General features: G+C 69.1%; 110 protein-coding genes, 4 tRNA genes and 1 other RNA gene (2 of these 115 running past the window's edge). 67 read left to right on the top strand and 48 right to left on the bottom strand.

The window, feature by feature from the left end:
- The 4 genes from aat to GGQ91_RS05700 form a co-directional block, all read right to left on the bottom strand.
- Positions 1-61, bottom strand: partial view of a leucyl/phenylalanyl-tRNA--protein transferase gene (gene aat, locus GGQ91_RS05715; RefSeq protein ID WP_043757844.1) — the 5' portion only. It extends 623 nt beyond the left edge of the window; the window shows 61 of its 684 coding nt (coding positions 1-61); its start codon is at positions 59-61; its stop codon lies off the left edge, out of view.
- A gap of 79 nt (positions 62-140) precedes the next feature.
- On the bottom strand, positions 141-1493 hold the full coding sequence (gene accC / locus GGQ91_RS05710; RefSeq protein WP_043380714.1) for an acetyl-CoA carboxylase biotin carboxylase subunit: 1353 nt from the start codon (positions 1491-1493) through the stop codon (positions 141-143).
- Positions 1494-1597: 104 nt separating this feature from the next.
- Positions 1598-2071, bottom strand: coding sequence for an acetyl-CoA carboxylase biotin carboxyl carrier protein (accB, locus tag GGQ91_RS05705; protein WP_053610675.1), 474 nt, complete (start codon positions 2069-2071; stop codon positions 1598-1600).
- A gap of 157 nt (positions 2072-2228) precedes the next feature.
- Complete coding sequence (locus GGQ91_RS05700; protein ID WP_043345940.1) at positions 2229-3011, bottom strand: DsbA family protein; 783 nt, start codon at positions 3009-3011, stop codon at positions 2229-2231.
- Between the two features lie 210 nt (positions 3012-3221).
- Here GGQ91_RS05700 and GGQ91_RS05695 point away from each other — a divergent pair, with 210 nt between their 5' ends.
- On the top strand, positions 3222-4376 hold the full coding sequence (locus GGQ91_RS05695; RefSeq protein WP_182591567.1) for a pyridoxal phosphate-dependent aminotransferase: 1155 nt from the start codon (positions 3222-3224) through the stop codon (positions 4374-4376).
- Positions 4377-4379: 3 nt separating this feature from the next.
- On the opposite strand, the gene GGQ91_RS05690 is transcribed toward GGQ91_RS05695, so the two are convergent.
- Complete coding sequence (locus tag GGQ91_RS05690) at positions 4380-5078, bottom strand: phosphoglycolate phosphatase (protein WP_043345943.1); 699 nt, start codon at positions 5076-5078, stop codon at positions 4380-4382.
- A 173-nt stretch (positions 5079-5251) separates the two neighbouring features.
- Between GGQ91_RS05690 and GGQ91_RS05685 the strand changes: the two genes are divergently transcribed.
- The 7 genes from GGQ91_RS05685 to GGQ91_RS05655 all read left to right on the top strand — a co-directional run bounded on the left by GGQ91_RS05685 (position 5252) and on the right by GGQ91_RS05655 (position 11708).
- Positions 5252-5716, top strand: coding sequence for a hypothetical protein (locus GGQ91_RS05685; protein ID WP_043380709.1), 465 nt, complete (start codon positions 5252-5254; stop codon positions 5714-5716).
- Positions 5717-5846: 130 nt separating this feature from the next.
- Positions 5847-6560 (top strand): ribose-5-phosphate isomerase RpiA, encoded by a 714-nt coding sequence (gene rpiA / locus GGQ91_RS05680; RefSeq protein ID WP_043757834.1) that lies wholly within the window; start codon positions 5847-5849, stop codon positions 6558-6560.
- Positions 6561-6604: 44 nt separating this feature from the next.
- The gene (locus GGQ91_RS05675; RefSeq protein ID WP_043380704.1) at positions 6605-7195 is read left to right on the top strand and encodes a DUF2059 domain-containing protein; all 591 of its coding nucleotides are present in this window, start codon (positions 6605-6607) and stop codon (positions 7193-7195) included.
- A gap of 42 nt (positions 7196-7237) precedes the next feature.
- Complete coding sequence (locus GGQ91_RS05670) at positions 7238-8458, top strand: O-antigen ligase family protein (protein ID WP_182591566.1); 1221 nt, start codon at positions 7238-7240, stop codon at positions 8456-8458.
- Positions 8455-9837, top strand: a complete 1383-nt coding sequence (gor, locus tag GGQ91_RS05665) for a glutathione-disulfide reductase (protein ID WP_182591565.1) — start codon at positions 8455-8457, stop codon at positions 9835-9837. Before GGQ91_RS05670 ends, gor begins: the two co-directional genes overlap by 4 nt.
- Before the next feature lie 55 nt (positions 9838-9892).
- Entirely contained in the window at positions 9893-10210 is a 318-nt protein-coding gene (locus GGQ91_RS05660; protein ID WP_043380700.1) for an RNA polymerase sigma factor region1.1 domain-containing protein, read from the top strand.
- A 115-nt stretch (positions 10211-10325) separates the two neighbouring features.
- A complete protein-coding gene (locus GGQ91_RS05655) occupies positions 10326-11708 on the top strand; it encodes a class II 3-deoxy-7-phosphoheptulonate synthase (protein ID WP_111473890.1) in 1383 nt (460 codons plus the stop codon).
- Between the two features lie 428 nt (positions 11709-12136).
- On the opposite strand, the gene GGQ91_RS05650 is transcribed toward GGQ91_RS05655, so the two are convergent.
- Together GGQ91_RS05650 and GGQ91_RS05645 are read right to left on the bottom strand one after the other, a co-directional pair.
- Entirely contained in the window at positions 12137-13411 is a 1275-nt protein-coding gene (locus tag GGQ91_RS05650; RefSeq protein ID WP_182591564.1) for an efflux RND transporter periplasmic adaptor subunit, read from the bottom strand.
- 107 nt (positions 13412-13518) lie between these two features.
- Entirely contained in the window at positions 13519-14220 is a 702-nt protein-coding gene (locus GGQ91_RS05645; protein WP_043757826.1) for a sulfate transporter family protein, read from the bottom strand.
- 201 nt (positions 14221-14421) lie between these two features.
- Here GGQ91_RS05645 and GGQ91_RS05640 point away from each other — a divergent pair, with 201 nt between their 5' ends.
- The 3 genes from GGQ91_RS05640 to GGQ91_RS28375 all read left to right on the top strand — a co-directional run bounded on the left by GGQ91_RS05640 (position 14422) and on the right by GGQ91_RS28375 (position 16877).
- Positions 14422-15771, top strand: a complete 1350-nt coding sequence (locus GGQ91_RS05640; protein ID WP_053610758.1) for a flavin monoamine oxidase family protein — start codon at positions 14422-14424, stop codon at positions 15769-15771.
- Between the two features lie 87 nt (positions 15772-15858).
- Positions 15859-16485, top strand: coding sequence for a Crp/Fnr family transcriptional regulator (locus GGQ91_RS05635; protein WP_043380688.1), 627 nt, complete (start codon positions 15859-15861; stop codon positions 16483-16485).
- 257 nt (positions 16486-16742) lie between these two features.
- Positions 16743-16877 carry a hypothetical protein gene (locus GGQ91_RS28375; RefSeq protein WP_257791599.1) on the top strand — a complete coding sequence of 45 codons (135 nt, stop codon included), beginning with the start codon at positions 16743-16745 and terminating at the stop codon, positions 16875-16877.
- A 24-nt stretch (positions 16878-16901) separates the two neighbouring features.
- Here the strand turns inward: GGQ91_RS28375 and GGQ91_RS05630 are convergent, their stop codons facing one another.
- Positions 16902-17900, bottom strand: coding sequence for a 2-hydroxyacid dehydrogenase (locus tag GGQ91_RS05630; RefSeq protein ID WP_043380685.1), 999 nt, complete (start codon positions 17898-17900; stop codon positions 16902-16904).
- A gap of 270 nt (positions 17901-18170) precedes the next feature.
- On the opposite strand from GGQ91_RS05630, the gene GGQ91_RS05625 reads away from it, so the two are divergent.
- Entirely contained in the window at positions 18171-18734 is a 564-nt protein-coding gene (locus GGQ91_RS05625; RefSeq protein ID WP_043355011.1) for an SH3 domain-containing protein, read from the top strand.
- A gap of 218 nt (positions 18735-18952) precedes the next feature.
- On the opposite strand, the gene irr is transcribed toward GGQ91_RS05625, so the two are convergent.
- Entirely contained in the window at positions 18953-19468 is a 516-nt protein-coding gene (gene irr, locus GGQ91_RS05620; RefSeq protein WP_012319639.1) for a Fur family transcriptional regulator Irr, read from the bottom strand.
- A 215-nt stretch (positions 19469-19683) separates the two neighbouring features.
- Here irr and fabA point away from each other — a divergent pair, with 215 nt between their 5' ends.
- From fabA to fabI, 4 genes are all read left to right on the top strand, one after another.
- On the top strand, positions 19684-20220 hold the full coding sequence (fabA, locus tag GGQ91_RS05615; RefSeq protein ID WP_043355013.1) for a 3-hydroxyacyl-[acyl-carrier-protein] dehydratase FabA: 537 nt from the start codon (positions 19684-19686) through the stop codon (positions 20218-20220).
- 140 nt (positions 20221-20360) lie between these two features.
- Complete coding sequence (gene fabB / locus GGQ91_RS05610; protein ID WP_043380680.1) at positions 20361-21587, top strand: beta-ketoacyl-ACP synthase I; 1227 nt, start codon at positions 20361-20363, stop codon at positions 21585-21587.
- 57 nt (positions 21588-21644) lie between these two features.
- On the top strand, positions 21645-21767 hold the full coding sequence (locus tag GGQ91_RS28370) for a hypothetical protein (protein ID WP_257787406.1): 123 nt from the start codon (positions 21645-21647) through the stop codon (positions 21765-21767).
- A gap of 186 nt (positions 21768-21953) precedes the next feature.
- A complete protein-coding gene (gene fabI, locus GGQ91_RS05605; protein WP_182591563.1) occupies positions 21954-22784 on the top strand; it encodes an enoyl-ACP reductase FabI in 831 nt (276 codons plus the stop codon).
- Positions 22785-22787: 3 nt separating this feature from the next.
- Here the strand turns inward: fabI and GGQ91_RS05600 are convergent, their stop codons facing one another.
- The gene (locus tag GGQ91_RS05600; RefSeq protein WP_043380675.1) at positions 22788-23039 is read right to left on the bottom strand and encodes a hypothetical protein; all 252 of its coding nucleotides are present in this window, start codon (positions 23037-23039) and stop codon (positions 22788-22790) included.
- Between the two features lie 140 nt (positions 23040-23179).
- On the opposite strand from GGQ91_RS05600, the gene GGQ91_RS05595 reads away from it, so the two are divergent.
- Together GGQ91_RS05595 and GGQ91_RS05590 are read left to right on the top strand one after the other, a co-directional pair.
- Positions 23180-23419, top strand: coding sequence for a hypothetical protein (locus GGQ91_RS05595; protein ID WP_020092122.1), 240 nt, complete (start codon positions 23180-23182; stop codon positions 23417-23419).
- Positions 23420-23471: 52 nt separating this feature from the next.
- On the top strand, positions 23472-24986 hold the full coding sequence (locus tag GGQ91_RS05590; RefSeq protein WP_043380828.1) for a DUF6880 family protein: 1515 nt from the start codon (positions 23472-23474) through the stop codon (positions 24984-24986).
- A 27-nt stretch (positions 24987-25013) separates the two neighbouring features.
- Here GGQ91_RS05590 and GGQ91_RS05585 read toward each other — a convergent pair whose 3' ends face one another.
- Positions 25014-25376, bottom strand: coding sequence for a DUF427 domain-containing protein (locus GGQ91_RS05585; protein ID WP_043380672.1), 363 nt, complete (start codon positions 25374-25376; stop codon positions 25014-25016).
- Complete coding sequence (locus tag GGQ91_RS05580; RefSeq protein ID WP_043380670.1) at positions 25373-26263, bottom strand: methyltransferase domain-containing protein; 891 nt, start codon at positions 26261-26263, stop codon at positions 25373-25375. The genes GGQ91_RS05585 and GGQ91_RS05580 overlap by 4 nt, the downstream gene beginning before the upstream one ends.
- Before the next feature lie 158 nt (positions 26264-26421).
- Between GGQ91_RS05580 and GGQ91_RS05575 the strand changes: the two genes are divergently transcribed.
- On the top strand, positions 26422-26667 hold the full coding sequence (locus tag GGQ91_RS05575; RefSeq protein WP_043355746.1) for a hypothetical protein: 246 nt from the start codon (positions 26422-26424) through the stop codon (positions 26665-26667).
- Between the two features lie 30 nt (positions 26668-26697).
- Positions 26698-27459, top strand: a complete 762-nt coding sequence (locus GGQ91_RS05570; protein WP_182591562.1) for a ComF family protein — start codon at positions 26698-26700, stop codon at positions 27457-27459.
- Between the two features lie 36 nt (positions 27460-27495).
- Here the strand turns inward: GGQ91_RS05570 and GGQ91_RS05565 are convergent, their stop codons facing one another.
- Positions 27496-28089, bottom strand: coding sequence for a GNAT family N-acetyltransferase (locus GGQ91_RS05565; protein ID WP_043353315.1), 594 nt, complete (start codon positions 28087-28089; stop codon positions 27496-27498).
- Positions 28090-28384: 295 nt separating this feature from the next.
- Here GGQ91_RS05565 and zapE point away from each other — a divergent pair, with 295 nt between their 5' ends.
- Complete coding sequence (gene zapE, locus GGQ91_RS05560; protein WP_043380664.1) at positions 28385-29617, top strand: cell division protein ZapE; 1233 nt, start codon at positions 28385-28387, stop codon at positions 29615-29617.
- Complete coding sequence (locus tag GGQ91_RS05555) at positions 29614-32571, top strand: response regulator (RefSeq protein ID WP_182591561.1); 2958 nt, start codon at positions 29614-29616, stop codon at positions 32569-32571. Before zapE ends, GGQ91_RS05555 begins: the two co-directional genes overlap by 4 nt.
- 93 nt (positions 32572-32664) lie before the next feature.
- Here the strand turns inward: GGQ91_RS05555 and ubiB are convergent, their stop codons facing one another.
- The 4 genes from ubiB to GGQ91_RS05535 all read right to left on the bottom strand — a co-directional run bounded on the left by ubiB (position 32665) and on the right by GGQ91_RS05535 (position 37096).
- Positions 32665-34227, bottom strand: coding sequence for a 2-polyprenylphenol 6-hydroxylase (gene ubiB, locus GGQ91_RS05550; protein WP_043345888.1), 1563 nt, complete (start codon positions 34225-34227; stop codon positions 32665-32667).
- Between the two features lie 31 nt (positions 34228-34258).
- Positions 34259-35044 (bottom strand): bifunctional demethylmenaquinone methyltransferase/2-methoxy-6-polyprenyl-1,4-benzoquinol methylase UbiE, encoded by a 786-nt coding sequence (gene ubiE, locus GGQ91_RS05545; protein ID WP_043345890.1) that lies wholly within the window; start codon positions 35042-35044, stop codon positions 34259-34261.
- A gap of 113 nt (positions 35045-35157) precedes the next feature.
- On the bottom strand, positions 35158-36267 hold the full coding sequence (gene leuB / locus GGQ91_RS05540) for a 3-isopropylmalate dehydrogenase (protein ID WP_043380654.1): 1110 nt from the start codon (positions 36265-36267) through the stop codon (positions 35158-35160).
- A 100-nt stretch (positions 36268-36367) separates the two neighbouring features.
- Positions 36368-37096 (bottom strand): carbonic anhydrase, encoded by a 729-nt coding sequence (locus tag GGQ91_RS05535; RefSeq protein WP_182591560.1) that lies wholly within the window; start codon positions 37094-37096, stop codon positions 36368-36370.
- A gap of 281 nt (positions 37097-37377) precedes the next feature.
- On the opposite strand from GGQ91_RS05535, the gene GGQ91_RS05530 reads away from it, so the two are divergent.
- The 6 genes from GGQ91_RS05530 (at position 37378) to ssrA (ending at position 41798) form a co-directional block, all read left to right on the top strand.
- Complete coding sequence (locus tag GGQ91_RS05530) at positions 37378-38175, top strand: hypothetical protein (protein ID WP_246410586.1); 798 nt, start codon at positions 37378-37380, stop codon at positions 38173-38175.
- A 342-nt stretch (positions 38176-38517) separates the two neighbouring features.
- Positions 38518-40083, top strand: coding sequence for a 2-isopropylmalate synthase (locus tag GGQ91_RS05525; RefSeq protein WP_043380649.1), 1566 nt, complete (start codon positions 38518-38520; stop codon positions 40081-40083).
- A 100-nt stretch (positions 40084-40183) separates the two neighbouring features.
- Positions 40184-40259 (top strand) — tRNA-Lys (locus GGQ91_RS05520).
- A 99-nt stretch (positions 40260-40358) separates the two neighbouring features.
- Entirely contained in the window at positions 40359-40904 is a 546-nt protein-coding gene (locus tag GGQ91_RS05515; RefSeq protein ID WP_182591558.1) for a hypothetical protein, read from the top strand.
- Positions 40905-41109: 205 nt separating this feature from the next.
- The gene (locus tag GGQ91_RS05510) at positions 41110-41394 is read left to right on the top strand and encodes a hypothetical protein (RefSeq protein WP_182591557.1); all 285 of its coding nucleotides are present in this window, start codon (positions 41110-41112) and stop codon (positions 41392-41394) included.
- 231 nt (positions 41395-41625) lie between these two features.
- Positions 41626-41798: a transfer-messenger RNA gene (gene ssrA, locus GGQ91_RS28650) on the top strand.
- A gap of 728 nt (positions 41799-42526) precedes the next feature.
- Here the strand turns inward: ssrA and GGQ91_RS05500 are convergent.
- The 3 genes from GGQ91_RS05500 to GGQ91_RS05490 form a co-directional block, all read right to left on the bottom strand.
- Complete coding sequence (locus tag GGQ91_RS05500; RefSeq protein WP_182591556.1) at positions 42527-43639, bottom strand: hypothetical protein; 1113 nt, start codon at positions 43637-43639, stop codon at positions 42527-42529.
- 1226 nt (positions 43640-44865) lie between these two features.
- Positions 44866-46728 (bottom strand): glycoside hydrolase family 15 protein, encoded by a 1863-nt coding sequence (locus tag GGQ91_RS05495; RefSeq protein ID WP_182591555.1) that lies wholly within the window; start codon positions 46726-46728, stop codon positions 44866-44868.
- Between the two features lie 106 nt (positions 46729-46834).
- Positions 46835-48079, bottom strand: a complete 1245-nt coding sequence (locus GGQ91_RS05490) for an acyl-CoA dehydrogenase family protein (RefSeq protein ID WP_182591554.1) — start codon at positions 48077-48079, stop codon at positions 46835-46837.
- A gap of 125 nt (positions 48080-48204) precedes the next feature.
- Between GGQ91_RS05490 and GGQ91_RS05485 the strand changes: the two genes are divergently transcribed.
- The gene (locus GGQ91_RS05485) at positions 48205-48960 is read left to right on the top strand and encodes a response regulator (protein ID WP_170861821.1); all 756 of its coding nucleotides are present in this window, start codon (positions 48205-48207) and stop codon (positions 48958-48960) included.
- Positions 48957-50366 carry an ATP-binding protein gene (locus GGQ91_RS05480; protein ID WP_043380636.1) on the top strand — a complete coding sequence of 470 codons (1410 nt, stop codon included), beginning with the start codon at positions 48957-48959 and terminating at the stop codon, positions 50364-50366. The genes GGQ91_RS05485 and GGQ91_RS05480 overlap by 4 nt, the downstream gene beginning before the upstream one ends.
- A gap of 23 nt (positions 50367-50389) precedes the next feature.
- On the opposite strand, the gene GGQ91_RS05475 is transcribed toward GGQ91_RS05480, so the two are convergent.
- Positions 50390-52546, bottom strand: a complete 2157-nt coding sequence (locus tag GGQ91_RS05475) for a methyl-accepting chemotaxis protein (protein ID WP_182591553.1) — start codon at positions 52544-52546, stop codon at positions 50390-50392.
- A 677-nt stretch (positions 52547-53223) separates the two neighbouring features.
- On the opposite strand from GGQ91_RS05475, the gene GGQ91_RS05470 reads away from it, so the two are divergent.
- The 4 genes from GGQ91_RS05470 (at position 53224) to GGQ91_RS05455 (ending at position 55988) form a co-directional block, all read left to right on the top strand.
- Entirely contained in the window at positions 53224-53739 is a 516-nt protein-coding gene (locus GGQ91_RS05470) for a hypothetical protein (RefSeq protein ID WP_043380631.1), read from the top strand.
- A gap of 220 nt (positions 53740-53959) precedes the next feature.
- Positions 53960-54928, top strand: coding sequence for an arginase (gene rocF, locus GGQ91_RS05465; RefSeq protein ID WP_043380628.1), 969 nt, complete (start codon positions 53960-53962; stop codon positions 54926-54928).
- A complete protein-coding gene (locus GGQ91_RS05460) occupies positions 54928-55797 on the top strand; it encodes an urease accessory protein UreD (protein WP_182591552.1) in 870 nt (289 codons plus the stop codon). The genes rocF and GGQ91_RS05460 overlap by 1 nt, the downstream gene beginning before the upstream one ends.
- 117 nt (positions 55798-55914) lie before the next feature.
- A tRNA-Cys gene (locus GGQ91_RS05455) sits at positions 55915-55988 on the top strand.
- 63 nt (positions 55989-56051) lie between these two features.
- Here GGQ91_RS05455 and GGQ91_RS05450 read toward each other — a convergent pair.
- Entirely contained in the window at positions 56052-57731 is a 1680-nt protein-coding gene (locus GGQ91_RS05450) for a methyl-accepting chemotaxis protein (protein WP_182591551.1), read from the bottom strand.
- A gap of 303 nt (positions 57732-58034) precedes the next feature.
- The gene (locus tag GGQ91_RS05445; protein ID WP_279898374.1) at positions 58035-58301 is read right to left on the bottom strand and encodes a hypothetical protein; all 267 of its coding nucleotides are present in this window, start codon (positions 58299-58301) and stop codon (positions 58035-58037) included.
- 262 nt (positions 58302-58563) lie between these two features.
- On the opposite strand from GGQ91_RS05445, the gene GGQ91_RS05440 reads away from it, so the two are divergent.
- Positions 58564-58639, top strand: a tRNA-Asn gene (locus GGQ91_RS05440).
- 90 nt (positions 58640-58729) lie between these two features.
- Here GGQ91_RS05440 and GGQ91_RS05435 read toward each other — a convergent pair.
- Complete coding sequence (locus GGQ91_RS05435; protein WP_182591550.1) at positions 58730-58987, bottom strand: hypothetical protein; 258 nt, start codon at positions 58985-58987, stop codon at positions 58730-58732.
- Between the two features lie 137 nt (positions 58988-59124).
- On the opposite strand from GGQ91_RS05435, the gene GGQ91_RS28490 reads away from it, so the two are divergent.
- The 3 genes from GGQ91_RS28490 (at position 59125) to GGQ91_RS05420 (ending at position 61647) form a co-directional block, all read left to right on the top strand.
- Positions 59125-59262: a hypothetical protein gene (locus GGQ91_RS28490; protein ID WP_182591549.1), complete on the top strand. Its 138-nt coding sequence runs from the start codon at positions 59125-59127 to the stop codon at positions 59260-59262.
- Positions 59263-59628: 366 nt separating this feature from the next.
- Positions 59629-60165 (top strand): hypothetical protein, encoded by a 537-nt coding sequence (locus GGQ91_RS05425; protein ID WP_182591548.1) that lies wholly within the window; start codon positions 59629-59631, stop codon positions 60163-60165.
- A gap of 408 nt (positions 60166-60573) precedes the next feature.
- Positions 60574-61647, top strand: coding sequence for a sulfotransferase domain-containing protein (locus GGQ91_RS05420; RefSeq protein WP_182591547.1), 1074 nt, complete (start codon positions 60574-60576; stop codon positions 61645-61647).
- A gap of 343 nt (positions 61648-61990) precedes the next feature.
- Here the strand turns inward: GGQ91_RS05420 and GGQ91_RS05415 are convergent, their stop codons facing one another.
- The 3 genes from GGQ91_RS05415 to cysC all read right to left on the bottom strand — a co-directional run bounded on the left by GGQ91_RS05415 (position 61991) and on the right by cysC (position 64121).
- On the bottom strand, positions 61991-62422 hold the full coding sequence (locus tag GGQ91_RS05415; protein ID WP_182591546.1) for a hypothetical protein: 432 nt from the start codon (positions 62420-62422) through the stop codon (positions 61991-61993).
- A 746-nt stretch (positions 62423-63168) separates the two neighbouring features.
- Positions 63169-63387 (bottom strand): hypothetical protein, encoded by a 219-nt coding sequence (locus GGQ91_RS05410; RefSeq protein ID WP_182591545.1) that lies wholly within the window; start codon positions 63385-63387, stop codon positions 63169-63171.
- Between the two features lie 53 nt (positions 63388-63440).
- The gene (gene cysC / locus GGQ91_RS05405; protein ID WP_182591544.1) at positions 63441-64121 is read right to left on the bottom strand and encodes an adenylyl-sulfate kinase; all 681 of its coding nucleotides are present in this window, start codon (positions 64119-64121) and stop codon (positions 63441-63443) included.
- 1594 nt (positions 64122-65715) lie between these two features.
- Between cysC and GGQ91_RS05400 the strand changes: the two genes are divergently transcribed.
- The 3 genes from GGQ91_RS05400 to GGQ91_RS05390 all read left to right on the top strand — a co-directional run bounded on the left by GGQ91_RS05400 (position 65716) and on the right by GGQ91_RS05390 (position 67652).
- Complete coding sequence (locus GGQ91_RS05400; RefSeq protein ID WP_043380620.1) at positions 65716-66333, top strand: hypothetical protein; 618 nt, start codon at positions 65716-65718, stop codon at positions 66331-66333.
- Between the two features lie 72 nt (positions 66334-66405).
- Complete coding sequence (locus tag GGQ91_RS05395; protein ID WP_182591543.1) at positions 66406-66984, top strand: NADPH-dependent FMN reductase; 579 nt, start codon at positions 66406-66408, stop codon at positions 66982-66984.
- Positions 66985-67319: 335 nt separating this feature from the next.
- Positions 67320-67652: a hypothetical protein gene (locus GGQ91_RS05390; RefSeq protein ID WP_043352724.1), complete on the top strand. Its 333-nt coding sequence runs from the start codon at positions 67320-67322 to the stop codon at positions 67650-67652.
- A gap of 52 nt (positions 67653-67704) precedes the next feature.
- On the opposite strand, the gene GGQ91_RS05385 is transcribed toward GGQ91_RS05390, so the two are convergent.
- Positions 67705-68310, bottom strand: coding sequence for a hypothetical protein (locus GGQ91_RS05385; protein WP_246410585.1), 606 nt, complete (start codon positions 68308-68310; stop codon positions 67705-67707).
- A 283-nt stretch (positions 68311-68593) separates the two neighbouring features.
- On the bottom strand, positions 68594-68809 hold the full coding sequence (locus GGQ91_RS05380; RefSeq protein ID WP_043351006.1) for a hypothetical protein: 216 nt from the start codon (positions 68807-68809) through the stop codon (positions 68594-68596).
- A 308-nt stretch (positions 68810-69117) separates the two neighbouring features.
- Between GGQ91_RS05380 and GGQ91_RS05375 the strand changes: the two genes are divergently transcribed.
- Positions 69118-69270, top strand: a complete 153-nt coding sequence (locus tag GGQ91_RS05375) for a hypothetical protein (protein WP_164706381.1) — start codon at positions 69118-69120, stop codon at positions 69268-69270.
- A gap of 3 nt (positions 69271-69273) precedes the next feature.
- Here GGQ91_RS05375 and GGQ91_RS05370 read toward each other — a convergent pair whose 3' ends face one another.
- Together GGQ91_RS05370 and serA are read right to left on the bottom strand one after the other, a co-directional pair.
- Positions 69274-69870: a hypothetical protein gene (locus tag GGQ91_RS05370; protein ID WP_343066760.1), complete on the bottom strand. Its 597-nt coding sequence runs from the start codon at positions 69868-69870 to the stop codon at positions 69274-69276.
- 71 nt (positions 69871-69941) lie between these two features.
- Positions 69942-71192, bottom strand: coding sequence for a phosphoglycerate dehydrogenase (serA, locus tag GGQ91_RS05365; RefSeq protein WP_091955054.1), 1251 nt, complete (start codon positions 71190-71192; stop codon positions 69942-69944).
- Positions 71193-71515: 323 nt separating this feature from the next.
- Between serA and GGQ91_RS05360 the strand changes: the two genes are divergently transcribed.
- Positions 71516-72364 carry a transglutaminase-like domain-containing protein gene (locus GGQ91_RS05360; RefSeq protein WP_182591542.1) on the top strand — a complete coding sequence of 283 codons (849 nt, stop codon included), beginning with the start codon at positions 71516-71518 and terminating at the stop codon, positions 72362-72364.
- A gap of 14 nt (positions 72365-72378) precedes the next feature.
- Here GGQ91_RS05360 and GGQ91_RS05355 read toward each other — a convergent pair whose 3' ends face one another.
- On the bottom strand, positions 72379-73146 hold the full coding sequence (locus GGQ91_RS05355) for a Crp/Fnr family transcriptional regulator (RefSeq protein ID WP_043380608.1): 768 nt from the start codon (positions 73144-73146) through the stop codon (positions 72379-72381).
- A gap of 559 nt (positions 73147-73705) precedes the next feature.
- Between GGQ91_RS05355 and rpsA the strand changes: the two genes are divergently transcribed.
- The 4 genes from rpsA to GGQ91_RS05335 all read left to right on the top strand — a co-directional run bounded on the left by rpsA (position 73706) and on the right by GGQ91_RS05335 (position 77473).
- Positions 73706-75418, top strand: a complete 1713-nt coding sequence (gene rpsA, locus GGQ91_RS05350; RefSeq protein ID WP_043351014.1) for a 30S ribosomal protein S1 — start codon at positions 73706-73708, stop codon at positions 75416-75418.
- Between the two features lie 343 nt (positions 75419-75761).
- Positions 75762-76724, top strand: a complete 963-nt coding sequence (gene sppA, locus GGQ91_RS05345; protein ID WP_043351016.1) for a signal peptide peptidase SppA — start codon at positions 75762-75764, stop codon at positions 76722-76724.
- A gap of 50 nt (positions 76725-76774) precedes the next feature.
- Positions 76775-77086 carry an integration host factor subunit beta gene (locus GGQ91_RS05340; RefSeq protein ID WP_043351019.1) on the top strand — a complete coding sequence of 104 codons (312 nt, stop codon included), beginning with the start codon at positions 76775-76777 and terminating at the stop codon, positions 77084-77086.
- Between the two features lie 18 nt (positions 77087-77104).
- Positions 77105-77473 carry a LapA family protein gene (locus GGQ91_RS05335; RefSeq protein WP_043351022.1) on the top strand — a complete coding sequence of 123 codons (369 nt, stop codon included), beginning with the start codon at positions 77105-77107 and terminating at the stop codon, positions 77471-77473.
- Between the two features lie 33 nt (positions 77474-77506).
- Here the strand turns inward: GGQ91_RS05335 and GGQ91_RS05330 are convergent, their stop codons facing one another.
- The 9 genes from GGQ91_RS05330 to GGQ91_RS05290 all read right to left on the bottom strand — a co-directional run bounded on the left by GGQ91_RS05330 (position 77507) and on the right by GGQ91_RS05290 (position 88205).
- Positions 77507-78166: a phosphoribosylanthranilate isomerase gene (locus GGQ91_RS05330; RefSeq protein WP_043380605.1), complete on the bottom strand. Its 660-nt coding sequence runs from the start codon at positions 78164-78166 to the stop codon at positions 77507-77509.
- A gap of 392 nt (positions 78167-78558) precedes the next feature.
- Positions 78559-79665 carry a DUF2125 domain-containing protein gene (locus GGQ91_RS05325; RefSeq protein WP_053610273.1) on the bottom strand — a complete coding sequence of 369 codons (1107 nt, stop codon included), beginning with the start codon at positions 79663-79665 and terminating at the stop codon, positions 78559-78561.
- A gap of 137 nt (positions 79666-79802) precedes the next feature.
- The gene (locus GGQ91_RS05320) at positions 79803-80249 is read right to left on the bottom strand and encodes a hypothetical protein (RefSeq protein ID WP_043380600.1); all 447 of its coding nucleotides are present in this window, start codon (positions 80247-80249) and stop codon (positions 79803-79805) included.
- Between the two features lie 132 nt (positions 80250-80381).
- A complete protein-coding gene (locus tag GGQ91_RS05315; RefSeq protein ID WP_182591541.1) occupies positions 80382-81161 on the bottom strand; it encodes a lysophospholipid acyltransferase family protein in 780 nt (259 codons plus the stop codon).
- 74 nt (positions 81162-81235) lie between these two features.
- On the bottom strand, positions 81236-81754 hold the full coding sequence (locus tag GGQ91_RS05310; protein WP_043353149.1) for a hypothetical protein: 519 nt from the start codon (positions 81752-81754) through the stop codon (positions 81236-81238).
- Between the two features lie 106 nt (positions 81755-81860).
- Complete coding sequence (locus tag GGQ91_RS05305) at positions 81861-85058, bottom strand: efflux RND transporter permease subunit (protein ID WP_043380596.1); 3198 nt, start codon at positions 85056-85058, stop codon at positions 81861-81863.
- Positions 85059-85165: 107 nt separating this feature from the next.
- Positions 85166-86320, bottom strand: coding sequence for an efflux RND transporter periplasmic adaptor subunit (locus GGQ91_RS05300; RefSeq protein ID WP_043380594.1), 1155 nt, complete (start codon positions 86318-86320; stop codon positions 85166-85168).
- Between the two features lie 145 nt (positions 86321-86465).
- Positions 86466-86786 carry a rhodanese-like domain-containing protein gene (locus GGQ91_RS05295; RefSeq protein WP_182591540.1) on the bottom strand — a complete coding sequence of 107 codons (321 nt, stop codon included), beginning with the start codon at positions 86784-86786 and terminating at the stop codon, positions 86466-86468.
- A 138-nt stretch (positions 86787-86924) separates the two neighbouring features.
- Entirely contained in the window at positions 86925-88205 is a 1281-nt protein-coding gene (locus GGQ91_RS05290; RefSeq protein WP_182591539.1) for a glycosyltransferase family 4 protein, read from the bottom strand.
- Between the two features lie 152 nt (positions 88206-88357).
- Between GGQ91_RS05290 and GGQ91_RS05285 the strand changes: the two genes are divergently transcribed.
- A tRNA-Pro gene (locus GGQ91_RS05285) sits at positions 88358-88434 on the top strand.
- Positions 88435-88473: 39 nt separating this feature from the next.
- On the opposite strand, the gene GGQ91_RS05280 is transcribed toward GGQ91_RS05285, so the two are convergent.
- The 3 genes from GGQ91_RS05280 to GGQ91_RS05270 are packed head-to-tail and all read right to left on the bottom strand — an operon-like array spanning position 88474 to position 90162.
- On the bottom strand, positions 88474-89538 hold the full coding sequence (locus tag GGQ91_RS05280) for a tyrosine-type recombinase/integrase (RefSeq protein WP_182591538.1): 1065 nt from the start codon (positions 89536-89538) through the stop codon (positions 88474-88476).
- Positions 89528-89773 (bottom strand): hypothetical protein, encoded by a 246-nt coding sequence (locus GGQ91_RS05275; RefSeq protein WP_182591537.1) that lies wholly within the window; start codon positions 89771-89773, stop codon positions 89528-89530. The genes GGQ91_RS05280 and GGQ91_RS05275 overlap by 11 nt, the downstream gene beginning before the upstream one ends.
- Positions 89770-90162, bottom strand: coding sequence for a hypothetical protein (locus GGQ91_RS05270; RefSeq protein ID WP_279898387.1), 393 nt, complete (start codon positions 90160-90162; stop codon positions 89770-89772). Before GGQ91_RS05270 ends, GGQ91_RS05275 begins: the two co-directional genes overlap by 4 nt.
- On the opposite strand from GGQ91_RS05270, the gene GGQ91_RS05265 reads away from it, so the two are divergent.
- From GGQ91_RS05265 to GGQ91_RS05255, 3 genes are all read left to right on the top strand, one after another.
- The gene (locus GGQ91_RS05265; RefSeq protein ID WP_182591536.1) at positions 90110-92077 is read left to right on the top strand and encodes a phage portal protein; all 1968 of its coding nucleotides are present in this window, start codon (positions 90110-90112) and stop codon (positions 92075-92077) included. The genes GGQ91_RS05270 and GGQ91_RS05265 overlap by 53 nt on opposite strands.
- Positions 92078-92215: 138 nt before the next feature.
- Entirely contained in the window at positions 92216-93109 is an 894-nt protein-coding gene (locus GGQ91_RS05260) for an HK97 family phage prohead protease (RefSeq protein WP_182591535.1), read from the top strand.
- Positions 93106-94413: a phage major capsid protein gene (locus GGQ91_RS05255; protein ID WP_182591534.1), complete on the top strand. Its 1308-nt coding sequence runs from the start codon at positions 93106-93108 to the stop codon at positions 94411-94413. Before GGQ91_RS05260 ends, GGQ91_RS05255 begins: the two co-directional genes overlap by 4 nt.
- A 50-nt stretch (positions 94414-94463) precedes the next feature.
- Here GGQ91_RS05255 and GGQ91_RS05250 read toward each other — a convergent pair whose 3' ends face one another.
- Together GGQ91_RS05250 and GGQ91_RS05245 are read right to left on the bottom strand one after the other, a co-directional pair.
- Complete coding sequence (locus GGQ91_RS05250) at positions 94464-95201, bottom strand: hypothetical protein (protein WP_343066759.1); 738 nt, start codon at positions 95199-95201, stop codon at positions 94464-94466.
- Positions 95179-95682, bottom strand: coding sequence for a hypothetical protein (locus GGQ91_RS05245; RefSeq protein ID WP_182591532.1), 504 nt, complete (start codon positions 95680-95682; stop codon positions 95179-95181). The genes GGQ91_RS05250 and GGQ91_RS05245 overlap by 23 nt, the downstream gene beginning before the upstream one ends.
- A gap of 269 nt (positions 95683-95951) precedes the next feature.
- On the opposite strand from GGQ91_RS05245, the gene GGQ91_RS05240 reads away from it, so the two are divergent.
- The 8 genes from GGQ91_RS05240 to GGQ91_RS28360 are packed head-to-tail and all read left to right on the top strand — an operon-like array spanning position 95952 to position 99119.
- Positions 95952-96227 carry a hypothetical protein gene (locus GGQ91_RS05240; protein ID WP_182591531.1) on the top strand — a complete coding sequence of 92 codons (276 nt, stop codon included), beginning with the start codon at positions 95952-95954 and terminating at the stop codon, positions 96225-96227.
- A gap of 12 nt (positions 96228-96239) precedes the next feature.
- Positions 96240-96719 carry a head-tail connector protein gene (locus tag GGQ91_RS05235; RefSeq protein WP_182591530.1) on the top strand — a complete coding sequence of 160 codons (480 nt, stop codon included), beginning with the start codon at positions 96240-96242 and terminating at the stop codon, positions 96717-96719.
- Entirely contained in the window at positions 96719-97060 is a 342-nt protein-coding gene (locus GGQ91_RS05230; RefSeq protein ID WP_182591529.1) for a head-tail adaptor protein, read from the top strand. Before GGQ91_RS05235 ends, GGQ91_RS05230 begins: the two co-directional genes overlap by 1 nt.
- Positions 97060-97638 carry an HK97 gp10 family phage protein gene (locus GGQ91_RS05225; RefSeq protein WP_182591528.1) on the top strand — a complete coding sequence of 193 codons (579 nt, stop codon included), beginning with the start codon at positions 97060-97062 and terminating at the stop codon, positions 97636-97638. Before GGQ91_RS05230 ends, GGQ91_RS05225 begins: the two co-directional genes overlap by 1 nt.
- Positions 97635-98108, top strand: coding sequence for a tail completion protein gp17 (locus tag GGQ91_RS05220; RefSeq protein WP_182591527.1), 474 nt, complete (start codon positions 97635-97637; stop codon positions 98106-98108). The genes GGQ91_RS05225 and GGQ91_RS05220 overlap by 4 nt, the downstream gene beginning before the upstream one ends.
- 2 nt (positions 98109-98110) lie before the next feature.
- Complete coding sequence (locus GGQ91_RS05215; RefSeq protein ID WP_182591526.1) at positions 98111-98554, top strand: phage tail tube protein; 444 nt, start codon at positions 98111-98113, stop codon at positions 98552-98554.
- Positions 98551-98994 (top strand): GTA-gp10 family protein, encoded by a 444-nt coding sequence (locus tag GGQ91_RS05210; protein WP_182591525.1) that lies wholly within the window; start codon positions 98551-98553, stop codon positions 98992-98994. The genes GGQ91_RS05215 and GGQ91_RS05210 overlap by 4 nt, the downstream gene beginning before the upstream one ends.
- Entirely contained in the window at positions 98991-99119 is a 129-nt protein-coding gene (locus GGQ91_RS28360) for a hypothetical protein (protein ID WP_281375004.1), read from the top strand. The genes GGQ91_RS05210 and GGQ91_RS28360 overlap by 4 nt, the downstream gene beginning before the upstream one ends.
- Positions 99120-99168: 49 nt before the next feature.
- Here the strand turns inward: GGQ91_RS28360 and GGQ91_RS05205 are convergent, their stop codons facing one another.
- A complete protein-coding gene (locus GGQ91_RS05205; RefSeq protein ID WP_182591524.1) occupies positions 99169-100155 on the bottom strand; it encodes a helix-turn-helix domain-containing protein in 987 nt (328 codons plus the stop codon).
- A 422-nt stretch (positions 100156-100577) separates the two neighbouring features.
- On the opposite strand from GGQ91_RS05205, the gene GGQ91_RS05200 reads away from it, so the two are divergent.
- From GGQ91_RS05200 to GGQ91_RS05190, 3 genes are all read left to right on the top strand, one after another.
- Positions 100578-101666 carry a helix-turn-helix domain-containing protein gene (locus GGQ91_RS05200; protein ID WP_343066758.1) on the top strand — a complete coding sequence of 363 codons (1089 nt, stop codon included), beginning with the start codon at positions 100578-100580 and terminating at the stop codon, positions 101664-101666.
- A gap of 876 nt (positions 101667-102542) precedes the next feature.
- Complete coding sequence (locus tag GGQ91_RS05195; protein ID WP_182591523.1) at positions 102543-103094, top strand: PAS domain-containing protein; 552 nt, start codon at positions 102543-102545, stop codon at positions 103092-103094.
- Positions 103095-103283: 189 nt separating this feature from the next.
- Positions 103284-105536 (top strand): hypothetical protein, encoded by a 2253-nt coding sequence (locus tag GGQ91_RS05190; RefSeq protein ID WP_182591522.1) that lies wholly within the window; start codon positions 103284-103286, stop codon positions 105534-105536.
- Here GGQ91_RS05190 and GGQ91_RS05185 read toward each other — a convergent pair.
- Positions 105487-105882: a hypothetical protein gene (locus tag GGQ91_RS05185; protein ID WP_182591521.1), complete on the bottom strand. Its 396-nt coding sequence runs from the start codon at positions 105880-105882 to the stop codon at positions 105487-105489. The genes GGQ91_RS05190 and GGQ91_RS05185 overlap by 50 nt on opposite strands.
- A 156-nt stretch (positions 105883-106038) precedes the next feature.
- Between GGQ91_RS05185 and GGQ91_RS05180 the strand changes: the two genes are divergently transcribed.
- The 5 genes in view from GGQ91_RS05180 to GGQ91_RS05160 are tightly spaced (at most 24 nt apart) and all read left to right on the top strand, a layout consistent with a single transcriptional unit that may run on beyond the window.
- Positions 106039-106623 carry a hypothetical protein gene (locus GGQ91_RS05180; RefSeq protein ID WP_182591520.1) on the top strand — a complete coding sequence of 195 codons (585 nt, stop codon included), beginning with the start codon at positions 106039-106041 and terminating at the stop codon, positions 106621-106623.
- Positions 106590-106997, top strand: a complete 408-nt coding sequence (locus GGQ91_RS05175) for a DUF6950 family protein (protein ID WP_246410584.1) — start codon at positions 106590-106592, stop codon at positions 106995-106997. Before GGQ91_RS05180 ends, GGQ91_RS05175 begins: the two co-directional genes overlap by 34 nt.
- Positions 106997-108433, top strand: coding sequence for a phage tail protein (locus GGQ91_RS05170; protein WP_182591519.1), 1437 nt, complete (start codon positions 106997-106999; stop codon positions 108431-108433). Before GGQ91_RS05175 ends, GGQ91_RS05170 begins: the two co-directional genes overlap by 1 nt.
- 7 nt (positions 108434-108440) lie before the next feature.
- Positions 108441-109115, top strand: a complete 675-nt coding sequence (locus GGQ91_RS05165) for a hypothetical protein (protein WP_182591518.1) — start codon at positions 108441-108443, stop codon at positions 109113-109115.
- Positions 109116-109139: 24 nt separating this feature from the next.
- A protein-coding gene (locus GGQ91_RS05160; protein ID WP_182591517.1) for a hypothetical protein crosses the window boundary here: on the top strand, positions 109140-110977 show its 5' portion. Its footprint extends 247 nt past the window's final position; the window shows 1838 of its 2085 coding nt (coding positions 1-1838); it begins with the start codon at positions 109140-109142; its stop codon lies beyond the right edge, outside the window.

Below are 110977 nucleotides of genomic sequence, written 5' to 3'. Positions count from 1 at the left end.
CCGCCGCGTAGGCCTTCAGCAGGATCTCGGGGGTGATGTCCACGCGGGCGGAATCGTGCATGCCGTGAGTGTCGCGCGCGGCCGGCGCGAAGACCAGATCCCGCGCGTGGAGCGGTCGCCGCAGCCCCGCCCCGGTCCGGTCAGGCTTTCATGCCGCCGTCTTCCAAGAAATGCTCCAGCCAATGGATGTCGTAAAGGCCGTTCTGCACGTCCGGGTTGCGGACCAGCGTCCGGAACAGCGGCAGCGTCGTGTCGATGCCGTCGATCACGAACTCGTCCAGCGCCCGGCGCAGGCGCATCAGGCACTCGTTGCGGGTCCGGCCATGGACGATCAGCTTGCCGATCAGCGAATCGTAGTTCGGCGGGATCCGGTAGCCCTGGAACGCCGCCGAATCGACCCGGACGCCGAGGCCGCCCGGCGTGTGATAATGGGTGATCTCGCCCGGCGAAGGCCGGAAGGTCTCCGGATGTTCGGCATTGATCCGACACTCGATGGCGTGGCCCTCGACCTTGATGTCCGCCTGGCTGACCGAGAGCGCCCCCCCCGAGGCGACCTGGATCTGTTCGATGACGAGGTCGATTCCGGTGATCATCTCGGTCACCGGATGCTCGACCTGGATGCGGGTGTTCATCTCGATGAAGTAGAATCGGCCGTCCTCGTACAGGAACTCGACGGTCCCGGCGCCGAGATAGCCGAGTTCCTTCATGGCGTTGGCGCAGATGCCGCCGATCTCGGCGCGCATCGATTCGTTGAGCGCCGGCGAGCCGCCTTCCTCCCACACCTTCTGGTGACGGCGCTGGAGCGAGCAGTCGCGCTCGGCGAGGTGGACGGCGCCGCCGCGCCCGTCACCCAGCACCTGCACCTCGATGTGGCGGGGCTTCTCCAGATATTTCTCGAGATAGACCGCGTCGTCGCCGAAGGCGGCCTTGGCCTCGGACCGGGCCATGCCGATCGCCTGCTCAAGCTCGGCCTCGGTGCGCGCGACCTTCATGCCGCGGCCGCCGCCGCCGGCCGCCGCCTTGACGAGGACCGGATAGCCGATCTCCGCTGCGACGCGCTTGGCCTCATGGGGATCCTCGACCCCGCCCTCCGAGCCCGGCACGCAGGGGATGCCGAGTTTCAGCGCCGTGCGCTTCGCCTCGATCTTGTCGCCCATGGTGCGGATGTGCTGCGCCTTGGGGCCGATAAAGCCGATCTGGTGATGGGCCAGCACTTCGGCGAAGCGGGCATTCTCCGAGAGGAAGCCGTAGCCGGGATGCACGGCATCCGCTCCGGTGATCTCGCAGGCCGCGATGATCGACGGGATGTTGAGGTAGCTGTCGCGGGCGGCGGGCGGCCCGATGCAGACGCTCTCGTCGGCCAGCCGCACATGCATGGCATCCGCGTCGGCGGTGGAGTGGACCGCCACGGTGGCGATCCCGAGTTCCTTCGCCGCCCGCAGAATGCGCAGGGCGATCTCGCCGCGGTTCGCGATCAGGATCTTGTCGAACATCGGACCCGTTAGGGCGTCCTGGCGATCCCGGACCGCGCAGGATGCTCTATCCTCTTGAGTTGCGGCATCGTCCGGGACGGAGCGGCGAGCGCCCGGCGGACGTCCTAAGTGATGACGAGCAGGGCCTCGCCGAACTCGACCGGCTGACCGTCCTCGACGAAGATCGCGCTGATCGTGCCGGCGCGGGGCGCCACGATCTCGTTGAAGGTCTTCATCGCCTCGATGAGCAGAAGCTTGTCGCCGACCTCGACCTTCGAGCCCACATCCACGAAGGCCTTGGCGTCGGGCGAGGGCCGGAGATAGGCGGTCCCGACCATCGGCGAGGGCACGGTGCCGGGCTGCGCGCGGGCCGGCTCGGCCGGGGCGAGGGGGGACGGCGCCGCGGCCGCCGCCGGGGGCGAGGCCACGGCCGCGAGGGGCGCGGGCGCCGCCACCTGAACATTCACGGGTTCGAGCCGCCGCGCGACACGGATGCGCAGGTCGCCCTTCTCGACCTCGATCTCGGACAGGCCGGTCTCGGTGACGAGGTTGGCGAGCTCGCGCACGAGTTCGGGATCGATGGCGTCGTTCTTTGGCATCCGGCCTACTTCGTCTCGCGGCACGTCGGTGCGTCCATCCGGGCTCGGCCCTGGACCTCCACCGCGGCCCTGCGGCTGGCGGCTCTTAGACGAAGGCGCCCCGGCGCGACAAGGCTGCGCGGAACGCCTTCGGGGTCCGTCGGGTCGATCCGTCAGCTCAGCAGGAGGCGTGGCCGCACTGGCGCACGTCGGCGATGGTCTTGCGGATCGGCTCGACGCCGACCGCGCCCGGGATCACCTCGTCGCCGATGATGAAGGCCGGCGTGCCCGAGAGGCCCAGACGATCGCCGAGACCGCGGTTCTCGCTGAGCGCGGCCTTCACCTCGGGGGAGGCCATGTCCTTCTGGAGCTTGGTCGTGTCGGCGCCGAGGTCCTTGGCGACCTGGATAGCCCGGGCGCCGTTCACCCGGCCCTTGGTCTCCAGGAGCTTCTGGTGGAACTCCCACAGCTTGTCGCCCTTGAGCTGCTGGCGCACCGCGATGGCCACCTGGCTCGCCTCGAGCGATTCCGGGCCGAGCACCGGGAAGTCCTTGATCACCACCCGCAGCTTCGGATCGGACTTGATCAGCGTCTGGACGTCAGCCAGCGCCTTGCGGCAGTAACCGCAATTGTAATCGAAGAACTCGACCAGCGTGACGTCGCCCGACGGGTTGCCGGCGACGACATCGTGGGGCCCGTTGAGCAGCGCCTCGCGCGACTCCTTCAAGGCGGCGGCCTGGGCGAGACGCTGCGTCTCGGCCTGCTGCTTCTCAGCCTCGGCAAGGGCCTCCTGAAGCACCTCGGGATGCTTGATCAGGTAGTCCTTGACGATCGCCTCGATGCCGGCGCGCTGCGCGTCCGTGAAGGGCGCGGCGGGGGGCGTCGCGGTCTGCGCGAGGGCGGGGACGGCGACGAGGCCGAGCGCCAGGACCAGCGCGGGCAGGGGGCGGATGAAAGGCATGGATCCTCGCTTGCGCGGCAGGCCGGCCCGCGCGTGGCGCGAGCGGTAGGGGCTGGGTTAGGCGTTTTCGCGGCGTCCGGTCAAATCCTGCCCGTGCCGATCGAATCGGTCGCGGCTGCCGGTCCGGCATCCGGTTGAGGCGCGGGCCGCGAGGGTCTACCCCCGGCGCGCCGGCAGCGCGGCGCAGACGACTTTGCAGCGAGGGATGCCATGACCCCGATCTCCCGGCGGGCCGCCGCAGTCCAGCCGTTCCTCGCGATGGATGTCATGGCCGCCGCCGCCGCCAAGGCGCGGGCTGGCGTCGACGTGGTGCGAATGGAGGTGGGCCAGCCCTCCGCCCCCGCGCCCGGCCCGGTGATCGCGGCCGCGCAGGCGGCGCTCGCCACCGGCCGCATCCCCTACACGGAGGCCCTCGGCCTGCCCGCCCTTCGGGCCCGCATCGCCCGGGACTATGCCGAGCGGCACGGCGTCGCGGTGAGCCCGGAGCGGGTGGTGATCACGACCGGATCCTCGGCCGGCTTCGTCCTCGCCTTCATGAGCCTGTTCGATTCCGGCGACCGGGTCGCCGTGCCGCAGCCCGGATACCCGGCCTATCGCAGCATCCTGACGGCCCTCGACCTCGTTCCGGCGCCGATGGTGCTGCGCGCCGAGGACCGCTTCGCCCCGACCGCCGCCCTGCTCCGCGAGACCCATGCCCGCGCGCCGGTCGCCGGGGCGCTGGTGATGAGCCCGGCCAATCCCTCCGGCACGGTGATCACGGAGGCCGCCCTGCAGGATCTCTGCGCGGCGACGCGCATCCTCGGCCTGCCGCTGATCTCCGACGAGATCTATCACGGCCTCAGCTACGGCCTGCCCACGGTCACGGCCCTGCGCTTCGACCCCGACGCGGTCGTCATCAACTCCTTCTCGAAATACCATTGCATGACCGGCTGGCGCGTCGGCTGGATGGTCGTGCCGGAGGCGCTGGTCCGCCCGATCGAGCGGCTGGCGCAGAACCTCTACATCTCGGCGCCCTACCTCTCGCAGGTCGGTGCGCTGGCGGCCTTCGACGCCACGGAGGACCTGGACGCCGTGCGCGACAGCTACGCGCGCAACCGCGCGATCCTGCTGGATGCGCTCCCGGCCCTCGGCCTCGGCCGCGTGCATCCCGCCGACGGCGCCTTCTACCTCTACGCCGACGTCTCGAACCTCACCGACGACGCCTCGGATTTCTGCCGGCGGATGCTGGACGAGGCCGATGTCGCGGCGACGCCGGGTCTCGATTTCGACCCGGATCTCGGCCACCACCACGTCCGGTTCTCGTTCGCGGGCTCGGAGGCCGAGTGCCGCGAAGCGGTGTCGCGGCTGAAGACCTGGCTGCGCTGAGGATCAGGCGAGTGCGGCCGGTACGAGGGCGCCCACCGCCTCGACAAGCTGCGAGAAGTGCTCGATCACCCGATCGGGCCCGAGTTCGGAAACCGGGCGATCGGTATAGCCGAAGGTGACCGCCACCACCGGGATGCCGGCGGCCTTGGCGGTGTCGATGTCGGTCCGGGAATCGCCGACCATCACGGCGCGCGCCGGATCGCCACCGGCGCGTGCGATCGTGCCGGTGAGGTGGCGCGGATCGGGCTTGGCTTGCGGGAAGGTGTCGCGGCCGCAGATCGCCGCGAAGCGGTGACCGATGCCCAGAAGGCGCAGCAGCTCCACCGATTGCCCCTCGAACTTGTTGGTGCAGACGGCCAGCGTGAATCCCGCCGCCTCGAGAGAATCGAGGGCCTCGACCACGCCGGGGAAAAGGTAGGTCGTGTCGGCAAGGTGGTCCCCGTAATGGTCGATGAAGGCATCGAACAGCCGGTCGTGGTCTTCCGGCGAGAGCGGCCGACCCTCGGCCTCGAAGCCGCGCCGGATCAGCGCCCGGGCGCCGGCACCGATCAGCCCGCGCGCCTGGGAAAGGGGCAGCTCCGACAACCCCTCGCGCGCCATCAGGACGTTGAGCGTGCCGATCAGGTCGCCTGCGGTCTCCGCGAGGGTCCCATCCAGGTCGAACACGGCGATCGGGGGCGGGGTCGTCGGTTCGGTGGGCATGCCTGCGGGGCTCCGTGCTGGCCGGGATCTCGAAACGGCGTCGCTATCGGGGCCGACGATGCGGGGCAAGCCGGCGGAGGGGACGCGGCAGATGCACCGATCGTCTCACCCAGCGCCCCAGACTCGCCTGAAAGCGCGGCGAAACGCAGTGCGTACCAGCCCCGGGATCCGCGATGAAACCGTCTCTGCCCCTTCTGGCCGCCTGCGCCGTGCTCCAAACCCTGCCGGCGGCCGCGACCTCCTTCGAGTTCGTGCCCGCGCCACAGACCGACCTGAACCGGATGTACCGGGTCGACAAGGTGACCGGAGAGGTCACCTCCTGCCAGTACGGGCTTCAGGAATCGGCGGGGGGAATCGGCCAGACGGTCTGCTTCGGGCCGGGCGAGGGCGCCGGGCCCCAGACCCCGTCGGAATACGGGCTGGTGGCGAGCCGCCACACCCGCGAAGCCGGGGTCTTCCGGGTGAATTACCGGACCGGCGAGATGAGCATCTGCTTCGTGCTGGTTAAGAAGGAGCAGGTCGTCTGCACCCAGCAGGGCAAGCCCGGGGTCGAGAGCGCGTCCGATGCGCCGCTGACCGGACCTGCGCCCGGTCGGGCCGGGGCCAGCGCCACGCCGACACAGGGTGGGCGGCCGTGATGCCGCCTTGCCGGCGCGGGCGTTCCGGTCGGCCCGGTCCCGTGCTACGGGCCGACCGAATCTCACGGAGAGACCGGCTGCCCATGACGCGCGATTCCTCGCCCAACCTCGCCGATCGGGCGGTGTCCCGGTGAGCGGGCCGGATCTGCGTCGGGCTGCGGCCGCCCGCGCCCTCGACCTCATCGAGCCGGGTATGCGGCTCGGCCTCGGGACGGGATCCACGGCGGCGGCCTTCGTGGCGCTCCTCGGCGAGCGGGTCGGCGCCGGACTCGACATCCTCGGGGTCCCGACATCCGAGGCGACCCGGGCCCAGGCGGAGAGCCTCGGCATCCGCCTCGCGACCCTCGACGAGCAGCCGGAGCTCGACCTGACCATCGACGGCGCCGACGAGGTCGACGACCAGCTGCGCCTGATCAAGGGCGGCGGCGCGGCCCTGCTGCGGGAGAAGATCGTCGCCTGCGCGAGCCGCCGCATGGTGGTGATCGCCGACGCGGCCAAGCACGTGGCGCGGCTGGGCGCCTTCCCGCTTCCCATCGAGGTCAATCCCTTCGGCCTCAAGGCCACGCACCGGGCCGTCGAGGCGGCGGTCGCAGCGGCCGGCTGCTCCGGTGCGGTCCGGCTGCGCGGCCGGCCCGATGGCAAGCCCCTGGTCACCGACGGCGGCCATTACATCCTCGACGCGCATCTCGGTGCGATTCCCGATCCCGAGGCTCTCGGCGCCGCGCTGTGGGCCGTGCCGGGCGTGGTCGAGCATGGCCTGTTCCTCGGCATCGCCGACGCCGCGATCCTGGCGGCGGCGCGGGACGGGCAGGCCGAGGTCACCGTTCTCGGCAGCCTCGCCTGAGGCGCCGTCCTCAATCGCAGGTCATCCTCGCAAGAAAGTCCAGCATGTCCCGACGCCTCATCGCCGCGCCCGGCCTCGCGCTCGGCCTCGCGCTCCTGGCGCTTCCGCATCCAGCTGCAGCCCAGCCTCAAAAACCCGCGCCGACCAAGCCGACGGCGCAACCGAATGCCCCGGCGGGCGGCACCCCGGCCGCCAACACGCCGGCGGCCTCCACCTTTTCGCCGAGCCATCTGGCACTCGCCCGCGAGGTGATGCTCAGCTCCGGTATCGCCCGTTCGTTCGACTCGGTGCTGCCCGCCTTCGCCGATCAGATCCGCAAGCAGACGGTCACCCGGCCCGAGCTCTCCAAGGATCTCGAGGAAGTCCTGGCCTCGCTGCAGCCGGAGATGGAACTGCAGAAGCAGCGCATGATCGACATCGCGGCGCGGACCTACGCGTCGAAATTCTCCGAAGCCGAGCTGAAGGAGATCGCGACCTTCTTCCGCTCGCCCGCCGGGAAGCACTATGTCGAGGCGCAGCCGCAGCTTCTCGACGAGATGGTGCAGGAGATGCAGGACTGGACGCAGGACGTCTCGGAATACGTCATGGTCCGCGTCCGCGCCGAGATGGGCAAGCGCGGGCATCAGATGCAGTGAGGGTGGCCGCCCCCGCGGGTCGATCACCGTGAGAGGTCGCCCATGAGCGCGGCCGGCCGCCTCTACGCGGCGGGCGGCGTGCTCCTCGCCGTCATGCCGCTCGCCATGGTGCTCGCCAACCGGTCGAGCCCGCTCATCTGCGGGCTGGCGGCGCTCGCCTTCCTGGCCGGGCGCTGGGCGGAGGACGCGGCCGCCCTGCGCCGCCATCTGCTGGGACCGCTCCGGACGCCGCTCGCCGGCGCAGCGCTCGCCTTCCTGGCCTGGGCCCTGATCTCGCTCGCCTGGAGCCCGTTCCCGGCCGCGTCGCTCCGGGTTCTCGGGGAGTTCCTGCCGACGCTGCTGGCCACCTACCTGCTCGCCTGTCTGGCGCCCGGCCGCATACCGGCCTTCGCGCCGCGCCTCGGCGCGATCGCGGTCGGGCTCGCAGGCCTCCTGATCGCGATCGACCTCGCCTCCGATCTTGCCCTGGAGCGTGCGCTCGGACGCCGGGTCGCCGCCTTCGTTCACAACCGGCCGGCCTTGACCCTCGATCTCGTGGCCGGTCCGCTGGCCTTGGTGCTCTGGAAAGGCAGCGCCCGGGGCTTGGCGGCGGCGGTGATGGGCTTCGCGGCGCTCGGCGTCCTCCGCTCGATCAGCGGCGCTGCCCAGCTCGGCCTGCTGGCGGGCGCCGCGATGGCCGCCCTGGGCCGGATGCTGCCCCTGCGGGTAGGTCTCGGCCTCGCCGGCCTCGGTCTCGGCCTCGCCGTGGCGCTCGCCCCGGTCGAGGGCGACCTTCTCGCCCGCGCCATGCCGGAGGCGGCGCACGAGCGGCTCGTCCAGTCCTCCTCCCGGGCACGGGTCGCGATCGCGCGCAGCTTCGGCGCCGCCGTGGCGGCCGATCCCTGGCGCGGCGCGGGCTTCGGCACCAGCGCGCGCTTCGCCGAGACGTCCGTCGCGGAGACGGTGCCCCCCGAGATGCGGGTCCTGCTCGGGGTCGGGCATCCGCACAACAGCTTCCTGCAGATCTGGGCCGAGCTGGGCCTGCCCGGCGCCCTCTTCGCCGCCCTGACGCTGATGCTGATGCTTGCCCGGATCGCGCGGCTGACGCAGCCGGACCGCGCCACGGCCCTCGGTCTCGTGGCCTGCGCGGCCGCGATCGCCTTCGTCGAGCACAACGGCTGGGCGGCATGGTGGACGGCGGGGCTCGGCGCTGCCATCACCTGGATGCGTGCGGCGTCTCCAGCCGACGCGAACGAGAGATCCGAGCGGGACGGTCCGGCATGAGCGCGTTCGACGTCGACCTCTTCGTCATCGGCGGCGGGTCCGGTGGTGTCCGCGCGGCGCGGATCGCGGCCGGATACGGCGCGCGGGTGATGCTGGCCGAGGAGTACCGCGTCGGCGGCACCTGCGTGATCCGGGGCTGCGTCCCGAAGAAGCTGATGGTCTATGCCGGCCGCTTCGCCGACGAATTCGCGGATGCCGCGGGCTTCGGCTGGACGGTGGGACAGCCCCGCTTCGACTGGGGCACCCTCAAGAGCCGGCGCGACGCGGAGGTGACCCGGCTCGAAGGCATCTACGACGCCAACCTGATCCGCGCCGGCGTCGAGATCGTACCCGAGCGGGCGGTGATCGAGGATTCCCATACGGTCCGCCTGCTGAAGTCCGGCCGCACGGTCCGGGCGGAACGCATCCTCGTGGCGGTGGGCGCGCATCCGGTGAAGGAGCCGGCGGTGCCCGGGATCGATCTGGCGATCACCTCGAACGAGGTGTTCGAGCTGGAGAGCCTGCCGGAGCGCATCCTGGTGATCGGCGGCGGCTACATCGCGGTGGAATTCGCCGGCATCTTCGCGGCGCTCGGCAGCCGCACGACGCTGCTGCACCGGGGCGAAAGACTGCTGCGCGGCTTCGACGACGAGATCCGCGACGCCCTCGCCGAGGCCTACGGCCAACGGATGGACCTGCGGCTCGGGCGCACGCTGCGGCGCATCGCACGGCAGGACGGCGGCCTCTGCGCGGAGCTCGACGACGGCAGCGAGATCCGGGTCGATCAGGTGCTCATCGCCACCGGCCGGCGGCCCAACGTGGACGGGCTCGGCCTCGATCGCGTCGGGATCGAGACCGACGGGGCCGGAGCGATCCCGGTGGACGCCTATTCGCAGACCAGGGTCCCGTCGATCTATGCGGTGGGCGACGTGACAAACCGCGCCAACCTGACGCCGGTGGCGATCCGCGAGGGCCACGCCTTCGCCGACACGGTCTATGGCGGCAGGCCCTCCTGCGTCGATCACCGCCTGATCCCCACCGCGGTGTTCTCGACCCCCGAGATCGGCGTCGTCGGCCACAACGAGGCGGCCGCCCGGGAGATCTACGGCAAGATCGACGTCTACAAGGCGCGCTTCCGCCCGATGAAGGCGACCCTGTCCGGGCGCGAGGAACGCATCCTCATGAAGGTGCTGGTCGACTGCGCCAGCGACCGGGTGGTGGGCGTCCACATCTTCGGCCACGATGCCGGGGAGGTGATCCAGGCGGTCGGTATCGCCGTGACCATGGGTGCGACGAAGGCCGATTTCGACCGGACCATCGCGGTCCATCCGACAGCCGCCGAGGAACTCGTGACCATGCGGGTTCCGGAGGTCACCAAGCATCCGGTCGGCGTCGGCTGAAACCTCCGTGCGGGCGGGGCCTCGACGCGGTGCGCGACCGAGCCATATCTGTGGCATGGGCAAGCCGAGCACAGGCAAGGGACGACGCGAGGACGACGCGCATGCGCGGCGGCAGGCGATCATCGATGGCCTGCTGGCGGACGCCCTGCGGCCGGCCTTCCATCGGCCGCCGAGCCACGATGCCCTGCCGCCCGATATCCGTCAGGCCATCGACCGCCTGCTCGCCAAGGCTGAGGCGCAACGCAGCCGCAACCTGACCTACGACGATCTGGAGGAGGCGCTGCCACCCCGAGACGTGTCGGCGGAAGACCTGGAGGCGATCTTCTGGATCCTGGCGGAGCACGGGATCGAGGTGGAAGACGGCGAGGCCTGACGCCGAGGCGCGCCTGCCCCCGGTTTCGCGGCACTCGCAAGTGTGAAGGAACCTCTCTATAAGCCGCGCTTCGCGCGACGGCGCGATCGCACGAAGAGGTGCGCGGAGAGAGACCATGGGCGAGCGTTGGACACCGAAAAGCTGGAGACATCTGCCGATCGAGCAGGTGCCCGCCTATCCGGACGCTGCCGCCCTGGGTGCCGTCGAGTCGCAGATCGCGAGCTTTCCGCCGCTGGTCTTTGCAGGTGAGGCCCGCAAGCTGAAGGCGGCGCTGGGGCGCGTCGCCGTGGGCCAAGCCTTTCTGCTGCAGGGCGGCGACTGCGCCGAGAGCTTCGACGAGCATTCCGCCGACAACATCCGGGATTTCTTCCGGGTGTTCCTGCAGATGGCGATGGTGCTGACCTTCGCGGGCGGATCGCCCGTGGTGAAGGTCGGGCGCATCGCCGGCCAGTTCGCCAAGCCGCGCTCCTCGCCCACCGAGACCCTCGAGGGCGTGAGCCTGCCGAGCTACCGGGGCGACATTATCAACGGCATCGGCTTCACCGAGGAGTTGCGGGTTCCGGATCCCCGCCGCCAGCTCGAGGCCTACCGTCAGTCGGCCGCGACCCTGAACCTGCTGCGCGCCTTCGCCACCGGCGGCTACGCCAACCTGGAGAACGCGCACCGCTGGATGCTGGGCTTCGTGAAGGATTCGCCGCAATCCTCGCGCTACCAGGATGTGGCCGGCCGCATGACCGACGCCCTCGACTTCATGCGGGCGATCGGCATCAATCCGGAGACGCATCCGGAGGTGCGGACCACCGATTTCTACACCAGCCACGAGGCACTGCTGCTCGGCTACGAGGAGGCGCTGACCCGCGTCGATTCGACCACGGGCGACTGGTACGCGACCTCCGGCCACATGCTGTGGATCGGCGATCGGACCCGGCAGCCCGACCACGCCCACGTGGAATACGCCCGCGGCATCAAGAACCCGATCGGCCTCAAGTGCGGCCCGTCCATGAAGGCCGAAGGCCTGATCCGGCTGATCGACCTGCTCAACCCGGAGAATGAGCCGGGGCGCCTCAGCCTGATCTGCCGCTTCGGCGCCGACAAGGTCGGCGACCACCTGCCGGCGCTGATCCGGGCGGTCGAGCGGGAAGGGCGCTCGGTGGTGTGGATCTGCGATCCGATGCACGGGAACACGATCCCGGCGGGCCGCTACAAGACCCGGCCCTTCGAGCGGGTGATGCAGGAGATAGAAGGCTTCTTCGGCGTTCACCGGGCCGAGGGCACCTTCGCGGGCGGCATCCATCTGGAGATGACCGGCAAGGACGTCACCGAATGCACGGGCGGCGCCCGGGCACTGACGGCCGACGACCTTCAGGACCGCTACCACACCTACTGCGACCCGCGCCTCAACGCGGAGCAGGCCCTCGAGGTGGCGTTCCGGACCGCCGAGCTGGTCAAGGCCGAGCGCAGCCACGTGGAGCGCCCGCGCCTCGACGCCGCCGAATAGGGCGGTCCCTCCGTCCACAGACCGATGGCGCGCGCGGCCTCCTCGCGGGGGCGGCGCGCGTCCGGCTTCGGCCGCCGTCCTGGCAATCCGGTCCGCCGCAGTGACGCGTGCAAAGCGGTGATGAGGCGTGCCGACGTGAACGCGCAGATGCGATCCGCCCCGAGGCTGTAGACCAGCCGATCACAGGCCTCGAAGATCTCCCCGGCGAGCACATCGGGCAGATCGCACTCCAGGATCCTGCGAACCTGGGGGCGCTCATCCATCGCAGGCCCGAAGAACCGCAACGCGCCGCACGCCTCGGCCTTTTCCGCGATCGCGGGTGGCCTCGGCGTTCTTGATGCGCTTCTCACAGCTCGTCCCGTCGCTCGGCGCGAGGGTGAGGCCGATGGTGAGCCCGACGCGGATTGCAGAGGGCTGTTCCCGGCCGATCAGCGTTGCGCCGATCGGAGCGGCTCCATCGACTGCGGCGGTTTCACGGGTTCGACCAACTGGCCGTCGCGCAAGTCCGGAGCCGGGCTGTAGATGATGCGGCTGTCCGCGGAGAGACCGGAATCCAGCTCCAGCGTGCGCCCGAGATCGCGCCGCACGCGGATCGTCCGCCATGTCACCCGGTCATCGTCGCCCAGGGTCGCGACCTGAAGGCCGTTGCTGTTGAACACCGTCGCCTCGGCGGGGATCGTCACGCCGGGCTCGGTCCGGGGGATCTTGAGGGTGACGTAGGCATAGAGCCCGGCGCGCAGGGTCCGGTCGGGATTGGGCACGTCCACCTGGGTGGTCAACGTACGCGACGCCGCGTTCAGCGCAACGGAGCTGCGCTCCACGAAACCCTCGAAGCGGCGGCCCGGCATCTGCGGGACGGTGATCAATGCCTGGACACCGGGCTTGACGCCGATGGCGTCGTTCTGCGGGACGTTGACGGTGATACGCAGGGTGCTGTCCTGATCCATGCTCAGGAGCGGCGTCCCGCCGTTATCGGCCCGGACAAGATCCCCGACATCGACATTGCGCACCGTTACGACGCCATCGAACGGGGCTACGACGCGCTCGAACGCAGTGAGCGCCTTCAGGCGGTCGACGACGGCCTCCTGCACCTTGATGTTGGCCGTGGCGACCTTCACGCCGGCCTCTGCGGCGGCGAGCGCCGCGGCCTGACTGAGCACACCGGCCTGGGTGTTGTCGGCGTTCTGCCGCGACGCCCAACCTTGCACCGCGAGCGTGGAGGTGCGGTTATTGGTGAGGTTGGCGAGGTTGACGTTGGCGCGCGCCTGCTCGACCTGCGCCTGCGCCTGGAGCAACTGCGCCCTCAATTGTCCGACCTGCGCCTCGGCCTGCGCGCGTTGCTGATCGAGATCCGGTGCGGCGATGCGCAGGAGCAGCTCGCCCGCCTTCACGCGCGATCCGATATCGACCCGGCGTTCGGCGATGTAGCCGGTGGCGCGGGCGGCGATCGCCGCCATGGTGAAGGCCTGCATCTCGCCGGGAAGCACGAGATCGACGGGACCCTCCGCCCGCACGGCCGCGACGGTCCGCACCTGGGGCACGAGGGTCTTGATCCGCTCCAGCGTCGCGGTCGCCTCCGCGTCGCGCTGCCAATGGCCGTAGGCGCCCCAGGCCAGGAGACCCATTGCGGCAAGCCCTACGAGAAAGAACGGGACCTTGCCGGGCGGCGGTGGAACGTCCGCACCCGCGTCGTGCGCCTTCATCGATCGGCTCTCCGCCCCGAACGTCCGGTCGGGTCACGGTGAAGGTAGCGGGCGACGGCCGGGCCGGCCAGAGCGGTCACGGGCCGCATCCTCGCAGATGCGTGGGCCTAACGCAGGGGTCCGGTCACCAGCGGGCGTCGGCCGAGGCGCTTGTGGAGGTGGACCATCAGCGCGATTCCGAAGAGCGGCGTCAGCAGGTTGAGGATCGGAACGACCATCAGGGCCGCCAGCAGGCAACCGGCACCGAGTGTCCGGACAGAGAAAGCGCGGCGCATCTCGGCGGCCTCCGGAAGGGGCCTGAACCGGGCCGCCGCCATCTCGAAATACTCGCGGGAGAGCAGATAGGCATTGGCCGCGAAGAAGGCCGCGATTCCGATCACCGGCACGAAGAAGATCACCAGCGCCGCGAGATTGACCAGAAGCGTCAGGCCGGCGAAGCGCACCGCATAGAGCATGGCGGTTCCGAACGGCATGGGGCGTCCGGGCGGGTCATTCGGGAAATCGGTGCGCTCGACGATCTCGGCGGCATCGTCGAGGAAGAAGCCCGCCACCAGGATCGAGACCGCCGGCATCAGGTAGGCGAGGACCACGACGAGACCGACCCCCGCCAGATAGTAGGCGAGGTTGTCGAGGATCGGGTACTGGGTGGAGATGTGGTGGCTCGCCTGGAACGCCTGGATGAGCCGGGTCAGGCCGAGCCAGACTAGGAGCAGGAGCCCGACCGTCAGGCCGAGGGATTTCCACAGGATCGCCCGCAGCGGTGGCGAGAAGGTCTGGCGCAACGCCGCCGCGGCGGACTCGACGAGCATCGGGCGAAGTGTTCCGGCCCGCGCCGAAAGCGGCGCAGGCGCGTTGTGGAGCGGTGTGGCGACCGGTGCAAGGCCGGGAGCCGTCGCAGGGGCGAGAGGGTGCGGGGAGAACGCGTGCAGGATACCACCGGACAGGACACGACCGGACAGGGCACCACCGGACAGGGCACCACCGGACAGGGCACCGCCGGACAGGTCGCGATGCCGCAGGCTGCGGAGTCCCGATGGTTCGACCCGGCGTTCCGCCCCGCCTACAGGCCGCGCCTCGCGCCGCTTCCCGAAGTGGCAGACGTGCTGGTGATCGGTGCGGGTGCCGCGGGGATCGGCGCGGCCCGGACTCTTGCCGCACGGGGGGTTTCGGTGGCCGTGCTGGAGGCACGGGACCGCGTCGGTGGCCGCGCCCTGACGGTCGCCCTGCGCGGACATGCCCTCGATCTCGGAGCCCATTGGCTGCATGCCGGGCCGATCAATCCCCTGGTGACGCTCGGTCGGACGCGCGGCGAGCGGCTGCGCCGTGCGCCGCAGGAGAGCCACGTCTGGGTCGGGCGTCGGCCCGGCCGCGCCGCCGAGATCCGGGCCAACGGGCGTGCCTTCGACCGGGCCGACCGGGCCATGACCCGCGGCGCCGCGCAGCACGGTCCCGACCGGCCGGCAGGCAGCGCGCTGCCGCCGGGGCTCGGGCCCTGGGGGGCGCGGGTGGCGCAGGTCCATGGCCTCGTGTCGGGCCGGCCGCTGAACGAGGTCTCGCTTCAGGACTTCCCCAGCCTCGAATACGGCGACAACTACTTCCTCGCCGACGGCTACGGCAGCTACCTCGCCCGCTTGGCGGACGGGTTGCCGGTGGCGCTCGCGACAGCGGTGACGCGGATCGACTGGTCGGGCGGCCGGGTCCGCGCGACCACCGCGGCCGGAGCCGAGCACGCCGCGCGCGCCGTGATCGTGACCGTACCGATGATGGTGTTGCGTGAGGGGCCGGTCTTCTCGCCGCCGCTGCCGAATGCGGCCCGCGTCGCCATCGACGGGTTCACCACCGGTATCTACGAGCACGCGGTGCTGCACTGGCCGTCGAGCCCGTTCCGCGGCCGCGACCGGCTCGCGGCGATCCATGGCGGGCGTCACGCGCCGCCGGGGCTTCTGACCCGCATCGACGGAACGCCGTTCCACTATTACGAACTCGACCTGCACGAGGCAGCGGCAATCGACGCCGCTGGCTCCGGCGCAGACGGCGTGCGCCGCCATGTCCGCGCGGTCCTGGCCGAGCATTTCGGCGGCGCACGGCTGCGCGACCTTACGATCCCGGCGGTGAGCGCGTGGCGCCACGACCGATGGTCGCGCGGATCGTGGGCGGTAGTCCCGCCGGGCCATGCGCCGGCGCGACAGGCCCTGCGCGGCGCGGTGGCCGATACGGTCTGGTTCGCCGGCGAGGCGCTGTCCCGGGAACAGTGGGGCACCGTCGGCGGCGCCTACGAGGAGGGCGTTCGGGCCGCCGAGGCCGTGGCCGCGGTCGTCACGGACGGGGCCGGGACGCGTATCCGTGCAGGCACAGGCTGAGATCCCCGCTGCGCGGAAAGCCCCGAAAAGCTTGCCGGAGCGGGGCAAGACAGGCATCCCCCGGCTGACACGCTTCAGGGGGCGGCCATGGATTGGGTCGAGGGCATCGGCTATCTCGGGACGGCGCTGACCATTTCGGCGACGGCCATGAGCACGATGATTCCGTTGCGGATCATCTCGCTCTGCGCAAGCTGTGCCGTGATCACCTACGGCATCCTGATCGGCAGCATGCCGGTGGTGCTCACCGAGTTGATCCAGATGCCCTTCAACGCCTATCGGCTCTGGCAGATGATGCGCCTCGTCCGCGACGTTGAGACGGCCGCCGACGGCGACCTGTCCCTCGAATGGCTGCGGCCCTTCGGCTCGCGGCGCCCGTTCGGTGTCGGCGAGGTGGTGTTCCGCAAGGGGGATCTCGCCGACGAGATGTACTACATCGAGAGCGGCGTGTTCCGGATCCCGGAAGTCGGCCTCGAGGTGCGCAAGGGCGGGATCGTCGGCGAGCTGGGTCTGCTGTCACCCGGCAATGCCCGAACCGCGTCGTTGGTCTGCGTCGAGGCGGGTCACGCGCTGTGCGTGTCCTATTCGGACGTGAAGCAACTCTACTACCAGAACCCTGAATTCGGGTTCTACTTCCTGAAGCTGACAAGCGAACGCCTGTTCCAGGGCGTTCAGGGCATGGCCAAGCCCCAGGCGGTGACCGGCGACGCCCTCTGATCGCGGCAAGACCGCCCGTGCGGACCCTCTGCGCTTCCGGACCGGCCGTCCACGCCGCGCGATCGAACCATCCCGTTCGCCGGCTCCGCGCCTTGCCCCAGGGAAACACGGCCGGCCATCTGCCGCATCGAGAGCGGCGTCTTCCGGGTTCCGGAAGTCGGTCTCGCGGCGGGCGCGGGCAGTGTCGTGGGCGAATTGGGCCTTCCGTCGCCGGTGCACGCGCGCACCGCCTCGCGGTCTGCGCGGAGCCGGGCAAGGTGCTGTGCGTCGGCCATTCCGATCTGAAGGACCTCTCCGATCAGAGCCCGGAATGCGGCTTCGCTTTCCTCGCGCCGACCTCGGAGCGCCTGTTCCAAAGCGTCGAGGCCGCCAGAAAGCCGCTGGCGGCCTGAGGCCCTTCGAAGGCGCAGCGCTGCTCAGAGCATGCTGGGCAGGATGCGGTCCGGCGGCCTGTGGCCGTCCATGAAGGTCTTGATGTTGATGATGACCTTCTCGCCCATGTCGGTGCGGCTCTCATAGGTTGCCGAACCCATATGCGGCAGGAGCACGACCTTCCCCTGGCGCGCGAGCTTGACGAGCCGGGGGCTGACTGCGGGCTCCTGCTCGAACACGTCGAGGCCGGCCGCCGAAACCTCGCCGCCCTCGATCAGGCGCGCCAGGGCGTTCTCGTCGATCACCTCGCCGCGGGCGGTGTTGACCACGATGGCCTCGGGCTTGAGCAGCTTCAGGCGCCGCGCCGAGAGCAGATGGTAGGTGGCCGGCGTGTGCGGGCAATTCACCGACACGATGTCGACGCGCGCCAGCATCTGGTCGAGGGATTCCCAGTACGTGGCGTCGAGGGCGCTCTCGATGGCGGCGGGCACCCGGCGGCGGTTGTGGTAATGGACCTGCAAGCCGAAGGCGCGGGCGCGCTTGGCCAGGGCCTGGCCGATCCGGCCCATGCCGACGATCCCCAGCCGCTTGCCGGTGATGCGCCGGCCGAGCATCCAGGTCGGCGACCAGCCCGTGGTCCACTCGTCATCCGGGATGATCCGCGCGCCCTCGGTCACCCGGCGGGCCACCGCGAGGATCAGCGCCATCGTCATATCGGCGGTGTCCTCGGTCAGCACGCCGGGCGTGTTGGTGACCGTGATGCCGCGCTCCAGCGCCGCCGCCACGTCGATGTGATCGACGCCGTTACCGAAATTGGCGATGAGCCGAAGGTTCGGTCCGGCCTGGGCAATCAGGCCGGAATCGATCTCGTCCGTGACAGTGGGGACGAGGACATCGGCCTCGCGCAAAGCGGCCGCCAGATCGTCCGCCGCCAGCGGAGCGTCGTCGGCATTGAGCCTGACGTCGAACAGCTCACGCATCCGCGTCTCGACGGCATCCGGAAGGCGCCGCGTCACGACCACCAGCGGCTTGCGCTTCGACACGTCTCTCTCCCCGTCAGCCCCGCGGCCCTGATTGCGGCACGCGCCCGGCGGCTTCCGCCCGAACCGCTTCCCGCAAGCGTCCGTTAACCGAACTCGGCCAGACAGGATCGGTCACGAGGCGCCGGTTCCGGAGCCAGTTCCGACCCATCGGCCTCTCTACCAGAGGTGGGCCGGAACACAATCGGATGCGGCCCGGTCCGCGTGTCGAACCGGCCCTGCTTTCGACAGGTCCGGCGCCCACCAACGCCACGTCTGGATAGGGAGACGACCATGCGCGTGTCACGCCTCAGCTTCGCCGTCGTGGCGATGCTGGCCGGCGGCCTCGCGACCGGTGCCCGGGCGGCGCCGCCCGCAGGCCCCGAGGCTGGGGTCGGACCGGTGACCAAGCTGCCGCTGCCGCGCTACGCGAGCCTGAAGACCGATCGCGTCAACCTCCGCGAGGGCCCCTCCAAGGATCACCGCACCCTTTGGGTTTTCCAGCGGGCCGGCCTGCCCGTCGAGATCATCGGCGAGTTCGAGACCTGGCGCCGGATCCGCGATTCGGAGGGGACCGAAGGCTGGGTGCTGCACTCCCTGCTGTCCGGCCGCCGGACTGCCATCGTGAATGCCGGCCCCGACAAGGGCGTCGAGAAGGCTGCCGTATCGCTGCGCGCGAAGGCCGACGACGGCGCCGAGGACGAGGCCAAGCTTCAGACCGGGGTGATCGGCAGCGTCAAGAGCTGCACCGGCACGTGGTGCCGCCTGATCGTCGCCCTGCCGAACAAGCGGGACGTGGATGGCTATATCCGCCAGAACCGCCTGTGGGGCGTCTATCCGAACGAGGTCGTGGAGTAGCGTTCGGCGCGATCATCGCCGTCGGGCGATGCCGGCCGGCACGGACACTCCCATCCCGGGACCGCGCAGCAGACGGTATCCGATGCCGGCACCGATCGCCGCACCCCGACCGGAATGGCCGGCGCTCCGGTGTCGCGCGACCGAGCGCAAACGCAAAGGCCCGGACGAATCCGGGCCTTTGCGACGATCCTGATGATTCCTTCAGACGTACCGCGGCGTCAGCCCTGGCGGCGGCCCGCCGGCCGGCTGCGACGCAGGCGTACGATCACCTCGACCCCGGCGATCTCCATCCCCTCGGGGGCCTCGGGCAGCGAATCAACCGTGATGCCGCAATCCGGCATGTCGATGACCTGGCTCTCGTCTTCTAGGTAGAAATGGTGGTGCTCGGTCGGGTTCGTGTCGAAATAGGCCTTCGACCCGTCGAGCGCGAGCTGGCGCAGCAGCCCCGCCTCGGTGAACTGATGGAGGGTGTTGTACACCGTCGCCAGCGACACCGGCACCTTGGCGCGCATCGCTTCGTCGTAGAGCATCTCAGCCGTGAGATGGCGGTCGCCGCGGCCGAACAGAAGCCAGCCGAGGGAGAGACGCTGCCGCGTCGGCCGCAGGCCGGCCCGACGCAGGCGGTCGCGGAGGTCGGACAGCGGGCACCCGCGCCGCGGAGTCCCGTTGGCCTCCAACTGGGGGGCGGGGACCCGGCCGTTGAAGACGGCCTGGAATGGCACCGGTTCGGACATCGCTGGACTGAACGCTCGACGAGGGGCCTGAAGGAACGGATGTCGCCCGAGTATATTGAAGTGGTCAGGCTGTCGCAACCCGAGCGTTGCCGCATGCCTGCGGCCGCAGGCTTTGAAGGCGCGACGCCCCGTGCTAACCCGCGCGCCAGCCGACGGGCCGAGTATAGTCGCCCGCGACGTGAAGATCGCGCACATCCGAGGAAACAGCCAACCCAATGCCGCCAGACGCCGAGACACAAGCGCAGGACGCGAACCGCCGGTCGCACTATTCTTACGAGGATCTTCTGGCCTGCGGGCGCGGCGAACTCTTCGGATCCGGGAACGCGCAATTGCCGCTTCCGCCGATGCTGATGTTCGACCGCATCACGTCCATCGCGGCCGAGGGTGGCGCCCATGGGAAGGGCCACGTGACCGCCGAACTCGACATTCGGCCGGACCTCTGGTTCTTCCCCTGCCACTTTCAGGGCGATCCGGTGATGCCGGGCTGCCTCGGGCTCGATGCGCTTTGGCAGATGCTGGGCTTCCATCTCGGCTGGCTCGGCTCGCCGGGTCGTGGCCGCGCCCTCGGCGTCGGCGAGGTGAAGCTCGCCGGCCAGGTCCTGCCGACGATGAAGAAGGTGGTCTACAATGTCGACGTGAAGCGCGTCCGTCAGGGCAAGCTCGTCCTCGGCATCGGCGACGGCTGGCTCGAAGCGGACGGCGAGCGCGTCTATCAGGTTCAGGACATGCGGGTCGGCCTGTTCCAGAGCTGAATCGCGTCGGCCGGGCGTCCGGTTCGCGGCTCGGCCGCAACGCCGGACGATCTCGGTGGTTGAGATTGTGTCCGCGTCACCTTAGCTGACCGGTACGTGGCCCGGGCGACCGAGGCCGCGACGGAGGTAGTGTCACCATCATGCGCCGTGTCGTCATCACCGGGATGGGCATCGTCTCGTCCATCGGCAACAACACGCAGGAGGTGCTCGCCTCCCTGCGCGAAGCCCGCTCGGGCATCGCGCGCGACGCCAGCTACGCCGAGCACGGCTTCCGAAGCCAGGTCTCGGGCGCGCCGACCCTCGACCCCGAAGGCGTGGTGGACCGGCGCGCCATGCGCTTCCACGGCGGCGGCACCGCCTGGAACCACGTCGCCATGGATCAGGCGATCCGGGACGCGGGTCTAGAACAGGGCGACATCTCGAACGAGCGCACCGGCATCATCATGGGTTCGGGCGGTCCGTCGACCCGGGTGATCGTCGAGGCCGCCGCCATCGCCCGGGAGAAGGGCCCCAAGCGCATCGGCCCGTTCGCGGTGCCGAAGGCGATGTCGTCCACCGCCTCGGCGACCCTGGCGACGTGGTTCAAGATCCGCGGCGTGAATTATTCGATCTCCTCCGCCTGCGCGACGTCGAATCACTGCATCGGCAACGCCGCAGAGATCATCCAGGGCGGGCGGCAGGACATCATCTTCGCGGGTGGGTGCGAAGACCTCGACTGGACCCTCTCGGTGCTGTTCGACGCCATGGGCGCCATGTCGTCCAAGTACAACGACACGCCGTCCCGGGCCTCCCGCGCCTACGATGCCAACCGCGACGGCTTCGTCATCGCCGGCGGCGCGGGCGTTCTGGTCCTCGAGGAGCTGGAGCACGCTAAGGCGCGGGGCGCCCGGATCTACGGCGAGGTGGCCGGCTACGGCGCCACGTCGGATGGGCACGACATGGTGGCGCCGTCGGGCGAAGGGGCCGTCCGCTGCATGCGGCAGGCCATGGAAGGCCTGAAGGGCGCGCGGATCGACTACATCAACCCGCACGCCACCTCGACGCCGGTCGGCGACGACAAGGAGATCGAGGCGATCCGCGAGGTCTTCGGCCGGGGCGACGCATGCCCGCCGATCGCCGCCACGAAGTCGCTCACCGGTCACTCGCTCGGCGCCACCGGCGTGCAGGAGGCGATCTACAGCCTGCTGATGATGAATAACGGCTTCATCTGCGAGAGCGCGCATATCGACGAACTCGATCCCGCCTTCGCCGACATGCCGATCCTGCGGGCGCGTCGGGACGACGCGCAGCTCGGGCACGTGCTGACGAATTCCTTCGGCTTCGGCGGCACCAACGCGACCCTGGTCCTGAAGCACGTCGACGCCTGATTACTGAAGGGAACCGCCGGCTTGAGGTCGGCGTTTACTGGATGTTGAGATCTGGTGGTGGCAATGGGGACTTTCATCTTCGGAACGCTGAGCGGACTGGTCATCGCCGGTTGCGCCGCGATCTACGCGAAGCAGGCCCTCATCGACGAGGCGCAGTCGCATACGGACGGCCATTTCTAAGTTCGGCCGCCCTGCCAGGAACGCCCCGCCAACAGGCGGGGCTTTTTTTTGCCTGCCGTCCGACCGCCGACCGGTTTGGAACGCACGGCGAGCCGCGCTAAGGCACCCTTTGGCGGTTCGCTTGCGCGGATCGCGGACCGTCCCCGCCTGGTAGGGGCGGCGTGCTTGGTCAGGATGTGAGTCGGCATGACGGGATTGATGGCAGGCAAGCGCGGCCTGATCATGGGCGTCGCGAACGATCACTCGATCGCCTGGGGTATCGCAAAGGCGCTGCACGCCCAGGGCGCGCGCCTGGCTTTCACCTACCAGGGCGAGGCTCTGGGACGCCGCGTGGCACCGCTAGCCGCCAAGCTCGATTCGGATCTCGTCCTGCCCTGCGACGTCGAGGACCTCGCCTCAGTGGATGCGACCTTCGAGGCCCTCGATGCGCGATTCGACGGCAGCCTCGACTTCGTGGTCCACGCCATCGGCTTCTCCGACAAGGCGCAGCTCAAGGGCCGCTACGTCGACGTGACCACCCGCGAGAATTTCGTGCGGACGATGACGATCTCGTGCTTCTCGTTCACCGAGATCGCGCAGCGCGCGGCCAAGCGGATGACGCAGGGCGGGTCCCTGCTGACCCTGACTTACGGCGGGGCGACCCGGGTCATGCCGAACTACAACGTGATGGGCGTGGCCAAGGCGGCGCTGGAGGCGTCCGTCCGCTACCTCGCGAGCGATCTCGGTCCGGACGGGATCCGCGTCAACGCGCTGTCCGCCGGCCCGATGCGGACGCTGGCGGGCGCCGGAATCGCCGACGCGCGGCTGATGTTCAATCACCAGCGGGCCCATGCGCCGCTGCGGCGCACGGTGAGCCTGGAGGATGTCGGCGGCTCAGCCCTCTACCTCCTGTCGCCGCTCTCGGGCGGTGTCACCGGCGAGGTCCATTTCGTGGATGCCGGCTACAACATCATCTCGATGCCGCGCCCGGACGTGCTTCAGGCCCAGGACGCGGCCGGAGTCGTCGGCGACGCCTGAGCCTCACTCCTCCGGGATGCGGCCCGGAGGCAGCGGGCCGCGCCGGACGCCGCGTTCGTCGCGCACGTCCCGCCGCGCCCGCACGGCGCGGATTTCTTCCGCGGAGGGCGGCGCGGACGGGTAGTTCGAGGCGAACGGATTGGGCGGCGTCCCGCGCCCGGAACCGCCGAAGAGCTTGTCGAGGAACCCCTCCTCGGCGCTGGCGGGCCGGGCGACCAGGAGAAGGGCGAGGGCGAGAAGCGGGCGAAGCTGCATCGGGATCGTCTGGATATCGGGATCCGCTGCCGATAGCGGCACTTTCCGGCGGATCGGAGGCCGCCACGCACCACGCCTGGAACCCCCAGCACATCCGGCGGGTTCGCGCTCAACAATGCCGGGCGTGAACAGGAGGCGTGATGTCTGAGGTTACCTATCGCATCGTCGAGCACGACGGCGGGTTCGCCTACAAGGTCGGCGACGTCTTTTCCGAGACCTTCCCGAGTCGCGAAGAGGCGCTGCAAGCGGCCCAGGCCGCGGCGGCAGAGCAGCAGGTCCCCGGCTCGACCGAGGGCATCCGCTACCAGGATCAGGCCGGCGGCTGGCACGACGAGACCGCCCAGGGCAGCGATCGGCCCCGCGCCCGCGTCGTGGAGTAGCCGGCGCGGACGGGACGGCCGTGTGGAACCCGAACCATCGATGGAGGCCATCGTGGCGCGCGCGCGGCGGGTGACACCGGAACCGCCGCCGCAGGGACGCCGGAAGGCGCCCGCCCTCCCGAAGGGCGTGCGCCGCACGACACCGTCGCCGGAAACGCTGGCGGCGCTCGGCCCGGACCGGTTGATCGGGCTGATCCTCGGCGAGACCGCGCGCAATCCCGCCTTCAAGAAGCTGGTGAGCGCCGCTTTGGCTTCCCTCCAGGGGCCGGACGCCGTGGCGGCCATCGTCGACCGGCGGTTGACGGCCCTGGAGGGGGCCCAGGGCTATATCGACTGGCAGAAGCGACGGACCTTCGCGGCCGATCTCAACGCCACCGTGACGGTGATCCTCGACGAGCTGCGCCCCCTCGATGCGGGCGCCGCCCTCGATCGCCTGAGGCGCTTCCTCAACGGTGCCGACGCGGTCCTGAACCGTGTCGACGACAGCACCGGCGCGGTGCAGGGCGTGTTCGATCGCGCATCGACGGCCTTCGTGGAGATCGCGGGCAACCTGCCTCCGGCGGAGGCCGCCGGGTTGGCGGCACGCCTCGTCGAGCCCTTCGCGGCGGATCCGTTCGGTCCACTGGGACTCGTCCTCGGGGACATGATCCCGACGCTGCTCGAGTCGGCCCTTGCCGAGATCGACGACAGGCTCGCCGCGGCCGACGCCGCGATGCCGACGGGCGGCGATCCGCGCCGCGAGGCGACGCATCATCGGCAGGCCGCCCGGATCCAGATCCTGCGCCTCCGGCAGGCCATAGCCGACCGGCGCGGCGATCCGGACGCCTTCATCGCCCTGGAGCGCACGGTGCTGCCGGGGCGGGAGAACCGCGTCGAGATTGCCCGGCGCCTCCTCGCCGCCGGACGGGCGGAAGAGGCGCTGGACTGGATCCGGCGCATGCAGGATCCGGGATTGCGCATCGCGACGCGGGCAGATCTGATCGCGGGATTCGATACGCGCGGGCCGGAGCGCGAACGGCAGGCGCTGGAGATCGAGATCCTCGATGCCCTCGGCCGGTCCGACGAGGCACAGCTCCTCCGATGGACGCGATTCGAGCGGGAACTCGACGCGCCGATGCTGCGGACCTTCCTCGCCAAGCTTCCGGATTTCGAGGACGAGGAGGCGCTCCAACGCGCCCTCGACCATGCCGAGGCCTTCCCGCAGCCGCACCGGGCTCTGACCTTCCTGACGGCTTGGCCGGATCTTCGCCGCGCCGCCGCATTGGTGGTCGCGAGGCCCGGGATCTGGCAGGGCGACCAGTACGCGGTGCTGGCGCCGGCGGCCGAGGCGCTCGCCCTGGCACACCCCCGGGCGGCCACGATCCTGTATCGCCGGCTCCTCGACTCCATCCTCGAGGGCGGCCGCAGCGCCGCCTACCCGCATGGGGCGCGCTACCTCGCGGAACTCGACGCCCTGGCGGGGCGCCTTGCGGCCGGCGATGCCGAGCCGGATCCGAAGGCCTACCGCGCGGCGCTGCGGCAGGCGCACGGCCGCAAGCACGGGTTCTGGAGCCTCGTCCGGGATTGAATCGGGTAAACCGGGCGGGTGACCGGCTCAGTCCTCCAGCGTGATGGCGTCGACCCGGTCCGGATAGAACGCCACGTGGTCCCGGATCGCCGCGACGGCCGGGTACGGGTCCCCGTAGCTCCAGACCGCGTCGGGACGCCGGGTACCGTCGACAACGAGGTCGAAATAGTGGGCGTCGCCCTTGTACGGGCAGTGTGTGGTGCGCGACGAGGCGACGAAGCGATCGGCCCGGATGTCGCTCCGCGGCACGTAGAAGACCGGCGGATACTGGGCCTCCTGCAGCCGGAGGGCGTTCCGGCTCTCGGCGACCGCGACACCCGCCACGACGACGCGGACGCGGCGGGGCTCGGGCTCGATGGTGATCGGGTGGTCCGGTCCAGGCACCTTCATGGCGTGCTCCCTCCCTCGGGCTTCAACTCGACGGTTCCGAGCGCGTCGGCGAGGCGCGTCTTCGCGGTCCCGGGCCGAAGCGGCTTCTGCTGGGTCTCGTGCGGGACCCAGCCCGAAAGCCACAGCACCTCGAAGGTGGCCCGCACGCGCCCATCCGGATCCGCGAACCGCTCGGCATAGATCTCGGCCGTCCGCAGGAGCGTCGCCCGCCGTAGCGGCGTCCGCCGCCGCTCGGTGAGCACGTTGGTCATGCCCATGGCGCGCAGATCGCGCATCAGGCCGAACGGATCGGCGTAGCGGACCGTCAGCGTGTCGGTATCCGCCACCGGCAGGGCGAAACCGGCCCGCTGGAGCAACCCGCCGGCCTCACGTACCGCCGCGAAGGGCGCCACGCGCGGGCTGATCCCACCCTCGACCTCGCTCTCGGCCTGGGCGAAGCTCTGGCGCAGCTCGGTCAGGGTGGCGCCGCCGAGCAGGCAGCCGAGGAACAACCCGTCCGGCCGCAGGGCGCGGCGCAGCTGGATCAGCGTGCCCGGGAGGTCGTTCACGGCGTGAAGGCTCAGCAGCGAGACGGCGAGGTCGAGGCTTCCGGCCGCCAGCGGCAGCGCCTCCGGGTCGCCGACGATCAGGCCGCCGCCCGTCTCGGGCCGGGCCGCGAGACGGAGATGCCGCGCCTCCGGATACCGGGCCGCGAGCATCCGGGCCGCCACCGGGACGGGCGTCGCGAGGTCGAGCACCGAAGTGAAGCGGCGCAGGACCGCCCCCAGGCGGTCATCGAGATCCTCGGCGAGCCGATCGACGAGGAAGCCCGCGTAGCCGCGGCCCTGGGCTCGGGCGAGGCGGCGGCGGGCGAGGGCCGTGTCGAACAGGGCGGAGGGAGCATCCATCGCGGGGGAGATGGCATCTGAAGCCGTCCCGCGCCACCTCTCGCACGGCCGCGCGCACGGATCCGTGAGCCGCGCTAGAATGTCGGAACGACTCGGCAGCGTCGCTGTTCCTGCTGCAACCGGCTCAAACGGCCGAGATTCGTCATGGAGCATTGATCATGAAGCGTATGCTCGTCGGGGCCGCCGTGGCCCTCACCACCCTCGCGGCCGCCGGCGGCGCCGAAGCCAAGGGCTGCATCAAGGGCGCCATCGTCGGCGGCATCGCGGGGCACTATGCCGGCCATCACGGCCTCGTCGGCGCTGCGGCCGGCTGCGCCATCGGCCGTCACCGCGCCAACGCCCGCGACCGCCAGATGCAGCAGCAGCAGATGGCGCCGCAGGCGCGCCCGGTCTCGGCTCAGTAGAAGCGCGGATTCGGGCGGCGCGTCCGCCGCATGACGGCTCTCGAGGCCGTCGCAAGGACCCTGCGCGGACTGCCGCGCGGGGTCGTTTCGCTGATCTATCCGCCCACCTGCGCGGGCTGCGGCGGCGCCACCGCGGATCCCGGCGCCCTGTGCCCGGCCTGCTGGTCGAGCCTGCGGCTGATCGAGGAGCCGGTCTGCCAACGCTACGGGACGCCGTTCGCGGTCGATCTCGGGGTCGGCCCGTTGCTCTCACCCCGGGCGATCGCCGAGCCGCCGGTCTTCGAGCGTGCCCGGTCTGTAGCCCTGTACGATGCGGTGGCGCGCCGCCTCGTCCATCGCCTGAAATACGAGGACCGCCTCGATCTGGACCGCGTCATGGCCCGGATGATGGCCGCGAGCGGCCGAACCCTGATCGCCGACGCCGATTGCGTGGTCCCGGTACCGCTCCACCGCGGACGCCTGTGGCGCCGGCGGTTCAACCAATCCGCCCTTCTGGCGCGGGTGATTACCCGATCGGCCGGGCTTCCCTTCGTCGCCACGGCGCTCGTGCGCGTCCGCGCGACGCGGTCCCAGGTGGGTTTGAGCCGTGCGGCCCGCGCCGAGAACCTGAGCGGCGCCTTCCGCGTGGCAACCGCCGAACAGCACCGGATCCGCGGGCGCCGGATCCTCCTCGTTGACGACGTCATGACCACCGGCGCGACGGGCAACGCCGCCGCTCGGGCATTGCTGCGCGGCGGGGCACGGTCGGTCGATCTCCTGACCTTCGCGCTCGTCGGCGACGCCGCCGGGTGAGCGCGCGGGCTCTCCGCGTGGACGGCGCTCGCGGATTCAGGCTGGGGGCCGCATCTGCTCCGGAAAGCTTGCCGCCAGGGTGAAGTCGAAAGCCTCCGCGATCCCTTCGTACCAGAGGGAGAACGGCGTCGGACGCGCGAGGTGGAGGGCGCCCTCGATCTCACGCCCCTCGTGCTGGAGGGCCGCCCCGTGCTTGGCCGCGAGCCGCAGCATCGGTCCGTTCCCCGACAGGCAGCGCACGTGCAGATCGACGACGCCGCGATGCCGCGCCGAGCGCGCGATCCGCGCGAACAGGGCGGCGCCGATGCCGCGCCGACGGAATGCCCGCTCCACCGCGAAGGCCGCCTCGGCATGCGGCCCCAGGACGTAGCGCGAGGCACCCGGTCCCATGGGCCGCAATTCGCCGAGGCCGCGCAGCGCGCCGCCCACGAACGCGCCGTACATCACGCCCTCGGCGATCAGGACCTGCGTGGCGTAGGCCCGGACCCCGGCCTCGCTGACATTGCCCATGAAGCGGCTCGCCCGGGTCTCCGGATCCAGCCGCAGGAAATAGTTCAGGACCGCCGTGCGGTCGGCCGGCCACAGACGGCGGACGGTGTGGGCCAGACCCTCGAGGGCTTGTGCCGCCATGATGAAGCTCCGGTTCGTGCGCGGTGCCGCGCAGGGAGATCCGGACGCTCCTCCCAAAGACGGAGCGGATCTCGCATCCTCAAAGTCGTTGTGCAATGCAGCGAAACGCTTGGCTGCCCCTCCGCGGATCTGCCATGCGCAGGGCCGATGGGACGCTTTCCTGCGACTGTTCAGCCGCGGGGTTGATTCAGGCCGAGCTTGCGCGGCACTGGAACAGGTCCCGGGTCGTTGACCGCCGACGCGGGCGCGGGGGGTGCCGAACCGGTGCCGCGACCAGCAGCGAGGAACCGGCGGCGTGAACGACAGATCCGGCAAGCACATCGCCCCGTCGCCGGCGGCGCGGGCCAGCGCGGTCTCGCCTGGGCCGGTCCACGAGCGCTACGAGGCCCTGGTCGCCACCGGGGCGATCGAGCGCGATCCGGCCCAGGGGCATCTGGTGCGCGCCCTCGACCGCCTGGTCCTGGACCTGCAGCGTCGCAAGCGCGCCAGCAAGACGAGCGCCCTCGGCTGGCTGTTCCGGCGCAAGGACGAAGCCGAACCGATCCGGGGCCTGTACGTCTGGGGCTCGGTCGGGCGCGGGAAGACCATGCTGATGGACCTGTTCCACGAGGCGGCCCCCGAGCCGAAGCGGCGGGTCCATTTCCACGGCTTCCTGGCTGACGCACACGAACGCATCCACGCCTACCGGCAGGCGCTCAAGGCCGGCACCGTCAAGGGCGACGACCCGATTGGGCCGGTGGCCGACCAGCTCGCCGACGAGGCGACATTGCTGTGCTTCGACGAGTTCACCGTCACCGACATCGCCGACGCGATGATCCTGGGTCGCCTGTTCAACCACCTGTTCCGGCGGGGCGTCACGATCGTCGCAACCTCGAACGTCGAGCCGGACAGGCTTTACGAGTGCGGGCTGAACCGGGCGCTGTTCCTGCCGTTCGTCGCGACCCTGAAGGAGCGCGTGGACGTCGTCCGGCTCGACGCCCGTACCGACTTCCGACTGGAGAAGCTCGGCGGCGCGGCCGTCTATCACGTTCCCGCCGACGCCAAGGCGCGCGCCGCCCTCGACGCCGCCTTCAAGGGACTGACCGGAAAGGTCCGGGGCCTTCCGGCGACGGTCACGGTTCACGGCCGGGCCGTGGAGGTCCCCGAGCAGGCGACCGGCGTGGCCCGGTTCGGTTTCGACGATCTCTGCCGCAAGCCGCTCGGCGCCTCCGACTACATGGCGCTCGCCCGCGCCTACCACACGGTCATTCTGGACGGGATCCCGGTCATGGCAGAGGCGGACCGGAACGAGGCCAAGCGCTTCATCACGCTGGTCGACACGCTCTACGACCGGCACGTGAAGCTCGTGGCCTCCGCGGACGCCGACGCGCAGGAGCTCTACACCGCCGAGAGCGGCCGCGAGGCCTTCGAGTTCGACCGGACCGTCTCGCGCCTCATCGAGATGCGGTCGCGGGAATACCTCGCCCAGCCGCACGGCCGGCCCGATTCCGAGGCGTCGGGTGCCAGCACCGGGCTGGTGGAGACGTGAGCGCCCCGTCTCGCGTCGGATCGATCTTCTCCTTGCGTCGGCGGAACTGGCGCAGCGCCGGCCCGCTCGGCTGGCTCCTGGGCTCCCCGGCGGCCTTCGTCCTGCTGGTCGTCGCCCTGGGCAGCGGCACGGCGAACTACCTCACCGGCGAGGCCGACCGGACTGCGACGGCCCGCGCGAACGACACCGTCGCCGGGATCGAGCGCCTGATCTCCGAGGTGAAGGACCTGGAGACGAGCGAGCGGGGCTTCGTCCTGGTCGGCAGCGAGGATTACCTCACCCCCTACACGAGCGCCCTCACCAAGATCGAGACGGAACTCGCCGGCCTCGGCTCGGCCGCGCAGGATCCGGTCCGCGCCGGCGGCCCCTCGCTCGCCGGACTGATCGCGCAGAAGCGGGACTTCGCGGCCCGGGTCGTGGCGGCGCGGCGCAATCAGGGGTTCGAGCCGGCCATCGAGCTGGTCCGCACCGGCGAAGGCAAGCAGCTGATGGACGCGATCCGCGCCGAGGCGGCAGCCCGTCAGGCCGCGACGCTGGAGCGTCTCGCCACCCTTCAGGCGATCGAGGGTTGGCGCGGGCTCCTGCTGTTCCTGCTCTCGGGGGCGGCGGCGCTGGGCGCGATCGTGCTGCTCGCCCGCCTCGCTCTGGTGCGCCGGCAGGAATCCTTGCGCATGTCGCGCCTGCTCGACGGCGTGCTCGCCAACGCGCCGGTGGGCCTCGGCTTCCTCGACCGCGACCTGAAGATCCGGCACATGAACCGGGCGCTCGCCACGATGAGCGAACGCGGCTTCGGGGCCGATCTCGGCGCGCCGATCTGGGCCATGCTTCCGACCCTCCGGGAAGAACTCGCCCTGAAGCTCGCCGCGGCCCTGAAGGACGGCCTGGTCTCGCCGAACGTCCCGGTGGCCGTGCCGGCTCCCTCCGCTCCCGGCGGTGTCCGCCACTTCTCGATGAGCTTCTACCCGCTCCGGGGCGTGGAGAGCGCCGCGACCGATGAGAACGTGGAGGGCGTCGGCCTCGTCGTGGTCGACGAGACCATCCGCCATTTGGCCGAGGCCCGTCTGCGCCGCAGCGAGGAGCGGTTCCGTTCGCTGATCGAGGCCAGCGCGGCCATCGTCTGGACCGCCAACCCGGAGGGCAGCCTGCACCGACGCCAGGTGGCCTGGAGCCGCTTCACCGGTCAGGACGAGGCCGCCTATGCAGGGCTCGGCTTCCTGGATGCGGTCCATCCCGAGGATCGCCCGCACACCCGGGCCGCGTGGTCCCGCGCCCTGAGCAGCCTGGAGCCCTACGCGACGGAGCACCGGATCCGCGCGGCCTCCGGGGCATACCGGCACATGAGCGTGCGCGCCGTTCCGATCCTCGAATCCGACGGCACCCTGCGCGAATGGGTCGGGACCCATACGGACATCACCGAACGCAAGGAGGCCGAGGCCGCCATCGAGGCGGCCCGCGCCGCCGCAGAGGCCGCCAACGCCGCCAAGAGCCAGTTCCTGGCCAATATGAGCCACGAGTTGCGCACCCCGCTCTCGGCGGTGATCGGCTATTCCGAGATGGTGCAGGAGGAGCTGGAGGATATCGGCGAGGCCGACTTGGTCGCCGACATGAAGAAGATCGAGACCAACGCCCGGCACCTCCTCGGCCTGATCAACGACGTGCTCGACATCTCCAAGATCGAGGCCGACCGGGTCGAGGTCTACGCCGAGGATTTCGACGTCGCCACCGTGGTGCAGGAGGTCGCCGTCACGGTCGAAGGTCTGATCGCCAAGAAGGGCAACACCCTGGCGCTGGCGCTGGAGGCGGATCTGGGCAGCGCCCACACCGACGTCACCAAGCTGCGCCAGTGCCTGATCAATCTCTTGAGCAACGCCGCGAAGTTCACCGAGAACGGCCGGATCACCCTGTCGGTCGCCCGGGCCGACACGACGATGCGCTTCTCCGTGACCGATACCGGGATCGGGATGACACCAGAGCAGGTGGGGCGGCTGTTCGAGCGCTTCACCCAGGCCGACGCCTCGACGACGCGCCGCTTCGGCGGGACCGGGCTCGGCCTCGCGATCACCCGTGCCTTCGCCGAGATGCTGGGCGGCGCGATCGCCGTGGAGAGCCGGCAAGGGGAGGGCACCACCTTCACGCTGACCCTGCCGGTCCGCTTCGAGACCGGTGCGGCGGAGGAAGCGGATGCGGACAGCGCCGCCGGTCCCGGCGAACGCGGAACCATCTTGGTGATCGACGACGACGCCGCGACCCGGGATCTGCTCGCCCGCTTCCTGGAGCGCGAGGGCTTCTCGGTAACGGTCGCCGAGGACGGGCGGCGGGGGCTCGATCTCGCCCGCAGCCTGCACCCGCGGGCGGTGCTCCTCGATGTGACCATGCCGCAGATGGACGGCTGGGCAGTGCTGCGGGCCATGCGCGCCGATCCCGAGATCGGCGCGACACCGATCGTGATGGTGACGGTCCTGGACGAGCAGAACCTCGCCTTCTCGCTCGGCGCCACCGACTACCTGCAGAAGCCGATCGACTGGGGAAGTCTGCGCCAGATCGTCGACCGCTTCCGGCCGACGGCCGGTAGCGGGCCGATCCTCGTCGTCGAGGACGAGGCGGACGTTCGGGGCCATGTCTGCGCCTATCTCGAGCGCGAGGGCTTCCCGGTGCGCGAGGCCGAGAACGGCCTGCGCGCCCTCGCGACCCTCGAATCGGAACGGCCGTGCCTGATCCTGCTGGATCTGATGATGCCCGAGATGGACGGCTTCGCCTTCCTGCGGGCGCTCCGGGCGCGCCCGGACAGCCGCGACGTGCCGGTGGTCGTGCTCACCGCCAAGGACATCACGGCCGAGGACCGGCGCCGACTGGCCGGTCAGGCCGACCGGGTGCTCGCCAAGGGATCGACCGGTCTCGGCGAACTTGCCCGGGAATTGCGGGCCTTGGTCCCGACGATGGACGGCGCGGACTGACCGGGAAACCGCAACACGAGCCGGGCGAGCCGACCCGGCAGCGCCCGACGGGACCGTGCGATCACCCCCGTCGCGTGGACCCGCGGTGCGGGTTCACCCCCCGCGGAACGCCAGCATCAGCGCCCCGGCGGCAATCGCCCAGAGAGCCAGCGTCGACCAGATCGCCCGATAGCGTTCGTTGCGGGCGAAGCGCTCCAGGCGGCGGGCATCGCCCGTTCCGGCCTCGTCGAGGCGCACCAGCACGCGCTTCAACCGCATGGCGAGATCCGGAATGTCGCCGACCACGTCGGAGACCACCCGCAGGGCCTCCAGGCCGCTCTGCGCCCGGCCGACCGGACCCATGTTGCGGGCGATCCAGGCGCGCACGACCGGCTCGGCCGTGGTCCACATGTCGAGCCGCGGGTCGAGGGAGCGGGCGACGCCCTCCACCACCACCATGGTCTTCTGGAGCATCACCAGCTCGGTGCGGGTGCTCATGTCGAACAGGGCCGTGACGTCGAACAGCAGGGTCAGGACCTTGGCCATCGAGATCTCGTCGGCCCGGCGCTGGTGGATCGGCTCGCCGATCGCCCGGATCGCCTGCGCGAAATCCTCCACGGAATGGTGGGCCGGCACGTAGCCCGCCTCGAAATGGACCTTCGCCACCCGGCGATAGTCGCGCAGGATGAAGCCGAGCAGGATTTCGGCGAGGAACCGGCGCTCGTTCGGGCCCAGGCGGCCCATGATGCCGAAATCCACCGCCACCAGGCGGCCCTCGGCGTCCACCAGCAGGTTCCCCTGGTGCATGTCGGCGTGGAAGAAGCCGTCGCGGATCGCGTGCCGCAGGAAGCTCTGGATGACGGTCCGCCCGATGGTCTGCGGGTCGTGCCCCTGGGCGGCGATCTCCGCCGCGCTGTGCAGGCGGGTGCCCTCGATCCACTCGGCCGACAGCACCTCGCGGGCGGTCAGCTCCCATTCGGGCTTCGGCACGCGGAAGTCGAGATCGTCCTTGGTGTTCTCGGCGAGCTCGGAGGCGGCGGCCGCCTCCAGGCGGAAATCCATCTCCATCAGCACCGAGCGGGCGAGGATCTCCACGACTTCGCGGGGACGCAGCCGCTCCGCCTGCGGGGACAGGGCGTGCACCACCCGGGCCATGAAGCGCATGACCTCGAGGTCGCGCATGAAGCGCTCGCGGACGCCCGGCCGCATCACCTTCACGGCCAGCGCGCGCTGCGTGCCGTCCGCATCCTGGACGATCGCCTTGTGGACCTGCGCGATGGAGGCGGCGGCGATCGGTTCGCTGAACGACACGAAGAGCTGACTGACCGGCTTGCCGAGCGCCGTCTCGACGGTGCGGAGCGCGACCTCCTGCGGGAAGGGCGGCACCCGGTCCTGCAGCTTCTCCAGGTCGAAGGCCGCCCGCATGCCGACGATGTCGGGCCGGGTCGCCAGGAACTGCCCGAACTTGACGTAGGACGGGCCGAGGCGGGTCATGGCCGCCGAGAGCCGAGCGGCGCCGTCGTCGAGACCCGGCCGCTCGAGGGAGCGGCCGAGCCGCAGGGCGAGCCGCAGATGCGGCGGCAGCTCCGCGGGATCGGCGAAGGCGAGGGCGCCCTCGCGGGCCAGCACGAAGCCGACCCGCGCGCCGCGGAACAGGTTGATGGCGGCGCTGATCACCGGTGCTGGCTCCCGTCGCGCACGGCGGCGGTCAAGAGACCTTCCAGCCCGAATGGATCGCCACGATCCCGCCCGTGAGCGGCCGGTCGGTGACGTGCCGGAAGCCGGCACGCTCGATCATGCCCGCGAAGGCGCCGCGCGTCGGAAACTTCCGGATCGATTCCACGAGGTAGCGATAGGATTCCGCGTCCCCGGCGACCCGGGCGCCGATGCGCGGGATCACGTTGAAGGAATAGGCGTCGTAGATCCGGTCGAGCAGCGGGATGTCGACGGCGGAGAATTCCAGGCAGAGGAAGCGCCCGCCGGGCTTCAGCACCCGCCGCGCCTCGGCGAGCGCCGTCTCGATCCGCGGCACGTTCCGGATGCCGAAGGCGATCGTGTAGGCGTCGAAGGTCGCGTCCGGCAGGGGCAGCGCCTCGGCGTTCCCGGTCACGAACGCGATCCGGTCGCCGGCCTCGTCGAGCTTGCGCTCCCGGGCCCGCTCCGCGCCGACGCGCAGCATCGACTCGTTGATGTCGAGAACCGTGACCCGGGTGCGGGGGCCGCCCGCGGCCAGGACCCGGAAGGCCACGTCGCCGGTGCCGCCGGCGACATCGAGATGCGCGAAGGCCCGGTTCTGGGAGGGCCGCAGCATCGAGACGAGCTGCGCCTTCCAGGCCCGGTGCAGGCCCGCCGACATCAGGTCGTTCATGATGTCGTAGCGGCGGGCGACCGAGTGGAAGACGCTGTCGACGCGCCCCTGCTTCTCGTCGAGCGCCACGCGCTCGAAGCCGAAATCCGCGCTCGCGCGCTCAGACGCCCCGTTTCCGGCCTTCATGACGCTCCCATTCCTCGATGGGCGCGTCATAGCGAAGGTCGGGCCCGGCCGCCATGCGTCGAAACACGCGGCTGGGGACCGACCCCGATGCTGAGACGCGCCGAAGTCCTGTCTCAGCCGACGCGCGCGCGGAGCGCGTCCGCCACCGCCGCCGCCATGGCCCGGGTGCCTATCGGGTTCGTGCCCTCGCCGGCGATGTCGGCCGTGCGCGCACCGCCCGACAGGGCGTCGGTGATGGCGCCGTCGAGGGCGTCGGCGGCGTCGCCGAGGCCGAAGGAATAGCGCAGGCACATGGCGAGCGAGCCGATCATGGCGATCGGGTTCGCCTTGTCCTGGCCGGCGATGTCCGGGGCCGAGCCGTGGACCGGCTCGTACAGCGCGCGCCGCAGGCCGCCCGCATCGACCGCGCCGAGCGAGGCGGAGGGCAGCATGCCGAGGGAGCCGGTGAGCATGGCGGCGATGTCGGAGAGCACGTCGCCGAACAGGTTGTCGGTCACCAGCACGTCGAACTGCTTCGGCCGGCGCACCAGCTGCATGGCGCAGTTGTCGGCCAGGATGTGCTCCAGCTGGAGGTCGGCATAGTGCTCCGCATGGACCTTGGTGACGACCTCCTTCCAGAGGACACCGGACTTCATCACGTTGTGCTTCTCGGCGGAGGCGACCCGTCCCGAGCGCTTGCCCGCGAGGTCGAAGGCCACATGGGCGATCCGCTCGATCTCGGCCGTGGTGTAGACCTGGGTATCCACCGCCCGCTTGGAGCCGTCCTCCAGAACGGTGATCTCCTTCGGCTCGCCGAAATAGACGCCGCCGGTGAGCTCCCGGACGATCATGATGTCGAGGCCCTCGACCAGTTCCCTCTTCAGGGCCGAGGCTTCGGCCAGGGCCGGGTAGCAGATCGCCGGACGGAGGTTGGCGAAGAGGTCGAGTTCCTTGCGCAGGCGCAGCAGGCCGGCCTCCGGGCGGTTCTCGTAGGCGACGCCGGCCCATTTCGGCCCACCGACCGCGCCGAGCAGGATCGCGTCCGCATCCTTGGCGCGCTGCAGGGTCGCGTCGGCGAGCGGGCTGCCATGGGCATCCAGCGCGCAGCCGCCGACGAGGTCGGTCTCGGTCTCGAAGGTCGCGAGACCGGTCTCCTTGAGCGCCTCGAGCACGACCTGCATGCCGGCCGCCACCTCCGGACCGATCCCGTCGCCGGGGAGGAGCAGGAGCTTGTAGCTGGCCATGACGGTCTCGCGGGTTGGTCTCGACGTGCCGGCGGGCTTTATCGAGGCTGGCCCGTCATTGGCAAGGCGCCGGCCCGATCGTCGATGCGCGTCCGTCCTCTCAGAGGAGCGCGACCTTGCCGGTGGCGATGTCGTAGAAGCCGCCCACGACCTTCACCCGCTGGGCGGCGACGGCCTCCGCGATGATCGGCCCGGACTGCTCCAGCCGTCCGACGGTGTGCCGGACGTTCTGGGCGATGGCCTCGGCGAGGGGATCCTGCGCCCGCGCCTTCGCGGCCAGATCGACCGCGGGCCGAATCGCGTCGACCAGCACCGGGAGATGGCCGGGAAGCACGGCCTTGGTCCGCATGACGTTGATCGTCGCCTTCACGGCCCCGCATTCGGAATGGCCGAGGACCAGGATCAACGGGGCGCCCAGGACGGACACGCCGTATTCGAGGCTGGCGAGGCCGTCGGTGTTGACGAAGTTGCCGGCGACGCGGACGACGAACAGGTCGCCCGGTCCCTGGTCGAAGATGAAGTCCGGGGCGACCCGGGCATCGGCGCAGCCGACGATGCATGCGATCGGATGCTGAGCCGCGGCCCGCGCCGCACGACCGGCCGAAAAATCCCTGTTGGCGGGCGCGTTGGCCGCGTAGCGGCCGTTGCCGTCGAGCAGCCGAGCCAGAGCCTCCTCGGGCGTGATGGCCTTCGACCGGGCCCCGTCGGAAGCTGCTTCGGCGCGAAACGGCGGTGCGGACGCGCCGGCCAGGGTGCCGACGGCGACGGCCGTCAACAGGCCGCGCCGTGAGAGTCGCCGTGAGAGGGAGGGTCGATGCAGATCGCACACGCTTGGCGGTCCCCTTCGTCGTCCTTGCCGGCCGAGCCCGGCGAGCCGCTCGTCCCGGCAGCAGCGGGCCGAGCACTCCGGATCGTATCCCCTGCGGATCTTCACCGCCGAGTCCAAACTTTGCAGGAAATACTGGACCGAAGGGGCTGCGCCGGGCATCCCGAAGGCATGGATCCAGCTGCTGCGAGGCGCGGATGTTGGACGATCATTTTCGGGACCGTATCGCTCTACTTCGGTCCGAGCGCGATTTCCGTCGGGCGGTCGCCGGTTACTGCCAGGGGATGATCGAGCCGTCGCAGATTGTTTGGCCGAGTCACAAGCTGCTCAATCAGATCGGGCGCTACGTGGTCTCGTTCATGCTGATCCACAACGACTACGCGTGGCGCCACCATGGCGGCCCCCGTCCGACCCTGACGGCGCTCCAGGCGATGGTCGGACTGAGCCACCGGCAGACGGCCGGTTTCGTGTCGACCCTGAAGGCCGGGCGGTTCGTCACGGCGGTGGCGGATCCGGATGATGCACGCGTGAAATGCCTGCAGGCTTCGCCGGCCCTGGTGACCGAGATCGGCCGCTCCGGGCGCCTGTTCGTCGTCGCCATGGACGCCGTCGCGGGTCGCGATCCGGGCCGCGCGGCAGGACTCGACGGCCCCGGCCGGCTCGGGGAACTCGTCCGCCGGTCGGCGGCCCATGTGCTGCGGCACGGGACGCTTATCGCGCCGTTCCCCCGGGTGCTGCATTTCGCCGGCCGGGATTGCGGCTACCCGCTGCTCGCCGCCCTCGTCGGCGCCCACTACGCCGCCACGATTCCCGGGGCGCCGCCGGCCGCGCCGCTCAGCCTGCGCGGCCTCGCCGAGCGGCTGGACGTGTCCCGGGCGCATGTCGGCAACCTGCTCGCCGAGGCGGAGGCGGCCGGATGGATCCGGATCGCCGACAGCCGCCTGACCTTTTTCGATCCGACAGTGCTGGCGGAATTCGAAGACTGGGCCGCCGGACAGATGCTGTTCTACGACGATCTGGCGGCGGCGGTTCTCGCGGATCCGCCGGCCGTACGGGTTCCGGACTGTGCCTGCACCTCCTGATCCACCGGGTGCGCGGCGCCTCGCTTGTGTTCCGGCCGTTCCGGGGATACCTACGGGCTGCACCGCGCCGTGAGACCATCCCGCGTGGGTCGCCGACAGGAGAGACGAGCCTTGGCCAGAGCCGGCTCAGCGCCCGAGATCGCCCGCGCCGCCATGACGGCGCCGCGGTCGCGCGCGCGCCGCGCCGGGCTTGCTCTTCCGCTTCTGCTTACCCGCCCCTGAGGGCCGTCCGGGCGCGCGCCTGGGCCTTCAGGGGAGTTCTTCCATTCGCGAATCCGCCCGCGAGGGCACCACGCCGCGCCGCGCCATCTCGAGCCGGGCGGCCCGCGACAGGGTAATGCCATGACCACGACGAACACCACCTCCGCCCGCGACCGCATCGTGATCTTCGACACCACGCTGCGCGACGGCGAGCAATGCCCCGGCGCCACCATGACCTTCGACGAGAAGCTCGCGGTGGCCGAGCTGCTCGATACGATGGGCGTCGACATCATCGAGGCCGGCTTTCCCATCGCGTCGAACGGCGATTTCGAGGCCGTGTCGGAGATCGCCCGGCGGACCAAGCGCGCCACCATCGCGGGGCTCGCCCGCGCGATTCCCGCCGACATCGCCCGGGCCGGCGAGGCGGTGCGCCACGCCCAGCGGGCGCGGATCCACACCTTCGTGTCGACCTCGCCGATCCACCTCGCGCACCAGATGCGCAAGAGCCAGGACGAGGTCGTCGAGATCATCCTGAAGACCGTGGCCCAGGCCCGCGACCTCGTGGAGGACGTGGAATGGTCGGCCATGGACGCGACGCGCACGCCCCTCGACTATCTGTGCCGCTGCGTCGAGGCGGCGATCAAGGCCGGCGCCACGACGATCAATCTCCCCGACACGGTGGGCTACGCCACGCCCTCCGAGTACCGCGACATGTTCGCGAATGTGCGTGAGCGCGTGCCGAACGCCGACAAGGCGGTGTTCTCGGTCCATTGCCACAACGACCTGGGTCTCGCGATCGCCAACTCCCTGGCGGGCATCGAGGGGGGCGCCCGGCAGGTCGAGTGCACGATCAACGGCATCGGGGAGCGGGCCGGCAACGCGGCGTTGGAAGAGATCGTGATGGCCCTGCGCACCCGCGCGGACGTGCTGCCCTACGAGACGGGGGTCGAATCGACCATGCTGACCCGCGCCTCGAAGCTCGTGAGCCACGCCACGAACTTCCCGGTGCAGTTCAACAAGGCGATCGTCGGCCGCAACGCCTTCGCCCACGAGAGCGGCATCCACCAGGACGGCATGCTCAAGAACGCCGAGACCTACGAGATCATGACGCCGGCCTCGGTGGGGCTGACCAAGACCTCCCTGGTGATGGGCAAGCACTCGGGCCGGGCGGCGTTCCGCTCCAAGCTGGAGGATCTCGGCCTGCACCTGTCGGACAACCAGTTCCAGGACGCCTTCGACCGGTTCAAGGCTTTGGCCGACCGCAAGAAGAACGTCTACGACGAGGATATCGAGGCGCTGGTCGACGAGAACCTCGCCACGGCCCACGACCGCATCCGGCTGGTCTCCCTGTCGGTGATCGCCGGCACCCGCGGGCCGCAGCGCGCGACCTTGCGCATCGCCGACGAGGCCGGCACGCGGATCGAGGAGGCGGACGGCAACGGGCCGGTGGATGCGGTGTTCAACGCGATCTCGGCGCTGGTCCCGCATCAGGCGCAGCTGGAACTCTATCAGGTCCATGCCGTGACCGGCGGCACGGATGCCCAGGCCGAGGTCTCGGTGCGCCTGCGGGACGGCGAGCGCAGCGTCACGGCCCGCGGTGCCGATCCCGACACGCTGGTCGCGTCCGCGAAGGCGTATCTCTCGGCGCTGAACAAGCTCTCGGCCCATTCGGTGCGCGTGCATGCACAGCATGCGGCGGCGGAATGAGAAAAAGCTGCGGCGGGGGGTGGACACCCCCCGGCCGCGTTGGTATCAGCCCGTCACCCCGGACGGACTTGGTGGCCACCGGGCGGTCGCAGACGCGATCGGGCGCATAGCTCAGTTGGTAGAGCAGCTGACTCTTAATCAGCGGGTCCTAGGTTCGAACCCTAGTGCGCCCACCAAGATTTAGCCCCTCCGGCGATTAGTGACGGGGCTCCCGGGTAAGCACATAATAAGCAGGGCGAGCCGGTAGGCAACTCGACGCTGAGTGCTCCCCACCGATGCCTTCCGAACCGATCGCGCCGGTCCGCGGCCGCCAGCTCGCCGCCCTCCGCTCTTGCCTGCTCTATCCGCAGGGACTGCGGCACGAGGCCTATCCGCCAGTGATGCCGATCCTTCGGAAGCTCGGGCTCGTCGTGTCTCGGCCGTGCGCGGACCAGGGCGCAAGGTCCCAGCGTGGTTCATCATCGAAGCCGGCCGCGAGCACCTCGCCGAGATTGATGCGGCTAAGCGTAGGGCGCGCGCGGCGCGGCCTCGATCCCTGGCGCGGGTTGGAGCAGAAGGCCCGCCCGTTTGCCAACCTGAGGTCTGCGATGAAGGAAACTATCGGTATCCGCTCTAACATCTACACGCTCGCTGACGGCTCCGGCGTTGCCGAGATCAACCCGCACCAGGTTCGGCTCATCGAGTCCGGCCCGAAGGACACGACGGTCGTCCATTTCAGCGCGGATCATTCCATCGTCATCGCTGTGCCGCTGCGCGAGGTCAGCGAGCACTTCAAGCACGTGTTCGGATCGCAAGTGAAGGTCTGGGGGCCGGACGTCTGAGCACGAAAAAGCCCCGCGCGGCGGTGCCGGCGGGGCTCAAGGCCAAGTTGAATGTACGGTATCTGACATTAAGCCCGTATTGCCGTTGTAATAGAGACAAATGATGTGACGGCCGGGCAACGCGGCCCGTCACGTGTCATTTTAATCGCCCCGGCCAATAGACACTTACCTGAGGTTGCGTTATGAGAACCTAGCGGAGGCTAGGATGAGCAATATTGCGGCAGAGATTGTAAAAGCGGTAGATGTCCTAAAGCAACTGATTGGTCGTGCAGGACTTAATACCGATTTCTATATCGAATTTAACGATCACGCTTCTGGAAAAGGGCTGTACACTTTCTTGATTGACGGGCTACATATCTCGGCAGATCCTGCGGTGTGGCCTCAGACAATTCCTGAGTACCGATTGATCTCACGAGACGAGGTAATCGTCGGAAGCGTCAAGCTTCGGTGGCCGATACAGAGCACGTTTCAGGTCGCAGAGATGCCGTAATGCGGAGACGAAAAAACCGCCGCGGCCGGAGCCGGGCGGTTCAAGGCGGGTCGTGCTGAGGATTAGAGGCCCGTCTACGCACGGCCGGCCGGGGCGGTTCCGGTCAGACCCGCCGTTCGCGGTCGAGCCAGGGGACTGAGACGTCAGGGCAGAGCCGTCCGGCCAGGGCAGGCGGTGGGCCAGTAGACCTGAGCGCCGCTTTCTGCGTAAGGTGTCCGCGAGGTTGATGACCGGTTCATAATAACGTTTCAGGACCCGGGGGCGGTACCCGGCGCCTCCACCAGAAGCATCCTGCCCCGGATACCGCACGGGGGTGAGGGCGAGCGTCCGGCGTTGCGGACAGCGCGCTGCCAGGGTGCTTCTGCTGGGGGCGAAACAGGTTCGACTGGACGGTAAAGGGATCGCGAGTTCTGCCCTGCCTCGGCAGGGTAAGATGCGGCTTTCGGTAAGGACTCGACCGGTTCGGCGCGGGCAACCCTCGTTCCGAGCACCTGACCAAAACTCTAAATGCCAACGACAACGTCGGCATGGAGATGCGCCTCGCGGCGTAATCTTCCGGGGCGTGGGCACGCCTAGCAACAGAACCCGAGGCTTCGGCCTCGGGGCCCGCTAATTCTCTTCCAGGAACGACGATCGGCCCTGCAGCTGAAGCCAGGGCGCGGGCGCGGGCATTGGCGACCGAATGTCGGCCAGGCGGCGGTCGCTGCTCATCCACGGCCCACCCGGCGACCAAGAAGCCGATGCCCACCCCACCAGGGGCCCGCCGGGATGGATCCGGATCTTCAGCCCCGAGGCTCTGCGGCCGGGTAGCGGCGTGCAGCGCGTCGTACGCCCGGTTCGGGCATGATTTGGATGTCGGGCTTCGGGTCGGGCTTGGTGACGCGGATCTGCCCGGCGATCCGGATCGCGACCGCCATCGATCAGCCCGCCCCGTTCCCCTAGCCCTCTGGCACGACGCCATCGGCTACCCTCTTCAGGATCACGTGCAGCACCGCGGCGATCGCCGAGAGCAGTGTCCCGGGCCGAACAATCGGGCTTCCTGGCGGCGCAGGACGACGAGCGGTCAGCCATTCGGAAGCCGCCGCCATGTCGACCGCGGCAGGTTGGCGAGGAGGGCGGGGAGGGGCCCGATCTAGCAGTGCGTGATGATGCCGTTCGTCACGACGAGCGTGGAGAGGCTGACCGTTCCGGCTGCGCATGAAACACCGGCCGCGGTCGACGTGTTGTATGCGGGTGCGGTGACGGCCCCGGCGGTCGTCAAAGGCGAGCTAATTTGCACAGTTGAAGCCACGATTTCCAGCTGCTTGAGAGCGCTGTTCGCGTCATTGGCCGACGTGATCGAAGAGCCACCGGCAAGGCTCACGGGCCCCCGCATCAGCAGGTTGGTATCGGCCGCAGCCTGTATCCGGGTCGTCTTGCCATATCCGAGCATCAACTGATCCGAGGTGTCTTTTCCGATCAGGTTAAGATCGGCTGTGTTGGCATTGTTGCGCCATGCGATGGAGTGAGCGCTGGCAAAATGCAGCGCAGCGGATCGCGCGATCATCGCGCCCATATCGATGCCAAAAATCTTTGTGCCACCGAGATAAATGCCGGATCCACCGGAGTTCGTCAGGTCTTCGTAGGTGTTCGTCGCTACGGTGCCGTTATATATGCTGATGCCGCGGCGAAGCTTGAACTGACCCTGCGCCAAGTTGATCAGCAGGCCCGAGCCGAGCGCTTTCGAACCATTGCCCGAGACGTAGATCCCCGCACCGACTGCACCGCTCTCGCCACCCGGCCCGCGCACTCCATAATCCATATTGTGGTTGTTGACGTCGACCTCCAGGCCAATGCTGTCATGTGCGCCAACGCCGGGGTCAATACCGAGGATGGTATTGAAGGCATAGGCCGGACCGGAGCCGACGCGCTGCTTCATCGCGAAAGTGCCACACACCTTGCTCACGAAGTAGCTATCGGGCGGATGCGTATGCGTCCCTCCTTTGGTGGCGTAACAGTTCCAAAGGTGCATCATTTCCATTTTGTTCTCGAAGGCCGAATATGCCTCTCCGTAGGATGAAGATTGATTGATTCCGGTCGGATTATCGATCGGGTCGACGGCAAGAGATTGCGTACCGTTCAGACGCTGAGCGCCGATCTCCAGGCTCTTGAAGACGCCGGACGGAGACTTGGAGGTATCGAGTCCGAGGGCTGGCACGGCGAGAAGGCTGGACGCCGCGAGCGCGATAGACAGACGACGGATCATGTGGTGGTCCCTGTCCGAGAGAGGCCGTACCCATTTACGGCATCGCCGACCCGGTACCATGACCCCGGAGCCAAGCCAGCCGGCGCGATTGGCCATGCGTCAGCCCACAGGCTCACGAGCGCGGACATCGGCCCGGCCATCTCGGAAAGCGAGACGTCTCTTTTCGACATGCCGAGGACCGGCCGAATTGCAGCGCCGAGCCTGGGTGGTCCCGGTTCGCCTTTGTCCCGGAAGGCCGGTTTATGCCGTGACAGGCGCGAGCGGCCGAGGCTTGGCCGTCAGGTCAGCGCCTGGGGGTGCGGTGACGGCGTCCCAACATAGCCCTGAGGCCTCAGGGGGCAGCCGGTATGCGCGCGGCGGTGCTGTAGCTTCAAACGACCGGTACCGGTGTAGCTCCCGGCAACGATCACTTGGCCATGGCAGGCCGGGCATCGCTTCGGGGTCATCGTGTACAATCCGCGTGCCTCCGCGAGGCTGACCGGCGTCCACGCCTCGCCCACCTTCACCTCACAGATCTGCTGGTCAGCAGCGGGAATAACACCCACCGCTATCGACCGAGCGATGGGCCGCCGGATGTCCCCCCGGTACCGGGCGGCCCGCTGGTGGGCGTGCCGCCGATGTTCACATCTGGCGTCGTGCCCGGCACCGAGGAGTTGCTGGGATTGGCTTCGTTCCCCCGTGTGATCGGGCTGGGGCCCAGATCCCGGGTGCCGGGGGGGACGCCGCCGACCGTCGCGGGTGGGGCGACACCGGTGTTCCCGGCGCCTCCTGTGACCACCTGGGCAACGGCAGGGCCGGCCAGAACGATGCTCAGGACGCCGGCGAAGGCCATGGTGGTGCTGGTCATACAAGTGTCCGTGCTGCGTGCTGCGTGCTGCGGCACAGGAACGGCCCAGATGTCCCGAAGTTCGAGGGGACCGTGCGCTGGGCCCGGAGGCGCCCGATCAGGGGCGCCATTGGAGACCTGCTGATGCGGCTGTGGTTCTGGCTAGGGCTGCTCTGCCGGCCGACGCGGCCGCTGTCCATCGCGTGGCGAACCGCCGCGATCCACCGCCGAATGCCTTCGCGTGACATCACGTCTCTCCCGAGGGCAGGGAGAGGCTACATTGCGAGGCGTGTCCGCGGCGGCGTTAGGCCGGCGGGGCACCAGCGCGATCCGCGCCCATACGCGGAAGTTGAGAGGAAGCCCCGGCCCAACGGGTAGGTGCCATCGCAGATCCGGATCCCTATTCCGCCGCCGAGGCCATGGCATCCGCACCATCGTCGGCGCCGAAGCGCGCGATGCTGCTCTCAAGCCGCAGCGCCGCGTTGATCAGGGCCATGTGGGAGAAGCCCTGCGGCATGTTCCCGCGCTGCGCACCTGTGGCCGGATCGATCTCCTCCGCGAGCAGCCCGACATCGTTGGCCCGGGCGATCAGCCGCTCGAAAGCGGCCTTGGCCTCGGCCGCCCGTCCGCCGAGAGCGAGACAGCCGACCCGCCAGAAGGCGCAGGCCGTGAAGGTGCCCTCGTCCCCCTCCAGGCCGTCCTCCATGCGGTAGCGATAGATCAGGTCGCCGACACCGAGTTCCCGCTCGACCGCCGCGAGGGTCGCCCGCATGCGCGGCTCCGTCGGATCGAGGGCGCCGAACAGGGCCGCGCGCAACACCGCGGCATCGAGATGATGCGAGCCGTAGGCGCCGACATAGGCCTGCTTCTCCGCGTTCCAGCCCTGTTCGAGATACTCCGCCCGGATCTCGGCAGCGATTCGCTCCCATTCGGCAATCGTCTCCGCGGCCACGCCCGCGATGTTGCGGGCGATCCGGGCGGCGTCCCTCAGGGCCACCCAGATCATCGCCTTGGTGTGGACCTGCTGTCGCGGCCCGGTGCGCAGCTCCCAGATGCCGTGATCCGCATCGTGGCGGTGACGGATGGCGCGGGCGGTGAGGTTGTGCAGCACCTCCGGCAGGCGGTCGTTGACCTTCTCGGGCGGGTCGTAGTCCACCGCCTCAAGGAAGATGCACAGCGCCCGGAGCAGCTCGCCGTAGATGTCGTGCTGATCCTGAGCCTCGGCGACGTTGCCGATCACCACCGGCCGCACGCCGTTCCAGCCCGCGAGATGGCTCAGCTCCTCCTCCGGCGGCATGCCGTCGGCGATGCCGTACATCAGCCGGGTCTCCCGCCCGTAGGTGCCGTCGCGCTCGCGCAGGAAGCGCAGGAATTCGGACGCCTCGCGGACGTAGCCCAGCATCACGAAGGCGGTGACCGTGAAGGCGGCGTCCCGCATCCAGGTGAACCGGTAGTCGTAGTTGCGGTTGCCCGGCACCGCCTCGGGCAGACCGGCGGTGGCCGCTGCCACGATCCCGCCCGAGGGCGAGTAGGTCAGCAGCTTCAGGCACAGGGCGGACCGCATCACCGCCTCCCGGTAGGCGCCGCGATAGGTGCTGCGGGCGCACCAGCGACGCCAGTAATCGGCGGTGGTCTCCAGACGGCGTCGGGCGCCGGCGTAATCCTCGATGCAGGCCTCGTCCTGATCCTCGCCATGGGTCAGGACCAGATAGGCGGTCTCTCCCGCCGACAGGCTGAACCGCACTTCGGCGGCATCCCCGTCGAGGGTGGGACAGGGCTGCGCGTTGACGCGCAGACGCCAGTCTCCGGCCTCGAACAGGACGGATCCGCCCGCCATCAGGGGCGTGCAGGGGCGTCGCGCATAATCGAAGGTCGGCCGCACCCGGAACGCGCCCGTCACCCGGCCCTGCTCGCAGGTGAGCAGCCGGATCAGCCGGCTCTCGCTCTCGCCGTCCGGGCCCTCGTCGGGCTCCGGGCTCGGCGGGTTGACCGGCATCAGGTCGACGAGGCGCGCCCGGCCGGTCGCCGTCGTGAAGGTGGTCTCCAGGATGTTGGTGTCGGGCAGGTAGCGGCGCGCGGCCTCGGTCGGCCCGTCGAATGCGACGCTGCACGAGCCACCCGTGTCGTCGTCGAGGAGCTTCACGAACAGGGCCGGCGAATCGTGACGTGGCCAGCACAGCCAGTCGATCGATCCGTCGCGGGCGATCAGCGCGCAGGAATGGGTGTCACCGATGAGGGCGTAATCGCTGATGGGCTTCGACACAGGGCTTCCGGCTGGCGGCACCCGGTCCGCCGGGCAGTACAGAGTCCTGAGGTAGCCGGAGTACGCCGGGCGGGGAGTCCCGCTCGACGATTCGCCGCACGAGCGATCAGGCCGCCGGCCGGGGCAGCATCCGGTCGCTGATGATCCGGCGCTGGATCTCGCTCGTGCCCTCGAAGATCGTGGTCAGCCGCGCGTCGCGCCAGTAGCGCTCGACCCGACGCTCGGTGGTGTAGCCGTTGCCGCCATGCAGCTGCATCGCCTGGTTGGTGACCCGCACCGCCATCTCGGTGGCCAGGAGCTTCACCATCGCCGATTCGCTCTCGGCGGCCTCGCCCTGGTCGAGGAGGTGGGCGACCTGATGCCAGAAGGCCCGCGCCTGCGCGACCTCGGCCGCCATGTCGGCAAGGGCGAAGCGCAGCGCCTGGAAATCGCCGATCGGGTGGCCGAACTGGACCCGCTCCTGAAGATAGCTCTGGCAATCCTCGACCGCCGCCCGGGCGACGCCGACGGCCCGGGCCGCCGTGTGGACCCGGGCGATGTTGAGGCCGCGCTGCACCGCGGCGAAGCCGCCGGAATCCGCGTCCGCTCCCTGGTCGCCGTAGAGTCCGGTGAGCCGGTCGCTCTCGGGCACGCACACGTCCTCGAGGGTCAGTTCGAAGGTCTGGAAGCCGTGGTAGCCGATCTTGTCGATCACCCTCCCGGTCACGCCGGGCGGGAAGCTGTCGCGTTCCTTGAGCACCAGAAAGGGCTCCAGGCCGGCGGAGCGCGATTCCCCGGGCTCCGGGTCGCGGGTGCGCGCGAGGACCTCGATGAAATCGGCGCCCTTTGCGAAGCCGGCCCAGCGCTTGGTGCCGGTGAGCCGCCAGAGGTCGCCGTCCCGCACCGCCCGGGTCTGCACGCCGGCGAGGTCGGAGCCGGCATTGGGCTCCGACAGGGAGATCGAGCCGATCCATTGTCCCCGGGCCGAACGGCGAAGCAGCTCCGCCCGGCGCTCCGCGTCGAGGGTCTGGGTGCCCAGGCCCTGGCCGCGCGCCAGGATGCTGCCCACGGAGAGCCACGCCCGCGCCAGTTCCTCCGAGACGAGGCAGTACTCGAACACGCCGAGGCCCAGGCCGCCGTGCTCTGCGGGGATCGTGATGCCGAACCAGCCCTTCGCGGCCATGGCGTCGATGAGCGTACGCGGCATCTCGGCCTTCTGCCGGTCGAGCGTGTCGGCCATCGGCAGCACCGTGTCGCGCGCGAAGGCGCGGGCCTCGGCCTGAAGCGCCGCCCGGGCCTCGGTCCGCCAGGGCGAGGCGAGTTCCGGCGGCTGCGGCGCGATCAGGTCCTTCCGATCCTCGGATCCGGTCATCGTTACCCCCGTATGGTTTGACGCCATGTGGCAACTCAGTTGAGGCCCGTGCGGGAAACACGCGCTTACAAATTGGTTCCGTCGCCCACCTTCGAATAATCGGCGGATCGGGCCATAATAGCCTGATGATGCAGGCCGAACCGCTGACCGATTCCTTCGCGATGAACGCACCCGCAACACCCCACATCCTCGTGGTCGAGGACGATCGAGAGATCTCGGCCCTGATCGCGCGCTACCTGCGCGGCAACGATTGCCGGGTCACGCTGGCGGGTGACGGGGCCGAGATGGACCGGGTCCTTGCGGAAGCGCGGATCGACCTGATCGTCCTCGACCTGATGCTTCCCGGCGAGGACGGACTGAGCCTGTGCAAGCGCCTGCGCGGCACGTCGCAGATCCCGATCCTGATCCTGACGGCGAAATCCGAGGAGGTGGACCGGATCCTCGGCCTGGAGCTCGGCGCCGACGATTACCTCGCCAAGCCGTTCAACCCGCGGGAGCTGCTCGCTCGCATCCGCGCGATCCTGCGGCGGGTCGCGGCCGAGGCCCCCGACGCGGACGAGCGGCGGCGGCTGCATTTCTCGGGCTGGACGCTCGACGTGTCCCTGCGCCAGGTTCTGTCCCCCGAGGGCGCCCGCATCTCGATCACCGGGGCGGAGTTCGATCTCCTGCACGCCCTCTGCCTCAGGCCCGGGCGGGTTCTGTCGCGGGACCAGCTCCTCGACCTCACGCAGGGCCGCTCCGCCGGCCCGTTCGAACGCAGCATCGACGTGCTGATCTCCCGGATCCGTCAGAAGATCGAGCGCGACACCCGCAATCCGGAATTCATCCGCACGATCCGGTCGGGCGGTTATCTGTTCACGCCGGAGGTCACGCGGTCATGAGCGGTCTGCGCCGTCTTCGCGCGCGGCTGCGTCCGAAGACCATCGCGGGCCAGATCGCGCTGCTCGTGGTCGCCGGCATCGCGGTCGCCCATGTGGTCGCCACCGCGGCATTCCTGATTCTGCACGAATCGCAGAACCCCGACACGCTGCCGGGTGTGGCCGCGAGCCGCCTCGGAGTGCTGGTGAGACTGCTGGACGCCGCCGATCCGGCGGCGCGGCCGGCCCTGCTCGCGAGCGGTCGCAGCCTGCCGCTGATCCATGTCGAGCCCTGGGACGGCACCGTATTGCCGGGGGCGACGTCGCCGCCCGACCTGCCGGTGATCCGGCGGCTGCGCAACGGCGCCGGCCGGCCGGTGACGATCACCGACCTCTCCGCGGCCGATCCGGACGGGGAGCGGTCGGACGCGCGGCTGCATATCGGCATCGTCACGCCGGCGGGCGCGCGGCTCCAGGCGACGCTGCCGAACGATCCCCTCCGTGGGCCCCGCCAGGGTGCGCTGATCTTCACCGTCGTCTTCCTGGCGCTGACCCTGGCGCTGCTCTGCGTCTGGGCCACCCGCGCCCTCACGGCGCCGCTGAAGCGGCTCGCCGGTGCCGCCGAGGCGTTCGGCGCCCGCGACGACCACGTGGCGCTGCCGGAGGCGGGCCCGCGCGAGGTGCTCGCCGTATCCCGGGCGCTGGATCGGATGCGGTCGCGGGTGCGCCGCCTGATCGACGACCGGACGCAGATGCTGGCGGCGATCAGCCATGACCTGCGCACGCCGATCACCCGGCTCCGCCTGCGCGCCGAGTTCATCGAGGACGAGCACGCCCGCGCCTCCACCCTGCGCGACCTCGACCAGATGAACGGCCTCGTCGAGGCGGCGCTCTCCTTCGTGCGCGACGGCCAGATCCGGGATGCGAACAGCCACAGCCTCGTGGACCTCGCATCGGTGGTCCAGACGGTCTGCGACGACTTCTCGGATTTCGGATCCCCGGTCAGCGTCAGCCGCAGCCGGCACGTCCTGGTCCAAGGAAGGCCCGAGGAACTCCAGCGGGCGGTGACCAACCTCGTGGACAACGCCGTGAAGTACGGCGGCCGCGCCGAAGTCCAGATGGAAGCGTCCGAGCGCGGTGTCCGGGTCTGCATCCTGGATTCGGGCCCCGGGATTCCCGAGGCGGAGCGGGAGGCCATGCTCCAGCCCTTCGTGCGCGGCGACCGGGCCCGCAATCTCAACGAGGCCAGCGGCTTCGGACTCGGCCTGTCGATCGTGCAGGCGATCGTCGAGGCCCATAACGGGCGCCTGCAGCTGGAAAATCGCCCCGGGGGCGGGCTCTGCGCCGCGATCGAACTGCCCCTGGCCGCACAGGCCTTCGCGGGGCGCGCGGCGCAGAAGCCCGTGCCGCGTCCGGCCGAGGCGGCCTGAGGCCGCCTCGGGTCTCGTCCGGTCTACGCGGCCCGCACGTTGCGCAGGAACTGCGCCACCTCGGCGCGGAGCTGCTCCGAGCGCGTCGCCAGGGCATCGGACGCCTGAGCAACCGAAGCCGCGGCCTGACCCGCATCGCCCGCGACCCGGGCGACCTCGGCGATCTCGACGGTCATCGTGCCGGTGCCGGCGGACGCCTGGCCCATGCTGCGGACGATGTCCTGCGTGGTGACGCCCTGCTGATCCACCGCAGCCGCGATGCTGGTCGACACGTGGTTCATCGCCTCGATCTGAGCCGTGACTCCCTGGATCGCACCGGCCGCATCGCCGGTGACGGTCTGGATCGCCGCGACCTGCCGGCTGATCTCCTCGGTGGCCCGGCTGGTCTGGGCGGCGAGTTCCTTGACCTCGGAGGCGACCACCGCGAAGCCGCGCCCGGCCTCGCCGGCCCGGGCCGCCTCGATCGTGGCGTTCAGGGCCAGCAGATTGGTCTGACCGGCAATCGTCGAGACCATCCCGACGACGTCGCCGATCCGCGTCGCTGCGGCGGCCAGCTCCGTCATGGTCTGCTCGGCCCGACGCGCCTCACCGACGGCCGTCGCCGACATCCCGGCCGCCTGCTCGACCTGGCGGCCGATCTCCTGCACGGTGGCGCCGAGTTCCTCGGCCGCGGCCGCAACGGTGTTGACGTTCTCGGAGGTCTGCTGGGCGGCACTGGCGACGCTGGTCGAGCGTTCGGACGTGCCCGCGACCGCACTCCGCATGGTACCCGAGGCTCCCTGAAGCTCCGTGACGGCCCCCGTCAGGCCCTCGACGATGGCCCCGACCGAGCGTTCGAAGCCGTCGGCGAGATCTTTCAGCATGGCGCGGCGGCTCTGCTCCTCGCGCAGACGCGCGGCCTCGGTCGTCTGAAGCTGCTGGGCGGCATCCTCAAGCGACATGTCGCGGATGGTGACGACCGCGCGGGCGATGTCGCCGATCTCGTCCCGCCTCTTGCTGCCGGGAACGTCGGTCAGGGCCTGGCGGTCGGCGAGGGCCTTCAGCGCGCGGGTCAGGGCTCCCAGCGGCGACACGATCGAGCGCGCGAGCAGCAGGCCGAGCACCGCGGTGACGGCCAGGACGATGAGACCGGTCAGGATCAGCGTCCGAGACAGGGCCTGCACGGCATTGATCGCCTCCGCCTGGGTCTGCTCAGCCAGCACGGTCCAGGGCGCGCCGAGGACCGTCACCGGCGAGGCGGCCGCCATGTGTGCGCCGTTCTCGGCCGTGAAATCGACCGGACCGCCGACCTTGACCCGGTCGGCGGCCAGGCCGATTCCGGCGAGGCCTGCACCCGCATGCAGAGCTGGGTTCAGCGGTGGATTGCTGCGCAACAGGCCGTCTGTCCCGACCGCCAGGATCTGCCCGGTCTCGCCGAGACCGGTCCGCTTGGACAGCGTTTGATCGAACAGGGTCGGCGTGACCCGCATAACGATGTAGCCGGTCCGCTCGGCCGCCTGCGCCGTGCCCATGGCGACGTTCGCCCGCTTGGTCATGACACGGCCGATGAAGGCAGCCGGGGTCCCATCCACCGGGTAGGCGGCGAAATCCTCGAAGAGAACCGCGCCCGGATCGGCGGACTTGAGACGCTCGACGAGCCGCGCGAGCGCCGAGCCCGCCAAGCCATCCTCCGAGACCGATTTGGCGAAATCGGCGCCCTTGGTCGTGGTGTAGACGATCCGGCCGTTGTTATCGACGAACATCAGGTCGGCGTAGCCGGGCTGGGCCACGAGCTTGTGGGCCACTTCCTGGACCTTGACGTGGCGCCGGGCATACATCGACGTCATGCCGCTGCCGTCGAGGGCGATCCGCGCCTCAGCCGTCTGAGGCGCTTGGAACGCCTCGATGACGCTCGCGGTGTCGGGCTTCGCCGGGTCGAGATTCTCGATCAGGTCCGTGAAATTCGAGACGATCTGCGGATGGGTCGCCACCGCCTGGAAGTCCGCCTGCATCCGGTCCGCCACCAGCTCGATCGCGTCCCGCCGCGCCGCCGCGGCGAGTTCGAGGCGCTCGTGCGCCGCGGTGATCAAGCCCGACCGCGCCGAGTACCAGCTGAATCCACCCATGGCGGTGGCGCTCAGAAGCGCGAGGCCGACGGTCGTCGCGGGAAGGCGCGTGCTCAGCCGCGAAAGCGTTTTCATGATGACCCTGAACTATTGAATGACGGCGATCCAACCAGTCCAATGGCCCGACTCTTATAAAAATCTCGTAAACATCGATGCAGCGCGCGGATATCGAGCACTGGCACTATACAACCTGAAAGAACGTGCTCTGCCAAGAATTCAAGTTGTGGACGGGCCCCCTTCGGTTTTCGATAGTCACCCGCCCTGCGGCCATGGCGGAGGGTCTGCAGCATTGCGGACCCGGCCGGCGCGCGTGCTGGCTCTCCTGCTCCCGGAATCTCGGATCATCACGGTCATGTCCACGGACCGTCCTCGTAATCACTCGGCCATCTGACGGTGACCCGGTGCCGGTCGGGCTCCGAACCCAAGGCGTGGATGCGCACGGGCCGGCGGTGATCCGATGCGCGACGGTTGGGCCGCCGCTGGGGGCAGGCGAACGAACGGTTTGCGACTGTCGAAAGGCAACAGTCGACCGCCCTGCGCGGCCGGACGCGCGATCTGGATCCCCGAGACCGCGCCGCGATCTGGCCCGCCGCGCGGGCCTTCGGCCGCTCGTGAGCCCGCCATCTCGGGCTGTGATGCAGCATCCGCCGACGATGCAGCCGATATCCGGAGGTTGGACAAGTCGGGTGCTGCCGCGCGACCCTTGGCGGCGGTAAGTTCGGTCGCATCTGCCGCGTCGGCGGAGGCACGGTATGTTCATCAATAGCGACGCCCTCGCCGGCGTCCTGCGACTCCTCTGGATCGCGATCGTCCTGCTTGGGGGTGTGATCGTCGCGCATCTCGTCTGGGTCAGCCGTGTCGCGCGCTGTCGGGCATTGGCGTCCATGCCGCTGCCGACGAAGATCGCGATCGTGGGCGCGGCCTTCGCGACGCCCGTCGTCGGCTTCTATGCCGTCGAGATCGCGTCTTGGCACCGGCGGCAGGCGGCGCGGCCGCGCTTCCGCGTCCCGCGACACATCGCGGTCGCCGCTTTGCTCACGCTGGCGCTGGCCGCGGCCGGCACCCTCTTGGTGGAAGGGCGGGCGGTGCCGGAGGACCGATCCTGGTGGCGTGCGGCAGGTCGTTTCGAGGCACAGGTCTGCGTGCTGCTGATCGGGCAGGTGTTGGTGTTCATGATCCTGCGCGTGTTTCTGACGGCCCGACGTCCAGCGCTGCTGTGGATCGCCTACGTCCTCTCGGCCGCGATCCTCGCTGTCCTGCTCGTCTGAACTTGTCTTCGAGGGCGGCCGGGTACACGTCGATCCCTGAGACCTGATCGTTGGGCGTGTGCCAGGGCGTCCATCGCGCGCAGGATCCGTTTCCAGCCCGGGATGCGGTCTCGCAACCGCCATCGGCGGCCGGTTATGAACCCGATGGCCGAGGCTCTGCGGAGCGCGGGTGCGCCGAGACGGCGATGGTGAAGGCGATGGTGACGGCGATGGAGACGGGATGAGCAGCGAAGTCAGCCTCCACGCGGCGCGCAGCATTGCGCTGATCGGCGCGCCGATCGAAGTCGGAACCAGCGAGCCCGGCGCCCTCATGGGACCTGCGGCCCTGCGCACGGCCGGGCTCGTCCGCGCGCTCGGCGAACTCGGCCATAGCGTCACGGATCGCGGCGACGTCGCCCCGGAGGGGCCCGCTGGGATGCGCGGGCTCGATGGCGTCGCTGCCTGGACGCGGGCCCTGTCCCGGGTCGTCGAGGGCGCCCTCGATGCCGGGTCGCTTCCGTTGACGGCCGGGGGCGATCACAGCCTGTCCCTGGGCTCCGTCGACGGCGTGTTGCGGCACTGTGCGCGGCATGGCCGATCCGTCTTCGTGCTCTGGCTCGACGCCCATGCCGACTTCAACACGCCGGCGACCTCGCCCTCCGGGAACGTGCACGGCATGCCGCTCGCCGCCCTGTGCGGCGAGCCGGGCTTTCCACGCCTGTTCGCCGAGCCGGTCCCGCAGCCATTGTCCCCCGCCAACGTCCACCTGTTCGGGCTGCGATCGATCGATGCCGGCGAACGTGCGCTGGTGACGACGCGGCGGGTCGGCATCACCGACATGCGGACGATCGACGAATTCGGCGTGGTCGCGCCGCTCCGGCGGGTGCTCGACCGGGTCGCGGGCCAGGGCGCGCATCTCCATGTCAGCCTCGACATCGACTTCCTCGACCCGTCGATCGCGCCCGGCGTCGGCACCACGGTCCCGGGAGGCGCCACCTTCCGGGAGGCGCATCTCATCATGGAGATGCTTCACGATTCCGGTCTGGTGCAGTCCCTCGACGTGGTCGAGCTCAATCCCTTCCTCGACGAGCGCGGGCGCAGCGCCCGGGTGCTGGTCGAGCTCGTGGCGAGCCTGTTCGGCCGTCGCATTCTCGACCGGCCCACCCTGCCGGTCGAGGCCGCCCCCATCGAGCCGGCCGGGCGCGGCTGATGGACCACCGCCTCCCCACGTCGTCATGCCCCCCCGCGGCGACCGGCGCCCCACCGGCACGCCAGCGCTCGGACGGGCGCGTCCGGCTGCGGGTGGGCCCGACCCACCCGGGCGGAGCGACGCGCATCCTCGATCTCGCCGAATCCGGCCCGTCGCGGCTCCGATTTCCACGGGGAACGGGCGCGCTGGAAACGGTCCTGGTCAACACCGCAGGCGGCGTGGCCTGCGGCGACACCTTCGCCATCGACCTCGCTCTCGATCCGGGCGCCGAACTGGTCCTGACCACCACCGCAGCCGAGAAGATCTACCGATCGGACGGCCCCGTAAGCCATATCGCCAACACCCTGGCTCTCGAGGCCGGCGCGCACCTCGCCTGGCTGCCGCAGGAGACCATCCTGTTCGACCGCGCCCGGGTGCGCCGCCGATTCACGGCCGATCTCGCCGAAGGTGCAGCGCTGATCGCCGTGGAGGTGGTCGCCTTCGGCCGAGCGGCCAGGGGCGAGCGGATCACGGACGGGCTGTTCGCGGATTCCTGGCGCATTCGCCGCGGCGGCCGGCTCGCTTACGCCGACGATCTTCTGCTGGACGGCCCGATCAGCGATCTCCTCGCCCGTCCGGCGGTGGGCGGGGGAGCGCGCGCCTGCGCGACCGTCCTCGACATCGCCCCCGGCGCGGAGGCGCGCCTCGAGGAGGCCCGCGCCCTCCTGGCCGAGGCCGCCGCACCCGGAACAGAGGCAGCCGCGAGTGCCTGGAACGGTCACTTGGCGATCCGCGCCCTCGGGGAGGCCGTCGGCCCGTTGCGCGGCCTCATCGCCCGGTTCGTGGCGCAGTATCGCGGCGTCGCGATGCCCCGGGTCTGGCAGAGCTGACAGGAACCGCCACGTCGGCGGCTCAGGACCGTTGCCTGCGACGGCCGACCTCTGCTAGAGACGCGCACCCGGAGCTGTCCGCCAAGCTCCGGACCGGATGGCAACGCCGTTCAGGAAGGCCTCGTGGCGGAGTGGTTACGCAGAGGACTGCAAATCCTTGCACCCCGGTTCGATTCCGGGCGAGGCCTCCATCCTTCTTCTTCCTCTCCTGGCTGATCCCGCCGTGATGCTCCGGCGTGAGCGTCGCCGCGCGCTCATGCGCTGTGGACCTGCGTCGTGAAGGTCTCGATGGCCTTCTGCAGGCTGTGCGCCCCGGACGTGACCCGCACGGCGCCACCGCGCACCTGTCCGGCCTGCGCCTCGTTGGACGCGGCGGCGGCCTGAACACCGGCAACGCTCTCCGAGACCCTCCGGGCGTCCGCGGCCGCGCTGGAGATCGCCCGCGCGATTTCCTGGCTGGCCTGGCCCTGCTGATCGGTGGCCGTCGCAACTTCGGAGGCGATCAGGCTCATGCGGGCGATCGTCTCGCCGATCGTGCCGATCGCGCCGACCGTGCGTCCTGCGGCCCCCTGGATCGCCCCGACCTGCCCGGTGATGCGGTCGGTGGCGAGCGCCGTCTGGCCGGCCAGGGCCTTCACCTCGGCGGCGACCACCGCGAAGCCGCGCCCGGCGACACCGGCCCGGGCGGCCTCGATCGTCGCATTGAGCGCCAGCAGATTGGTCTGCCCGGCCACCTCGCGGATCAACGTGACCACCGTGCCGATCTCCTCGGCCGCTTGCGACAGGCTCATCACCGTCTCCTTCAGGCCCTGCGTGTCGGAGAGGGCGGAGGAAGCGATCTCGCTCGTGTGCCGCACCCGGGCCTCGATCTCCCGGGCCGAGACCGAGAGTTCCTCGGCAGCGCTGGCGATGTTGTCGACCAAACCGGCACTCTGGCTGGAGGCACCCGCCACGATGGCGGCCTCGGACGCCATCGCGCCGGCATTGCCGGTGAGCGTGTCGGCCGCCGCCTGCATCGCCTCGGCCGATCCGGCGAGATCGGCGACCGCGCGATGCGTCTCGGCCTCGAAGGCATGGGTCGCCGTCGCCAAGGCTTCCGCCCGGATCCGGTCACGGTCACGGCGCATCTGCGCCTCCGCGTCCAAGCCGCGCTTCTCGATCAGAGCGGTCTGGAACGCCGCGATGGCGGCTGCCATCTCGCCGATCTCGTCGCGCCGATGCGTGAACGGGATGACAAGGCCGAGGTCGTTGGCGGCGAGCGCCGTCATGCCATCCTTGAGACGGTGCAGGGGGCGCCGCACCTGGGTGACGATGATCCAGACCGCCGCGAGCAGCCCCAGCACGAGCGCCACCGCCGGCACGACCACGAGGGTGATCCGCGCCTGCCGCCGGTCGACGGCGTCCCCGGCGCGTCGGGCATTCAGGCGGCTCAGCACCTCCCGTCCAAGGGCGCCGATCTCGGCCACCATGCGCTCCCGATTCTTCACGGTCGCCTCGTCGGTCGCCTGGATCAGGGCCGCCTTGGGCGACACCGTCAGCCCCAGCTCGGCCGTGTCGGTCTGGTAGGCGATGAATTCCTTCACGAAGAGATCGAAGCGCCGGCGCCGATCCTCGGGAAGCTGATCTTCCATCGCCGCGAGGAAGGGTCCGCGCACCTGCTCCACCGTCGCAAGGGCGTCGTGGAGTGCCGACAGGCGTGTCCGTGCCTCCGCGGTGTCTTCCGCCGTGTAGAGGGCCGTGGCCTGCACCACCGCGTGCTCGATCGCCTGACCCAGGGCACCGGCCTGCAGCCCGGCATTCCAGATCCTGTCCGTCGCGGCGGCGCGCTCCTGCTCCCAGTTCGACTGCCGGACGGCGAAGGCCGCGATGCCGATCGCCACGAGGGCCAGCAATCCGATCACTGCCGAGAGCTTGAGGCCGAGTGAAATTCGCATAGGAGCCGCGCCGCTTCAGCGAGGGTTACGAAGAGGCGCAGATATACACGAACACTTCCTTTTGAACAGGTAAATATAGCCGGCAAAATCTATTATCTGATATGGCGATCGAGGCCGAGATCTATCAACGAATAGCCAGATCCTGCAGCACGCACTCAGAATGATCGCGCGCATACCGCGTGCTTCCGGACCGGACGACTGCGAATGCTGGATCTCGCGAGCGCTGGAGCCGCGTATTGGACCGCTTCGGGCCTATGGACGCCCGCGTGCCGGTGGCGGGCTGCGCGCCCGCCGCGAGACCCGTCAGCGATCCCGCGCGACGGGGGCCGGACTGCGGACCGGCTGACGGCGGGATTGCTCCTGCATCCGGAGCGCGGCGACGATCTCCCGGCGGAGGTCATCGCGCTGCACGTCGACGAGATCGGGCAGAATATCGGCCTCGTGCTCGTCCAGGACCGCGATCAGTCGGGGACGGTCGGCGGCCCACTCGAAGGCGACGCGCACCTCGCGCTCCGCATAGGGGTCTTGGGGGTTCAGGCAGTGATGGGTCAGCATGATGGCAACGGACACGCACCGGGTCGTCCGGGCTGGCGCTCCCGTAGGATCGCGTCGCGACATTCGCATGACCCTGGCGGCGACGGCCGGAGCGAGCGGGCCAAGCCAGCGGCGGGACCCGGCGCATATGTTGCCAAAAAGCCACATAGCGGGCGCTCGACTGCCATCGGTGCAGGCCGCGCCCTGTGACGCAGAGCGCCGTGCCGTGGAATGACCGCGGATCATGCGTCGAGGCCCTTGCGTCCCGCGATCGCGGTGTGTAGAGACCCCCTCGTGATCCCCGATAGCTCAGTTGGTAGAGCAGGCGACTGTTAATCGCCTTGTCGCAGGTTCGAGTCCTGCTCGGGGAGCCATCACTTCTCCCAACATCTTCAGGCGCTTGGAGCAGCCGGGGCGATACCTTCGCGTTACCGCGGATCGAGCCCCTGTTACCGCGGCTTGTTTCAGGCTTGTTCGCGGCCCTTCCGTCGCGCGGCCCGAAGCTCGGCGACGCGGCTCGATTGGACCACGCCTTTGCGGTTGCAGATCATCGTCGTCGACATCTGCGTAGGCGTGGCCGTCCGCATCGCGTCGGCTTTGTCCGCGCCCGCTTCGAAGGCGTTGGATACGGCACCGGCGCGGCTGTCCATGCTGCACAGATCGTCGGGCCGGCCGCCCGGGCGATCTTGCGGAACGCCTGCGAGAAGTGCGTCGCTGTCCATGGCAACTTCGAGCGCTCGTCGATCACAACAGGCCCGACGCCGCGATTTGGTAGCTCGGCGAGGAACTCGGGATGCGGCCCGTCTTGATCGGGCAGCCCTGGGCGAGGAGCTTCCCGCCAGCCACACACCAGAAATCGATGCGCCCCTTGTGGCGCTTCATGCACTTCAGCCCGCCGGCGCTGCCGCTTCACGATCCTTGGTCCAGTGAGGACTACATGGCCGCCGCCAACTTCCAGCGGGCGCTCGCGCTCCTCCTGGTGCACGAGGGCGGATAGGTCGATCACCCCGCGGACCCGTGCGGAACGCCGAACCTCGGGATCACCCTCGGAACCCTCTCCGGCCGGCTGGGACGAGCGGCACCGACCATCTCGGAGCGGCGCATCGCCGAAACCGCGAGGCGATAACAGCGCGGAACAGCAGCACGGGCGCGCGCAACGTCATCTCGCAGACGCAGGCCGACCGCACGGCTTCGATGGAGCGCTTTGCCGCGAAGCTCGGTCAGCTCGCGCCCCACGTCGCCACCCTGGAACCCCTCAACGCCGAACGGAAGAGCAGGATCGAATGCATCGCCTGATCCGTCGGCGGCAAGGTTTCGAGCCTTCTAGGGCCGCCGTAATGAGAGCGCTTAAGAGGCTGCAGCAGTGGCTGACGACGCCGAAGTCCGCTCGCCCGATGCGCGGGGCGGCCCGCCACCGGCCGCCCCCAGCGAAGCGGGGGCGGCCTCGATCAGCAAAGCCCGGCAGGCCAATGACCGCGCCGCCTGGAGGCTCGTGCTCACATCCGGCCTGCTGACGATCGGCTTCGGTCTCCTCGCTCACGCGGAGTCGCCGGACGACCTCAGCGAAAGCGTCCGGCTTTTCATTCTCTTCGCAGCGGCGATCACTACGGGGACCTGCCGGCCAAACGCCATGCGTGCGATCACCGGCAGGGGGGGGGGAGCGGATCCATCGAACCGCGGGGTTCTGCGCGTCTTCCTTCCGGCAATCGGGCCGGTGGGGACGGGGTTCTTCGGCGGGCTTTGGCGGTTCGGCGGGTTCCAAAACTTCATCGTCGACACCGCGGCCAACTGCTGCTTCATCACTCTGACGGGCGTCGGCTTTATGCCGATGATGAGCACGCCCAACCACTTCGATGAGGGCGTGCCACCGAAGACGCGCATTCTTCTCGGCATCAAGTGAGGGATCGCGCTGAGCCTCGCACTGATACTGGTGCTGACTCTGACACAGTTCGATCTGCGCTGGCTGGTCGGGAAGCTGCGCCCCAGCTCGACCGGGGGCCATCGATCTGAGGCGGATTACGATCGGCCCCGCCACCGTCTACCTTTCACCAACCCCCAAAGCAGTCACCTCGAACCGCCCGGCTCCGGCCGCGGCGGTTTTTTCGTGCGCCGCGCCAGCAGGAACGTGGCAAGAGCGCAACTTGATCACGCGGCCGTGATCAACGCGCGAATTTGGCCTTACAGCATTAGAGATAAGTCGGTAAATGGTAGGATGGTGGCTGTTTCAGGCGCCAACGACAGCTGATGATCCCCGTCCGCCGCTCGCCTTGCGCGAGCGAGATCTGTAACGCGTCTTAATACTACAACGGTGCTCGCCTTGTCCGTAAGCTTGATCTATCCATATGACTGGCAGGTTCTGGGGCGGCGCCCAGAGTTTATAATAGTGCGCAGGCATCTACAGCAAAACCTGCATTTCACCATTGAGACGATCGATGAAAACGCGTCAAGAAAGCCCATCGCCCCCGCGTACAATGAGCCGACATTCTCCGAAACTAATTTTACCGAGTGCTTGAGCGTTTCCGAAGATCTTGATAAAGGCAAGTACGTATTTTGCATATTTGATAAGCGCTTTAGCACAAAGATTGCCGAAATCGGATTTATAGTCGACGACGTGGATTTGCCGAGCTTACGATCCAGCCTTGATTGCATTGAAAAGTTGTTTTTGCAGTGCTCACGACTGCGATTTGCAGGAAATGGCCCAGGAAAATCTGGCACCACTTGGGTATATAGGCTTCTTGGCAATCTTCCCGGCTGCCGTGTCGTCGACATGGGCACAGCAAATCTGAGTGGCGTTGACGCACGGGAGCTCCCAAACGTTGGCTATGCGGAAAGCTATCATGGTCATCTGACATACCACCTGAATGTGGTTAGCGATTTGCGGCGACTAAATTTTGTAACGCTTCATGCTTGCAGAGACCTGCGAGACCAAGTCGTATCCGAATATTTTCACAAGTTTTCTATGATGCGAGGCAGCCATCGACCCGATCTCGACAACCTGCCAGCGCAAGATATGCTGAAGTTCAACAACATCCATAAATGGTCTTCGTCAATCTACTTAGCCTACGATGCGATCGCCTGGAAAAAGAGCAGCGATTGTGAGGTGGTCCGTTACGAAGATCTCATAGACGATGCGCCCGGAGAATTGCGACGGGCACTTCAAAAATTTGGCCTCGTTCTAGACGATGCGCTAGCAAGGTACATCACAACAAAGAACGATTTTAAGGTTATGACAAGCGGGCGTGATCGCGGCCATGCGGATCCCAACAGCCCTCTCAGAAACGGCGTTGTCGGGGACTGGAAAAACTATCTCTCTGCCGAGACCGCGGATAGAATTGTAGATCATTATCGTTATTATTATGAAGAGTTTGGTTACGCACCATAAGTCCCTCATATGTTTTTCCTGGCCGCCCGGCATTTTGGGCGGCCGTTACACCCGGTACTGACGCACGACGAGTGTAGATATTCTCGACGGAGCCGGTCAGCAGCCAAGAGGGGTAGCAGCTGGACCGCTTGAGCTTCATGCGGGCGGCGACATCGACCATGACGTTCTGCGCGTGAGAACTGTTCGGAGTCCCCAACTCCTGGCCGATGACGATGAACGTATGCCTGCACGACATTCGCGCTGTAGCGCGCGGTAGCGGAGGACGGCATCTCGGGCATGTTGTCGATGTTGATCAGCACGGGCCAGCGATGCGTCTGGTCCGTTTCGGGTGTTCCGGCCTGAATCAGCTAAACACGATGCGGACCGGGTGACTCGACCTGACGCAATGCTCCCCGAACGGACCGGGGAGCATAATACACTGGACCCTCACCGCTTGTGGCAGATTGATGATCGCACAGGAACGGCATCCCAGCTTACGCATGCAAGAGGTCAGGTGACCGGGCCCGCCCTCGATCTCGCACACCTCTGGCGCGTCGTTGCCCGACGCTTTCGTAATCTCACAGGTTCGCCAGGCCGCTTGGATGCCGCTACGTAGACGCAGGCCGAACAACCGACCGTCTTGCTGAGGTGCCGGCAGATCAGGCCCGATCTCATCTTCAATGCGAGCCATGATGCCGTCGAGATCGGCGAGACGGATGACGCTCTGGCCATTCTTACCGCAGAGCACTCGGGACGCGCCTACTGCTTCAGCCAAGCGCAAGAGGCGGTCGAACATGATTGAGCCGATATGCTGCCGCGACGGGATCAACTTAATCAAGGCGTTGTAGACTTGCTCTACTCGGAGACGACTATGCGATACCGGGGGTTCAACGGCTTTTGAGCTAGCCGTTGATTGCTTCGGTGGCGCCATTCCCGAGCGTAGCATACTCCGGAGCGCACATTCGATTGCACACACTCCAGCTACGGGCGACGCCTACTGAGGCGCCAATGTCGGCCAGTCGCTCTCCCCTCCAACTCCCGCCGGCCGCCGCCACCGGGCGCGATCAGATCGAGCGCCTGTCGAAGCACGCCTCGCCGTGCTGGTATCTCATCCCGACGAGATGGACGGCGATGCGGGCGAACGCGCTGGCCGTCATCGACCAGTTGGGCACCGGAGCTCACCGGCTCGGCTGGATGGCGTTGCGCAGCCCTCGGCGACAACCTGAACCGCCGCCCGCGCGGAAGTACGGGCACCTTTGCCTCGCTGCGATCACGCTGCCGTAGTTGGCGAACAAGATCCCGCCGGTGCCGCTGGGCGTCCCCGACACGATTGAGGTCTATCGCGACGCTGCTGGCAACATTGAGTTAGATCACGCCTGGATTGACCTGTGACCGTGGCGCTGCCCGCCATCAAGGCCACCTGTTTCGAATGATCAACCCACGAGGTCGCCCTTCGTGACAAAGCTTGGATCGTGCGGAAGCTTGAGTTGCCACCGAAGCAACGTTTGTCTCAGATCGCTGATCATTCAGCTCAACCAAACGTCACCGCTTCTCCAGTCGTTTCTCGCCTGCGATGAACACGCGTACCACTTCGCCGGTAGATTGGGTTCGGACGAGGGCCTCCGATCCGCTCTCGACGGGCCACATCTTGATGATGACACCGTGGATATCGCCATTGTCCGAGCGATAATCCTGCCCGACTTCGAGACGTTTTCGCACAATTTCCACAAGCGCCCCCGATGCCGCGATCGTTCGCACCATGCGGAAGACGAATAGATGTATCTGTATGTGTCTGCTACGCCCGGGCCGTTATGTCAGGTCATTCCATGCACTCTTTCGACTTCAAAACTCCGTGATCCGGCCTCCTTTGCTGCAGCTCTGATATCGACGGAGGACTGCATCAACTTAGGGATGAGTGACGCAGCGGATTGGCTAATAGTGTATCCCTCAGTTTGAACTACGACGTCTGGCGTTTCGGGTGGTTCATAAGGTGCGGAGATGCCGGTGAAATGCGGGATCTCACCGACCCGGGCACGATGATAGAGCCCCTTAGGATCGCGTGCTTCACAGACCTGAATCGGCGTATCAATGAATATCTCAAGAAAAGGTACGTCGCCCGCTATGCTGCGCGCCATAGCGCGCTCGCGGCGAAAAGGGGAGATCAGTGAAACAATGACTACCAGTCCAGCCTCAGCCATGAGGCGTGCGGTCTCGGCGGCGCGGCGAATATTCTCAACGCGGTCAGCGTCTTCGAAGCCCAGGTCGTTGCTGAGACCGTGACGCAAGTTGTCGCCGTCAAGCACCATGGTGTGACGCCCGGCCTCAATAAGCGCGCGGTCTACTGCGTTGGCAATGCTCGACTTCCCTGCGCCAGACAGGCCGGTGAACCAAGCTATCACCGGGCGCTGTGCTAAGGCGCGCCACCGCTGCTCACGAGGTAGCAACGTGTGCCATGTAAGGTTGCGGGGGCCCGCGTCGTCAGAACGCTGAGTCATAAAAATTACCGTTCGTACAACCTGAGGGTAGCCTACACACTTCATGCGACGACGAATGTGCTATAATAGGCACTGTGTCATGGATGAATTTTGTCGGTCGGAAGGCGCAAAAAGGCTGAGTTCACGATTGCCGTCTTCACCGTGTCCAGGTCCGACAGATCTGGCTGACTACCAAGCCGTCGCCCTCTAGGCGCGCGAGCGCGGGGTGGCGTCCGCGGTGTGCTCGCGGCCGGGCAGCCTCGCGCAGTTCGGAGACGGTCGCGGGATCTTCTGCCATCGCGGCGGCCTGTTGCAGCCGGCGTGGCGAGCCCATGAGGCCGAGGCACATGACCAGCACCATTAGATCTCCGTCTGTCGGGGACTCACTGTCGACCAGCCAAAGCGGGTCTCTGATGCTCCATGGCTTTACTGTGCAGCCAGAGAATCGATGTGCCGCAACGGCTTCGCGAATCGGATCGTACCCCTCGCTCATGAGGCTAGGCTACCGCGGGCAGGAAAGGGCGCGAGACGGCGGGACCGCGAGGGCGAGAAGCCCAGTGTTCGCGCGACAGATTGTTCGCACCAAACGACTGGGTTTTCCTTGCGATTTCGACCGATGTTTTTATTTTCTATCAATTTATATCTACAGGCTACCGCAATTTTCGAGTCTTGCATTGCACTCATTTCGTCGTTTTAGACTGATTGTGACCGCCGAATAAATCGAACTCACTTCGACCTGTCATTGCCTGACGCTCAACGCCGCAAACGGATTATTCCAGAGGGCCCTAAAAATATCAAGACAAAATCGTTCGAATGCATGACAATATATAGATAGCAGCAAATATCTTTCTAATACACCAATCATTGCTGTATTCGGAACTCCTGTGATTGAGCGCTGGCGAAACGTCCAAAAGTTTCTCTTCGCCAAATGGTTGCGTTGACCTGCTCGGCGCGCTGTTCGGCGGCAAACGGGGCTCACCATGACCGGCCGCCGTAACTCAACCCACGGCAACGCCGTCCTTCCGAACCAATGACATGGCCCCGACTGTCAATCGCCGTGTCGCGGGTTCGAGTCCTGCTCGGGGAGCCATCAGCCCCCATCACAGCCCCGCCTCTCGGACCGCACGGCGTTGGTCGCTGATGCCGATCCGTTCTTGCGACCGGATCTCGGGGCCCCTTCGTCAGCAGCCGCTTCAGCCCGTCCGTGCGCCGGCCCAAGATCCCGGCCGTCGATACGGCTGAGACGCGCGCAGCGCTCACGGCGAAATGCCGGTCGCGAGCGCGATCGAACGGTCTCGGGGCGGCCGCGCATGTCGGCGGCCGCGTTCACCCGGAGCGGCACCCGAAATGTCGGCGGGCCGCGGCGGGGACCGAAGGAGGCGCCCCGGCTCTGCCGGGCGTAGAGCGGATCAAGATCGCCGTGCTTGTCTTCGTCGACGGACAGCCCCCCGCGCCGCACCGACCTGACCCGCCCCCTCTCGGCGGGGTAGAGCGGCAGAATCTGCCGCTGGGCCGATCCTGCCGGTCCCCGGCCCGGGAGCGTCGCTGAAATCATTGGGAAAATTCTGGAATGCGCCGTGCCTCCCCGAACCGAAGGCGGTCGCGGAGGCGTAGCATGTCGGCGAATGCGGTTACGGGCAGTTCTCTCCAGCGGGATCTTGTCAGCGCCCTGAGACAGGCGCGTGCGGCGAATACGGCCCGGATCGAGGCCGGCGCCTCGACCACGGCGGGCCAGGATCCGACCACCACCCAGGCTACCGGAAGCACCGGGCAGACGACCGGCACCACATCGACACCGACCCTGTCGAACGATCTGATGGCGTCGCTCCTGCAACTGCAATCCGACTTCAGCCAGATGGGCCTTCAGAGCGGCGTCACCACACCGGCGGACGCCACCGCCAATGCCGACGAAGCCTCCGCGACCGGCACGTCGTCGAGCCCGACCGCGGACGGCGCGGCGCCCGTCCATCACCGTCGCGGCCACCATGGCCATCGGCCGGCGTCGGACGCGACGCAGAGCGGTGCATCCGCGACAACCGGCGCCGCAACGGACGGCGCGTCGTCCACAAGTGCGTCCACCGGTACGACGGCGACCGCCGATGCCGCGTCGGCGACCGGCAGCGGCGACGGCCTGCAATCCTTCCTGCAACAGGTGACGAAGGCGATCGCCGCCTATGCGACGGGCGGCCCGGTGGGCATCGCGGCTGCACTCACCAGCAGCACCCAGGCCTGACCCGGCCGGGATCGCCTGGCGTCTGGAGTGGTCCGCCGGCCTCTGGCATGATCGGGGGAACCGGAGATCGCCATGCCCCTGACCATCCCCGTGATTCTCGGCAGCGTCCGCACCGACCGCATCGGCAACCGAGCCGCGCAGTTCCTGATCGCGCAACTCGAGGCGCGCGGCCACGCCGCCCCGCTGGTGGACCCCGCCGAGCTGAAGCTTCCGCTCCTCGACCGGATGTACAAGGAATATTCGGCCGGCACCGCGCCGGAGCCCCTGCAGCGCCTCGCCGACCTCTTCCGCGGATCGGACGCCTTCCTGGTGGTCACGGCCGAGTACAATCACGGCGTCCCGCCAGCGCTCTCCAACACCCTCGACCATTTCCTGGAAGAGTACTTCTGGCGGCCGTCGGCCATCTGCTGCTACTCGGCCGGTCAGTTCGGCGGCGTCCGGGCGGCAATGGCATTGCGGGCGATGCTTGCCGAAATGGGCATGTCCAGCATCCCCTCGCTCCTGCCGATCCCGCGGCTCCAGAAAGCCATCGACAGCCAGGGCATTCCTGCCGAGCCCTGGATCACGACGGCGGCCAACCGCTTCCTCGACGAACTCGAATGGTACGCCGAGGCCCTGCGGGACCGGCGCCAGCGCGGCACGCCGTACTGAGCGGCAGCCGGCCGCCCCAGCCCCGTCGCGGCGGCGTCTTCGCCCCCTCGCGGGAGACAACGCCCCCGGTGCATCGGAGGTATTCGAACGGCCAAGCGCACCTCGATGCGCGCAATTTTGCGCCATGAAGTGATCGAGACAGCGCTTTCGATTCTCAGGATGCGCAAATACTCGACACACGATTGCAGAACAACTTTGCATGATCTCGCCGACGAAACGGTGAACGCGCCGCGCGCCCGGCGCACGAGACAGTATTGCTCTGTTGCAAAAAGGTGGCTGCACGGTGAGCCGAAGTATGAGAGCTTGGCCGTGTTCCCCAACGCGGACCGATTCCGATGAAGATCGACGAGAGGGCGCTCCTGCAGGAGCGCGTGCGGACGCTTGTCCTGCGCCATGCCCTGGAAGCCGTACTGGACCGTCTTGCATCGGCCGCGCGGGATGCGGGACGGGATGCCGAGGCGGAATTTCTCGGCCTGGAGCAGTCGCTGATCGCGGCCGCCCGCAGCGTCGCCGACCGCGCCAGCGCCCAGAAACTGGCTGTCCTGGTTGCCGTCGAGGACGCGAGCACGACGATCCGGGCCGCCTTCGACAACGCGCACGAGCGCCTCGACGTGCTGCGACCGTCGCATCTCACCCTCGTCGAACCGGAGGCTGCCGTCGCAGCCTAGCAGCCGCGCCGTCCCCCGCAGAGAGCCGGACCGGTCGTCGGGCTCAGGGCTCTCAGCGCGGCCCCGCCTCAGGCAGGGAGCCTTCGGGGTCCAAGGGAATTAGCGCGCGGAATGCCGCGAGACCGGCGGAGAGCCGCGCCAGCGTGGCGAGGCCGAGCGCCAGGAAGACGGCCCCGCCGGTCAGGACGACACGCTCGATCCGGTCCGTATTGATGATGTGGTCGGGGACCTCGACGCATTGCACGAGGATCTCGGCGACGAGCCCCAGCACCAGCAGGGCGAGGCCGCAATGGTGGCAAAGCGCGTCGATCGCCGCCTCGCGATCGGGATCCTCGGTCGGAAGGCCGCCGAGGAGATGGCTCACGCCAGGCCGCTCTTCCAGCACCACGCCCCAACCGATCAGGATCACGCCCATCCCCTCGATCAGATGCCCGGCCTCGTGAATCGTGGCGTGATGCTGAAATCCAGCGCCCCAGAGCAAGATCGCGACCTCGACAAGCGCGAGCGTCAGCGGCAACGCGATCAGCACATTAAACGCGAAGATCGACCAGCGGTTGAGAAGTGATCTTGCCAGCATGGACCGAATGAAAGTCTGAACTCGCAGGGGCGCAGAACTCTGGCGCGACCCAGAGCCACTGTCACTGGATGAAATCAGCAAGAGCGCGTCGCTTCAGCCCCGTCAAGAACTAGAGACTGTTTGGAACGCAGGGGCCGCGATATGGGATTATACGCCCCCCCTGAGAGACCCTGGGCACCGCGCGGCGCCAGCGGCCGCGCCGCGCACGGCGTCGAATCCCGTTCCCCATTCGGATGCGAGGCACGAAACCATCGGCCCGGCCCGGATGGTGCTCGACCGCGGCCCCCGACTTTGCAGCGATACGGGCGGAAGCGTCAGGAAGGCCGCCCGAACGAACGCATCCGATCCGCTCCTGCCCCGGCGCTCACTGCTTGGCGCGATTGATGATCGCCCACAGCACGCGGGCGACGGGCTCGGTGACGGTGCGGCGGTACTTGCGGTGGACCAGCTGACCGTTGTGATAGACGTCCTGCTCCACATAGAGCCGCTCGCCGTCCCAGCGGACGATATTGTCGGACTCGATGGTCTCCTCGACGCCGAGATCGCCTCGGAGAATCGAGTTGCCTGTCTGGGTCAGCATACGCGCGTCCTCGTTCACGCAGTCGGTTCCACCCGGGGAGCGCCACCGCGGCCCTGGCAGCGCGGCTCCCGGCGGCCCCCGACACCGGGCAGCATAGGAGTGCATCGGTGTACACGCCAGCGACCCGGTGGACGCAATCGTCGGACCGTCACCGCACCGGGCGCCAGGCTCCGACGCGCCGGCATCGGTCTCGACGCGCCCCGTGTGCGCTTCGGCACGTTCAGCTCGGCCGTAAGGTGCGATGCTTCACATGCGCTCCGATCCGCATGCACGTTGCAGGCGGGACCGGCGGCGCGACGGAGGCGTCCATGCTCGCTCGCCCGTTCCGCCTGATCGCCCCGGCGCTGGCTGCCCTCGGCCTCGTGGCCCTGCGCCTCGCAAGCCCGTTCATCGGGCCGGCCTCGCCCCCGCAACCCGGCACTTCCACGGATACGGGGGTCGTGTTCCGGCACTACCTCTGAGGCTCAGCCGCGCCGGCTCAGAACGGCCGGCCCGGGCACCGGGCATGCGGATCCGACTGCAGGTCCGAGAACGATGTCGCCCTGCCGCGGGTTGTTCACCGTAAAGGGAGCCGTCTCCTGAAGACCGATGAAGCCGCGCCCCAGTTGCGGCACGAACAGGTCGCCCCCGAACCGGACGAAGCAGCGGTCGAGGACCGCCTCATAGTCGAAGGTCCGCTGGACAACCGGGCCCGCGCCCACGCCCGGCATCCCGCAATAGCCCGTGATGTCGATCTGGCCCGGCCGTGACAGCCGCATCGGCAGCGACCGACCGGGCAACAGCGTGGCGGGCGGCCCGCCATCCTGGCGGGCGACCAGGACCAGGTTCGATCGATTGTAGACCCGCCGCAGGCAATCCGCCGACGCGCCAGAGACGCTCAAGACCGTCCCGGCGATGCCGAGCGCGAGTCCGGCCCATGCCCATGCTACACGCTTCGTCAACGCAATTCCTCCGCCGGCCGGGCGCTCGATCGGTCGAGGCCGTCGATCATGCCGCTTGCGACTTGAACAGCGGCCAGCTTGGCCGCGCAAGACGAACGCGGCAAGATCGGCCGCGTTCACGCGCGCTGCGTAAATTACCGCACGCTTGAAAGCCCGCAGGCTCGCCGGTCCCGCGAGGCGCGTCCTCCCGGCTAGCGCCGCTCGTAGAGCAGGCGGGCGCGGATCGTACCCGGGATGGCGCGGATCTCTGCGAGCAGCGCCTCCGCATCCGCGTCGGTGGCGTCGGTCTCCAGCACCACGTACCCGACCTCGCCGTCGGTCTGGTAGAACTGCGCGGCGATGTTGACCTGCCCGCGGGAGAACACGCCGTTGAGGCGTCCGAGCATGCCGGGCAGGTTGCGCTGGACGTGGATGAAGCGCGTTCCGGTCGGGCGGGCCGGGAGTTGCACCTGCGGGAAGTTCACGGCGCCGACCGTCGAGCCGATATCGGAATAGTCGAGGAGCTTGCGCGCCACTTCGGAGCCGATGCGCTCCTGAGCCTCCTCGGTCGATCCCCCGATATGCGGCGTGAGGATCACGTTCTCGAGTCCCTGGAGGGGGCTGACGAAGGCCTCCGCGTTGGACCCGGGCTCCGCCGGGAAGACGTCGACGGCGGCGCCCTTGAGGTGGCCGTCGCGCAGCGCCGCCGCCAGAGCCTCGAGATCGACCACGGTGCCCCGGGCGTTGTTGATCAGGAAGGATCCGGGCTTCATCGCACGGATCTCGGCCGCGCCGATCATGTTGGCGGTGGCCTCCGTCTCGGGCACGTGCAGCGAGACCACGTCGCTCTGGCCCAGAAGCTCGTGCAGCGTCTCGGTCGGCTCGGTGTTGCCGTGGCGCAGCTTGTCGGTGTGGTCGTAATACAGAACCCGCATGCCCATGGCTTCGGCGAGCGTGGAGAGCTGCGTGCCGATATTGCCGTAGCCGACGATGCCCAGCGTCTTGCCGCGCACCTCCAGCGAGCCCGCCGCCGACTTGTCCCAGCGGCCGGCATGGGCGCCCACCGAGCGCGGAACGATCCGGCGCAGCAGCATCACGATCTCGCCGATCGTCAGCTCCGCCACCGAGCGCGTGTTCGAGAAGGGGGCGTTGAAGACCGGAATGCCCCGATGCCGGGCGGCCTCCAGATCGACCTGATTGGTGCCGACCGAGAAACAGCCCACCGCCAGGAGCCGGTCCGACGCCGCGAAGGCGGCCGCGTCGAGTTGCGTCCGCGAGCGGATGCCCACCATGTGCACGCCCTGGAGCGCCTCGTGCAGGGCCTCCCGGTCCAGCGCCTTCGGCAGCCGGGTCAGGTTGGTGTAGCCGGCGGCCCGCATCAGTGCCACGGCGCTGTCGTTGATGCCCTCCAGCAGCAAGACCCGGATCTTGTCCTTGGGCAGGGAAAGCTTGTCGGGCGTCATGGGCATGGATCGTCTGGCAGCAGGCCCCCCGGCGGCGGCCGGACGACCTTGGGTTCGAAGCGGCTCCGGATACGAGGGCGCCCTGTGCGTTGCAACATGGCGCGACGCCGGGCAGCCCCGCCCGGGGAGCGCTTCAGGGCGCGCAGCGGGGTCGCGCGGCCTCGGCCTGCGCCGAACCGTGCCGAATATTCGGGCAGGTCGACGACGCTCGGCGGGCATCTCCGACGGAACTTGAGGTCGCCTCGCGGCTTGTAGGGCCCTGTACTGTTAACGGCTCGATTTCCGGCAGCGCCGGACAGCGACCTACCATTCGGTCCTCGACGATGCATATCCGCACCGGCTTCTCGATCGCGTTCGACACGTTCGGCCCGACGCCGATGAACCTGCTGCTCAACGTCCGCCCGGAGCTGAGGCGCGACCTCGTGACCCCGGAGGTGATCACCTTCGATCCTCCGGTGGCGGCCCGGCAGCACGTGGACGCCTTGGGCAATGTCTGCACGCGCCTCGTCGCGCCGGGTGGACGGATCACCATGACGGCCGATTTCACGATCGCCGACAGCGGCCGGCCGGACGACCAGGCGCCCGACGCCCGCCAGATCGCCGTGCAGGACTTGCCCGACGACGTCCTGACATTCCTGTTGGGCTCGCGCTACTGCGACACCGACAAGCTCTCGCAGACGGCTTGGTCGCTGTTCGGCGCCACGCCGGAGGGCTGGGCGCGCGTCCAGGCCATCGTCGATTTCGCCCACAATCGCCTGCGCTTCGACTACCAGCAGGCCGACGCGACCCGCACCGCCTTCGACGGATACACGCAGCGCGTCGGCGTGTGCCGGGACTTCGCGCATCTGGCGATAACCCTGTGCCGGTGCATGAACATCCCGGCGCGCTATGCCACCGGCTATCTGGGCGACATCGGCGTGCCGAAGGATCCGGCGCCGATGGACTTCTCCGCGTGGTTCGAGGTCTACCTCCACGGGCCCGACGGGCCGCGCTGGTACACGTTCGATGCCCGCCACAACCGGCCCCGGATCGGCCGCATCGTCATGGCCCGCGGCCGCGACGCCACCGACTGCGCCCTCACCACGAGCTTCGGTGCCGCCCAGCTGATCCGCTTCGATGTCCATACCGATGAGGTGCCGGCCGCACCGGATGCGCTGGCCCAGGCCGCCTGAGGCGGCCCCACGCCCTAGACGGTCTCGACGGTCGGGTGCGCAGGGGCGGCGTTGTTCGCGAGGTGCAGGAACGTGGGGTCGAACTCGGCGACTTCGGCGAGCGCGTCCCAGTTCTCGATGGTCAGGATGCCGCCGCCCAGCGTGACGAGCCCGCGGCCCCGGAGCGTCCGCAGAACCCGGTTCAGGTGGACGCTCGTCAGGCCTAGGGAGTCCGCGAGTTCGGACTGCTTGGGCGCCAGCGGACAGCTCAGGCCGCGCGTCAGCCCGACCGCCTTCTGCCGGAGATAGAGCTCGCAGAACATGTGGGCGACGCGACCGAGCGCCTGCCGCCGCCCGAGGCTGGTGATCCGCTCGCGGTAATGCGCGGCGTCGATCAGGCTGTCGCGCCAGAGGGTGGCGGCGAGACCGGGATTCTTCAGGAGAACCGCACGCAGGTCGTCATGCGCGACCAGCGCCACGACGCAGGACGTCAGCGTGGCGAGGTTGTGATCCATCCGGTGCAGATGGAGGCTCTGCAGGTCCGGAAGGTCGCCCGCGATGTAGAACGACAGGATCTGGCGTCCGCCCTCGGCCAGGGCGGAATAGCGATAGACCCAGCCCTGAAGGACAAGGCAGCTCTGGTTCGGCCTGTCGCCGAACCGGACGATGTCGTGGCGCGCGGGCAGGTTCCGGACGGTGTGGGGCAGCGCGAGGAGCGCCTCGCGGTCGGCATCCGCAATCCGCGCGATGCTGTCGAGCTTGCGCGCCAGCATCTCCATCGGGGCGTTGTACCCGTTCGGCATCGGGCGTTCAGGCCTCGGTTCGCGGGGCATGGGGGATGCCGCTGTGCCGCAGACGCGGGGCACGACGGGAGACGAGATCAGGACGCAGCACGCTTCTTCCCTCAAAACGCTCCGGATGCGCCGGACAGACACCAGGCCGCGCCCGACGGACCGGTGCGGGCTCTCCTGACCGGCGGATATGCGCCGGGCAAGCGTCCGGCGGCAGACAGACTTGCCACATCCGCAGCCGGCGGCAAGACCGCACGCAAGACCGCACCTGCGCCGCGGCCATCCGACGCCCGGCGAGGCTAAAACCCTAATCGGTTGAAGTCGCAAGGCCGATGTTGTAAGGGACCCGCGTCCTCCCGGATCCCCTCTCGCGCGCCCGTCTTTCCGGTGCGCCCGCCAGGTTTCCGGCTGGACCGCCCTCGTCATCCGTATCGACGCGTCGGCAAGCCGGGTCCCGCGGGACCGGCCGCCTCTCCCGAAAGACTCCGGGAAGGCCGCGGCGAACCGGGGGCGCCTGCAACGCGAGCCGCCGACGCAACGGGCCTCCGATGGAGGCCGTTCAGGAGACAGAATGACCGCAGGTACCGCTCTGGGGCGTGGCCCGAGCCGCGAGGATTTCGCAGCCCTCCTCGAGGAGAGCTTCCTCGAACACGAGATCACCGAAGGCTCCGTCGTCAAGGGTCGCGTCGTCGCGATCGAGAAGGACGTGGCCGTCATCGACATCGGCGCCAAGACGGAAGGCCGTGTCGCGCTGAAGGAATTCACCGGTCCCGGCCGCGAGGGCGAGCTGAAGGTCGGCGACGAGGTCGAGGTCTACGTCGACCGGATCGAGAACGCGCTGGGCGAAGCCGTCATCTCGCGCGACAAGGCCCGCCGCGAGGAGAGCTGGGTCAAGCTCGAGAAGTCGTTCGAGAACAACGACCGCGTCACCGGCACGATCTTCAACCAGGTCAAGGGCGGCTACACCGTCGACCTCGACGGCGCCGTGGCGTTCCTGCCGCGCTCGCAGGTCGACATCCGCCCGGTCCGCGACGTTACCCCGCTGCTGGGCACCCCGCAGCCGTTCCAGATCCTCAAGATGGATCGCCGCCGCGGCAACATCGTCGTGTCGCGCCGGACCGTCCTCGAGGAGAGCCGCGCCGAGCAGCGCTCGGAGCTGGTGGCCAACCTTGAGGAAGGTCAGGTCATCGACGGCGTCGTCAAGAACATCACCGAGTACGGCGCCTTCGTCGATCTCGGCGGGATCGACGGCCTGCTGCACGTCACCGACATGGCGTGGCGCCGCGTGAACCATCCGTCCGAGGTCGTGACCATCGGCCAGACGGTCAAGGTCAAGATCATCAAGATCAACCACGAGACGCACCGCATCTCGCTCGGCATCAAGCAGCTCCTCGCCGATCCGTGGGAGGGCATCGCCGCCCGCTACCCGGAGGGCGCCAAGCTCAAGGGCCGCGTGACCAACATCACCGACTACGGCGCCTTCGTGGAGCTGGAGCCGGGGATCGAGGGCCTGATCCACGTCTCCGAGATGAGCTGGACCAAGAAGAACGTCCATCCGGGCAAGATCGTCTCCACCTCCCAGGAGGTCGAGGTGCAGATCCTGGAGGTCGATCCGGTCAAGCGCCGCATCAGCTTGGGCCTCAAGCAGACCCTGCAGAACCCCTGGGAGGCCTTCGCCGAGAAGCACCCGGTCGGTTCCGAGGTCGAGGGCGAGGTCAAGAACAAGACCGAGTTCGGCCTCTTCATCGGCCTCGAGGGCGACGTCGACGGCATGGTCCACCTGTCGGATCTCGACTGGAACCGTCCCGGCGAGCAGGTCATCGAAGAGTTCAAGAAGGGCGACATGGTCCGCGCCCAGGTTCTCGACGTCGACGTCGAGAAGGAGCGGATCTCCCTGGGCGTGAAGCAGCTCGGCGGTGACCCCTTCGCCGAGGCCGGCGAGATCAAGAAGGGCCAGATCGTCACCTGCGAGGTCGTCGAGGTGAAGGATGCCGGCGTCGAGGTGAAGATCGTCGACACCGACATGCAGACCTTCATCCGCCGCGCCGAGCTGGCCCGCGACCGCGGCGACCAGCGTCCCGAGCGCTTCGCCGCCGGCGAGAAGTTCGACGCCCGCGTCGTCCAGTTCGACCGGAAGGCTCGCCGCGTGCAGGTCTCGATCAAGGCCCTCGAGGTCGCCGAGGAGAAGGAGGCCATGGCCCAGTTCGGCTCCGCCGATTCGGGCGCCTCGCTCGGCGACATCCTCGGCGCCGCCTTCAACAAGAAGCGCTCCGACGACGAGTAAGACGCCGACCCCGCCGCCCGGCCCGTCCGGGCGGTGGATCCCTGGCTTCGACACCCGCGCAGGACCGACGTCCTGCGCGGGTTCTTTTTTGCGCCCAGCAATTCAAGGTTGACGATGGCGGAGCGCCGGCGGGGTCGCCCCGTCCGGAACGACAGGGACGGGCCACCCGGTCATTTTCTTCGCGCGCCCCGTATCCACGCCTGCGGAAAATGCTCTAGAACACCGGCCTCGCCCGGCGCGGATCGAGCGAGCCGAAGGAAACCAAGGACTTGCCCGGCGCGAGCGCGATGCGCCCGCATCCCGTCGAGGGGGCCGGCCGGGGGGCTTTAGGGGAAGCGACAGCATGGCAGCCGATGCCGAACTGCTGATTGACCGGCGGCGCCTGCGTCGCAGGTTGTCCCTCTGGCGCGTGCTCGGCGTCGGCGGCCTCATCGTGGCGGTCGGTGCCCTGGGCTATCGGGCGCGGACGGGCGTCGAAGGCGCGTTCGCGGTCCAGCCGCAGATCGCCCGCATCTCCGTCTCCGGCTTCATCGCCGGGAGCGAGGCCACCGCCAAGCTGATGAAGCGGGTGGGGGACTCGGATGCGGTGAAGGGCGTGATCGTCTCGATCAACTCGCCCGGCGGTACGACCACGGGGTCGGAGGAGATCTTCCGCAACCTCCGGACGCTCGCCGCCAAGAAGCCGATCGTCGCCTTCGTGGACGGCACGGCCGCGTCCGGGGCCTACATCACGGCCATCGCGGCCGATCACATCGTCGCGCGTGAGACCAGCCTGGTCGGATCGATCGGCGTGCTGTTCCAGTATCCCGATTTCTCGGGGCTCTTGGACAAGGTCGGCGTCAAGGTCGAGTCCGTGAAGTCGTCGCCGCTCAAGGCCGAGCCGTCGGGCTTCACACCGACCTCGCCGGAGGCGCGCGCCGCCCTGGCCTCCGTCGTCGGCGACACCTATGCGTGGTTCAAGGGCCTCGTCGCGGAGCGCCGGGGCATGGATCCGGCGCAACTCGGCGCCGTGTCTGACGGCCGGGTGTTCAGCGGTCGCCAGAGTATCCCGCTGAAGCTGGTCGACGAGCTCGGCGGCGAGCGTCAGGCGGTGGCGTGGCTGGAGAGCGCCCGCGGCGTCCAGACGAACCTGCCGATCAAGGATTGGAAGCCCGCGACGGAGAGCCGGTTCACCCTGTGGTCCGCGGCCGGAATCGGCGCCGACCTCCTGGGCCTGGACGGCCTCGCGGCGCGCCTTCGGTCCGTGGGGGCCGAGGCACAGGCCGCCCGGGGTGGGATGCTCGCCCTCTGGCGTCCGGAACCCTGAACCACCGCCACCGCGCAGCCCGCCCCGATCCCGCGAGAAGATTCCACGCCATGATCAAGTCGGAGCTCGTCCTCAGGATCGCCGAGCAGAACCCGCATCTCTACCAGCGTGACGTGGAGATCCTGGTCAACGCGATCCTCGACACCATTTCCGATGCGCTGGCCCGCGGCGACCGGGTGGAACTGCGTGGCTTCGGGGCCTTCTCGGTGAAGCGCCGGGAGGCGCGTCGGGGACGCAACCCGCGCACGGGTGCCGCCGTTGCCGTGTCCGAGAAGGCAATCCCCGTGTTCAAGACCGGCAAGGAGATGCGCCAGCGCCTCAACGCCGCCGGGATCGGCGAGAATGCCTCGGCCGCCGAGTAGGAAGGACCTGTGAGCGCGATGATCCGTTTCCTGAAGAGCCTCGTGCTGCTGCCGATCGCCGCCTTGGTGATCCTGCTGGCGGTGGCCAACCGCGCGCCGGTGCAGCTCTCCTTCGATCCGTTCAACGCGGACGCGCCGGTCTTCAGCGTCGCTCTTCCGCTCTACGCGATCCTGTTCGGCGCCGTGGCCCTCGGCATCGTGGTCGGCGGCATCTTCACGTGGCTCGGCCAGGGCAAGACCCGCGCCCGGGCGCGCTACCATCGCCGCGAGGCCGTCCGGTACGAGCGCGAGGCGACCCGGCTGCGCACCTATGCGCCCGAGAGCGAGACCGCGGGCACCTATACGGTCCCGAATACGGGCCGGACCGCGCTGCCCGCGCCGCGCTGAGCGGTTCCCGTTCGCGGCGCTGAGGCGGAAACCTCAGCGCGCCCGCCGCGCAGCCGCCACGAAGGCCGCGATCTTCGCCGGATCCTTCACCCCCGGCGCCGTCTCGACCCCGGACGAGACATCGACGGCGCCCAGTGCCGTGCGGGCGATGGCATCGGCGACGTTGCCGGCATCGAGGCCGCCCGACAGCATGGTGCCCTCCGGAAGCGTGGCGCCGCGCAGGATCTCCCAGTCGAAGCACCGGCCGTTGCCGCCCGGCAGGGCCGCATCCGGCGGCGCCTTGGCATCCAGCAGGATCCGGTCGGCGACCGCGGCATAGGCCGGCAGGACGGCGAGATCCGCGGACGTGGCGATGCCGAGGGCCTTCATCACCGGCCGGCCAGTACGGGCGCGGATCGCCGCGACGCGCTCCGGGCTTTCGCGCCCATGGAGCTGGATGAGATCCGGATCCACCGCCGCGACGGCCGCGGCGAGCAAAGCGTCGTCCGGATCGACCAGCAGGATCACCCGCTCGGCCCGCCCGCGGGCGAGGGCCGACAGGGCGGCAGCTTGCTCCAGCGCCACGTGCCGGGGACTGCGCGGGAAGTGGACGAGCCCGATCCAGTCCGCCCCGGCGTCCAGAGCGGCGGTCAGAGTCGCTTCGGTGCTGAGCCCGCAGATCTTGATACGGGTCGGGGACGCGGATGAGGCCATGGGCCTCCTATAGCCGATCCGGCGTCGCCGAGCAGGCCCGTGCGACAGGCCCGTTGCTGCAATCCGCGCCCAAGCCGACGCACCAGGCCTCGCGCGCAGGGCGACACGTGCCGTCGCGCTGCGCGGTCATCCCGTAGACCCGCAGCGGCGCCCGGGATCCCGACGCGCCGAGGCGGCGAGATCCTGCACCACGAGATCCTGCACCACGAGCGCCTTTCCATTCCGGTCTCGCCGGCAACGCCCCGGCCTGACGGCGCAGGACACCGATGGTGAGCCAGGGTGTCCGATGCGCGCGGCCATGAGCCCGGACAGGCGGCAAGGCGCGTTGCATCGTCTTCGCCGAAGACGCGCCTGTCCGGGCGTTTCAGAGGCCCCCTCAGACCGAGAGCCGCCTAATACAGCGCCGGCACGAAGACGTTGGGGATCGGAAATCCGCTGAAGACCACCTTCCCGTCGACGAGCCGCAGGGGTGGGAGCGCCTTGAGGGGTGTCGCGTCGGCCGGCGCGTCCGGGTTCGGACGCTGGGCCAGCCCCAGCAGGCCGCCGACCAGCTGGCCGACCAGCGCGCCCCGATCCGAGCCGAAGCGCTGGCCGACGATGCTGCCGACCAGCGCGTCGACGCCGGCCGCCCGCAGGTCGATCTGGCCCGCCGGGCGGTGCGCGGCATCGAGGGCGAGGGTGCCCTTCGCCTGAACGCGCTGTGCGCCCTTGGCCAGCGACAGGGCCGTCAGGTCCAGGTTGCCGCCGGCTTGGCGCCAGCGCTCCAGCTCGCGCGCCACCGTCCCGGTCCGCAACACGGTGGCCTGCGTCAGGCTCGCATCAAGGGCCAGATCGACCGGATCCCGTGTTCCGGTGAGGGCGTCGAGTTGAGGCACCGCCGCCTGATTCAGGCGCAAGCTGAGATCCACCGCACCGTCGGAATCGAAACGGCCGGGGCTCGGCCGGGCGTGCAGTTCGAGGTGCCGGCCCGCAACCGCGATCGGACCGGGCTCTGCCCCCTTCACGGTGACATCGGGATTGTCGACGACCAGCGAGGCGCGGGTGAAGCCATCCGCGGCGCCGTGGAAACTGCCCTGGAGCGCGGACCAGGACGCGTCTCCGGTCAGCGCACCCTGCTCGACATGGAACGGGCCGGCGCTCTCGAACACGACGAGGCGCGGCTGATAGATCTGCGCCACCGCGGTGCTCGGTCCCAGCCGGAAGCGTCCGTCGGCACGGTCGAGCGTGACGGCGCTGCAGCGCAGCTCGAGCCGGAACGGGTAGCCACCGAGCGAGCGGTCCGCACAGGTCCAGGTGCGCCCGGCCGACGCCTCCCGGGCGATCCAGCCGTCGATCTCGGCGGCCGCGCGCTCACGCATCCACAGCCAGCCGGCCGACCAGCCCGCCACCACGAGGGCGAGCAGGATGTAGGGCAGGAACAGCCCGAGCCGGGATCGCCGCGCGCGCCCCACCGGGGCTGTCTGGTCGGCACCCTCCGGCCGCGTCCGATCCTGCACCATGCGCTCCGCTCCCCGACCCGATCCCCGCAGGGACATCGCGGCCTCGCCTTGAGGCCATGCAAGGGGCGAAACTGGGGCAGCGCCGCCCCGGGTCGACCGCTGCGGACGTGATCCGTCCGCGCGCGTCGCGTTTCCGGTCAGACTTGCGCCGGCTCGACGGTGTCGACCTGCAGATCCTCGACGATCGCCACCCGCTCGACGTCGTTCTCGGCCAGGCGATGCACGTGCATCTCGGTGGCCCCCCGGCGGCGGACACGGTCGAGCCAAGTCCGCCGCAGATGATCGCGGGGACTCTCGCTGGAGCTGGCCACCGAGACCATTTCGGCGATGCCCGCATTGTCCCGGCGGACGGCGATCACCACGGCCTGGGCCATCTCGTCGAGGTCGAAGCCCCCGGCCGGATGAACCCCGACCACGTAGCGGCGGCCGGAACGGCCGCGCCAGGCCGAAAGGGGAAGCGCGGGCGAGCCGCGCAGACCTGCGGTCGTCTTGAGGCGTTCTTCACGCACGTCCTGCCTCCGGGTGCGATCGTCCTTCAGGTCACGGAGCGCGGCCGACCAGGACAGGGCTCTTCTGTTCGCCATTTGTTCCAACCTAACGCGCGATATCCACAGGCGTCAAGCGCGACGTTCCCGAGGGCAGATGTGGCGACGATGCCCGTTATCCACAAGCTGGCTCAGCGCCCCTCGGGATGGAACGCGGCGGTTGCGCGGGGCTCAGCGGCGCGGCGCGGTCACGGCCGGTGCCTCGTCCGCCGGTACGGCATGGCCGTCTGCCGCGCAGCCTGCGAGGCCACCGTCGACGAGGGCGTTCGAGGCCGTCTCGAGCCGGTCCTGGACCAGCGCCTGGAACTCCTGGCGGGGCAGGCCGGGCGGGATGGGCGGCAGGAATTCGATCACCGCCGTGCCCGGCCGGCGCACGAGGCTGTTGCGCGACCAGAACAGGCCGGTGTTCAGCGCGACGGGCAGGCAGGGGACCTTCAGGGCGGTGTAGAGATGCGAGAGTCCCTGCTTGTAGGCGGGCGGCGCGCCGACCGGCCGGCGGGTGCCCTCGGGAAAGATGATGAGCTGGCGCCCGTCCTGGATCGCCGCGCCGGCCGCGGCATTCATCAGGCTCATGGCCCGGGTGCCCTTGGACCGGTCGATCGCCACCATGCCGCTGCGCGACAAGTACCAGCCGATCAGGGGGATCAGCAGCAGCTCCTTCTTCAGGACGTAGGCGAAGTTCGGCAGCACCGTGCAGAGGGCCAGGGTCTCAAGGGCCGACTGGTGCTTGGCCGCCACCAGCAGGGGACCCGTCGGGATGCTCTCCAGCCCACGGAACTCGACCCGCGTTCCGGCGACGACGCGCAGCAGCCACAGGGTGATCCGCCCCCAGGCGCGGGCCAGCCGCAGAACCGACCGGCCGGAGACCAGCATGGGCAGGCCGGCGACCGCCAGGACCGCCGTGACGGCGTAGAAGCAGATGTTGAAGGCGAGGGAGCGCAGGGCGAGCATCGGATACCGTGTCGTAGCGGCCTCCTGTAGCGCGCCCGCGTGTCCGCGGCCAAGGGCGACGTCGCCGGGAGCCGTCAGGCATCCTCGGAGAGGTCGGCCTCGCGGATGCGCCCGGCGCCGCGCCCCGCGACCAGCCAGTAGACCAAGCCCGCACTCGCGCCGACCACGAACAGGATCAGCGTCAGGCGCACCTCGCCGGCGAGGAGGGCGGCATCCCGGGTTGCCCCGCCGGACCGGAGCGCGCCGCGCGTCAGCCAGGGGAGGGCGGCGGTGAGCAGGCCGCAGCCGGCGCCGTACCACAGGAGGCCGCGACATCCGAGGATCTCCCCGCCGAGACCGATCAGGGCCGGGGGCACGAACAGCAGCACGAACAGCGCCTTGGCGAGGCCGGCGACGAACAGGGCGAGTCCCTCCGGCGGGAGCCCGGCCGAGAGGTCCGACAGGGCCATGTCGAGGCCGGCGAGCGCCCCGCCGCTCAGCCAGGCCTGCGCGGCCGGATCGACGAGCAGTGCCAGGACGAGAACCACGAAGCCCGCCGGAACAGCGAGCAGGAGGGCGAAGGCCCCGAGAATGAGGCGACCGAGGGCGTGCATGGCGCCAGCCTCTACACCGGGCGCGCCCGCCCGTCGCGCGAAAGCCGCGCCCGATCCTCGCGGATCCGGCGCGGCTTTCAGGATACGGCAGCCGAGAGTGTGCCCGTCAGCCGTGGGCGGGCGCGGCGCCGCCGGAATCACCGTGGGTGTGCTTCTTCCGGAACCGCCCGATCCAGAGCGAGAAGTGGCGGATCACCACGTAGAAGACCGGCGTGAGGAACAGGCCGAAGAAGGTCGCGCCGATCATCCCGAAGAACACCGCCGTGCCGAGCGCCTGACGCATCTCGGCGCCGGGGCCGGTGGCGATCACCAGCGGCAGGGTGCCCAGGATGAACGCGAAGGCGGTCATCAGGATCGGGCGCAGCCGCAGGCGGCAGGCTTCCACCGCCGCCTCCACCGGGCCGCGATGCTCCCGCTGCTCGATGTCGTGGGCGAACTCGACGATCAGGATCGCGTTCTTCGCCGCGAGGCCGATGAGCACGATCAGGCCGATCTGGGTCAGGATGTTGTTGTCCTGGCCGCGGAACTGCACGCCCGCGAGCGCCGCCAGCACCCCGGTCGGCACCACCAGCAGGATCGCCAGCGGCAGCGCCCAGGATTCGTACTGCGCGGCGAGGACGAGGAAGACCAGCAGCACGCCGAGGGCGAAGACCGCGCCCGCGGTGCCGCTCGCGGCCTTCTGCTGGTAGGCGATCTCGGTCCAGTCGTAGGAGTAGCCGTCGGGCAAAGCCTTCTTGGCGATCTCCTCCATGGCGGTCAGCGCCTGACCAGTCGAGACGCCCGGCTTGGCCACGCCCTGGACCGGGACCGAGTAGTAGAGGTTGAACCGCTGCACGATCTGCGGACCGGTCACGTCCCGCACCGAGGCGAGGGTGCCCATGGGCACCAGCGCGCCGGTGGAGGAGCGCACCTTGATCTGCGAGATGTCCTGCACCGAGGTGCGGAACGCCGCGTCGCCCTGCAGGCGCACCTGATAGATCCGGCCCAGCGTGTTGAAGTCGTTGACGTAGGTGCCGCCGAGATCCGCCTGGACCGACGAGAACACGTTCGCCAGCGGCACGTTCAGCATCCGGGCGATGGTACGGTCGATGTCGAGGAACAGCTGCGGCGTCGAGTTATCGAAGGTCGTGAAGACGCGCTGCACGTCCGCGCTCTGGTTGGCCTGAGCGATCACCTCGCCGGCCGCGGCCATGAGCGGGCCGATATCCGACGACTGGCGGCTCTCGATCTGCATCTTGAAGCCGCCGCCGTTGCCGAGGCCGCGGACGGGCGGCGGCGGGATCACGATGACCCGCGCCTCCTGGATGTCGGAGGTGGCCTTCAGCACGTCGCCGGTGATGACGGCCGCGCTTCGACCGACCTCCGCGCGCTCCTTCGCCCCCTTGAGGGTCAGGAACATCACGCCGGCATTGGTCGTGTTGGTGAAGGTCGCGCCGTCGAAGCCCGCGATGATCACCGCGTTGGCCACGCCGTCGACGGTCCGGGCCTGCTTGGCGGCGCGCAGACACACCTCCGTGGTGCGGTCGAGGGACGAGCCGGACGGGAGCTGGACGACGCCGATCAGGTAACCCTGGTCCTGGTCCGGGATGAAGCCCGTGGGCGTCGTCTGCGCCAGATGGAGCGTCCCGGCGATCACGGCCGCATAGACCAGCAGCATCACGCCCAGGCCGACGATGCCGCCGGTCAGGACGCGGATCGTCCGGCCGTAGGCGTTTGACGTCGCGTCGAAGGCGCGGTTGAAGCCGTTCGCCAGCCAGTTCACGAACCGCGTCAGGAAGAATTTCGGCTCCTTGCGCGCATGATGCGGGACCAGCAGCAGCTTGCAGAGCGCCGGCGACAGGGTCAGCGAGTTGAAGGCCGAGATCAGCGTCGAGGCCGCGATGGTCAGCGCGAACTGCTTGTAGAACTGGCCCGAGATGCCCGGGATGAACGCCGTGGGCACGAACACCGCGGCGAGCACCAGCGCGATGGCGATGACCGCGCCGCCGACCTCGTCCATGGTCTTGTGGGCGGCGTCCCCCGGCGACAGGCCCTCGGCCATGTTGCGCTCGACGTTCTCCACCACCACGATGGCGTCGTCGACCACGATGCCGATGGCGAGAACCAGCCCGAACAGGGTCAGGTTGTTCAGCGAGAAGCCGAAGGCCGCCATCGCCGCGAAGGTGCCGATCAGCGACACGGGAATCGCGATCACCGGAATCAGCGCGGTGCGCCAGCTCTGGAGGAAGACCAGCACCACGATGACGACGAGGCCGACGGCCTCGAACAGGGTCTTGTAGACCTCGTGGATCGATTCCTCGATGAACTCCGTCGGGTTGTAGGCGATGCGGTACTCGACGTCCGGCGGGAATTTCTTCTTGACCTCCTCCATCACCTTCTTGACCGACGCCGCCGCGTCCAGCGCGTTCGTGCCCGGCCGCTGGAAGGCGCCGATGCCCACCGCGGGCGTGTCGTTCAGGAACGAGTTGGTCGTGTAGTCCTTCTGGCCCATCTCGACGCGGGCGATGTCCTTCACCCGGACGAGGCGCCCGTCCTGCGCCTTGATGATCACCTCGGCGAACTGCTCGGGCGTCTTGAACCGCGCCTGCGACTGAACGACGAGCTGGAACGCCTCGCTCTTGGCCGCGGGCGGACCGTTGAGTTGGCCGGCCGCCACCTGGACGTTCTGCTCCTGCAGGGCCGTGGTGACGTCGGTGACCGACAGTCCGTAGGCGGCGAGCTTGTTGGGATCGACCCAGATGCGCTCGGCATACTCGTTGCCGCCGAAGATCGTGATGTCGCCGACGCCGTCGAGGCGCAGCAGCTCGTCGCGGATGTTCAGGTAGATGTAGTTGGCGAGGTAGTTCTGGTCGTAGGTCTTGTTCGGCGAGAGCAGGTGCACGACCAGCATCAGGTCGGGGGAGGCCTTGCGCACCGTGACGCCGAGGTTGCGCACGTCCGGCGGCAGGCGCGGCTGCGCCACCGAGAGCCGGTTCTGCACCAGCACGTTGGCGATATCGAGGTTGGTGCCGACCTTGAAGGTCACGGTCAGCAGCATGTTGCCGTCGTTGGTCGACAACGACGTCATGTAGAGCATGTTGTCGACGCCGTTGACCTCCTGCTCGATCGGCGTCGCGATCGTGGCGGCCACGGTCTCGGCATTGGCGCCCGGATAGGAGGCGCGCACCGTCACGGTCGGCGGCACGATCTCGGGATACTGCGAGACCGGGAGGCTCTCGTAGGCCACGAAGCCGAGGATCAGGAACACGATCGACGTGACCGACGCGAAGATCGGCCTGTCGACGAAGAAATGGGCGAAACGCATCGGTCAAACCTCTGAGGCCCGCCGGTCTCCCGGACGGGGCCCTGCGTCGTCGGTGCGGGGCGCACCCTGGGGCGCGCACGAAGGCATTCGTGACGAGCCGCGCGGGCTCAAGTCTTGCTCGGCGGCAACTCGACGGTCTCGGGCGTGACCTTCGCCCCCGGCCGGACCCGGGCGAGGCCGTTGACCACGATGGTCTCGTCGCCCTTCAGCCCCGACTGGATCACCCGGTAGCCGTCGACCTTCGGTCCCAGTACGACATCCTTCTGCTGGATGACGTTCTCGGGCCCCACCACGTAGACGATGCGCTTGTCCTGGTTGGCGGCAACCGCCTCGTCGGGGACCAGCACGCCCTGGAAGGGCTTCGTCGCCGGCATCGCGACGATGCCGAACAGGCCGGGCTTGATGAACAGGTCCGCGTTCGGGACGGTGGCGCGCAGCAGGATCGTGCCGGTGGCGTTGTCGACGCGGTTGTCGACGAAGTCGAGGGTGCCCTTGCGGGTCGGCTTCGCCTCGCCGGACAGCGAGATCAGGATCGGCACGCCCTTGCCCTGCTGGGTCTGGCCCATCCCGATGCCGAGGCTGTTCTGGTACTTGAGGAACGCCTTCTCATCGACCGTGTAGCTGAAATAGATCGGATCGAGCGAGACGATCGTGGTCAGCATCGTCTGGTCGGCGCTGACGATGTTGCCCTCGGTCACGAGGCGCCGGCTGATGCGGCCGTTGATGGGCGCCTTCACCTCGCTGAAATCGTAGTTCAGCTGGGCGTTGTTGAGGGCGGCCTGCGCGCTGTCGACGTCGGCCTGGGCCGTCTGGGAGGCCTGCCGGCGCTGGTCGGTCACCTGTTCGGAGATGTTGCCGCTGCGGGACAGGGTCTGCGCGCGCTCGAGATCCGTCTGCGAGAAGGACTGGCGCGCCTTGGCCGAGGCCAGCGCGGCCTGGGCCTGCTCCAGGGCCGCCTTGTAGGGGCGCCGGTCGATGACGAACAGCACATCCCCCTTCTTCACCGTCTGGCCGTCGACGAAGTTGATCTTCTCGAGATATCCGGTGACGCGGGCCCGGACCTCGACGTAATCGATCGCGTCGAAGCGACCAGTATACTGGTCCTGCTCGACGATCTGGCGCACCACGGGCTTGGCCACGGTGACCTTCGGCGGCGGCCCGCCCGGCGCCTGGGCGCGGGCCGCCGGGGTGAGGGGACCTGCCGCGAGACCCGCGACGAGGGCTGACAAGAGGGTGAGAAGGCTGGGAAGCCGGCTGCGCATCGGGTCCTGCTGTCCGTTGGCTGACCGTGCGGTCGCGCCGAGCTTGACGATTGTTCCGCCGCGGGTGCGGCCTAACCCGCGCGCCACGCTGTTGCTTGTGCGCGAGCGCACATCACGGTCTCGTGTACCGGATTGAATCCGGAGGTCAGGCGATCGTCTCACCTGCGCTGTACCAGTCCTTGAACCCGCCTTTGTAGTGTTCGGCGAGATCGAGTCCGGCATTCTGCACGGCCATCAGCGCGTGGATCGAGCGGACGCCCGAGCCGCACGAGAAGACCGCGCGCCGACCATCGGCGGCCACGAGATCCGCCACCGCCTGCGGATCGAAGCTGGAGAGGGGATGCGAGACGGAACCGGGGATGTGCCCGGCCTCGAATTCTTGCGGCTCACGCACATCGATGATCAGCATCGAGCCGTCGCTGAGCCCGCGCTTGACCGTATCGCGATCGAGGTCGACCACCCGCATCGGCAGGATCTCCGTTCCGCCCGCTCTCGGCCAGGCTGGTTGACTGACGCTTTTCCTTATTCGTCAGACCCGAGCGGCGCAACTTGTGCGGCCGGGCGCGCAGGCGGCGCGACCGGACATCAAACCGGAACGGCTCGGTCAGAGCATGGCCAGGGTGGGGGTCACGGCGGCGAAATGCGCGGGCCAGTCCGGCGGTCGATATCCGTCCAGACGTCCCGCCAGTTCGGCGCGCAGGGACGCGGCGGGCTGCGCAAAGGCCTCGATCGCTTCGATCCAGCCCGGCCCGTCCAGAGGGTCGCGGAACAGGGCGAACCCGTCGGCGATCTCCCGATGGACGGGGATTTCGGAGGCGATGACCGGCAGACCCGAAGCCGCGGCCTCGACCACGGGGATGCCGTAGCCCTCCGTGAAGGACGGCATCAGCAATCCCGTGCAGCTGCGCATCAGCGCGGCCAGCCCGTGCGTGGACAACCCCGACGCCTCGATGACATGGGCCTGCACGCCAGGGCAGCGTTCGAGCATGTCGATCGCGCTCTCGGCCTCCCAGCCCCGGCGCCCGACGACGATGAGCCGGGGCGTGGCAGCCCCGTGCCGCTCGGCCAAGTGCCGCCAGATCTGGAACAGCAGCAGGTGGTTCTTGCGCGATTCGATGGTGCCGCAGACCAGGAAGGTCGGCCGGTCCGGCCTGAACCGCGGTCCCGTGCGCCCGAAGGCGGGCTCGACCCCGAGATGGCCCACGGCCACCGGCGGCCGGCCGAACCCCTCGGCGGCGAGATGCGCGAGGGTGCGCCGGCCGGTATCCTCCGAATTCACCAGGATCGCGGCGGCGTGCCGGCCGATCGTGCGCAGGCGCGCCCGGTGGCGGTCGGCCTCGCCGGACCGGCCGTATTCGGGATGGGTGATCGGGATCAGATCGTGGACGAAGAAGGCGGCCCGCACGTCCCGCCGCGTGTAGAGCCAGTCGAACCGCCGCGGATCGTCGAGGCGCAGATGCGACGTGTGGAGGTAGAGCGCATCCCGGGGCAGCGTGGCGACCGACCGGCCGCGCAGGGCGATGTCGAGCGTCTTCCGCGCCTGGATCCGCCGCCGGTCGGCGGTGTTGGCCGGCGTCTCCGAGAGGGCTGCCGGTCCCGCGGCCGGATCCCCGCAGAGGGCGGCGAGCCGCCGATAGACCGGGTCCGAGGCGGCGTCCCGGTCCTCGACCCAGCCGGCCGCCACCGCCTCGACGATCTCCAGAGCCTGCGCGCGATCGAGAATGCGCGGTCCGACGGCTGTGGAGACGACGCCGACACCTGTCTCGGCCGAGCCGAGGAAGGCGCGGGCGTAGGCGAGGTCGACGCGGTCGATCCCGGACGGGCTGGCGTGACGCAGGCGCGTGACGAGGCGCGTGAGATCGAAGGCGATCGGTCGGTCCGTCATGATCCTCTGGCAATCGTCGGGGCGGGGGCTCCCCGTAGCGGTCCTGATCCGCAAGTGCCAGCATCTGCCGGCCTCGCGGCGCGGAACCCGGATGCCGGAAGGGGTTGCGCGGGCGCTGCGCGGAGGCTAAGAGCCGCGAGCCTAAGCGGCGTCGGAGTGTAGCGCAGCCCGGTAGCGCACCTGTCTGGGGGACAGGGGGTCGTCGGTTCAAGTCCGGCCACTCCGACCATTACTTTCAACGGCTTAGCGGTCTTTCCGGAACCGCACATCACGCCGTTTGCAAGTCCGTTTGCAAACCGACCCGGTTCCGACGGTGATCGTCGAGCTTCGCGATCGCTGATTCGGCGAGGCTCCGCGTGCGGGCGAGATAGCGATCCAGAATCTTTTGTGCGTGTGCTTGGCTGTGCCCGGTGATCGTCGCGATTTCCGGGACCGTGCAGCCGGCCTCGGCCAGCATCGTCACCGCCGTGCCCCGGAGATCGTGGAAGTGCAGGTCCTCCGTGATTCGCGCGGCCGCGAACGTCTCGCTCCATACCTCGTGGAATCGGCGCTTGCGCCAAGGTGCCCCGCGAACTGCGACGAGGATCGTCGTAGCCCGGCGCGGCGCCGCATCGAGCGCAGCCTTCAAGGCCCGCGTCGCCGGGACGAAGACGAGCCGCCGGCTCTTACCCTGGCGCAGCGTGATCGCGTGCCCGTCCCAGGCGCTCCAGGAAAGCGTCAGGAGATCCCCCTGCCGCTGGCCGGTGTGGAGCGCGAGCATCATCGCGAGCCAGATTTCCGGCGTGGCCGCCGCGGCGAAAGCCGCGACATGCTCGGGCATCCAGATCCGCTCGGATCGATCCGAGCGGTAGGCGCGCTCGAACGTGGCGATCGGGTTGTGGGCGAGATGGCCCTGGTCCACGCCCCAGGCAAAGATCGTCGCGAGCCGCGACAGCTTCATGTCGGCCGCACGCGGATGGGCCTCGGCGAGCTGCTCGTGCCAGCGCAGGAAGCCCGGCCGGCTGCGGGGATTTTCGACGATCTTGAGCGGGGTGGTGCCCCACTTCGCCTCGCAGGCTCGGACGTCGAACTGGGCGTTCTCCCGCGTCGTCTCGGAGAGCTTCTTCGTCCAGGCCCGGCTCGCCTGATATTGGCGGATCAGCCACGCGACCGTGCCCGCGCTGCGCGCCAGCGCGGCTGTGCGGCCTGCCGCTTCGAAGGCGGCGAGGAACTCGGCCGAGCCGGGTTCGCCCGGGAGCTTCGTGCCTGTCGCACGGTGATAGTGGTGCGTGCGAATCGTGCCGTCGGCGAGTTTGCGCCGGACGGTGTTGATGCCCTTGAGCCTAACGCGCATGTTCCGCCAACCACTCGTCGATCGACGGACCGGGATCGGACAGCAGGCCGGATCGTCGATCAAGAGCCCGGTCGATCGCTCTGCGATCCCAGCGGGTTGTGCCCGTCATGGCCCGTGGCACGATTCCCCGGCGCACCCAGTCATCGAAGGCCGCCAGCGATTCGCAGCCGCAATACGCCGCCGCCTGCTCGCGGGTCAGGCCCCGTGGAATGAGACCCGGCGGCAGCGTCGTCATCCCGATCTCCGCGCGGGAACGAGTCGTTCGGCCTTCAGATACGGCCGGCGCTCGATGATCGTCGCCGGGTCCCGCCAGGACTTGCGGCCGTCCCGCTCCCGCCGGTCCTCGTCGCGGAAGATCGCCGCGAGGCGGTTGAGCAGCCGCCAGACCTTGAACCGCGTGGCCGTGGCCCGGTCGTGGCGCAGGGCCATGAACAGGTCGTAGAGCTCGGCCCCGCGCCGGGCCCGCCGGTTGTTGAAGACCATGCGGCAGGCCGGCCCGCAGAACTCGGCGCCGCTGACGGCCGCCGCGAAGGGCCGGCCGCATTCCAGGCAGATGTGGCGCGCGCCGCCGATGCGGGACGGGGCCGCCCAGGTTCGGGCGACCGGGTGCTGGCCGGCGCTCACGCCCCGACGCTCCGGCGTCGGAGCGCCTGCGCCTGGCGCACGAGGTCCTGCCCCGCCGCCCGGAGCCGGGCCGGCGGCACGGTGGGAGACGAAGGCCGCGCCGCTGCGGGCCGACGACGCCAAGGCGGCGCGGATCTGGGGCCGGCTGTTCGGCTATGCCGATGCGGCCGCCGGCAAGCCGGTCACCCCCGACACGGCCCTGCAGGTCTCGGCCTTCTGGGCCTGCGTGAAGCTCCTGGCGGAGACGATCGCCACTCTGCCGCTGGCGCTCTACCGCCGCGAGGCCGATGGCGGCCGGAGCCCCGCCCCGGATCACCCGCTGAGCCTTCTGCTGCGGGTCTCGCCCGACGGCGAGCACACGGCAGTGGAGTTCTGGGAGGGCGCGGTCCTGTCCCTGTGCCTGCACGGGGACGCCTTCGCCGAGAAGATCCGCGCGGGCGGGCGCCTGATCGCGCTGCAGCCCCTTCAGGCCGACCGCGTGACGGTCCGCCGGGATCCCGACGGCGCGCTGGTCTACGATTATGCCGACCCGCTGGGCGTCCGGTCGCTCGGCGAGGCGGACGTGTTCCACCTCCGGGCCTTCGGCAGCGACGGCCTGCGCGGGTTGTCGCCCCTGAAATTCGCCCGGCAGACGGTCTCGGCGGCGCTGGCGGCCGACGAGGTGTCGAACAAGCTCTTCGCCAACGGCGTGCGCCCGAGCGGCGTGCTCCAGATGGACCAGGTCCTGAAGCCGGAGCAGCGCAAGGACCTGCGTGAGAACGTGGTGGCGCCGCTGGCCGGCTCCAGCAACGCCGGCGGCGTGTTCGTGCTGGAGGCCGGGATGAAGTTCTCGGCCGTCAGCCTGTCGCCGGCCGACAGCCAGCTGCTCGAATCGCGCCGCTGGCACGTGGAGGAGATCTGCCGCTGGTTCGGCATCCCGCCGATCCTGATCGGGCACGCCTCCGAGGGGCAGACCATGTGGGGCACGGGCGTCGAGCAGATCGCCCTGTCCTGGCTGGCGCTCGGCCTGCGGGCGCAGCTCCGGCGGATCGAGGCGGCGATCCATCTCCGCCTGATCGAGCCGGCCGAGCGGGCGACGCTCTACGCCGAGTTCGCCGTGGAGGGCCTGCTGCGGGCCGACAGCGCGGCCCGGGCCAAGCTCTACGCCTCCTTCGCCCAGAACGGGATCATGGATCGCGACGAGATCCGCGAGAAGGAGAACCTCGACCGCCGCGGCGGCGGGGCCGCCAAGCTCACGGTGCAGGCGAACCTGCTGCCGATCGACGATCTCGGCACGGTGGCGGTGATGCGGCGGGAACGGCCGGTGGCGCCGAGCGCGGAGACGGTCCCGCCGGACGGAAATCGAGCGGGCGGAGGTGGGCCGACCGGCCGCGGCCCTTTTGACCGCGAAGCGCTGTTCGGCGCCCTCGACGGCGCGCACGCGGGACTGAAGGCGTTCGATCCGGCGAAGCACCCGCGCGATGCGGACGGCCGGTTCGCCGGAGCCGGCGGCGGCGGACGGGCGGCGAAGCGGCTGGCGACGCGCGCCCTGGCCGACCGGTCGCACCGGGACGTGCTCGACCTGGGCCGCGTCCACGGAGCGCGGTTCTCGGCCCATGCGGGACAGGACGTGGACGGCTGGCGGCATGGCGTCACGGCGGAATTCGTTCGCCACATCGACCGCCGGCATGGCCCCGGCAGCGGCGAGGCCAACCCGATCACGCCCAGCGACTACCGCAACCTGCCGCGCCTGCTTCGGAAGGGAACGGTCACGCGCGGCGGCAAGACGCGAGGGCAGGCGCTGCAGGGCGTCGTCGTCAGGCACACGATCCGTGGGCAGACCTACGAGGCGGTGCTGGCGGTGCGCAAGCGGAGCCGATCGCTCACGCTACACACGTTCTACAAGATTGGGGGCAGAGGTGGCGCGGCCCGCTGATGCCGCGTGCCCGATCTCGCGATCGCCCTTGGGCTTGACGTCCGAAACGGTCGACGGGTCCGCGCCTGACCGAAGGCTACCCGATCCGTCGGCCCCGTTCAAGAAATCCGACCCAACGTCCGGTCCGAGGAATCCCCTATGGACACCGTCATCGTCCCCCTCGAACTGAAGTTCGCGGGCTCTCCCGATGCGGGCGAGTTCGAGGGCTACGGCGCCGTCTTCGGCAACGTCGACCAGCACGGCGACCGGATTCTGCCCGGCGCCTTCGCGGCGACTTTGGCCGAGCGCAAGGCTGTTGGCGGCACGGTGCCGATGCACGTCAACCACGGCCTGCCGCAGCTCGGCGGCCAGCGCGCCGTCGGGATCTGGACCGATCTCGCCGAGGACGGGAAGGGCCTGCGCGCCAAGGGCAAGATCTCCGGCATGAACACCGATGCCGGCCGCAACCTGTTCGAGCGGGTGAAGGACGGGGCCTTCCCGGGCTTGTCGATCGGCTACCGGGTCGCCCCCGGCGGGGCGATCTACGGCGCCAAAGCCGGCGAGCCGCGCCGCAGCCTCAAGGCGATCAATCTGGGCGAGATCAGCCTCGTGGACACGCCGTCGAACGGCCTCGCCCTGGTCGACGCGGTCAAGACGGCCCTGGCCCAGCCCGACGCCGCGGCCGCCGCCGCCTCGATCGCCGCGGCGATGCGCCTGCACGACAAGCACATGGGGGCCGACCCCTACGGAAGTCCCACGCTGAAGGAGCGTGCGCAGGTGATGAACCATCTGCGCGACGGATTCGAAGCGCTGACCGGCTCCCGTGCGCCCGAGGATCTGGACGCCTGGAAGGTCGCCCCGACGCTGCGCGATGTCGAGGCCCTGCTCCGGGAGGAGTGCGGGCTTTCGCACAAGCAGGCCCGCTCCATCGCCGCGCGTCGCTTCACGGCCGCCCCGCGGGTCGAGGGCACGGCGACGCCCGAAGACACGGCCGCGCTCTGGGCGCTGCTGTCCGGTTTCAAGCTGCCTCAACTCTCAAGGGATCGATCATGACCGTTCACCGCACGCAAACCGGCGGCATCCCGGCCTCGTTCCTGGCCGCCTGTGCTCTTCCCGGCCTGCCGCGCGTCGCCCTCGACAAGCCCAATGAGGGCCGGGATGCCGACATCGGCACGTTGGCGGCCGAGCTGAAGAAGGCCACCGACGAGGTGAAGGCGTTCGCCGAGAAGGCCGAAACCGAGATCAAGAACCTCGGCACGATCACCGGCGAGACCAAGGCCGACGCCGACAAGGCGCTGACCGAGATGGGCGGCCTCACCGCCCGGGTCGGCGAGCTGGAGCAGAAGCTCGCCCGCCGTGGCGCCCCGGCGGGCGGCGAGGAACACAAGTCGGTCGGCCGGATCGTCGCCGAGAGCGAGGCGGTGAAGGCGGCCGGCCTGCGCGGCGATGCCTGGAAGGGCTCGCTGGCGATCGAGGTGAAGGCGATCACGTCGGCGAGCGCCACCGGCACCTCGGCCACCACCGCCCTGGTGCCGGCCGACCGCGTCGCCGGCACCAGCCTGCCGCGCCGGCCGATGACGATCCGCGCCCTGCTGCAGCCGGGCCGGACCACTTCGAGCATCATCGAGTATGCCCGCCAGACGGTGCGCACGCTCAACGCCCAGACGGTGGCGGAGAATCCCTCGGCGGCCAAGCCGCAATCCGACATCCAGTGGGACATCACCAACACCAAGGTGGCGACCATCGCGCACTGGATCCCGGCCTCGAAGCAGATCCTGGCGGACGCGCCGCAGCTCCAGAGCGAGATCGACGGCGAGCTGCGCTACGGGCTGGAATTCGCCGAGGAACAGCAGCTCCTGCTCGGCGACGGCACCGGCACCAACCTGCTCGGCCTGCTGCCGCAGGCGACCGCCTACGTGGCGCCGTCGGGCGTCACGGTGGCGGGGGAGACCCGCCTCGACCGGCTGCGGCTCGCCATGCTCCAGGCGACGCTGGCGCTCTACCCGGCCACCGGCCACGTCCTGAACCCGACCGACTGGGCTGCGATCGAGCTGACCAAGGACGATCACGGCCGCTACATCTGGGCGAACCCGGCGGGCCTCGTCGGTCCGACGCTCTGGGGCCTGCCGGTGGCGGTGTCCCTGGCGATGCCGATCGGCACCTTCCTCACCGGCGCGCTCGCCTACGCGGCGCAGATCTTCGACCGGGAGGATGCGAGCGTGCTGATCTCCACCGAGGACCGGGACAATTTCGTACGCAACATGGTGACGATCTTGGCGGAGGAGCGGCTGGCGCTGGTGGTGCGGCGGCCACAGGCGTTGATCAAGGGGACCTTCGCGGCGCAGAGTGGAAAGTGAGCGACCGTTTGATCTCCCCCTGAGAAACGCTCGGGTATTTGCCGGACTTGTTAAGACGCAAATTTATCGAAAACATTCAGGAGGAGCATCTCAATATGTGCAGCAACCGCGTTAGCGCCAACTTTTAGACTGTTCGGGTGACCACAGCCGTTTCGCAAGTTTAGGCCGGCCGCAAGTTGCGCTTTCACGTTCTTCCCGATTACTCCGACCGCAGCAATACGATCGAGAAAATCGGACTCCTTCATGCGTCCGAGGTCGTCCGTGGTTGCTGCAATTTTCCACTTTCCATCAACCTTCTTTGCCTCAGCGTTGAAGGCAATAAGATGGTTGGCCACAACTTCGTTGTGCAGCACGCCGATAGCGGCGAGCCACGACATAACGATAGCTGACCGATAGAGGGCTGCCTCGTGGCATTGGATAGCTTCAATTATGAAGGCGCGGGTCGTTTCATCCTTGATCGACGCTAAGTGCTTGCGCAGGTCTTGTGCGACTTTCGCGGCCGCGGGCGGAAGCTTGCTGACACCGAGTTCGGTTAGCCGTGCATGACCCTTTTCGGATAGCTCATAACCGCCGGGCACCCTGAGGGTTGTCCCTTTTGCTTTTGACAGGATGTCGGCGACGTTCCACGTCTTCATGTTGCAGCCGGCTACTTGAGCCTGCGCCATGATTGCGGGGTTCTTTACCGGCTGGCCGATGCTCGCGATGACAAGGAGAACCTTGTCTGCACGGGATAGGCCGTCTCGCTGCAAGGCGAGCTTTAGGTCGTCAAGATGTAACAATTTTGGCACTCAGACGCGCCAACTCACCTGCAGACAGCGACATCTGTTCGCCCGTCAACGTCATGATCTGCTTCGCGGCTACGAGCCTCTTCAAGACCGCACTTAAGTTTCCGCTCATTGTTTGATTGTAGTATCCATGAGCATTCTGCATACTCAATAGAAGCTCTTTACGACTGAAGCTTTTCATCCCCTGGCAGATTTGCAAATGACCGGCGGCAGCAAGCACGACATCCTTTGCTGATTTTCCTCCAAGGCGAGCTGCGACAGTCTGCACTGAGAGATTAGAAATGCCAGATTGATCACCCGCGCCTTCATCCCCGTTTTCAAGATCTTTCTGCGTAGGCAGCGCATCGAAATTGCCCGAAGGCACAGCAACAGCGAACGACTCGATATGGCTGAACAGATCTTTTACAGCCTCATTATCGTATACAGCATCACCTTCGTACTCAAACTCAATGTGGCCTACTTTGATTTTTAGCTTCGTCGGCATGATCGTTCCTTTTCGTCGATAGAATATCAAGGAACGCACCGAGTTGAAGGCGCCTTAAAGCCCACACCAGAAGTTGCTGTGGATGAGCGCATCCGAGGAATAGCGCGCGAGCACAGACGCGCAAATCGACTAAATGGCAATTATTTCTGAAATATTCATCGGTAAAATTCAAGGGAATTTATTATTTTGTTTATGATTATAGAGATAGATGTCAGTTTCTAATCTTTGAATACCGACAAAGAGCTTTCCGCACGATCCAGGAGACATTCATGTCCGACCGCATCGCCATGACGGCCAACACAGTCTTCCACAACCCACGCATCCAAAACGCCAAGAATGGCCTCGTCGAGGCCGGCGACACGTTCGAGACCGACCTCGCCCATGCGCAGGACCTGGAGCGCCTCGGCCACGCGATCCCGCTGGCGGGCTCCGTGCTCGGAGCCGAGCTGCCGCCGCTCGAACCGCACTACCAAGTCAGCGAGACTGCGCTCCGCGCCGACCGGGCGCGCCGCCGCGCGGCCGAACCGGCCACCGATCCGGCCTGATCGAAGCGGCCGATGCTCGTCACCGTGGTGGTGCCGCCCGCGCCGATCATCGCCCTCGATGACGCGAAGGCGCATCTGCGGGTCGATCACGCCGACGAGGACGCCCTGATCGCGGGCCTCGTCGAGGTGGCCACCGCCTGGCTCGACGGTCCGGACGGTTGGCTCGGGCGGTCCCTCGGCGAGCAGGTGCTGGAGACCGACTTCTCGGTCAATCTCGATCCGGACGACCGGGTCTATCCGTGCCCGCCCGCCACCGGCCTCCTCGACGAGACGCCGGACCCGGAATCCGGCACCGTCACGGTGCGCTGGCGCGCCGGCTACCCTGTGGTGGACGGGCGCAGCACAGTCCCGGCGCCGATCCGGCACGCGATCCTGCTGATGGTCGGCCACCTCTACGGCAGCCGCGACGCGGTCACCACCACGGCCGCCCAGCCGGCCGAGCTGCCGCTCGGCGTCCAGGCCCTGCTCGCGCCCTACCGGATCTGGGGCTGATGGATCCCGGCCGGTTCGACACCCGGGCCACGATCCTGCGCCGCGCCGTCGTGGCCGACGCCGACGGCGATCCCGTCGGCGCCGGCGCCTACGCCCCGGTGATGACCCTCTGGGCGAGTTACCGGCCGCAGGGCGCCCGCGAGGCGGCGCAGGGCGGCCGGGCGCAGAACGTCGAGACCGGCACCCTGACGATCCGCGACAGCGCCCAGGCCCGTACCGTGACCAACGCCGACCGCGTGGCGCTCCGGGATCGCGACTTCAACGTCACCGGGATCGGCCTGCCGGACCGGCGGACCGGCACGATCCAGCTCACCATCGCCACGGATCTCGGGGGCGCCTGATGGTCGATCCCGCCGCCGCCCTCGGCGCGGCCCTGCAGGGACAGGCCGCCCTCGGCCTGACGGGCGCGGCGCGCGGCTTCGACCGCGCGCCCGGCCTGCTCCCGGGCCTGCGCCTGATCGACACCGTCGCCGGCGTCGTCGGGGTCGAGCGGATCTCCGGCCAGCTCGCGAAACTCGCCGTGAAGCTCGCCCTGCGGGGCGACCAGGCGAGCCAGCAGGCCGCGCGCGCGATGGTCGACCTGATGCGGTCCCGGGTTCCGCGGGACACCGGCCTGCTGCTGAACGGCATCGGCTACCGGCGCGCAGGCGATCTCTACGTGGTCGAGGCCACGGCCGACCGGGCCGGCACCGACTACGCCCTGGCGGTCGAGGCCGGCCACCATGCCGGCGGCACGCACGCGGATGCGGATCTCTTCGCCGACACGACGGGGCAGGGCGGCCGGCGGCTGCGCCCGTCGCACGAGGCCGACGTGCCGGGCCAGCCGTTCTTCTACGGCTCGGCCCGCGAGGCCCTGGCGGACTGGCATCGCGCCCTCGACGACGGGATCGGCGCGGCGGCCCGGGAGGCGGAGCTGTGACCCGGCCGACCACGCCGGAGCTCGCCCTGCGCGACGCGGTCCGGACCCTGCTGCGGGCCGATGCCGGCTTCGCGGCGCTGGCGGGACGGCGGTTCTACGACGAGGTGCCGGCCGGTCTCGGCCGCGCCGAGCCGCACCCGGCCGAGGCCCGGCCGCCCTACGCCTATCTCGGCCCGATCCGGCGGGCCGGCTACGCGGAGAGCTGCGTCGCCGCCTGGACGATCCAGGCGCGGCTCTACGCGGTCTCGACCGCCTACGACCGGGACCAGGGCTGGCTGCTCGCCGACGCCATGATCGCGGCACTCAACGGCCTGGAGCAGCCCGACCTGCCGCTCGCCGCCCCCTACAGCCTGCGCACGCCCCTCGAGGTGGTCCAGGCCGGCGACGTGATCGACCCGCTCCAGGCGAAGTCGGTGTTCCTGGATCTGCGCACCACCGTCGTCCGGCCGCTGCCGGGAGAGGAGACCTGACCATGGCCGCGCCCGCCCTGCTGCCCGGCAACCGGTTCCGCGCCTATCGCGGCGCGGGCTCGCCCCTCGTCTACCACTTCGTCTGCCTCGCCACGTCGATCACCCTGACGCTGACGAACAGCTACGAGGACGCCACGGTCGCCGATTGCGACGACCCCACCGGCATCCCGGAGCGCAGGAGCGTGCTGACCTCCCGGTCCTGGGGCGGCCGCATCGCCGGGCAGATCGCCGCCGACCACCTCGACGAGTTCCGCGCCGACGCGACCGGCGACACGGCGGTGCCCTACCAGTTCCGGATCGACCCGAAGGACGGGCAGGGGGCCGGCGCGTGGTCGGGGAAGGTGTTCGTCGAGAATTTCGAGATCACCAAGAGCAACAACGGCATCGTCGCCTTCACGAGCCAGTTCCGGGGCGACGGCCCGCTGGCCTGGGGGGCGTGGACGTGAGCGCGGCCGAGACCGGCCGCACGCTGGTGACGGCGGACTTCGCCGGGCGGCCGTGCCGGTTCCAGCTGCGGCTCGGCGAGATGGCCGAGCTGGAGCGCCTGTGCGGCGCCGGGATCGGGGCGATCTTCATGCGGCTCGGCACGCACCAGTTCTCGCACCGGGACGTGTGGGACACGATCCGCCTGGGTCTCGAAGGCGGCGGCCTGAGCGGCGTCGCGGCCTCGGCCCTGGTGCTGCGCTACCAGGACGAGCCGCTGATGGAGTTTCTGCCGCTCGCCGGCCGGATCGTCGCCGCGGCGGTCAACGGCGTGCCGAAGGTGGCCGACGCGGCGGGAAACGCCGCGGCCGAGGGGGAGGGGACAGCCGACCCGGCGACCTCTCGGTCTTCTACGGCGCCGGGGCGGTCGCGGGATTCGCGCCGGAGGCGGTCCGCCGGATGACGCTCGCCGAGTGGCACGTCGTGGTGGCGGCCTTCATCGCAGCCCACGGGCCGCCGGAGGCGGGGGGTAGCGAGGACGAGTTCCTGGCCGTGCTGGCGGAGGAGATGGCGGCGGGGCGGGCGTGAAACGTTCGCCGCCGAGCCTGCTTGCAACCCTAAACGGCCACTCAGCTGACTAGGACGACGACCTGAAAGCGGACGCAACCGACCGCACGTCCTGCGTGTGCGCTTGTCGGTATTCACGGGGGCTCATGGCGTAGCGATCCTTGAAGCGGCGGGCGAAATGCGCCTGGCTGCTGAAGCCGCAGCCGTAGGCCACCATGCCGACGGACAGGTGTGCATAGGCCGGGTCGGTCAGGCGCTTGGCTGCCACCTCCAAGCGGCGTTCCCAGATGTAATCGGAGATGTGCCGGCTGCGCTCGTGGAACAGTTCCTGCAGCCGGCGTAGCGACAGCCCCATTGCGGCGGCGAGCTGTGGTGGATCCAAACTCGGATCGCCAAGATGGGTTTCAACATAGGCCTTGGCACGCTGGACCGTGATGTTGCCGTGTATGGGACGCGGCACTTCCTGCGCCAACCGTTCGGCGAGGCTGGCCACGATCAGGTCGATCCCGATCGATGCCATGCGGGCGGCCGCGTCGGGGCCGAGTCGATCGGCGACCGCGACCAAATCCTGGATGTACGTCCGCGCCAGGGTCGTGGAGGCGTGGTCCCCGTCGACTCTGAGGGCGCTGAACAGCCGGGATGGGCCCAGCGCGGCTTCCAGACGATCGCGCGGCAGATCCAGGATCAGGGTACTGCCCGTCTCCGTCTGGACGACGGCTGGGCGTGCGTCGAGGACGAAAAGGTCGCCCTTCCGACATTCCGCCTCCTGGTCGCCTTGTTGGGCAATAGCCCTGCCGGAGAGCATCAGGACCGCGTAGGCCCGATCGGAACGGCCGTCGCGCCGGACCGCGTCAGCCGTCGTTTCGCTGCGCATGGCCGTGTGTGCGAAGTGCGAAATCGGCACGGAGCCGATATTCGTAGCGGCTATGCTGCCCTTGAACTGGGTCTCGTCGATGGTCTTCAATTCCACCTGGACTAACTGATCACAGACCATCTCGCGCCACTGGCGAAACGCGTTCCGGGGATGGATTTTTTCTGTCGAAAAAAACGGTTGCATTCGAGGCCTCGGCGCCCCCCGCCACCATCCGGTGGCGAGGAATGAAGGCCTGGGCGTGTATTGTATATAATGTGCGACAGCAATAAACGCATCGCTCGCTTGGGCGCGGAACGGCGATCCGTCGACAACCACGGCCGCTTGAAAGGAGACAGGCAGGAATCCACCTCTACCTGGTCGTAGGCCTCTATCTCCTCCCACTGGAAGCAGATCTTCTCAGGTTGCAGGTACGGGCACGGGCGATCGCGGCATGTCACGTTGTTTCGTAAACCGCCCCTATGCGAAGACCGACGCGCCAGCTTGACTTGGCCTCTCACGTCTTCATTGTCCGATGCACAATCCCGACAGGCACATGTATCTGAAAAACCATCGGATATCCGACAGGATACAGTTATGCGTTCGAAGCACGCGATGCTTTCGAGAATGTGGTCAATTCCGCTTCACATTCTTCCAGCCTGCATTCCGCACCCAAAGCCAATGCTTGCGCCACTGACATTCGGAATATTGCTGCAAAAAACATCAATGCCGTACATATCCCAAGGGCAATGAAGACCATATTCTCGACAGACGGGTTGTTGCCAAAGGACCGGTTTCGGCATTGGCGCGAGATCTGCGAAGATCGTCTCGTCCCAATGGAACAAAGATCTCTAGACGATGGGCAGTTTGACGCCACAATCGACGGCATAAGTATTGGCGGATTGGATTTTACCAGATTCGCGTTGCGCAATCTCAGGGCTTCGACGACACCTAGAACGCTACGACACGAAAATCATAAAACCGACTATCTTTTCATGAGTATTGTGCTAAATGGTACCGTAAAGGCAGAACAGAACGATCGATCAAGCACGGACGGAACCGGCGACTTCGCGATCCGCGATACAAACACACCATGGACGATCGAGCACGACGGGTACAGCGAGGTGCTGGCCATCGCGATTCCACGGGCGCGGATAGAGGACGTGCTAGGCCCGGCCCGGCTCTTCGCCAGCCTGACCGTCGAAGGCCACCAACCTGTAGCGACCCTGGCCCGCTCGTTCTTGACGCGCATGTTGGATCAGGCGGATCGGATGCGGCCGGAAGTCGCCGAGCGCATGGCTGGGGTAGGGATTGATCTCGTCGTCGCCAGCCTCGCCGAGCGCATCGCCCGGGAGGTGCCGGAGCCTGTCCACGGCTCTCTCGTCGTCCAACGTGCCAAAGCCCATGTCGAGGCGAACCTCCACGACCAGACCCTCGATCCACCGCAACTCGCCGCCGCCGTGGGCGTGTCGTTGCGCCGGCTCCAGCAGCTGTTCCAAGAACGTGGCCAGCACATCTCCGACTGGATCTGGCGGCGACGGTTGGAGGTTGCGAGCAAGCGCCTTTCGGATCCAGCTTGCGCCCACCTGCCAATCGGCATGGTCGCCTACGAGGCCGGCTTCACTAGCCAAGCTCACTTCTCTCGTCGCTTCAAGAAACATCACGGCATGAGCCCGCTTGAGTACAGGCATGCCGCTATCCTGCAGAATCGCAGATAGCTGCTCTCTGCTGCTCCGCACGGCGTTCCACAAGCCGACGTTACGCGAAAGGCCGTCTGAGGATCGCAGCTGGACCTCGGCCCATCACCCGGAAGCGGACGGTCCGTCTCCGACCCAACCCAGTCGCCTCGATAGCTAGCGGCGTTGCCCAAAAGCGGCCGTTCCTTGGCTTTCTCAGCTGCTCGCCCGGCCAGCTTTTCATAGGTTGGGGCGCTTGCCCGGCATCGTATCTACGGTGCTGTGGTCGGCTTCGGCTGACCGCCACGCCCGTCCACAGATATGCCCCTCAAGCTGTCGAAGGCGGGCGTGGACGCTCCTGCTCCCCCATCGATGGTCTCGTCAGCGTCACCCGCACCTAGGCGTCGTGCGGCGGCTCGGGGATCCTGGGCAGGGCGCTGACCGCTTCACGAAGTACGAGCAAAAACCTCTATCCAGCTGCCATGTCGGAGGATGCGGCGAGGTTCTGCACGTACCGGAGACAGGTTCGCCTTATCTCAGGATCTGTGAGCGTCGCGAATAGCCTCAGAAGCTCTAATTCTTCCGATATGGCCGTGGCAGGCGACACGCCTCGGGGGTGGCCTTTCAGAAACACGTCCTCGCTGACGCTGAGCGCCTCCGCCACGCGCTTCAGGGCGCTCTTGGTACGGTCGCCATCCATTCTCGTCACCTTTTTGTGCCGAGAGCGAACCGCCCTCACCGTTCCAAGCCAAGAAAACAATCTTCTCCAACGTGCAACCCTATCCCGAATTGCAATTCACGATTGCGGCAACAGACCGCAGCTTGTGAACCCTGTTTGTCGGAGGCGGTTTGTTGCCGCCCTCGTTGTCAGCGCAGCATTAATCGGGTTGAGAACGTGGGCACGGCGGAGGGAGCTAAATGTTCTTCATAGCTGGGATGGCTCCTGCCCTACGCGCAGCTGGGCTCATCGGCACCTGGGGCACGAACGTCGCTGCAGGTCGCTCCGTGCTCGATGAGGGTGCGGCCGCCCTGCTGGCGGGCAACGCCGCTCTCGCTGGCCAACCGCTCCCCCTTGAAGCAGCCCTCGCACGCACGCACCCAGACGATCGCGATTGGGTGTTCGAGCGCATCCGTCGCGTCCGGCAGACTGGCGGCCCATTCTCGGCGGAGTTCCGGATCCTGACGGATATGAACGAGGTCCGCTGGGTGCTGAACCGCGGGGCGCTCACACCCGATGAAACTGGTGCGATGCAAGGTCGTGGCGCTTACATTGACACTACCGATGCTCACCGCGACGCCTTCATCTCCGCTGCCTCGCTCAGCCAGGATCCTGTCAACACGTTAGACGTCGCTGCAGATCATTGCATCGCGGCGCACACGGCGCTTGAAAGGGGCGGCCACTTCGATCTGCATCGCATATCCGAGATGCTGTTGTTCGGTATTGGGCAGGCGCTCGCACGGCGCGGATAACGCGCGCTCTCGAAGGTCCGCTTCCGCCTTATGTTTGAGCGGAAGCGGACGGGCAGAAATCCACCCACAGCAGACCTCCCGGCAACGCAGCGATGGCAAGCACCTGACCACAGCCGCGTCGCCCAAGGGCGTGACGCAGTCTGTCCCGATCCGTCCTGAACCGCTGACGCCGCGCCCCGGAGACGCCCCATGGCCGAACCGCTCGTCATCTCGTTCGCGGCCGACACCTCCCGTGCCCAGGGCGCGATGGCGACGCTGGCGTCGCAGATCGTCGGCAACATGGCGACGATCGGTGTCGCCATGTCGGGCGGCGCGGCCAACAGCAACACCTTCGGCGCCTCGCTCCAGGGCCTCGCCAACAACGCCCAGCGGGCGGCGGCCGCTATCGGCCAGGACGTGCGCTCGATCGCGTCCGCCACCGCCAACGCGGCCACCGCCGACAAGGCCACCCTGGAGGGCGTCGTCCGCGCCTTTACGGGCGCGGCCGTCGGCTCGAACACCGCCGGCGCGGCCGTGCGCACCGGCCTGTCGGCCACCACCTCGACCATCGCGGGCGTGGCCGCGCAGATCCCATCGCTCAACACCCTGCTGGCGGCGTTCCTCGGCTTCGAGGCCGCCAAGCTCGTGTTCGACAGCGTGGCGGCCTCGATCGAGGCGGCGCGCGCGCATATCGCGGATTTCGTCCGGATCGGCCGCGAGGCCGAGAAGGCCGGGGTCGGCGCCGGTTTCTTCCAGCGCGCCACCCTCGATGCGGAGAAGTTCGGCCTGACGGTCGAGCAGGTCACCGCCGCGCTCCAGCACGCCCGGGCGGCGAGCGAGGTCCGGATCGGCGAGGGCCGGGACGGCGCGAACAGCGCGGCGATCGACGCGCGCCTGACCCAGAACGTCCGCGCCGGCAACCTCGCGGCCGCCGACAAGGCGTCGTTCGACGCCGCCGACACGCAGGAGGCCAAGATCAAGGTCGTGCTCGACCTGATCGACAAGCTCCGGGCCGACCAGCGCGACCTCGCGGCCTTCGACCTCGCCGGCCACTTCTTCGGCCCGGATTTCGAGCGTCAGCTGCGCAGCGGCGTCGACCTGACCGGCCAGCTGCGGGAGACGCTCGCCAGCACGGCGACCACCGTGGCGGGCGTGCGCATCGTCGGCGAGGACGAGGTCGAGCGGGCCCGGGCGCTCGACGCCAAGGCGAAGGACATCGCCGACACCTTCGCCACGGCCCTGGCGCCGATCCAGCGCGACATCTCGAACGCGGTGCTCGACACCTACCAGGCCTTCCTCAGCGTCGAGAGCGTGATCGCCCGCGTCGTGCAGGTCGCCGCCAACCTCTACCAGACGGTGAGCGGCGTGGTCGGCAAGGTGCGCGACCTCGTCGGTTCCATCCCCGGGATCGGCAAGATCCTCACCGCCGGCAACCCGCTCACCTTCTTCCAGGAGGTCGGGCGCGCGACCGGGCTCGTCGATCCGGAGCAGCAGGGGCCGCCGGCGCCCCTGACCGTCCGGGTCCGCCCCAAGGGCCCAGACCGCTCGGCCGTCCTGCCGTCGCTGCACGTGCCGAGGGGCCGGGGCGGCGGGTCCGAGGGCGAGAGCCTCGACGCGGTCGAGACCCTGATCAAGCAGCTGGACAAGGCCCGCGACACGGCGAAGGCCGAGCTGGAGACCGTCGGCAAGACCAATGTCGAGCGGGAACGGGCGGTGGCGCTGGCCAAGGCCGAGGCTTCGGCCCGGGAGGATGCGCAGCGCGGCAAGCGCGCGGATCCGGCCCTGGACGCGGACGAGCGCGCCCGGGTCCTGTCGGCCGCCGAGGCGATGCAGCGCTACCGGGACGCCACCGAGAACGCGCAGCAGGCCCTGCGCCAGAGCGCCGAGGCGGCCCGGTTCTTCGCGCAGGCGGCCTCCGACGGGCTCGCCGAGGCGATCGTCAACGGCAAGTCGTTCGGCTCGGTGCTGACCGACCTCACCAAGCAGCTGGAGCGGTCGGTGCTCAGCGGCCTCCTGACCGGCACCGGGCCGCTCGCCGGCCTGCTCGGCACGGCGCCGCTGGCGAGCGCCGGGCCGAACGCGAGCGGCGGTCTCTTCGGAAGCCTGTTCGGCGGCGCGGTGCGGAGCGGTGCCGGGGAGGGCGGCGGCCTCGCCGGACTGTTCGGCAGCCTGTTCCGGGCCAATGGCGGACCGGTGGCCGCCGGGCAGCCGGTCACCGTCGGCGAGATGGGGCGCGAGCTGTTCGTGCCGAATGCGGATGGCCGGATCGTGCCGATCGCGGGCGGCGGCGCGGGCGGCGGCCCGCAGGTCTCGATCGGCGGCGACACCATCTCGATCACCTCCGCCCAGGGGGTGACGCCGCAGCAGATGCTCGCGGCGCTGGCGCAGCGCGATCAGCAGTTCCGCCGGAACATCAACGGCATCGTCGCCGAGGGCCAGCGGCGTTACCCGCGGGCCGGCTGACCCCCGCGCCCGGCGTCAGGAACACCGGTGCGCGATCCGCGCGCGCGAGGGCGTCCCGCTCGCCTTTCAGCGCCGCGATGCGGGGTTCGAGATCGTCGTTGGTCAGCGATCCGAGCGGGATCCCGGTCAGGAGCACGCCGGCCGTATCCGTCTGGCGAATCGCGCTCTGCGCGTTCGACGCCTCCAAGAGCTGCGCGGTGACCTGCGCGTGCGATTCGGCGAGCTGGCGGCAGGACGCGGCCGAGAACCGTGTCTCATCGACGGCCGCCGCGCCGATGGAATCCGGCGCCTTGGCACAGGCGCACAAAGACATGCCGGCAACCGCTGATAGTATAATGTGGCGCATGGCTTCCCATCGTCAGTCTAGCGGCATCCTGTCCCCAGGATCCGCGCAACATCATGACAGATCGTCGGCCCGAACGCCGCATGGCGATGCTGGCGGTTCGGCGAGTTATGCGACTTGGACGGCGCCGATATCTCAGCCTGATCTTCGGGTGGCGTGATGGGGATCTTCGACGCCGCCGCCTTGGCGGCGCTCGCCGGCGAGACCATCACCGCCGAGGTCCTGGCCTTCTTCGACTTCCGCGACGCCCCGCAGCGGGTCCATGCCGGGTTCGGCACGCTCCGGGCCGGCGGCCACGACTGGCAGGGCCTGGGCGGGCTGGGATCGGTCTCGGACATCGAGAGCGCGGTCGGCGGCATCGCCCCGGTAGTGACCTTCACCCTCGCCGGCGTCGGGCCGGAGATCGCCCGCGACGTGATCGACGCCCGGACCGCGGTGAAGGGCCGCGACTGCCGGGTCTACCTCCAGCTCTACGGCGCCGACCTCGCGCCGCTGGGCGGCCTGTACACGCTCTACCGCGGCGTGATGGACCGGCTGACCCACACGGCGGCCGGGCCGGACGCCTGGACCGCCCAGCTCACCGCCGAGACCCGGTTCTCCCGCCGGGGCCTGCCGCCCTTCGGCAACCTGACCGACGCCGACCAGCAGCGCCGCCATCCCGGCGATGCCGGCCTGTTCGACATCGCCCAGATGATCAACCGGAGACGGCCATGGAATCCCGAGATCCCGGAGACCAACAGCTGAGCGCCTTCCTGCGCGCTGCGGCCCGGGCCGACTTCGTCTGGGGCACCTGCGACTGTTCGCTGGTGATGGCCGACTGGTGCCGCGTCCGCCGCGGCGTCGATCCGGCCGCGCGCCTGCGCGGGCACTACCGCACGGCGCTGGGCGCCCGGCGGACGGTCCGCCGCCGCGGCGGCTTCGAGACCGTGGTACGCGCACTGATGACGGAAGCCGGCTTCGCGACCACCGAATCCCCGCGCACCGGCGATGTCGGCCTCGTCGCGCACCCGCGCGTCGGGCCGGCCTGCGCGATCCGCTGCCCTCTGGGCTGGGCGGTGAAGAGCCCCGCCGGCCTCGCGCTCGGCCCCTGGCCGGCCCGCGTGGCCTGGCGCGTCTGATGCCGGCCGCGATCGGCGCCGCCCTGATCGGCGAGCTGGCGCTCGGCGCCACCGCGGAACTCGTCGTCGGCTACGCGGTCGTGACGGTCGGCACCGTGGCCCTGCAATACGGCGCCCAGGCCCTGCTCGGCTCCGACAAGCGGGCCGACCATCAGGTCACCGTCCGGCAGGCGGTGGCGCCGCGGCGGCGCGTGCTCGGCCAGGCCAAGCTCGGCGGCGTGATCTTCGCGCTGGAGACGCTGAAGTTCAACGACACCAACACGGTCCTGTACCGCGGCGCCGTGCATTGCGTCGGGCCGGTGCAGATCCTGCAATACTGGTTCGGCGACGTGAAGACCGGCCTCGGGGCCGGCTCCGGCGGCTTCGTCCCGGACAGCGTCTACCAGGGCAAGGTCGTGATCGAGGGCCATGCCGGCACGGAGGACCAGCCCGCCTCGGCCGCCCTGCTGAAGCTGCCGTACTGGACCGACGCCATGCGGCTCAAGGGGCTGTGCTACAGCGTCGTCGTCGCCACGCCGCTCAAGAAGGGCAGCCAGATCTTCCCCGAGGGCGCGCCGGACGTCCGGCTGCTGGTGGCGGGCGCGCCGTCCTACGACCCGCGCACCGGCGGGTACGCCTACACCGACAACGCCGCGCTCCTGCTGCTCGACTACCTGATGCACGACAGCGGCTACGGCCTCGCCCGCGACGAGATCGACCTGCCGAGCTTCATCGCCCTCGCCGACGTCTGCGACGAGCCGGTGGCCCTGGTCGTCCCGGACCCGAACGGGGCGACGACCGAGCCGCGCTACCGGTCCTGGGGCAGCTACGACTACACCGAGCCGCGCTCCGACGTGCTCGGCCGGCTGCTCGCGGCCTGCGACGGCGAGATCTACGAGGATGCCGACGGCCGGGTGGCGGTGCGCGGCGGGCGCTGGCAGCCGCCGACCTTCACGATCACCGAGCGCATGATCCTCGGCTGGGACCAGCTCGAGGAGGGCGACGAGGCCTACAACACCTTCACGCGGATCAAGCACACCTACACCGACCCGTGGCACGATTATCAGCCCACCGAGGGCGACCCGTGGGACGACCGAGCGGCCCAGGCGGTCCAGGGCGTGATCCAGACCGAGCGCAGCTTCATCCGCGCGCCCTCGCACAGCCAGTCCCGCCGGCTCGCCAAGATCGCCATGGCGAAGGGCAACCCGCGCTTCCGGCTCTCCGGCCTGCGGCTCTCGCCCGCCGGGCTGCCGGCCTACGGCGCGCCGACCGTGCGGCTGGTCCTGCCGTCCTTCGGCATCGACACGACCTTCGCGGTGATGCGCGGCACGCTGGCGATGGCGGGCAACGCGCTGACCGGCGTCAAGCTCGACCTCGTCGCCCTGGACGCCTCGGCCTACGCCTGGGCTCCGGCGGAGGAAGGGGCCCGGCCGCCCCTACCCGACACGGCGACCTGAGGCCGGCATGGCGGCGCCCCTGCCGTGGCCCGGAATCCTGGTGCCGTCCGCCGAGGACTGGTCCCTGCGCGGCGGCACCCGATCCGGCGGCCAGAGCTTCGAGGGCAACGAGCTGCTCGTCGCCTCGCCCACCGCCCGGTGGAAGGCGGCGCTGACGATCCCGGCCTACGGCCGGGACAGGATCTGCGCCCTGCGCCGGGTCGTCGCCCTCGGCCGCTCCCAGCTCTGGTCCGTCGGCCCGTACGAGCGGCCGCGGGCGCCCTGGCCGATCGAGCCGGTGGTGGGCGGCGCGGTCACCGACCGGACCCCCGGCCTCGCGCAGCCGCCGCTGGCCTTCAGCCTGATGCTGGACGCGGCCGCGAACGCCGCCGCCATCGCGATCCGGCGCGACCGGGGCGGCCTCCTGGCGCCCGGGATGATCTTCTCGATCGGCGGCCGCCTGCACGTCATCGTCGGCCTGACCACCGCCGACCCGGCCGATCCGGCGAGCGGCCTGGCGATCCCCGGCGGCGTCGGGGTGGCGATCCGGCCGTGGCTGCGCACGGACCTGCCCGCCGGCACGCCGATCGCGTTCGGCGCCCCGGTCGGCACGATGCGGTTCGCGAGCGACGACACCGGCGCCCTGGACCTGCAGCTGTCCCGGTACGGGACCGTGACCCTCGACCTCGTCGAAGCCTTCTGACCCCCTCAGCACTCCGGGACCGGCATGGCTCTTCCGAAGCCCTCGCTCGGCGCGACGCCGGCCGCCAACGTCGCGCGCATCGGCGACGCGTTCGACCTCCTCGACGGCCTGGTCGCGGCCCTCGCCGACGAGCAGGCGGCGCGCGTCGCCGGCCTCGCCGCCGAGGGACGCGCCCGCGACAGCGCGATCGCGGCGGCCGTCGCGGCTGAGGGCCAGCTTCGTCAGGCCGCCGTCGTCGCCGAGGGCCGGGCGCGGGGCGACGCCATCGCCCGGGAGCAACAGGACCGGACGGCGGCGGTCGTCGCCGAGGGCCGGGCCCGGGCTGCGAGCGACACGGCCCTGGGGGCGCTGATCGAGCGCTACCGCGCCGACGGCGTCGCCGACACCGCGCGCGTCGGGGAGGCCGGATGGGCCTTCGCCTTCGCGGCGACCGTGGCGGAGCTTCAGGGCGACGGCTCGGCCCTGCCGGCCTTGCCGGCGACGCTGCGCGCGTTCGGGGACAACGGCGCGGTGGCCCGCCTGACCGGGCCCGGCCTCGTCGCCACGCGCAGGCGGGTCGCGATCGAGCCCGGCCGCGTCTACCGCGCCCGGTGGGTGGTGCAGCGCCGGGCCGACGCCGCGGATCCGGCCAACGACGCGATCCGGCTGGGGATCGCGTGGTTCGACCAGGCGGGCAACCGGCTGCCGGACGGCGCGGGATCGTCGTTCACGGCCGTGGCCGATCTGAAGGGGACGACGGTCGCGGCCGGCCGCGTCGAGCGGCAGACCACCCTGGGGCGGCAGGCGGGCGCCGGCACGCTGGTCGTCGCCCCCCGCGCGGCCCGGTACGCCCGGCCGTTCGTGCGCGTGTTCGGCCCGGATCCGGTCACCGATATCGAGGTGCTGCAGCTCGACGACGTGTCGAACGCGAGCGTGTTCGCGCCGCTCGCGGCCGACGCCCTGGCGCGCCTCACCGCGCTGGAGAGCGGCCACCTCGCCGTCCGCGTGGCCGCCCTGGAGAGCGCCGTGCAGACCCCGCTCTGCCTCACCTTCGCCAGCCGGGGCGACGCCGCCGCGGCGACGATCCCCGCCCAGGTGACGACCCTGGCCCTGCGCGGACGCATGCAGGCGGGGGACGGCCGGGGCGGCGATTACCTGCGCGTCGCCACGCCGCCGCCCGCGGGACAGGGCTTCCGCTCCCGGGACGGCGCCTACTGGGCGCCCGTCCGGCCCCTCGACCTCGCCCTGGGCGGCCAGCCCTCGGTCGCGGATCCCGGGCCGGCCTGGTCGGGCTACCGGCGCCTCCACGACACCTTCCGGGTCGCCGTGAACGACTACCCCGCGGACGCGCAGTTCGGCTCGAATCTCTTCGGGGTCACCGAGGCCATCGTGGGGGCGGTGGACGTGCCCGCATCGAGCGACGCGGGCAATCACAGCGTCGGCGTCGCCGGCTACGCGCGCACGTCGTCGAGCAGCCAGGGCGGCGTCGGCCTGTTCGGCGGGGCCTTCGCCGGCGCGAACGGTCAGCCTCCGGGCGCCGCGTCGATCTGGGGCGCGAACACCCTGGTGTCGAACTGCGCGCACCACGTCGATCCGTGGGGCTTCACCGACGTGATCGCCTACGGGATCGAACTGGACTTCAACATCCGGAAGCAGAAGGACGGGTCCGACGTCAACGTGCCGGTGCGCGGCCTGTACTTCATCGGCGACAGCGACACCAACGGCCTGGCGATCTGCACCGTGATCGAGGTCGATCAGATCGGCATCAACCGGGGGATCCCCTGGAAGACCGTGCTCGTCACCAACGACGGCGCCGCCCAGGTCGCCCTGGACATCGGCGCGACCGCCAGGACCCCGAATGCCGGGTCCCAGCCGATCAACCT

The organism is Methylobacterium fujisawaense (assembly GCF_014138435.1).
GTDB classification, from domain to species: Bacteria; Pseudomonadota; Alphaproteobacteria; order Rhizobiales; family Beijerinckiaceae; genus Methylobacterium; species Methylobacterium fujisawaense.
Note: the sequence above shows the minus strand (reverse complement) of the source record. Positions and strands in the feature narration are given on the sequence as shown.

Bases quoted from the DNA above. Each gene is read 5' to 3' on its own strand.
- accC (WP_043380714.1), bottom strand. From the start codon at position 1,493: ATGTTCGACAAGATCCTGATCGCGAACCGCGGCGAGATCGCCCTGCGC.
- accB (WP_053610675.1), bottom strand. From the start codon at position 2,071: ATGCCAAAGAACGACGCCATCGATCCCGAACTCGTGCGCGAGCTCGCC.
- GGQ91_RS05700 (WP_043345940.1), bottom strand. From the start codon at position 3,011: ATGCCTTTCATCCGCCCCCTGCCCGCGCTGGTCCTGGCGCTCGGCCTC.
- GGQ91_RS05695 (WP_182591567.1), top strand. From the start codon at position 3,222: ATGACCCCGATCTCCCGGCGGGCCGCCGCAGTCCAGCCGTTCCTCGCG.
- GGQ91_RS05690 (WP_043345943.1), bottom strand. From the start codon at position 5,078: ATGCCCACCGAACCGACGACCCCGCCCCCGATCGCCGTGTTCGACCTG.
- GGQ91_RS05685 (WP_043380709.1), top strand. From the start codon at position 5,252: ATGAAACCGTCTCTGCCCCTTCTGGCCGCCTGCGCCGTGCTCCAAACC.
- GGQ91_RS05675 (WP_043380704.1), top strand. From the start codon at position 6,605: ATGTCCCGACGCCTCATCGCCGCGCCCGGCCTCGCGCTCGGCCTCGCG.
- GGQ91_RS05670 (WP_182591566.1), top strand. From the start codon at position 7,238: ATGAGCGCGGCCGGCCGCCTCTACGCGGCGGGCGGCGTGCTCCTCGCC.
- gor (WP_182591565.1), top strand. From the start codon at position 8,455: ATGAGCGCGTTCGACGTCGACCTCTTCGTCATCGGCGGCGGGTCCGGT.
- GGQ91_RS05660 (WP_043380700.1), top strand. From the start codon at position 9,893: ATGGGCAAGCCGAGCACAGGCAAGGGACGACGCGAGGACGACGCGCAT.
- GGQ91_RS05655 (WP_111473890.1), top strand. From the start codon at position 10,326: ATGGGCGAGCGTTGGACACCGAAAAGCTGGAGACATCTGCCGATCGAG.
- GGQ91_RS05650 (WP_182591564.1), bottom strand. From the start codon at position 13,411: ATGAAGGCGCACGACGCGGGTGCGGACGTTCCACCGCCGCCCGGCAAG.
- GGQ91_RS05645 (WP_043757826.1), bottom strand. From the start codon at position 14,220: ATGCTCGTCGAGTCCGCCGCGGCGGCGTTGCGCCAGACCTTCTCGCCA.
- GGQ91_RS05640 (WP_053610758.1), top strand. From the start codon at position 14,422: ATGCCGCAGGCTGCGGAGTCCCGATGGTTCGACCCGGCGTTCCGCCCC.
- GGQ91_RS05635 (WP_043380688.1), top strand. From the start codon at position 15,859: ATGGATTGGGTCGAGGGCATCGGCTATCTCGGGACGGCGCTGACCATT.
- GGQ91_RS05625 (WP_043355011.1), top strand. From the start codon at position 18,171: ATGCGCGTGTCACGCCTCAGCTTCGCCGTCGTGGCGATGCTGGCCGGC.
- irr (WP_012319639.1), bottom strand. From the start codon at position 19,468: ATGTCCGAACCGGTGCCATTCCAGGCCGTCTTCAACGGCCGGGTCCCC.
- fabA (WP_043355013.1), top strand. From the start codon at position 19,684: ATGCCGCCAGACGCCGAGACACAAGCGCAGGACGCGAACCGCCGGTCG.
- fabB (WP_043380680.1), top strand. From the start codon at position 20,361: ATGCGCCGTGTCGTCATCACCGGGATGGGCATCGTCTCGTCCATCGGC.
- fabI (WP_182591563.1), top strand. From the start codon at position 21,954: ATGACGGGATTGATGGCAGGCAAGCGCGGCCTGATCATGGGCGTCGCG.
- GGQ91_RS05600 (WP_043380675.1), bottom strand. From the start codon at position 23,039: ATGCAGCTTCGCCCGCTTCTCGCCCTCGCCCTTCTCCTGGTCGCCCGG.
- GGQ91_RS05595 (WP_020092122.1), top strand. From the start codon at position 23,180: ATGTCTGAGGTTACCTATCGCATCGTCGAGCACGACGGCGGGTTCGCC.
- GGQ91_RS05585 (WP_043380672.1), bottom strand. From the start codon at position 25,376: ATGAAGGTGCCTGGACCGGACCACCCGATCACCATCGAGCCCGAGCCC.
- GGQ91_RS05580 (WP_043380670.1), bottom strand. From the start codon at position 26,263: ATGGATGCTCCCTCCGCCCTGTTCGACACGGCCCTCGCCCGCCGCCGC.
- GGQ91_RS05575 (WP_043355746.1), top strand. From the start codon at position 26,422: ATGAAGCGTATGCTCGTCGGGGCCGCCGTGGCCCTCACCACCCTCGCG.
- GGQ91_RS05570 (WP_182591562.1), top strand. From the start codon at position 26,698: ATGACGGCTCTCGAGGCCGTCGCAAGGACCCTGCGCGGACTGCCGCGC.
- GGQ91_RS05565 (WP_043353315.1), bottom strand. From the start codon at position 28,089: ATGGCGGCACAAGCCCTCGAGGGTCTGGCCCACACCGTCCGCCGTCTG.
- ubiE (WP_043345890.1), bottom strand. From the start codon at position 35,044: ATGAAGGCCGGAAACGGGGCGTCTGAGCGCGCGAGCGCGGATTTCGGC.
- leuB (WP_043380654.1), bottom strand. From the start codon at position 36,267: ATGGCCAGCTACAAGCTCCTGCTCCTCCCCGGCGACGGGATCGGTCCG.
- GGQ91_RS05530 (WP_246410586.1), top strand. From the start codon at position 37,378: ATGATCGAGCCGTCGCAGATTGTTTGGCCGAGTCACAAGCTGCTCAAT.
- GGQ91_RS05525 (WP_043380649.1), top strand. From the start codon at position 38,518: ATGACCACGACGAACACCACCTCCGCCCGCGACCGCATCGTGATCTTC.
- GGQ91_RS05515 (WP_182591558.1), top strand. From the start codon at position 40,359: ATGCCTTCCGAACCGATCGCGCCGGTCCGCGGCCGCCAGCTCGCCGCC.
- GGQ91_RS05510 (WP_182591557.1), top strand. From the start codon at position 41,110: ATGAGCAATATTGCGGCAGAGATTGTAAAAGCGGTAGATGTCCTAAAG.
- GGQ91_RS05500 (WP_182591556.1), bottom strand. From the start codon at position 43,639: ATGATCCGTCGTCTGTCTATCGCGCTCGCGGCGTCCAGCCTTCTCGCC.
- GGQ91_RS05490 (WP_182591554.1), bottom strand. From the start codon at position 48,079: ATGACCGGATCCGAGGATCGGAAGGACCTGATCGCGCCGCAGCCGCCG.
- GGQ91_RS05485 (WP_170861821.1), top strand. From the start codon at position 48,205: ATGATGCAGGCCGAACCGCTGACCGATTCCTTCGCGATGAACGCACCC.
- GGQ91_RS05480 (WP_043380636.1), top strand. From the start codon at position 48,957: ATGAGCGGTCTGCGCCGTCTTCGCGCGCGGCTGCGTCCGAAGACCATC.
- GGQ91_RS05475 (WP_182591553.1), bottom strand. From the start codon at position 52,546: ATGAAAACGCTTTCGCGGCTGAGCACGCGCCTTCCCGCGACGACCGTC.
- GGQ91_RS05470 (WP_043380631.1), top strand. From the start codon at position 53,224: ATGTTCATCAATAGCGACGCCCTCGCCGGCGTCCTGCGACTCCTCTGG.
- rocF (WP_043380628.1), top strand. From the start codon at position 53,960: ATGAGCAGCGAAGTCAGCCTCCACGCGGCGCGCAGCATTGCGCTGATC.
- GGQ91_RS05460 (WP_182591552.1), top strand. From the start codon at position 54,928: ATGGACCACCGCCTCCCCACGTCGTCATGCCCCCCCGCGGCGACCGGC.
- GGQ91_RS05450 (WP_182591551.1), bottom strand. From the start codon at position 57,731: ATGCGAATTTCACTCGGCCTCAAGCTCTCGGCAGTGATCGGATTGCTG.
- GGQ91_RS05435 (WP_182591550.1), bottom strand. From the start codon at position 58,987: ATGGACAGCGACGCACTTCTCGCAGGCGTTCCGCAAGATCGCCCGGGC.
- GGQ91_RS28490 (WP_182591549.1), top strand. From the start codon at position 59,125: ATGCGCCCCTTGTGGCGCTTCATGCACTTCAGCCCGCCGGCGCTGCCG.
- GGQ91_RS05415 (WP_182591546.1), bottom strand. From the start codon at position 62,422: ATGTTCGACCGCCTCTTGCGCTTGGCTGAAGCAGTAGGCGCGTCCCGA.
- GGQ91_RS05410 (WP_182591545.1), bottom strand. From the start codon at position 63,387: ATGGTGCGAACGATCGCGGCATCGGGGGCGCTTGTGGAAATTGTGCGA.
- cysC (WP_182591544.1), bottom strand. From the start codon at position 64,121: ATGACTCAGCGTTCTGACGACGCGGGCCCCCGCAACCTTACATGGCAC.
- GGQ91_RS05400 (WP_043380620.1), top strand. From the start codon at position 65,716: ATGTCGGCGAATGCGGTTACGGGCAGTTCTCTCCAGCGGGATCTTGTC.
- GGQ91_RS05395 (WP_182591543.1), top strand. From the start codon at position 66,406: ATGCCCCTGACCATCCCCGTGATTCTCGGCAGCGTCCGCACCGACCGC.
- GGQ91_RS05390 (WP_043352724.1), top strand. From the start codon at position 67,320: ATGAAGATCGACGAGAGGGCGCTCCTGCAGGAGCGCGTGCGGACGCTT.
- GGQ91_RS05380 (WP_043351006.1), bottom strand. From the start codon at position 68,809: ATGCTGACCCAGACAGGCAACTCGATTCTCCGAGGCGATCTCGGCGTC.
- GGQ91_RS05375 (WP_164706381.1), top strand. From the start codon at position 69,118: ATGCTCGCTCGCCCGTTCCGCCTGATCGCCCCGGCGCTGGCTGCCCTC.
- serA (WP_091955054.1), bottom strand. From the start codon at position 71,192: ATGACGCCCGACAAGCTTTCCCTGCCCAAGGACAAGATCCGGGTCTTG.
- GGQ91_RS05360 (WP_182591542.1), top strand. From the start codon at position 71,516: ATGCATATCCGCACCGGCTTCTCGATCGCGTTCGACACGTTCGGCCCG.
- GGQ91_RS05355 (WP_043380608.1), bottom strand. From the start codon at position 73,146: ATGCCGAACGGGTACAACGCCCCGATGGAGATGCTGGCGCGCAAGCTC.
- rpsA (WP_043351014.1), top strand. From the start codon at position 73,706: ATGACCGCAGGTACCGCTCTGGGGCGTGGCCCGAGCCGCGAGGATTTC.
- sppA (WP_043351016.1), top strand. From the start codon at position 75,762: ATGGCAGCCGATGCCGAACTGCTGATTGACCGGCGGCGCCTGCGTCGC.
- GGQ91_RS05340 (WP_043351019.1), top strand. From the start codon at position 76,775: ATGATCAAGTCGGAGCTCGTCCTCAGGATCGCCGAGCAGAACCCGCAT.
- GGQ91_RS05335 (WP_043351022.1), top strand. From the start codon at position 77,105: ATGATCCGTTTCCTGAAGAGCCTCGTGCTGCTGCCGATCGCCGCCTTG.
- GGQ91_RS05330 (WP_043380605.1), bottom strand. From the start codon at position 78,166: ATGGCCTCATCCGCGTCCCCGACCCGTATCAAGATCTGCGGGCTCAGC.
- GGQ91_RS05325 (WP_053610273.1), bottom strand. From the start codon at position 79,665: ATGGTGCAGGATCGGACGCGGCCGGAGGGTGCCGACCAGACAGCCCCG.
- GGQ91_RS05320 (WP_043380600.1), bottom strand. From the start codon at position 80,249: ATGGCGAACAGAAGAGCCCTGTCCTGGTCGGCCGCGCTCCGTGACCTG.
- GGQ91_RS05315 (WP_182591541.1), bottom strand. From the start codon at position 81,161: ATGCTCGCCCTGCGCTCCCTCGCCTTCAACATCTGCTTCTACGCCGTC.
- GGQ91_RS05310 (WP_043353149.1), bottom strand. From the start codon at position 81,754: ATGCACGCCCTCGGTCGCCTCATTCTCGGGGCCTTCGCCCTCCTGCTC.
- GGQ91_RS05305 (WP_043380596.1), bottom strand. From the start codon at position 85,058: ATGCGTTTCGCCCATTTCTTCGTCGACAGGCCGATCTTCGCGTCGGTC.
- GGQ91_RS05300 (WP_043380594.1), bottom strand. From the start codon at position 86,320: ATGCGCAGCCGGCTTCCCAGCCTTCTCACCCTCTTGTCAGCCCTCGTC.
- GGQ91_RS05295 (WP_182591540.1), bottom strand. From the start codon at position 86,786: ATGCGGGTGGTCGACCTCGATCGCGATACGGTCAAGCGCGGGCTCAGC.
- GGQ91_RS05290 (WP_182591539.1), bottom strand. From the start codon at position 88,205: ATGACGGACCGACCGATCGCCTTCGATCTCACGCGCCTCGTCACGCGC.
- GGQ91_RS05280 (WP_182591538.1), bottom strand. From the start codon at position 89,538: ATGCGCGTTAGGCTCAAGGGCATCAACACCGTCCGGCGCAAACTCGCC.
- GGQ91_RS05275 (WP_182591537.1), bottom strand. From the start codon at position 89,773: ATGACGACGCTGCCGCCGGGTCTCATTCCACGGGGCCTGACCCGCGAG.
- GGQ91_RS05265 (WP_182591536.1), top strand. From the start codon at position 90,110: ATGCGGGACGGGGCCGCCCAGGTTCGGGCGACCGGGTGCTGGCCGGCG.
- GGQ91_RS05260 (WP_182591535.1), top strand. From the start codon at position 92,216: ATGGACACCGTCATCGTCCCCCTCGAACTGAAGTTCGCGGGCTCTCCC.
- GGQ91_RS05255 (WP_182591534.1), top strand. From the start codon at position 93,106: ATGACCGTTCACCGCACGCAAACCGGCGGCATCCCGGCCTCGTTCCTG.
- GGQ91_RS05245 (WP_182591532.1), bottom strand. From the start codon at position 95,682: ATGCCGACGAAGCTAAAAATCAAAGTAGGCCACATTGAGTTTGAGTAC.
- GGQ91_RS05240 (WP_182591531.1), top strand. From the start codon at position 95,952: ATGTCCGACCGCATCGCCATGACGGCCAACACAGTCTTCCACAACCCA.
- GGQ91_RS05235 (WP_182591530.1), top strand. From the start codon at position 96,240: ATGCTCGTCACCGTGGTGGTGCCGCCCGCGCCGATCATCGCCCTCGAT.
- GGQ91_RS05230 (WP_182591529.1), top strand. From the start codon at position 96,719: ATGGATCCCGGCCGGTTCGACACCCGGGCCACGATCCTGCGCCGCGCC.
- GGQ91_RS05225 (WP_182591528.1), top strand. From the start codon at position 97,060: ATGGTCGATCCCGCCGCCGCCCTCGGCGCGGCCCTGCAGGGACAGGCC.
- GGQ91_RS05215 (WP_182591526.1), top strand. From the start codon at position 98,111: ATGGCCGCGCCCGCCCTGCTGCCCGGCAACCGGTTCCGCGCCTATCGC.
- GGQ91_RS28360 (WP_281375004.1), top strand. From the start codon at position 98,991: ATGACGCTCGCCGAGTGGCACGTCGTGGTGGCGGCCTTCATCGCAGCC.
- GGQ91_RS05205 (WP_182591524.1), bottom strand. From the start codon at position 100,155: ATGCAACCGTTTTTTTCGACAGAAAAAATCCATCCCCGGAACGCGTTT.
- GGQ91_RS05195 (WP_182591523.1), top strand. From the start codon at position 102,543: ATGTTCTTCATAGCTGGGATGGCTCCTGCCCTACGCGCAGCTGGGCTC.
- GGQ91_RS05190 (WP_182591522.1), top strand. From the start codon at position 103,284: ATGGCCGAACCGCTCGTCATCTCGTTCGCGGCCGACACCTCCCGTGCC.
- GGQ91_RS05185 (WP_182591521.1), bottom strand. From the start codon at position 105,882: ATGCGCCACATTATACTATCAGCGGTTGCCGGCATGTCTTTGTGCGCC.
- GGQ91_RS05180 (WP_182591520.1), top strand. From the start codon at position 106,039: ATGGGGATCTTCGACGCCGCCGCCTTGGCGGCGCTCGCCGGCGAGACC.
- GGQ91_RS05175 (WP_246410584.1), top strand. From the start codon at position 106,590: ATGGAATCCCGAGATCCCGGAGACCAACAGCTGAGCGCCTTCCTGCGC.
- GGQ91_RS05170 (WP_182591519.1), top strand. From the start codon at position 106,997: ATGCCGGCCGCGATCGGCGCCGCCCTGATCGGCGAGCTGGCGCTCGGC.
- GGQ91_RS05165 (WP_182591518.1), top strand. From the start codon at position 108,441: ATGGCGGCGCCCCTGCCGTGGCCCGGAATCCTGGTGCCGTCCGCCGAG.